The sequence below is a fragment of the Streptomyces sp. R-74717 genome, from assembly GCF_047305335.1.
Taxonomy (GTDB): Bacteria; Actinomycetota; Actinomycetes; order Streptomycetales; family Streptomycetaceae; genus Streptomyces; species Streptomyces atratus.
Genome location: NZ_CP102361.1, coordinates 1,768,502 through 1,883,844, shown reverse-complemented (window position 1 = coordinate 1,883,844; position 115,343 = coordinate 1,768,502). Strand labels below are relative to the sequence as shown.

Here is a 115,343-nt window from a genome sequence, read left to right as displayed (position 1 = left end):
GACCATGTCATCGCAGAATTCGCCCGTCGGCGCGAGATGTTCGAAGAGTCCCTGACGGCCGACGACATCGCCGTACTGGACCGGTTGCTCGACCCCGAGGACCCGGCCGGGCTGCACCGCCGCCCCGATGTCTTCCTGCTCACGGTCCGTACGGTGCACCTGGCCCGACGGGGGTGACCTGTGCTGACCTGCTAGGTTCCCGGGACACGGCGGACCGGGCAGACCGGTGCGCGGGAACCGAGGGGGAGACGAACGCATGGGCGTATCCCTGAACTGGCTGACCCGCCGCCACGAGCTCGGACTGACCGTGCTCGCGGGCCGCAGCGCACTCGACCGCGAAGTGATGTGGGCGCACAGCATCGAACTGGCCGACCCCACCCCTTGGCTCAGCGGCGGCGAGCTGCTGCTCACGACCGGCCTGAGGCTGCCGGGGACACCCGCGGGGCAACGTGCCTACGTGGCACGACTGGCCGGTGCCGGCGTGGCCGCCGTCGCGTTCGGTACCGGCCTGTCCCATGCGCAGGTCCCGGCCGCCGTGGTCGAGGCAGCCGAGGAGGCCGGACTGCCGCTGCTCGAAGTACCGCTGCCCACGCCCTTCGTCGCGATCACCAAGGCCGTGATGGAACGTCTGGCGGAGCAGAGTTATGAAGGGGTCGTGCGCGCCTCCCGGATCCAGCTCCGGATGACCCGTGCCGCGCTGCGCGGCGCCGCCCGGGCGGTCGTGCGTGAACTCGCTGCCTCGACCGGTACCCAGGTGCTGTACATGGACGGGGCGGGCGCCGTGCGGGCGTCTCATCCGCCGGGCTCGGCAGGGCCGGAACCGGTCGTTCTGGCGGAGCTGCGTGCCCCTGGAGCGGGCGACGGGGCCTCGGCGGCAGTGAGCACCGGGCCGCAGGGGAGCGTCGTGGCACAGCAGGTACGCGTCGGGCCCCGGGCCCACGGCCGCCTTGTGCTCGTCACCGGCCGGGAGCTGACCGCCGTGGACCACCTCCTCCTCGGCCACGCGGCGTCGCTCATCGCCCTCCACGAGGAGAAGCCGCTGCGCCTCATGGACGAACAGCACCACGTCAACGGCCTGTTCCTGCGCATGCTCCTGGACGGGACGGTGTCCGCGCCCACGGCCCACGGCCATCTCACGGAGGCCGGGTTCCCCGTGCGGGACGGAATCAGCGTGCTCGTGCTGCGCGGTGGCAGCCCCCGGCGGGCACTGGACGCGGCGGGCAGCGATCTCGCCGAGCGGGGTCTGCCCCGGTTCGGCACCGTTCGCGACGGGTGCGCGGTGCTGCTTCTGCCGGGCGACGGGTCGGTGCAGGCCCGTGCGCTCACCGACGGTGCGGCGGCCCGGCTGAGGCCGAGGCCCCATGCCGGGCTGAGCGACAGGCACGGTCTGGACGCGGTGCCCCAGGCGCTGCGCGAGGCCGCCAACGCCGCCGCGGTGGCCGAGGCACGCAGCGGGCACGAACTCGTCCCCTTCGCTTCGCTGGCGGGTCAGATCCTGGTCACCGCGCCCGAGACCCGTGGTCTGCTGCGCGAGCTGTCCGCGGTCCGCATCGCCCCGCTCGCCGACTACGACCGGCAGCACGGCACGGATCTCATCGCATCGCTCCGTGCGTTCCTGGAGCATCACGGCCAGTGGGGCGCGGCCGCGACGTCCCTGGGAGTGCACCGGCATACACTGCGCAGCCGCGTCGACCGGATCCACGCGCTGCTGGACGTCGATCTCGACTCCGCCCACGTACGGGCCGAGCTGCTGCTGGCACTGTCGGCCTGGCCAGGGGAGAACGCCGATGCGGATGGGGCGGTCCGCACCTCCCGGCCGTGAGGATCAGCCGCCAGTGACACCGCGGCACCGCTCCTACACACCAGTGCCGCACTCCTGCGCGATCACCTCACCGAGCAGCCCCAAGCCCTCGTCAAGGAGTGTGTCCGGGATGGACAGCGGCGGCAGGAACCGCAGTACGTTGCCGTAGCTTCCCGCGGTCAGCACCAGCAGGCCCCGGTCGTGGCAGCGCCGCGCGATACGGGCCGTCAGCTCGGCGGCGGCCGCGCCGACCGACGGCGCCCAGCGGCAGGCCACCGCCCAGGCCCGTGGCCGTGGTCAGGCCGGTCCCGGAAGTTCCGGAGGGGCTGGAAGGGACGGAAACACCAGGCATGTGACCTCCTGCGAAGAGTGGGGTGCCGGCGCACAGCGGCGCGGGCTGCCGAGCCAACCAGTCGTCCGGGCGCACCGCCCATGGACGGATTGGAGTGCCCTGCGGCATCGGCGCGGGACATCTCGTCCACTGCGGGGACGCGTGCCGCGTGCCCAAGATGTGGCTTCGCGATCCCGGCCGTCACCGGCCAGGCACTCGGCAGGTCGCCTCGCGCAAGGATGCGTATCGAGAGGAAGGCACATGCAGCACACCCCAGCCACCGCCCGCGCGGCGGATCCCGCACCGGATCCCGCGCAGCAGACGCCGTTGCTGCGCCACCTCGTGGTCGGCATTCTGCACTTCAACTCCGAGACTGCCGGGGCCGACCCGCATGTGCCCTTCGGCGGATCACGGCACAGCGGCTTCGGCCCGCGCGAACAGGGACGCGCAGCACGGGACTTCTTCACCACCACGACCACGGTGTCCATACGCGGCTCCCGGACGGTGATCCGATGAACGCCTCCGTTCCCGGCCCCCTGTCGGGTGTCGTGGTCGCCGACTTCGGACGGGTGCTGGCCGCCCCGTACGCCACGATGCTCCTCGCGGACCTGGGCGCCGATGTCATCAAGGTGGAACGTCCGGGCACCGGCGACGACACCCGGGCCTGGGGCCCGCCGCGCGCCCATGACGAGACCACCTACTTCCTGTCCGTGAACCGCAACAAGCGGTCCTTCGCCGTCGATCTCGGCACGGAGGAAGGACGCCGCGACGCGCACGAGCTGGTGCGCCGCGCCGATGTGCTCTTCGAGAACTTCCGCCCCGGCACGATGGACAAGTACGGGCTCTCCTACAAGGAGGCCCATGCGCTCAACCCCGGCATCGTCTACTGCTCGGTGACCGGATTCGGAGCCGGTGAAGGCGCCTCGCTCCCCGGCTACGACCTGCTGCTGCAGGCGGTCGGCGGGCTGATGAGCATCACCGGGCCCGCACCTGGGCAGCCCGTCAAGACGGGCGTGGCGCTGGTCGACGTACTGACCGGCCTGCACGCGGCCGTGGGGGTCCTGGCGGCGCTGCGCCACCGCGACGCGACCGGCGAAGGCCAGCACGTCGAGGTCAGTCTGCTGTCCTCGCTGCTGTCGAGCATGGTGAACCAGGCGGGCGGGTACACCCTGGCCGGCCAGGTGCCGGGCATCCTCGGCAACCGTCACCCGTCCATCGCCCCGTACGAGGTGTACGGGGCTGCGGACCGGCCGCTGGTCGTCGCCGTCGGCAACGACCGGCAGTTCCTCGCCCTGTGCCGGGGCCTGGGCGCAGACGCGCTCGCCGCCGATCCCAGGTTCGCCTCGAACGCGGACCGGGTCGCGCACGTCGATGCGCTGGCCGAGGAGATCTCCGCACGGCTCGCCCTGCGTACCGCCGCCGAGTGGGTCGACCTGCTCACCCCGCTCGGGGTGCCCTGCGGTCCGGTCAACGACCTCGCAGACGCCTTCGACCTCGCCGAACGCCTGGGCCTGTCCCCGCGGGTCACACCGGCCGACGCGGACCCCGACGACCCGATGCGCCTGGTGGCCAACCCCATCGGGCTGTCCCGTACCCCGCCGCGTTACGAGCGGCGCCCGCCGCGGCTCGGCGAGCACACCGAGGACCTCAGGCGCTGGCTGGACAGCTGACCGCCCGTCCGGCCCGCCTCCGTACCCCGCACTCATTCCGATCGACACCGGCAGCACGTACCGAAGGAGTTCCCCCATGCCCCCGGCCAAGCGCCTCAAGGACCCGCTCGACCTGCTGGACATCGCCTCCCTGCTCACCGACGAGGAGTGCGAGATCCAGGCCACGGTCGCCCGATTCCTGACCGAGCGGGTCCGTCCGCACATCGGCCAATGGTTCGAGGACGCACACTTCGCCCGCGAACTGGCGCCCGAACTCGGCAAGCTCGGTGTGCTCGGCATGCACCTGGACGGCTACGGCTGCGCGGGCACGGGCGCGGTCAGCTACGGACTCGCCTGCCTGGAGCTGGAGGCGGCCGACTCGGGTCTGCGCAGCTTCGTGTCCGTCCAGGGATCCCTCTCCATGTTCTCGATCCGGCAGTGGGGATCGGAGGACCAGAAGCAGGAGTGGCTGCCGCGGCTCGCCGCAGGTGAGGCGATCGGCTGTTTCGGGCTGACCGAGCCGGACTTCGGCAGCAACCCGGCCGACATGCGTACCCGGGCCGTCCGCGACGGCGGCGACTGGATCCTGAACGGCTCCAAGATGTGGATCACCAACGGCGGTATCGCCGATGTCGCCACCGTCTGGGCGCAGACCGAGGACGGGGTACGGGGCTTCCTCGTCCCGCGAGGCACTCCCGGCTTCACCACCAGCAACATCAAGCAGAAAATGTCGCTGCGTGCGTCGATCACCTCCGAGCTGCACTTCGAGGACGTCCGCCTGCCCGGTTCGGCCCTCCTGCCCGGGGCCCGGGGACTGCGAGGCCCGCTGTCCTGCCTGAACGAGGCCCGCTTCGGGATCCTTTTCGGCGCGGTCGGCGCCGGGCGCGACTGCCTGCAGGCGACGCTCGACTACGCCGACTCGCGCATCCAGTTCGGCAAGCCGATCAGCGCCTTCCAGCTCACTCAGCGCAAGCTGGCCGACATGGCGCTGTCGCTCGGCAACGCCGCCCTCCTCGCGGTGCATCTGGGACGCCTCAAGGAACGGGAGACGCTGCGGCCCGAGCAGATCAGCGTCGGCAAGCTCAACAACGTACGCGAGGCCCTGGCCATCGCCCGCGAATGCCGGACCGTACTCGGGGCCAATGGCGTCTCGCTGGAGTACTCGCCCCTGCGGCACGCCAACAACCTCGAATCGGTCCTGACCTACGAGGGCACCAGCGAGATCCACACCCTGGCCGTCGGCCATGCCCTCACCGGGCAGGCAGCCTACCGCTGACACACGGGGCGTCATGACGCTCCCTCTGCCCGGCCGCGCTCCCGCCGGCCGGGCTTCCCCTCTCCAGCACCCCAGCCAGATCCCGCCCAGGACACATCGGCCCGGCCGCCGTACTGACCTACGTACTGGCAGGGGCCCTCATCGTCTCGTGATCCGGATGCTCGGAGAAATGGCATCCGCGAGCCGTGCTCGCCAGCACCGCCATCGGCTACGCCTGTGTCGTCGCGTTCGTCGCGTTCGTCGCGTTCGTCGCGTTCGTCGCGTTCGTCGCGTTCGTCGCGTTCGTCGCGTTCGTCGCGTTCGTCGCCGACAGCCGCTAGCAGCTGTTGATGAGCCTCCTGGCCTGGGACGTCGCGCTGCTTGCGTACGCTGCGGGCCGGGCACTGCGCTCCGGACGGAGGGGCGCACCGGATGCGGCCGACATCGCCGTGGAATGAGCGCTCACCCGCAGCCACGGGGCACCCGTCGACCCGGGGAACGTTCTTCGGCACGCACCATCGGCGCGTCACCGCAGGTCAGGGCGGGTGGGACTGTGGATGACGGGCATTCAGGGCGGTGGCGTACGGCTCCCGCCAGGGCCGTGTCAACAAAGACACGCTGCCATCAGGGGTGAGAGGGCATCAGGAAGTCGCCTGGACAGGCTAATGCCACATCAATTCGCCCATAAATAAGGGTGATTGGCAGCTTGTCAGATTATCTGGAAATGGCATTTGGGTGTCTTGTGTACCCCGATTGGCGCCCCGGCCCCGCCCCTTCCAACGTGTCCGATATGACAGCTATGGGGGCCGTTAGTACGTTCAATTACGGGTCGGCTGCTCGGCCGGCCTCTCTGAGACAGGAGAAGTGACATGGTTACGCGTTCCACTGTCGTTACTGCCGCACTCGCGGCTGCCGCGGCCTTGGCCGCCACCGGCATCACGTACGCCTCGGCTGCCTCCACGGAGCCGGCCCAAGCTGCCCCGGTCGTCCAGCAGCAGGCCGCCGCCCCCGTGTCGGCCCCCAACGGCGGCAACGGCGGCAACGGCGGCAACGGCAACGAGGGCAACGGCAACGAGGGCAACGGCAACGAGGGCAACGGCAACGAGGGCAAGGGCAACGAGGGTAGGGGTGGTGGTGGCTACGAGAACAAGGGTGGTGGCCGCGAGAACAAGGGCCACCGGGAACACTTCAGGGGCCGGATCCAGATCAACGAGCGCACCTACACCGCCGAAGGCGGCGGCTGCATCACGGTGGTCAGCGGTCTCGGTTCCAAGACCCTCAACATCCGCAACGAAAGCCGCCGGACCGTCGAGGTCTTCCGTGGTGCGACCTGCGACAACGGCGCCCCGCTGGCGACCGTCGGTCCCTGGAGCTCCAGCGACGGCGTTCACCCGGGCCGTGTCCGGGGCGGTGTGAAGGTCCACAACGGAGTCGTGGGCAGCTTCCGAGTGATCGAGCGCCACCACGGCGGCGAAGGCGGCGGCGGCGACTTCGGCGGCGGCGACTTCGGCGGCGACTACTGAAACCGGTGATCGAGCACCATCACAACGACTGGTGACCGAGCACCACTACAAAGGCCGGTGATCGATTCACCCGCCTGGCATAGAACCCCGGCCCGCCGGAATCGGGCCGGGGTTCCAGTCTGGATACTTCTGCCACGCCATACTAGAGCCGGACGGTGAGGCGCTGCCAGCCTGGCTGGACAGCCGTGCCGTACGTGGCCTTCGAGCCTTTGGCAGGACCCGGCGACCGGGGCGGCAGAACGTGGCGCCGGCGCGGCAGACGCCGCCCACGTCCCGGCCGCCGGGAGCCTGGCCAGGCATGGGGCCGGATTCCCGATGGCTTTACCGGGCCTGCGATCGAATCCGAACGAAAACGGCTCAGACCATGGGGGTGTCCGACACCGGCTCCAACTGCCACCACTGGCCGGAGGAGTCGGTGTCCTCCCACTGCTGGACGCGGGCACCGTCCACCGTGCTGCCATCGGCCACCTCGAGGACGAGCCCGCTGATGAAACTGACCAGGGTCACCACCCCCGGCGCCTCCAGGTGCTGCTCGATCAGCCATTCCTGGGCGCCGTAGTTGTTGGCTCGCCACTGCTGGACCACGGCGCCGTTCTCGGTGGAGGCATTGGCGACGTCCAGCCGCTTGCCGCTGTGGACATTGACCAGGTGGTACAGCGCGGCACCCTCGTGCACGGGCGTCAGCTCCCAGTGCTGGGCCGCCGAACCGCTTTCCTTACCCTGCTGCACCGGGGCGCCTGCGCCCTTGGCGGAGCCGTACACCTCCAGCAGCAGCCCGCTGCCCACATTGCGCAGCCGGTAGCGACCCGCTGCGACGACGGGCGCGGTGTCCCCGTTCATGTTCCGTTTCCTTCCTGGGCAGCAGACCGCCGCCCGGCTCGGCAGGCGGGCGGCGATCTGTGTACTTCAACGGCGCAGCGACACGGCTCAGGCGCCGAGGTTGAACTCGCCCGGGTTCGGGCCGAGACGCTTGCCCTCGTCCAGTGCGGCGAACGCGGCCAGGTCGTCGGCGTCCAGCTCGAAGCCGAACACATCGAGGTTCTCCACGATCCGGGACGGCGTCACGGACTTCGGGATCACCACATTCCCGGTCTGGATGTGCCAGCGGAGCACCACCTGGGCCGGCGTGCGGCCATGCTTCTGGGCGATCGCGACGACCGTCGGGACTTCCAGGAGGCCCTTGCCCTGGCCCAGCGGCGACCAGGCCTCGGTCGCGATGCCGTGCTTGGTGTGGAAGGCGCGGGACTCGGCCTGCTGGAGCTGCGGGTGGAGCTCGATCTGGTTGATCACCGGGACCACGGAGGTCTCGCCGAGCAGGCGCTCCAGGTGCTCGGGCAGGAAGTTCGAGACACCGATGGCCTTCGCACGGCCCTCGGAGTAGATCTTCTCGAAGGCCTTGTACGTGTCGATGTACGCGTCCTTGGCCGGCACCGGCCAGTGGATCAGATACAGATCGACGTAGTCCAGACCAAGTTTGTCGAGCGAGGTGTCGAAGGCGCGCAGGGTGGAGTCGTAGCCCTGGTCGGCGTTCCACAGCTTCGTCGTGACGAAGAGCTCCTCGCGGGCGACACCGGAGGCTGCGACGGCCCGGCCCGTGCCCTCTTCGTTCTCGTAGATCGCGGCGGTGTCGATGCTCCGGTACCCGGACTCGATGGCTGTCGCGACGGCCTTCGCGGCCTCGTCGTCCGGTACCTGCCAGACACCGAAACCGAGCTGCGGCATCTCGACGCCGTTGTTGAGGGTGATGGAGGGGACCTTGCTCACGAGCGGTCGATCCTTACGTCGGCGGTTGGCATTCTCATGCTCAACGATCACAGGGCGCGATGCATTCCCTGCCGACCTGACGTTCAGCAACCCCTCACTGCCCCGACCGGGATCGACGCGACACCGACTCGATATTGCTCCGACCTTATTCGTCCGGGCCATTGACCGAGTCCCGTCAAGGCGTAACTCTGAAGCACATCACTGAATGATGAACACTCTTGTGAACGCAGCGTTTGGTGGCTGCGGAGAAAAGGGCCACACCCCACTCAATCCTGAACCCCCACCTCAGGAAGGCTGGTACGGCTTATGTCTGATCGCAAGAAGACATCGGAGCACCACCCGGACGGCATGATCGGCCTGAGCTTCAACAGGCTGGACAGCATGCAGGCCGGCCGCCCTCTGTTCCGAGCGAGGTCGAAGCGATGAATCCCTCCAGGCGAGCCTTACTCGGTGCGGCAATCGGCGGCGCCGTGGCGGCCACCACCGGCCCCTCTGCCACCGCGCACGCGGCGAGCTGGCGACTGCGCTGGTCGCCCTCGGCGAGCAGCGGCGGACTCGGCGCCTTCGAGACCGTCGAGGACGACCGGGCCGACTCCCATCCGGCGGGGCAGCCGCACATCCTCACCGAGGGCGACAACTTCCGGTTCAACATGCACACCGTCGACCGGGACACCTCGACGGACCGTCAGCGCCAGGAAGTGACCGGACTGCGCACCAGCGGCAGCTCCTACCTCAAGTGGCTGCCCGGAGAGACCTGGCGGATCACATACCGGATGTACATCCCCGGCTCGCTGAAGGCGACCACCACCTTCACGCACATCATGCAGATGAAGCAGCCGGGCAACGGCACCTCGCCGATCGTCGTGCAGTCGCTGCGCCGGGTGAACGGCGTACAGACCATCGAGCTCAAGCTCGCCGTCGCCGACATCCTCGTCGGCCGCACCGACCTCGTACCGCTGCAGAACAAATGGATCGACGTCGACTTCCGGATCACGGTCGGCGACGGTACGGCGGGCTCGGTCCGCTGGATTCTGAAGGACGGTTCGACCGCCGTCATCGACAAGTCGAAGTCCGGTGCCGACACCTACCTCGCCGACCGCGTACGGCCCAAGTGGGGCATCTACCGGTCGCTCGGCGACACCTCGGGATCGCTGCAGGACACCCATCTTCTGCTCACGGGCATGCGCGGCTACCAACTGGTCTGAGGGGCTGATCCATGAACACCGGCAGACGTCCGCCCGTCCGTATGCTGCTCGTCGTCGCGCTGCTGCTCGGCGCTCTCAGCCTGCAGGCACCGGCCCGGGCCGAGCTGCAGAACCCCCGTCAGGACTTTCTGCGCTCCGCCACCGCGGGCCTCTTCCTGCACTGGGGTGAGCGCACCGCACCCGCGCACACCGACTGCGCCGACTGGGAGTCCGACGTCACTTCCGGCGGCTGGAACCCCGACTACTGGGTCACCGAGGCCCAGAAGCTGCACGCCCAGTACCTGGTGCTCGCCACCTTTCACAGTCGCCTCGGCTACGCCCGCCCCTGGCCGTCCAGTATCCCGGGAAGCTGTTCCACCGAGCGTGACTTCCTGGGCGAGACGATCGCAGCCGCCAAGGCGAAGGGGCTCAGGACGATCCTCTACATGACGGACGACCCCAAATGGCACAACGAGGGCGGGCACGAGTGGCTGGACTCGGCCGCGTACTCCGCGTACAAGGGCGGCTCGGTCGACCTGACCACCCGGGACGGCTTCGGGGAGTTCAGCTACGACAACTTCTTCGAGGTCATGGACCGCTATCCGGACCTCGGTGGCTTCTGGATCGACAACGACAATGCGTACTGGGAGAGCCATGACCTCTACGCGCAGATCTATCGGAAGCGCCCCCACTACACGATCAGCAACAACAATGAGGACACGCCGATCATGGACATGGTCAGCAATGAGCAGAAGACCGGGATGACGCCGTCGTACGACTATCCGCAGGCGGTCTACACGGCACAGCCCCGGCTCACCGAGGCCGACTTCAAACTGCCGTCCACGGGGGCCTGGTGGTACGACGGCTCCGATCCTGCCGTGGACAGGAAGCTCACCCTCGGACGGCTGATCACCAACGCGGGCTCCTCGGTCAAGGCGCTGATGGCCGAGACGGCTCAGGTCAACGGCGTCTTCCCGGCCAATCAGGCCGCGTTCAACACGTTCGCCGACTCCTTTCTCGACCCCATCTGGGAGTCGCTGCACGGGGTCGAGGGCGGCGGATACATGTACGGCGGGCTGAAGCCTGGCTTCTGGAACGACGGTGCCCACGGCGTCACGACCGTCAACCGGGCCCACCCCGACCTGAGTTACATCCATGTCCTCACCCCGCCGTCCACCTCCACGCTGAAGATCCGGGACAACGGGTACCGGGTGAAGCGCGTGACCAACCTCCGTACGGGAGCCCGCGTCCGCTTCGAGCAGTCGGAAGGCACCCTCAGCCTCACCGGCCTGGGGGCCTGGGATCCGTACGACACGGTCTTCAAGGTGACCACGGCCGGGCGCACCGGCATCATCGCGCCCTCGTCGTACACCATGACCGCCGGTACCTCGGCGCCCGGGCACGCGGCGGCGGCCGCCGCCGACGGCAGTTACCTCACCTACTGGGACAACGGCAAGTCGCTCCCCGCGCGACTCGACTACGACCTCGGATCGGCCGGGAAAGTGCGGTACATCGGTATCAACCAGCGTGAGGACTCGGTGAGTTACGCGCGATCCGATACCGAGCAGTCCGCACGGATTAGGGACTACAGCGTGTACGTCAGCAGCGACGGCACCGACTGGGGGAGTCCGGTGAAGTCCGGCACGCTGCCCAGCGCGCGCGGGGTCGCGCTGATCGACATCCCCGCGACCCGTGCCCGGCACGTCCGGCTGGAGGTCACCAGCACCTATGCCGCATCCACGGACGCGAGCCGCTACCAGCGGTTGCGGATCGACGAGACCTGGATCGGCACGGCCTACCCGGGCGGCAACGCGACATCGGCGTCCGGCACCGGACGGGTCACCGTGCCCGACCCCGACCACCTCGACAGGAGGTAGAGCGCCCTCTCGGACACGGGGCGGCGGGGTGATCCCGTCGCCCCTCCGGGCTGCCTGCGGTCCGCTCAACCCACTTGCAATGTTCCGGGATTTGGGCCCGCGCGGGGCATTGACAGAACGGGCCCCAGGGAATCCTATGCAGTGTTGGTTAGGAACCTTTCCTAACGTCGAACCGGAAGGGATCACCGTGCACCCTGCCGCACCCCCACGCCGCATCGTGGCCGTCTTCGCCGGACTCAGCTGTCTGCTTCTGCCCCTGCTCGCCCACCTTCCGCAGGCCTCAGCCGCCACGGCCGCGTACGAGGCCGAGAACGCGAGCCTGTACCGGGCGGCCGTGGCGACGAACCACACCGGCTACTCCGGCACCGGCTTCGTCGACTACACCAACGTCGCCGGCTCGTCGGTGGAGTTCACGGTGGACGCCACCGCGGGCAGCACCTCGCTCGCCATCCGCTACGCCAACGGTACGACCACCAACCGCCCGATGGACATCAGCGTCAACGGTACGGTCGTCGCCTCCGGGGCGGCCTTCAACGGGACCGGCTCCTGGGACACCTGGGCGACGAAGACCATCACCGCCCAGCTCGTCGCCGGAACCAACACGATCCGTGCCACCGCGACCACGGCGAACGGCGGCCCCAACCTCGACTACCTGGACAGCGCAGACCCCGCCGCCGGTGGTCCCGCAGTGCCCTTCGGCAGCCACCGATTCCCGTACGCCGCAGGGACGCTGAAGCCGTCCGGCTCACAGTCGGCGCTCGACCAGGCCGTGATCAAGACGTACAACGCCTGGAAGTCCGCGTTCGTCAGGAAGAACTGCGGCAACGGCTGGTACGAGGTCATCTCGCCGGACGCCGACCACCCCTACGTCGCCGAGGCCCAGGGCTACGGCATGGTCGTCACCGCGACGATGGCAGGAGCCGACCCGGAGGCGAAGACCGTCTTCGACGGCATGGTGAAGTACATGCTCGCGCACCCCTCGGTCAACAACGCCAACCTTCTCGCCGCCGAGCAGGACGCCTCCTGCAAGAGCGTCGACGGCTCCGACTCGGCGACGGACGGGGACCTCGACGTCGCCTACGGGCTGCTCCTCGCCGACAAGCAGTGGGGATCCACGGGCACGTACAACTACAAGGATCTCGCGGTCAAGCACATCAACGCCATCATGAAGAGCGAGGTCAACCCGACCACCCACCTCATGCTGCTCGGTGACTGGTCGGACTCCGGTGAGTCCCACTACTGGATGACCCGCTCCTCGGACTGGATGATCGACCACTTCCGCGCCTTCAGGACGGCCACGGGCGACAGCACCTGGGACACCGTGCGCACGGCCCATCAGAATCTCATCACCACTCAGCAGACCAAGTACGCGGCGAACACCGGCCTGTTGGCCGACTTCGTCGTCAACACGAACACCACGCCCAAGCCCGCTGCGGGTGAGGTGCTCGAAGGCCCCAACGACGGCGACTACTCCTGGAACGCCTGCCGCGACCCGTGGCGCATCGGCGCGGACGCCGTCACCAGCGGGGACGCGGCCTCGCTCGCCTCGGCGCGCAAGCTCAACTCCTGGATCAAGTCCAGGACCGGCGGCGACCCGAACAGGATCGTCACCGGCTACCACCTGAACGGCACGGCGTTCGACAGCGGCGACGACATGGCATTCACCGCCCCGTTCGTCGTGACCGCGCTGACCGACCCCGGCTCCCAGGCCTGGCTCGACGCGCTCTGGAGCAAGCTCGCCGCCACCTCGATCGACCCACAGCTCTACTACGGCGGGAGCGTCCAGCTGCAGTCGATGATCGTCGCATCCGGCAACTACTGGGTTCCCTGACGGAGGTTCAGATGAAGGCCAGCACACTCACCACGTTACGAGGAAGAGTGGCCGCGCTCGCGGTCGTGCTGCTCTGTACCGGCCTGGTGCAGGCGGTGCCGCAATCCGCCTCGGCGGCGCCCACCCGGTACGAGGCGGAGTCCGCGACGATCGTCCAGGGCGCCGCGGAGTCCAATCACTCCGGCTACTCCGGGACAGGCTTCGTCAACGGCGACAATGTCGTCGGCAGCTATGTGGAGTTCACTGTCACCGCGGCCTCTGCCGGGACCGGACAGATCGCCATCCGGTACTCCAACGGCACGACGGCCGGCCGGCCCGCGGATGTCGCCGTGGGCGGCACGGTCGTCTCGGCCGCCCGCGCCTTCAACGCCACCGCCGACTGGAACACCTGGGCCACCTCCACCCTGACCACCCCGGTCAAGGCAGGCAGCAACAAGATCCGGCTGACGTCCACGACGGCCGACGGGCTGCCCAACCTCGACTACATCGACTTCACGGTCACCTCATCGGACACACAAGCACCCACCGCACCCGGCCGGCCCAGCTGCTCGGCGATCACCGAGGACAGCCTCACGCTGAACTGGGACGCCGCCACCGACAACGTGGGCGTCGTCGCGTACGACATCTACGAACACGGCAACAAGTTCGCGGAGGCGGCGGGCACCGCCACGACGGAGAACCTGACCGGGCTCATCCCCAATACCACGTACAACATCACGTTGTTCGCGCGTGACGCGGCCGGCAATGTGTCGTCGGTCAGCCCGATCGTGGACTGCACCACCCTGCCCAGCTCCGACACCACCGCACCCTCGGCACCGGGCACCCTGTCCACCTCGGGCCTCACCGCGAACAGCGTTGTCCTGAACTGGGGAGCGTCGACTGACAACAAGGCCGTCACCGCCTACGAGGTACGCAGCGGCAGCACCGTCTACAAGACCGTGACCGGTACCCCGCCGGCCACCACGACCACCCTCACCGGGCTCGCCTGCGCCAGCCCGTACACCCTGGACGTCGTCGCCAAGGACGCTGCGGGCAATGTCTCGCCTCCGGGCAACACGGTCACCTTCACCACCTCGGCCTGCGCCACCGACGGCGGCGTACCGTCGGACATCGCCACCGTCTCCACCGGCTGGTCCATCCCCTGGGGCACCTACTGGATGCCCGACGGCAAGACCGCGCTGGTGACCGAACGGGACAGCTTCAAGGTCTTCAAGGTCACCCCCGGCGGCACCAGGACCCAGGTCGGTGCCGTGCCGGGCACCGTCACGACCACCGGTGAGGGCGGCCTGCTCGGCGTCGCCGTCGACCCCAAGTGGTCCACCAACCACTATGTGTACTTCATGCACACCGCGTCCGAGGGCAACCGCGTCGCCCGCATGACATACGACGGCAGCTCGCTCGGCGGATACACGGTCCTGCTCCAGGGGATCAAGAAGAGCAGGTACCACAACGGCGGACGGCTCGCCTTCGGCCCCGACGGCTACCTGTACGCGTCGACCGGCGAGGCCCAGACCCCCGACCTCGCACAGGACAAGAACTCGCTCAACGGCAAGATCCTCCGGATGACCACGGACGGCAAGGCCGCCCCCGGCAACCCGTTCGGCAACTACGTCTACAGCTATGGCCACCGCAACCCGCAGGGCCTCGCCTTCGACGGCAAAGGACGCCTGTGGGAGGCGGAGTTCGGCGACAGCAAGAAGGACGAGCTCAATCTCATCAAGCCGGGCAACAACTACGGCTGGCCCGTCTGCGAGGGCAGCTGCTCCACCGCCGGCATGACCAACCCGAAGAAGACCTGGAACGTCTCCGAGGCCTCGCCCAGCGGGATCGCCATCGTCCGCAATGTCATCTACATGGCCGCGCTGAAGGGCGAACGGCTGTGGCGGGTGCCGATCAGCGGTGACACCGAGAACCTCGGCACGCCGACCGCGTACTACGTCGGTACGTACGGCCGGCTGCGTACGGTCACCAAGGTGCCCGGCCAGGACGAGCTCTGGCTCTCCACCACCAACTGCGACAACAACGGAGGCGAACCGGACGGCGCGGACAAGCTGTTCCGCATCTCGATCACCTAGCAGGCGCTCAACCGCTGAGGCACCGCCGTGCCTCAGCGGTACAGCGCGTCGACCTCCGCCGCGTACGCCGTCTCGATCGCCTTGCGCTTCAGCTTCAGGGACGGCGTGAGCAGACCGTGCTCCTCGCTGAACGGATGCGCCAGAATCCGGAACGTACGGATCGACTCGGCCTGCGACACTGCTGTGTTGGCGGCCACCACCGCGCGCCGGACCTCCATCTCCAGCTCCGGATCCCGCACCAGATCCCCCGGCCTCATGGGCGGCCGCCCCTGCATGGAGAGCCAGTGGTCCACCGACTCCTGGTCGACCGTGACCAGGGCCGCGATGTACGGCCGGTCGTTGCCTACCACGATGCACTGCGCGACCAGCGGATGTGCCCGCACCCGTTCCTCCAGACCGGCCGGCGAGACGCTCTTGCCGCCGGACGTCACCAGGATCTCCTTCTTCCGCCCGGTGATCGTCAGATAGCCGTCCTCGTCGAGCGCCCCCAGATCCCCGGTGGCCAGCCAGCCGTCGCGCAGTACCGCGTCGGTGGCCTTCGGGTCGCCGAGATAGCCCGTGAACACATTGCCGCCGTGCACCCACACCTCGCCGTCCTCGGCGATGTGCACGGTGGTGCCGGGGATCGGCTGCCCGACCGTGCCGTACCGGGTGCGCTCCGGCGGATTGGCGGTGGCCGCCGCGGTCGACTCGGTCAGCCCGTACCCCTCGTACACCGTGACGCCCGCGCCTTCGAAGAACAGCCCGAGCTTCCGCTCCATACCCGAACCGCCGGACATGGCGTGCCGGATCCGGCCGCCCATCGCCTCGCGCACCTTCTTGTACACGACCTTGTCGAAGAACTGGTGCTGCATCCGCAGCCCGGCGGACGGCCCTGGACCGGTCCCGAACGCCCGCGCCTCCGTCGCCTCGGCGTACTTCACCGCGATGTCCACGGCCTTGTCGAACGGCCCGGCACGGCCCTCCGCCTCGGCCTTGCGCCGGGCAGCGTTGAAGACCTTCTCGAAGATGTACGGCACCGCCAGGATGAACGTCGGCCGGAACGACACCAGATCCGGCATCAGGGCCTTCGCCGACAGCTCCGGCTGATGGCCCAGCTTCACCCGGCCGCGGACCGCCGCGACCTCTACCATGCGGCCGAAGACATGCGCCAGGGGCAGGAAGAGCAGGGTCGCCGCCTCGTCGCCCGGCTTGGAGTGGAAGACCGACTCCCAGCGGGCGGCCATGGTGTCCGTCTCGAACATGAAGTTGGCATGCGTGATCACGCAGCCCTTGGGGCGTCCCGTCGTGCCCGAGGTGTAGATGATGGTCGCCACCGACTCGGGCGTCACCGCGCGCCGGTGGCGGTGCACCACCTCGTCCTCGACACGGGCGCCCGCGTCGAGGAGCTCGGTCACCGCGTCGGCGTCCAACTGCCAGAGCCGTTTGAGCTGCGGCAGCCGGTCGATCACCGACGCGACCGTCATCGCATGGTCCTCGTGCTCGACCACGATGGCGGACACATCGGCGTCGTGCAGCATCCAGAAGACCTGTTCGGCCGAGGACGTCGGATAGACCGGTACGGACTGGGCGCCGACCGTCCACAGCGCGAAGTCGAGGAGCGTCCACTCGTAGCGCGTACGTGCCATCAGGGCCACCCGGTCGCCGAATCTGACGCCGTGCGCGATCAGCCCCTTGGCGAGCGCCAGCACCTCGTCGCGGAACGTTGCCGCAGTGACGTCCTGCCAGCGTCCGCGCGCGTCTTTTCGGCCGAGCGCGACCCGGTGCGGATCTTCCTCGGCGTAGTCGAACACCACATCGGCCAGCCCGCCTACGAGGGGCGCGGCCGCCATGGGTGGGACAGTGAACTCGCGCAATGACCTGCTCCTTGTGGCGCTCCGCACAGCGCCGTGACGCTACCCCACCGGGCGGCGTGGCGGGAGGGCCCCGTAACGGCGGACAACGTGGCATATGCACAGGTCAGCCACCGAAATCCGGCCAGATGGGCAAGGCTCGGGCGCGGCTGAGACCGCGGAGTAAGAGGCCGGCGCCGGAATCTCCACCGAATCTGTACGCCGCTGTCACTTCCGTTTCGAGCAGGTACGAGGGTATTGGTCCGCAGGCGGGCCCGCACATGTCCGATCCGGCCGGGCCGGGCGCGGAAGTGTGGCTGTCGTCCATTGTCACCGTACGGGCGTGCGGTCATGCGCCGTCCCGGCCACTGATCGAACCGACCGTGCCGACACCGCGGATCAGCCGGTCGCCGCCCGCCAGGATCGCCGCCGCCAGGGCGTCCGCGGCCTCCTGTGCCCCGTCCCGGCGGCGGCCGTGCAGCAGGACGAAATCCACATCGCCCAGCTCCGGCAGACCCGCTCTGGCAGGCACCGGCGCCAGACCCGGCGGGATCAGCCCCCGGCTGTGAGCCATCACGCCCAGGCCCGCATGGGCCGCAGCGATCAGTCCGCTGAGGCTGGTGCTCGTACACGCGACCCGCCAGGACCGGCCGTGCTCCTCCAGGACCTCCAGAGCGCGGGCCCGGGTGATGCCCGGCGGCGGGAAGAGGATCAGCGGAACCGGACGGTCCAGGTCGATCCGCAGCTGCGGTGAACCGATCCAGGTCAGCGCGTCCTGCCAGACCAGCTCGCCGTGCGTGTCGCCGACGCGCCGCTTGGCGAGCAGCAGATCGAGCCGGCCCGCGGCCAGCCGCTGGTGCAGCGTCCCGGAAAGCTCCACCGTCAGCTCCAGCTCGACCTCCGGGTGGTCACGGCGGAACGACTCCAGGATCTCCGGCAGCCGCGTCAGCACGAAGTCCTCGGAGGCCCCGAACCGCAGCCGCCCGCGCAGCCGGGTGCCGGTGAAGAAGGTCGCGGCCCGCTCATGGGCCTGAAGAATCGTCCGGGCGAAACCGAGCATCGCCTCACCGTCCACGGTGAGATCGACCCGGTGCGTGTCCCGGGCGAACAGCTGCCGCCCCGTCGCATCCTCCAGGCGCCGCACATGCTGGCTCACCGTGGACTGCCGCACACCCAGCCGGCGGGCCGCCTGGGTGAAGCTCAGTGTCTGGGCGACGGCGAGAAAGGTACGCAACTGCGCGGGGTCGTACATGGGGTCCAGGCTATCTCGAATCGTGATGACAGTGAGAGCGGTATGCCGGATTCCCGATCACGATGATCAAGAGCAGGATGGAGAGGGCACGACCGGAACCAAGAGAACATGTGGAGCACATGAGCCGCCGCACCCTGAAACTGCCGTCCTGGCTGCCGATCGACGCGTACATCCTGGCGCTGATCGGCACGGTCGTGCTGGCGGCGATACTGCCCGCATCGGGGACCGCCGCCGATGTGGCGGGCGGTGCCTCGACCGGAGCCGTCGCCTTTCTCTTCTTCCTGTACGGCGCCCGCCTCTCCACCGCCGAGGCACTCGACGGCCTCAAGCACTGGCGGCTCCACCTCACCGTCCTCGTCTGCACCTTCGTGGCGTTCCCGCTACTAGGTCTCGCGGGCAAGGGGCTGGTGCCGTACGTCCTGACGCCGCAGCTCTACAGCGGCTTCCTCTTCCTGTGCCTCGTCCCCTCGACGATCCAGTCGTCGATCGCCTTCACCTCGATCGCCCGCGGCAATGTGCCCGCGGCGATCTGTGCGGGCTCCTTCTCCTCGATCGCCGGGATCTTCCTCACGCCGCTGCTCGCCGCCGCGCTGCTGGGCGACGACGGCGGTGGATTCTCGGCCGATGCGCTGCTGAAGATCGGGGTCCAGCTGCTGCTGCCGTTCGTCGCCGGGCAGCTGCTGCGCCGCTGGATCGGTGGCTTCATCACCCGCCACAAGAAGGTCCTCGGCCATGTCGACCGGGGCTCGATCCTGCTCGTCGTCTACACGGCGTTCAGCGAAGGCATGGTCGCGGGCATCTGGCGCCAGGTCACCCCGGCCAGGCTCGGAGCGCTGCTCGGTGCCGAGGCCGTGCTGCTCGCGCTGATGCTCGCGCTGAGCTGGTACGGGGCGAAGCGGCTCGGCTTCGACCGTGGGGACCGGATCGCCCTCCAGTTCGCCGGCTCGAAGAAGAGCCTGGCCTCCGGGCTGCCGATGGCGAGCGTCCTGTTCGGGGCGCAGGCGTCCCTCGCCGTACTGCCGCTCATGCTCTTCCATCAGATGCAGCTGATGGTGTGCGCGGTGATCGCCAAGCGCCGCTCGTACGATCCGCAGGAGGAGAACCGGGAGAACAGCGCGGTGTCACGGGAGCCCGTCACGGTGAGCTGAGGGTGCGTCCGGAGCCCCGCCCGGGGTGGGACCGGCCTGCGCAGGGGGCGCTCCCCGCCGGCCGGATCCCTGACCCGTGCAGGACGGGCGAGGCGCCTCAGCCCCGGTCGACCGTCGCCTCCAGGGCAATGCGGTGCTCACCCGCGTACACGTTCATGGAAGGACCCCGCAGAAAGCCGACCAGGGTCAGTCCGGTCTCGGCCGCCAGATCGACTGCGAGGGACGACGGTGCCGAGACCGCCGCGAGCATCGGGATCCCGGCCATCACCGCCTTCTGGGCCAGCTCGAACGATGCCCGCCCCGACACCAGCAGAATCGCCCGGGACAGCGGCAGCCGGTGATCGGTCAGAGCCCGGCCGACGAGCTTGTCGACCGCGTTGTGCCGGCCGACGTCCTCCCGGACGTCGAGCAGCTCACCCGTCTCGGAGAACAGCGCCGCCGCGTGCAGACCCCCGGTCCGGTCGAAGACCCGCTGCGCGGCGCGCAGCCGGTCGGGGAGGGTGGCGAGCAGGGCGGGCTCGACCCGGACCGGGGGAGCGTCGGCGATCGGATGCCGGGTGGTGGTGCGCACCGCGTCGAGGCTCGCCTTGCCGCACAGCCCGCAGGACGACGTGGTGTACACATTGCGTTCGAGTGTGATGTCGGGGACCGGGACGCCGGGGGCGAGCTTCACATCCACGACGTTGTACGTGTTGACGCCGTCCGCCGTGGCCCCGGCGCAGTAGACGATTCCCTGCACCTCGGAGCCGTCACCGATCACGCCCTCGCTCACCAGGAAGCCCGCCGCCAGCGCGAAGTCGTCGCCCGGCGTGCGCATCGTGATGGCGAGCGGCCTGCCGTTCAGCCGGATCTCCAGGGGCTCCTCGGCGACGAGCGTGTCGGGGCGCGTGGAGACGGCCCCGTCCCGGATTCGGATGGTGCGGCGGCGCTCGGTGACCCGTCCCATAGCGGTTAAACCCGATTCTGTACGTGTTGGAAGCCGAACCGGCCCTTGATGCAGAGGTTGCCGTGGGTCACCGGATTGTCGTGCGGAGAGGTGACCTTGACGGTCTCATTGTCCTGCACATGGAGTGTGACCTTGCAGCCGGCACCGCAGTACGCGCAGATGGTGGTGGTCTCCGTCTGGGCCTGTTCGTCCCAGGTCCCGGCCGTGCGCCTATCGAATTCGGTCTTGAAGGAGAGCGCGCCGGTGGGGCACACCTCGATGCAGTTGCCGCAGTGGACACAGGCCGAATCGGTGAGCGGTGGACCGGGCGAGGGGACAGCAGACGATGTCAAGTCGACAGAATATTGTCTGCAGTATGCTTTCTGTGGTCAAGGCTGTTGCCAAGTCTCCAATGGCCGGGTGGTAATCCTGTGGGATCACGTGCCCCTGTACCGGGCGGTAGCGACCAAGACTGGTTGGTTCCTGCCATATGTAGCGAGGGGATCTTGTACATGACCGGCTCACGTGTCGTGGCGCTCGGCCACTATCAGCCCGCCAAGGTGCTCACCAACGACGATCTGGCGGCCATGGTGGACACCAGTGACGAGTGGATCACCAGTCGCGTCGGCATCAAGACCCGCCATGTCGGAGGCCCTGACGAGCCGGTGGACGAGATGGCCGCGCACGCGGGGGGCAAGGCGCTTGCCGCGGCGGGGCTGCAGCCCGCCGAAGTCGATCTGGTTCTTGTCGCGACCTCCACCGCGATCGACCGTTCACCGAGCATGTCGGCCCGGGTCGCCGCCCGGCTCGGCATGGGCTCGCCCGCGGTGATGGACATCAACGTCGTCTGCTCCGGCTTCACGCACGCCCTCGCCACCGCCGACCATGCGATCAGGGCGGGCGCGGCCGAGCGCGTCCTCGTCATCGGCGCCGACAAGATGGCGGACATCGCGGACTGGACCGACCGCAGCACCTGTGTCCTGCTCGGCGACGGAGCCGGTGCGGCGGTCGTCGTCGCGGACGTCGACGGCGGCGACCGGCCCGGGATCGGCCCCGTGCTGTGGGGCTCGGTGCCGGAGATGGGGAACGCGGTACGGATCGAGGGGACGCCCCCACGGTTCGCACAGGAGGGGCAGTCCGTATACCGCTGGGCCACCACGCAGCTGCCGCCCATCGCCCGCAGGGTGTGCGAAAAGGCCGGTGTCGCCCCCGAGGATCTGGCCGCGGTGGTACTGCATCAGGCCAATCTGAGGATCATCGAACCGGTCGCCAGGAAGATCGGTGCCGTCAACGCGGTCATCGCCCGGGATGTCGTGGATTCCGGCAATACATCCGCGGCGTCCATCCCGATGGCCCTGTCCAAGCTGGTGGAGCGCGGTGAGGTCCACAGTGGCGGGCCGGTGCTGCTTTTCGGCTTCGGCGGGAATCTCTCGTACGCGGGTCAGGTGATCCGCTGTCCCTGAGGGGCATTGTGCTCGGTAGACTGTAGACAATAAGCAATTGCTCGTCGCTCGGAGGGGGATCGCGATGTTGTCCACAGGGCTCCCGCAAGGGGCTGTGCCGAAGCTGGAGCGGCCCGGTCCGCTGCGCGAGCGCGTGTACGAGGCGCTGCTCGAGCTCATCACGACGCGTGTGCTCCGTCCCGGCCGGCATCTGGTCGAGAGCGAGCTGGCCGGCCATCTCGGAGTGTCCAGGCAGCCGGTGCGGGAGGCATTGCAGCGGCTGAACACCGAGGGCTGGGTCGATCTGCGGCCCGCCCAGGGTGCGTTCGTCCATGAGCCCACCGAGGAGGAGGCGGACCAGCTGCTCTCGGTCCGCACCCTCCTGGAGGCCGAGGCCGCCCGTCTTGCCGCGGCCAACTCCCCCGCCGCCGGGATCGCCGCCCTGGAGGAGCTCTGCGCCAAGGGTGAGCAGGCCGTCGCCGACGACGACGTGGACCTGGCGGTCGCCACCGACGCGGCCTTCCATGCCAAGGTCATGGAGCTGGCGGGCAATGTCGTCCTCTCCGAACTCGCCGGGCAGGTGGACCGCCGGGTGCGCTGGTACTACGCCCCGGTGGCCCGCCGGCGCGGCACCCAGTCCTGGATCGAGCACCGCTCACTCATCGCGGCGATCTCCTCGCGCGACGAGCGGCGGGCCACGGAGATCATGCGGGCGCACACGGAACACACGCGCAAGACGTACCACCAGCGCGAAGAGGGCTAGCGCGCGGCCGGACAGGTCGAGCGGTGTGGTGAGGGAAGGGTCTGGGCCTTGAGCCCAGGCCCTTTTCTGCGTTCCGCGCCGTCCTGGATCCTGGAGCCTTTCGGGTTTCTCACAGTCAGGTGTTCAATCGAACATCGATGTGTTAGAAATGAGTCATGGGTGTCGCCAATCGTCTGGACCTGACCCTGCGATTGGTGCAGGGCTCCGACCGGGTTTCCGTGTCGGAGCTCTCCCATCGCCTGGGAGTCTCCGAAATGACCGTCCGCCGGGATCTCGACGCACTGGAGCGGCAGGGGCTGGTGCGCAGGGTGCACGGCGGTGCGGTCGCCACGCGTGCACGTGAGGAGGGCGCGGGCTTCTCCGCCCGTGAGCCGTGGCAGGCCGCGACGAAGGACCGGCTCGGTGCGGCCGTGGCCGCGATGGTGGAGCCGGGATCGCGGGTGCTTCTCGACGCGGGCACCACCACCGTGCACGTCGCCGAGCACCTGGCCGAACGGGCGCCCCTGACGGTGGCGGTGGTCAGTCTTCAGGCCGCGGTCCGCCTGGCGGACCGGCCCGGGATCGAGCTGTTGATCATCGGTGGCCGGTCCCGCCCCGGTGAACAGTCGCTGGTCGGCCCGCTGGCCCTGCGCACCATCGAGGCGCTGGCCTTCGACTGCTTCGTACTGTCCATCGGCGGTGTGCACGCCGAGTACGGCTGGTCGGAGTTCTCGCTGGACGACGCGGCCGTCAAGCGGGCCGCGCTCGCGCAATCGGACCGGACCATCGCCGTTGCCGACGCGACCAAACTCGGGGTGCGCGCGTTCAGTCAGGTCGCAGCCGTGGGCGCGGTGGACGTGTTCGTCACCGACGGCGCGGCACAGGACGCCGCCACCCACCCCAATGGCCCGCTGACGCTGTCCGCCCTGCGTGATGCGGGCGTCCACACCGTCCTGGCCTGAGAACCGGATCCACCGCGAGGAGCGCACATCATGACCGCAGGCCTGGACACCCCCGACCGCCGCGGACGCACCGGTCTGGACCGGCACGGCCGCGACCTGACCGGCAATCCGCGGGTGCGCATCAGTGAGGTGGAGGTGCTGTCCTGCGACTGGTACGTCCTGCGCAGGACGACCTTCGACTATCAGCACAGCGACGGCCATTGGAGCCGGGAACAGCGCGAGACCTACGACCGGGGCGACGGAGCCACGATTCTGCTGTACCACCCCGGTCGCCGCACCGTTCTGCTGACCCGTCAGTTCAGGCTGCCCGCCTACGTCAACGGGCACCACGACGGGATGCTGATCGAGACCGCCGCCGGGCTGCTCGACGGCGACAGCCCCGAGGAAGCCATCCGCAGGGAAGCGGCCGAGGAGACCGGACACCTCGTCGGAACGCCCGAGCGCGTCTTCGACGTCTACATGAGCCCCGGATCGGTCACCGAACGCCTGCACTTCTTCGCCGCCCCCTACCGCTCGACGGTTGACACCGTCGGCGCGCACGGGGTCGCGGCCGAGGGCGAGGACATCGAGACCGTGGAACTCCCCTTCGAGGAGGCTCTCTCCATGGTCCGCTGCGGGGCCATCGCCGACGCCAAGACCATCATGCTGCTCCAGTGGGCGGCCCTGGACGGCCCGTTCCGGCACCGCTGACTTCCGACCCGACCCACCCCGGTGCACGCCCCGGACGTCACCCGCGCCGGTGGCCGGCCGAACAGCTTTGTCCTCGGTGTGGAGAAAGTTGTGGTGGATTCCTGCGCAACTTCTTCCCACTCCGGGCAACCGCTGCTACGTTCCCCTCGAAAGCCCGACGGACAGGCCGATGTGGCGGGGAGGGGCGCGTGAGACGTATGACGGCACGACCCGCGAATGCGCATCAGGCGCGACTGCTCAGGCTGTTGCGCGACGGCGGGCCCAACTCACGGGCACAGCTGGGGGATCAGGTCGATCTCTCCCGCTCCAAGCTCGCCGTTGAGGTCGACAGGCTGCTGGAGACCGGACTCGTCGTGGCCGACGGACTCGCCGCATCCCGCGGAGGACGTCGCTCGCACAACATCAGGCTCGCCCCGCAGCTGCGCTTCCTCGGCGTCGACATCGGTGCCACATCCGTCGATGTGGCCGTCACCAACGCCGAGTTGGAGGTCCTGGGCCACCTCAACCACCCCATGGACGTACGCGAAGGTCCCGTCGCCATCTTCGAGCAGGTGCTGTCCATGGCGGCCAAACTGCGGGCCTCCGGGCTCGCCGAAGGTTTCGACGGCGCGGGCATCGGCGTACCCGGACCGGTCCGCTTCCCCGAAGGGGTACCGGTTGCACCGCCGATCATGCCCGGCTGGGACGGCTTCCCGGTCCGCGAGGCGCTCAGCCAGGAACTGGGCTGCCCCGTCATGGTCGACAACGATGTGAACCTGATGGCGATGGGGGAGCAGCACGCGGGCGTCGCGCGCTCCGTGGGCGACTTCCTCTGCGTCAAGATCGGTACGGGTATCGGCTGCGGCATCGTCGTCGGCGGCGAGGTCCACCGCGGTACGACGGGCAGCGCCGGAGACATCGGCCATATCCAGGTCGAACCCGATGGACGCGCCTGCGCCTGCGGCAACCGGGGCTGCCTGGAAGCCCACTTCAGCGGTGCCGCGCTCGCCCGGGACGCCGAGGACGCGGCGCGCGCCGGGCAGTCGGCGGAACTCTCGGGCCGGCTGGAGGCGGCCGGAAAGCTCACCGCCGCCGATGTGGCCGCCGCCGCGGCCGCCGGTGACGCGACCTCGCTCGACCTGATCCGCGAAGGCGGCAACCGGGTCGGCCAGGTCATCGCGGGACTCGTCAGCTTCTTCAATCCCGGACTGGTGGTGATCGGCGGCGGTGTGACCGGCCTCGGTCACACGCTCCTCGCCAGCGTCCGGACCCAGGTCTACCGGCAGTCGCTGCCGCTGGCCACCGGCAATCTTCCCATCGTGCTGGGCGAGTTGGGACCGGCCGCCGGAGTGATCGGCGCCGCCCGCCTCATCAGCGATCACCTGTTCTCACCGGCCTGACCCTCGGGCCGGCAGTACATCGGCACAGTCCGGAAACACCCGCACCACCGCACCTGGTACAGCCCTGCCCGCTCACCGGCCTTCCCCAAGCTCTCGGCTGCGCTCGAGCAGGGGAGACCCCACTCGCCGAGGGGATTTGCCATGGCACCGGAACCACCCCTGCTCACCATGTCCGGCATCACCAAGTCGTTCCCCGGAGTACGCGCCCTCGACGGCGTGGACCTGGAGGTCCAGGCCGGCGAAGTCCACTGTCTGCTCGGGCAGAACGGCGCCGGCAAGTCCACCCTCATCAAGGTGCTCGCCGGGGCCCATCAGCCCGACGGTGGCGAGATCACCTGGCGCGGCGAACCGGCCGCGCTCAAGTCGCCCATCGCCGCGATGCGCCTGGGCATCGCCACCATCTACCAGGAACTCGACCTGGTCGAGGGCCTGTCGGTCGCCGAGAACGTCTTCCTCGGCCATGAACCCACCACCGCCCGCTTCGTCGTCCGCACCCGCGAGGGCCGCACGGCAGCCGCCGCACTGCTGAAGCGTCTCGGCCACCCGGAGATCGACCCGGCCAGGGCGGTCGGTGAACTGTCCGCCGCCCAGCAGCAGATCGTCTCCATGGCGCGGGCGCTCTCCCACGACGTACGGCTCATCGTGATGGATGAGCCGTCCGCCGCACTCGACCCCGACGAGGTCGACAACCTCTTCCGTATCGTCGCCGCCCTCACCGCCGACGGGGTCGCCGTCGTCTACATCTCGCACCGCCTGGAGGAGATCCGCAGGATCGGCGACCGGGTGACCGTGCTCAAGGACGGCCGGGCCGTCGCCGTGGGGCTGCCCGCCAAGTCCACACCGACACGAGACATCGTTGCCATGATGACCGGCCGCAATGTCGAGTACGTCTTCCCGCCGCGCACCACGGGCAGCGCGGGAGCGGCAGTGGCGGAGCCGGTACTGAAGGTCGAAGGACTGGCTAGGAAGGGCGAATTCGACCCGTTGGACCTCGAGCTGAGGCCCGGCGAGATCGTCGGCCTGGCCGGACTCGTCGGATCGGGGCGCTCCGAGATCCTGGAGACCGTCTACGGCGCCCGCAAGCCGAGCGCCGGACGGGTCACCGTGGCCGGCAAACAGCTCCGGCCCGGCAGCGTCCGCGCGGCCGTCGCCGCAGGCATCGGCCTCGCCCCCGAGGAACGCAAGGCACAAGCCCTGCTGATGCTCGAATCCGTCACTCGCAATGTCTCCGTCTCCTCCATGTCCCGCTTCTCCAGGGCAGGTTGGATCGACCGGGGGGCCGAGCGCCGAGCGGCCCGCATCGCCACCCGCGAGCTCTCCCTGCGCCCCGACAACCCGGACACCCCCGTCCGCACGCTCTCCGGCGGCAATCAGCAGAAAGCCGTCCTGGCCCGATGGCTGCTGCGCGGCTGCCGCGTGCTGCTGCTCGACGAACCGACCCGCGGTGTGGACGTCGGCGCCCGCGCCGAGCTCTACGCCGTGATCCGCCGGCTGGCCGACGAAGGCCTCGCCGTGCTGCTCGTCTCCAGCGAGGTACCCGAAGTGCTGGGCCTCGCCGACCGGGTGCTGGTGCTCCGTGAGGGCCGCGTCGTGCATGCGGCGGACGCCCGGGAGCTCGACGAGCACCGCGTACTCGACCTTGTGATGGAAGGGAGCCCGACGTCATGACGCAGCCCGTTTCCTCGGCGCAGCAGGGCGGGCCGGACAAGGGGGCCGTCCCCGCCCCGGTCGCCGAACCCCGTAAGAAGGACGGACCTTCGCGCACCTTCGGCCTGCGCGCGGACGTCCGTAACCTCTCGCTCCTCGGCGTTCTCGCCGTACTTGTCGCCGTCGGCGGATTCACCGAGCCCGATGCCTTCCTGGACACCGGAAACCTTCAGCTGATCCTGACCCAGTCGTCCGTCATCGGCGTCGTCACCGTCGGGATGACCTTCGTCATCACCAGCGGCGGCATCGACCTGTCGGTCGGTGCGATGGTCGCGCTCGCCTCCGTCTGGGCGACCACGCTCGCCACCCAGGAGTACGGCTTCGCAGGAATCCTGTTCACCGCCGTGATCGTCGGACTCGGTGCCGGGCTGGTGAACGGGGTGCTCATCGCGTACGGCCGGATGGTGCCGTTCATCGCGACGCTGGCCATGCTCGCCTCGGCCCGCGGGCTCGCCCTCCAGATCACCGACGGCAAGACCCAGATCGTCACCGTCAAGTCGGTCCTCGACCTGGGCCTGCCCGACTCGTATGTCCTCGGCATCCCGCCCCTGGTCATGATGTTCGCCGCGGTGACCGTCATCGGCTGGCTGGTGCTGAACCGCACGACCTTCGGACGGCGTACCGTCGCGGTCGGCGGCAACGCGGAAGCGGCCAGGCTGGCCGGTATCGACGTACGACGGCAGCGGCTCTACCTCTATCTGCTCTCCGGCCTCTGCTGCGGCATCGCCGCCTTCATGCTGATCATCCTTTCCGGCTCGGGACAGAACACCAACGGCAATCTGTACGAGCTCGACGCCATCGCCGCCGCGATCATCGGCGGCACCCTGCTCAGCGGCGGACGCGGCACCATCGTCGGCTCCGTGCTCGGTGTCCTCGTCTTCACCACCATCACCAACATCTTCGCTCTCAACAATCTGCAGAGCGACGTCCAGCAGATCGCCAAGGGCGCGATCATCGTCGCCGCCGTCCTGGTCCAGCGCCGCACATCGGCGCACGGGGAGACCTGAGCCCCCGGGCGCACTCCCGGCAGCTCCGCTTCTCCATACCGCCCACCGTCCCGAACGCCATATGTGACATGTCACGCACCGGATGAAGGGTTTGACAGCCATGCCAGAAACCAGCCGCAGAGGACTGCTCTTCGGCACCGCAGCCGTCTCCGCGGGCGCCCTCCTCACCGCCTGCACCAGCAACGAGCCCAAGAAGTCGGAGACCGCGCAGAGCAATCAGCCCGCCGCCGACGACAAGCCCGGCAAGCCCGTCACCATCGGCTTCGCGGGCCCGCAGGCCGACCACGGCTGGCTCAACGCCATCAACGAGAACGCCAAGTCGCGAGCGGCGAAGTACTCCGAGGTGACCCTGGAGATCACCGAGGGCTCCAACGACACCGCCGCCCAGATCGGCCAGGTGAAGACCCTCATCAACAAGAAGGTCGACGTCCTCGTCATCCTCCCCGCCGACGGCAAGGCGCTCACCCAGGTCGGTCTGGAAGCGATGAAGGCGGGTATCCCCGTCGTCAACCTGGACCGGATCTTCGCCTCGCCGCAGGCGTACCGGTGCTGGGTCGGCGGCGACAACTACGGCATGGGGCTGAATGCCGGTACGTACATCGGCGAGCAGCTCAAGGACAAGGCGAATGCCAAGGTCGTCGAGCTGGCCGGCATCGACAACCTGGAGCTCACCAAGCAGCGCAGCCAGGGCTTCGCCGACGCGCTGAAGAACTACCCCAACATCAAACTGGTGGCCCGTCAGGCAGCCGATTTCACCGTCGAGTCGGGCCAGGCGAAGATGGCCCAACTCCTTCAGGCGCAGAAGAAGTTCGACGCCCTGTGGAACCACGACGACGACCAGGGCGTGGGCGCGCTGCGCGCCATTCAGCAGGCGGGACGCGACGAGTTCCTGATGGTCGGCGGCGCGGGCGCCAAGTCCGCGATGGATGCCATCAAGGCCGACAACAGCGTGCTGAAGGCCACCGTTCTCTACCCGCCGACGATGGCCGCGTCCGCCATCGACCTGGCCCGCGCCCTCGGACAGGGCAAGGGCATCGGCGGCCTGGCCGAACTGGAGATCCCGACCAGTCTCACCCTCTACTCGGCCGTGGTCACCAAGGAGAACATCGACCAGTACCTGCCGACGGGCTTCAGCTGATACGCCCCGCAGGAGGGTGCTGACCCTCCTGCCGCACCCATCGAACGACCGACAAGGAGGAAGCCCGGATGGCCCGTAGGGAAGAGACGGATCAGGAGGCCGCAGCGCCGCCGCCGACATATCGGCCGATGACGAGTGCGCCGACGCTCGGAGTCGGCATGGTCGGATACGCGTTCATGGGCGCCGCCCACTCTCAGGGGTGGCGCACCGCCGGACACGTCTTCGAGCTGCCGATGAAACCGGCTCTCGCCGCGATCTGCGGACGCGACCGGGCAGCGGTCGAGGCGGCGGCCGCCCGTCACGGCTGGGCGGCGGCGGAGACCGACTGGCGGGCCCTCATCGCCCGGGACGATGTGCAGCTCGTCGACATCTGTACCCCCGGCGACAGCCATGCCGAGATCGCCATCGCCGCCCTGGAGGCGGGCAAGCACGTGCTGTGCGAGAAGCCGCTCGCCAACACGGTCGCCGAGGCCGAGGCCATGACCGAGGCGGCACAGCGCGCGGCGGCCCGCGGTCAGGTGGCGATGGTGGGCTTCAACTACCGCAAGGTGCCCGCGATCACCTACGCCCGGCACCTGATCGCCGAGGGGAGGATCGGCACCCTGAGGCATGTCCGCGCCACCTACCTCCAGGACTGGCTCGTCGACCCCGATTCCCCGCTCACCTGGCGGCTGAAGCGGGAGCACGCAGGCTCGGGAGCGCTCGGCGACCTGGGGGCGCACATCGTCGACCTGGCCCAGTATCTGGCGGGGGAGCTGCTGGTCGGGGTGTCGGCGGTCAGTGAGACGTTCGTACGGGAACGGCCGCTGCTCGCCGGTTCGTCGGCCGGGCTCTCCGGCGCCGCGGACTCGGCCGCGCGAGGAGCGGTGACCGTCGACGACGCGGCCCTGTTCACCGGCCGGCTCGCCTCCGGGGCGCTGGCCTCGTTCGAGGCGACCCGGATGGCGGCCGGTCGGAAGAACGCGCTGCGGCTGGAGATCAACGGGGAGCGCGGCTCGCTCGCCTTCGATCTGGAACGGCTCAACGAGCTGTCCTTCCACGACCACACCGAACCCGCCACCACGGCAGGGTTCCGGCGCATCCTCGTCACCGAACCCCAACACCCCTACCTGGAGGCGTGGTGGCCGCCGGGCCACGCCCTGGGCTACGAGCACACCTTCATCCACCAGGCCCGTGACCTGGTGCGGACGATTGCCGAAGGGACTGCTCCCGCACCGTCGTTCGCCGACGGACTGCAGGTGCAGCGGGTGCTCGCAGCGGTGGAGGAGAGCGCCGAGAAGAACTCCGTACACACCCCCGTAGTTCTCTAGGAGGTCCTGCGCATGCCCCGTCCCTTCACACTCTTCACCGGCCAGTGGGCCGACCTGCCGCTGGAGGAGGTCTGCCGGCTCGCCCGGGACTTCGGGTACGACGGGCTCGAACTCGCCTGCTGGGGCGACCACTTCGAGGTCGACAAGGCTCTGGCCGACCCCGGCTATCTGGACGGGCGGCGGCAGCTGCTCGACAAGTACGGACTGAAGTGCTGGGCGATCTCCAACCACCTCGTCGGCCAGGCGGTCTGCGACAACCCGATCGATGAACGGCACCAGGGCATCCTGCCGGCACGGATCTGGGGCGACGGTGAACCCGAAGGGGTGCGCCGACGGGCCGCCGCTGAGATCAAGGACACCGCCCGCGCGGCCGCCGCCTTCGGGGTGCGTACCGTCATCGGCTTCACCGGCTCCTCGATCTGGCACCTGGTCGCGATGTTCCCGCCCGTCCCGCCGCAGATGATCGAGCGGGGTTACGAGGACTTCGCCGAGCGCTGGAACCCGATCCTGGACGTCTTCGACGCGGAGGGCGTGCGGTTCGCCCACGAGGTGCACCCCAGCGAGATCGCGTACGACTACTGGACCACGCACCGCGCTCTGGAGGCCGTCGGTCACCGGGCCGCGTTCGGGCTGAACTTCGACCCCAGCCACTTCGTCTGGCAGGACCTCGACCCGGTCAACTTCCTGTACGACTTCCGGGACCGGATCTACCACGTGGACTGCAAGGAGGCCCGAAGGCGGCTGGACGGCCGCAATGGTCGCCTCGGCTCCCATCTGCCGTGGGGCGACCCGCGGCGCGGCTGGGACTTCGTGTCCGCCGGGCACGGTGATGTGCCGTGGGAGGACGTCTTCCGGATGCTCCGGTCCATCGAGTACGAGGGGCCGATCTCCGTCGAGTGGGAGGACGCGGGGATGGACCGGCTGGCGGGTGCGCCGGAAGCGCTTGCCACGCTGAAGCGGTATGACTTCGAGCCGCCGTCGGCGTCGTTCGACGCGGCGTTCGGGGGCGGGGACTGACGGGTCCTCCCGGGGGCGCTGCCCCCGGGCCGGGAAGCGGCGGGGCGGGGGTGAGCCCGCCGCCACCCCGCGCTCACCCCTGCCCTCACCCCGCTTTGTCCTGACGCGGGAAAAAGTTCAACAAGACCGCTGCGTAAGGACTTTCCGTCCCGGACGAACAGGTCTACCGTCCCCAACGTGTTCATGACATGACCAGGGTCACCGGCGCCCCACAGGCCCCGCAGGACCTGCGCGGCAGTCCCCGCGCAGAACGGCACGGCAGCACCCGCCCGTACAACCGGCACTCTCCGGAGGACACTCGTGCACAGAACCAGAAGCAGGAGCAGAACGCGGCTCCGCGTCCGTAAATCCCTCGCGCTGCTCACCGGCGGACTGCTCGCGGCGGCCACCCTCGCCCTGGGCGCCTCGCCCGGAGCGGCCGCAGCAGGACCGTCCTCGCCGGCCGCCGCCGACGCGGCGGCCGAGGACTTCCAGCAGGTCACCCTCGCCAAGGGCGCGGCCGAGACCGGCGAGCCCATGTCGCTGGCCGTGCTCCCCGACCGCAGCGTGCTGCACACCTCGCGCAACGGCGAGCTGCGGATCACCGACAGCGCCGGCAACACCAGGATCTCCGGTGTCCTCCCCGTCTACTCGCATGACGAGGAAGGCCTCCAGGGCGTCGGCATCGACCCCAAGTTCAGTGAGAACCGGGCGGTCTACCTCTTCTACGCGCCCCCGCTGGACACCCCCGCGGGCGACGCCCCCGAGACCGGGACCGCCGCCGACTTCGCCAAGTTCGACGGAGTGAACCGGCTGTCCCGCTTCGTCCTCAAGGAGGACGGCACCCTCGACCTGGCCAGCGAGAAGAAGGTCCTCGACGTCAAGACGTCGCGCGGCATCTGCTGCCACGTCGGCGGCGACATCGACTTCGACGCCCAGGGCAACCTGTATCTGTCCACCGGCGACGACTCCAACCCGTTCGCCTCCGACGGCTACACCCCCATCGACCAGCGCCCCGACCGCAACCCGGCGTTCGACGCCCGGCGCACCTCGGGCAACACCAACGACCTGCGCGGCAAGATCCTGAGGATCAAGGTCGCAGACGACGGTTCGTACACCATTCCGGACGGCAACCTCTTCGCGCCGGGTACGGACAAGACCCGCCCCGAGATCTACGCGATGGGCTTCCGCAACCCGTTCCGCTTCAGCGTCGACAAGGCCACCGGCATTGTGTACGTCGGTGACTACGGCCCCGACGCGGGCGCGGCCGACCCCAAGCGCGGACCGGCCGGACAGGTCGAGTTCGCCCGGGTCACCAAGCCGGGCAACTTCGGCTGGCCGTTCTGCACCGGCAACAACGACGCCTATGTCGACTACGACTTCGCGACGAAGACCTCCGGCGCCGCCTTCGACTGCGCAGCCCCGAAGAACACTTCGCCGCACAACACCGGTCTGGTCGACCTGCCCGCGGCGCAGCCCGCGTGGATTCCGTACGACGGCGGCTCCGTGCCCGAGTTCGGTACCGGATCGGAGTCCCCGATGGGCGGTCCGGTCTACCACTACGACCCCAACCTCGACTCCCCGGTGAAGTTCCCCGAGGCGTATGACGGGGACTTCTTCGCCGGAGAGTTCGGCCGGCGCTGGATCAAGCGCATCGAGCAGGACGACAACGGCACGGTCAAGTCCATCAACAACATCCCCTGGTCAGGCACCCAGGTGATGGACATGGCCTTCGGCCCCGACGGGGCACTGTACGTCCTGGACTACGGCCTCTCCTGGTTCGGCGGCGACGAGAACTCCGCCCTCTACCGCATCGAGAACGCCACCGGTGGCCGTTCACCCGTCGCCGAGGCGGCGGCCAACAAGACATCCGGCACCGCACCGCTGAGGGTGCAGTTCTCCTCCGCGGGCACCACGGACGGTGACGGCGACGCGCTCACCTACGCCTGGGACTTCGGCGACGGCGGAACCTCCACGGCCGCCAACCCGACGTACACGTACAAGAAGAACGGCACCTACACCGCCACCGTCACCGCCAAGGACCCCACCGGGCGCACCGGCGCGGCAAGCGTCCGTGTGACCGTGGGCAACACGGCACCCAAGGTGAACCTGGAACTCCCCGGTGACGGGCAGCTGTTCGACTTCGGGGACGACATCCCGTTCAAGGTGACCGTCACCGATCCCGAGGACGGCACGATCGACTGCTCCAAGGTCGAGGTGCGCTTCGTCCTCGGCCACGACAGCCACGGACACCCCATCACCACCGTCAACGGGTGCTCCGGCACGATCAAGACCGCGATCGACGGCGGACACGACCCGAACGCCAACATCTTCGGAGTCATCGACGCGTCCTACACCGACAACGGAGGCGGCGGCCAGGCCGCGCTGTCCGGGCACGACCAGTCGCAGCTCCAGCCCCGCCACCGGCAGGCCGAGCACTTCACCTCGTCGTCCGGCATCAAGACGTACGACAAGGCGGCCGCCCACGGCGGGAAGACGGTCGGCGACATCAACAACGACGACTGGATCGCCTTCAAGCCGTACATCCTCGGCGACTCGGCCAAGCTCACCGCCCGGATCTCCTCCGGCGGGGCGGGCGGCTTCCTCGAAGTACGGTCCGGATCCCCGACCGGCACGATCCTCGGCTCCGCACCGGTGCCGGTGACCGGCGGCTGGGAGAACTTCCAGGACATCGACGTGCCGCTGCGCGGCGTTCCCAAGAAGGCCACGGAACTCTTCCTCGTCTTCAAGGGAGGCGCCGGAGCGTTGTACGACGTCGATGACTTCGAGCTCTCCAACAGCGCCCCCGACCGGACCGCCAAGCGGGTCCTGGTCTTCTCGAAGACGGCCGGCTTCCGCCATGACGCGATTCCGGACGGCATCGCCGCACTGAAGGAACTCGGCAAGGACAGCAACATCACCGTCGACTCCACGGAGGCGGCCGGCCAGTTCACGACCAGCAACCTGGCGCGGTACGACGCCGTCGTCTTCCTCTCGACGACCGGTGATGTGCTCAATGCCGATCAGCAGAAGGCATTCGAGAACTATGTGGCCACCGGCGGCGGTTACATGGGCGTGCACGCTGCCGCGGACACCGAGTACGACTGGGCGTTCTACGGCGGACTCGTCGGTGCGTACTTCGCCGGGCACCCGGCGATCCAGCCCGCCACCGTACGCGTCGAGGACCACAACCACCCGGCGACCGCACACCTCGACGACGCCTGGGACCGTACGGACGAGTGGTACAACTACCGCACCAACCCGCGCAGTCAGGCCAAGGTCCTTGCCACACTCGACGAGACGACCTACACCGGCGGCACCATGAAGGGCGATCACCCGATCACCTGGTGCCAGAGCTACCAGGGCGGCCGCTCCTTCTACACCGGCCTCGGCCACACCAAGGAGTCGTACGCCGAACCGGCCTTCCGTCAGCTCCTCCTCGGCGGCATGCGGTACGCGGCCGGTCAGGTGAAGGCCGACTGCAAGCCCGACACCGGCTACCGGTCGATCTTCAACGGCAAGACGCTCGAAGGCTGGAAGCAGGCCGGCCCCGGGAAGTTCAACGTCGTCGACGGTGAACTGCGCTCCGAGGGCGGCATGGGTCTGCTCACCTACCAGGCCAAGGAACTCGGTTCGTACTCGCTCAAGCTCGACTGGAAGATGGAGGGCGACGACAACTCCGGTGTCTTCGTCGGCTTCCCGGAGTCCGACGACCCCTGGTCCGCGGTGAACAACGGCTATGAGGTCCAGATCGACGCCACCGACGCGCCCGACCGCACCACGGGCTCCGTCTATACCTTCAAGGCGGCGGACATCAAGGCCCGTGACCAGGTCCTGCGGCCGCCCGGCCAGTGGAACAGCTACGAGATCAAGGTCCAGGGCGAACGTCTCCAGGTCTTCCTCAACGGAGTGAAGATCAACGACTTCACCAACACCGATCCGGTACGGAGCCTGAAGGACGGCTACATCGGCATCCAGAACCACGGTGCCAATGACCATGTGTCCTTCCGCAATATCCAGTTGAAGGAACTGCCCTCGGCGTAGGGCGCACTTTGGCCGACGGCGGGCGGGGGAAGGACATCCTCCCCGCCCGCCGTCACCACCCGATCCCGTCCCCTCGTCGCGCAGCGCCACTTGTTCTGCCCAGCCAGGACCCCCAGCCAGGGAGGCAGCCCGTGTCAGCATCCGCCGTTCGTACCGGAGTCTGGTTCATCGGAGCACGCGGCTCCGTCGCCACCACCGCCACAGCGGGGTGCGCGGCGGTCGCAGCAGGGCTCCACCCGGCGGCAGGCATGGTCACCGAAACACCGCCGTTCGCCGAGAGCGGGCTGCCCACCCTCACCTCACTGGTCTTCGGCGGACACGACACCGTCGGCTGTCCGCTGCCCAAACGGGCCGAGGCACTGGCCACCGGGGGAGTGCTGCCGCACGGCCTTCCCTCGGCGGTACGCTCCGAACTCGCCGCCGCCGACGCGGAGATACGACCAGGCGGGCCACTGCCCGGCGACACCCGCAGCGACGAGGAGCTCATCACCGCCTTCGCCGCCGACCTCGCGGACTTCGGGCACCGGAACGACCTGGCCAGGACGGTCGTGATCAATGTCGCCTCCACGGAACCGGTCCCGGCCCCCGGCGAGCGGAGGTTGCCCGCCAGCTCGCTCTATGCCGCGGCAGCGCTCCGGGCCGGCTGCCCGTACATCAACTTCACCCCGTCCACCGGGCTGCGCACCCCCGCCCTCCAGGACGCCGTCGCGGGCTGCGGACTTCCTCACGCGGGCCGCGACGGCAAGACCGGCCAGACGCTGCTCCGCTCCGTACTCGCCCCGATGTTCGTGCAACGCGCCCTGCCTGTACGGGCCTGGTCGGGCACCAACCTGCTGGGCGGCGGGGACGGAGCGGCGCTGGCCGACCCGGCCGCGGCCGCGGCCAAGAACGCGGGCAAGGAACGCGTCCTCGCAGACACGCTGGGAACCGCGCCCGAGGGCGAGGTCCACATCGACGACGTACCGGCCCTCGGTGACTGGAAGACGGCCTGGGACCACATCGCGTTCGACGGATTCCTCGGGGCGCGCATGGTGCTCCAGACGACCTGGCAGGGGTGCGACTCCGCACTGGCCGCACCCCTGGTTCTGGACCTGGCCAGACTGGTGGCCCGCGCCCACGAGAAGGGGCTGACCGGCCCCTTGCCCCAGCTCGGCTTCTACTTCAAGGACCCGGACGGCGGCCCTGCCGCGCTCTTCGAGCAGTACATGGCGCTGCTCGCCTTCGCCGAAACGCTGCGGGGGGAGAAGTGACGGTACGGGCCTGGGCGGAGCTGCTGCGGGTGTCGGCGCTGTTCACCGTCCCTGGTGACGCACTCGCCGGGGCAGCGGCGACGGGCAGGCGCCCCGACCGCGGCACCGCGCTCGCCGTCGGCGCCTCGCTCTGCCTGTACGAGGCGGGCATGGCGCTCAACGACTGGGCCGACCGCGACGAGGACGCCGTCGACCGCCCGCACCGGCCGATCCCCTCGGGCCGCATCGCTCCCGGCGCGGCCCTCGCGGCGGCGGGCGCACTGACGGCCGCAGGACTGGGTCTCGCCGCGAGGGCCGGCCGACCGGCCCTCGCGGTCGCCACGGGGCTGGCGGCGACGGTCTGGGCGTACGACCTCCGCCTCAAGCACACCCCGGCGGGACCGGCGGCGATGGCTGCGGCACGAGGACTGGATCTGCTGCTCGGAGCCACCGCCACCGGCGCGGCGAAGAGGGCGGCGAGCCCGGGGGCGCGTACGGCCTCGGCGTCGCGCACGGGCTCGGCTTCCGGTTCGCGCACGGGTTCGGCTTCGGCTTCGGCTTCGCGCGGCTTCGTCTCCGGCGCCCTTCCGGCCGCCGGCCTGCTCGGGGCGCACACCTACGCCGTCACCGCCGTCTCACGGCACGAGGCGCAGGGCGGATCCACCACCGCGCCCCTCGCCGCACTCGCGGTCACTGCCGCACTGGGCGCCGCGGCCCTGCGCGAGCAGCGCGGACCCGGGGACGCGACCCCGGATGCGGAACGCGGCAGGAAGGGGGAGTCGCACCGGCCCCCGGCGCCCCCCGCCTCCACCGCCCCCCGCCTCCTGCTCACCGCGCTCACCGGCTCCTACTTCCGTACTGCCGCCGGTCCCCTCCTCCACGCCGCCCTCAACCCGTCCCCGCCCCTCACCCAGCGCGCCGTCGGCGGCGGCATCCGGGCGATGATCCCGCTCCAGGCAGCCCTCGCCGCCCGCGCCGGAGCAGCAGGAACGGGGCTCGCCGTCATGGGACTCGTCCCGCTCGCCCGCACCCTCGCCCGGAAGGTGAGCCTCACATGACGATCCGCCTCGGCTACGGCACCAACGGGCTCACCGACCTCCGCCTGGACGACGCCCTCGCACTCCTCGCCGATCTCGGCTACGACGGGGTCGGGCTGACCCTCGACCACATGCACCTCGATCCCCTCGCCCCCGACATTGCCGCACGCACCCGCCACGTGGCGTCCAGGCTCCAGGAGCTGGGCCTCGGCGTCACAGTGGAGACCGGGGCCCGCTACGTCCTCGACCCCCGTCGCAAGCACGGCCCGTCGCTCCTCGACCCGGACCCCGAGGCCCGTGCAGCCCGCACCCGGCTGCTCGTCCGGGCCGTCGGCATCGCCGCCGACCTCGGTGCGCACGCCGTGCACTGCTTCAGCGGCATCACCCCACCGGACACCACCCCCGACACCGCCTGGCAGCGACTCACCGACTCCCTCGCCCCCGTCCTGGACGCCGCCGACCGCTCCGGCATCCCCCTGGCGATCGAGCCCGAGCCCGGACACCTCCTCGCCAACCTCGCCGACTTCCACCACCTGCGCGTTCTCAGCGGCGATCCACCACCGCTCGGACTGACCCTGGACATCGGCCACTGCCAATGCCTGGAGCCCGCCGCGCCCGCCGACTGCGTCCGCGACGCCGCCCCCTGGCTGCGGCACGTCCAGATCGAGGACATGCGCCGAGGCATCCATGAACACCTCCCGTTCGGTGAAGGCGAGATCGACTTCCCGCCCGTACTCGAAGCGCTCGACGCCCTCCCGGACACCGGCTACCGCGGCCTCACCGTCGTCGAACTGCCCCGTCACTCCCACGCCGGCCCCGAACTCGCCCGCACCTCCATCGAGTTCCTCCGCAAGCACAGTCCGTCGAGCCGCTGAAACCGCCGAAGGGAGCAACGCCATGCCGATGACCCCGACGACCACCCCGCTGCTGACCCACAAAGAACTCGACGCACAGCTCGGCGGAGCCGCGCGCGCCTGGCTCGACGAGGCCCTCGCCGAGGCCGAACACGCCGCCTCCCACCAGGAATCCGAACAGCCCGGCGGCCCGTACGCCGTACCGTCGTGGGAATTGCGGTACGCCGCCGCCGGCCGGTACTGCGGACTCGAACACGCCGACTCCGTACGCGCCCTGCTGCTCATCGAAGCCCGCGCCGCACTGCCCGCCCTGACCAGGCTCTACGAGCAGGGCACCGCCGCCGAACGACGCGCCGTCCTGCTCACCCTGCACCGGCTGGACCTCGGCCCCACCGCTCTTGTGCTCGTCGAGGACGCCCTGCGCACCAATGACACCCGGCTGGTCGCCGCGGCCGTCGGCCCGTACGCCGCCGCCCATCTCGACGCGCACAACTGGCGCCACGCCATTCTCAAATGCCTCTTCACCGGTGTCCCCGTGGATGCCGCCGACCAACTGGCACGGCGCTCACGCGGTGACGCGGAACTCGCCCGCATGCTCGGCGACTTCGCGGCCGAACGCATCGCCGCGGGCCGCAGCGTCCCCGCCGACCTCACCCGGGTGCTCGATCTCACCATCCCCGGCCCTGCCGCCCCCACGGAGGAGTCCTGATGCGCATCTTCGACCCCCACATCCATATGACCTCCCGCACCACGGACGACTATCAGGCGATGTACGACGCGGGTGTCCGCGCCCTCGTGGAGCCCTCCTTCTGGCTCGGCCAGCCCCGCACCTCGCCCGCCAGCTTCTTCGACTACTTCGACGCCCTGCTCGGCTGGGAACCCTTCCGCGCCGCCCAGTACGGCATCGCCCACCACTGCACGCTCGCCCTCAACCCCAAAGAGGCCAACGACCCCCGCTGCACCCCCGTCCTTGACGCCCTGCCCCGCTATCTCGTCAAGGACTCCGTCGTCGCCGTCGGCGAGATCGGCTACGACTCCATGACCCCGGCCGAGGACACCGCCCTGGCCGCACAGCTCCAGCTCGCCGCCGACCACGGCCTGCCCGCACTCGTGCACACCCCGCACCGCGACAAGCTCGCGGGACTGCACCGCACCATCGACGTCATCCGCGAATCCCACCTCCCCCCGGAGCTGGTCCTGCTCGATCACCTCAACGAGACGACCGTGAAGGACGCCAGGGACAGCGGCTGCTGGGCCGGCTTCTCCATCTACCCCGACACCAAGATGGACGAGGACCGCATGATCGCGGTACTCAAGTCCCACGGCACCGAGAAGGTCCTGGTCAACTCGGCCGCCGACTGGGGAAGGAGCGACCCTCTCAAGACCCGCAAGGTGGGCGACGCGATGCTTGCCGCCGGGTTCAGCGAGGACGACGTCGACCAGGTGCTCTGGCGCAACCCCGTCGCCTTCTACGGGCAGAGCGGCCGGCTCCAGCTCGACATCGCCGCGCCGGAACCACTCCACGAGGGCAACTCCATCCTGCGCGGCGGGGAGTGAGGCGATGCGCTTCCGCCACCCCGACGGCTCCACCGTCCACCTCTCGTACTGCACCAACGTCCATCCCGCAGAGACACTCGACGGGGTCCGCACCCAACTGCGCGACCATTGCGAACCCGTCCGCAAACGCCTCGGCCGGGACAGACTCGGCATCGGCCTCTGGCTCGCCAGGGACGCCGCCCGCAGCCTGATCAACGACCCGTCCCAGCTGCGCTCCCTGCGCGCCGAACTGGACCGCCGCGGCCTGGAAGTCGTCACCCTCAACGGCTTCCCGTACGAGGGATTCGGTGCCGACGAGGTCAAGTACCGGGTGTACAAGCCGGACTGGACGGACCCGGAGCGGCTCGCCCACACCACCGACCTCGCCCGGCTCCTGGCCGGTCTGCTCCCCGACGACGTCACCGAAGGGACCATCTCCACCCTCCCGATCGCCTGGCGCACCCCGTTCGACTCCGACGCCGGGGCGGCCGCTCTCGCACACACCGCGCTCGCCACCCTCGCAGACCGCCTCGACGCGCTGGCCGAGCTCACCGGCAAGTCCATCCACATCGGCCTCGAACCCGAGCCGGGCTGCACGGTCGAGACCACCGCCGACGCCATCGCACCGCTGACCGCCGTCGGACACCGGCGCATCGGCATCTGCATCGACACCTGCCACCTGGCCACCTCCTTCGAGGACCCCGACACCGCCGTCGACGCCCTCGACGCAGCGGGCATCCCGGTGGCCAAGGCCCAGCTCTCCGCCGCACTGCACGCCGAACACCCCCACCTCCCCGAGGTACGCACCGCACTCGCCGCCTTCGCCGAGCCCCGCTTCCTCCACCAGACCCGCACCAGCACCGCCGCCGGGCTGCGCGGCACCGACGACCTCCACGAGGCGGTCACCGGCCGGGCCCTGCCCGACGGCGCCCCGTGGCGCGCCCACTTCCACGTCCCTCTGCACGCACCTCCCGCACCACCGCTCACCTCCACCCTTCCCGTGCTCCGGTCCACACTGACCCGGCTGGTCGGCGGCGCACGGCCCCTCACCAGGCACCTGGAGGTCGAGACGTACACCTGGCAGGCGCTCCCGGCCGCACTGCGCCCCCGCACCCGCACCCAGCTCGCCGACGGCATCGCCGCCGAACTCACCCTCGCCCGCGACCTCCTGGTCGACCTCGGCCTCAAGGAGCTCCCATGATTGCGGCCGAGCAGGCCACCACGCCCATCACACCCACCCCGCTTCTCGTTCTCGACGTCGTCGGCCTCACCCCTCAGCTCCTCGACCACATGCCGCACCTCAAGGCCCTGGGGCAGTCCGGCACCCACGCCCCTCTCGGCACCGTGCTCCCCGCAGTCACCTGCGCGGCCCAGTCCACCTTCCTCACCGGCACCACGCCCGCAGAACACGGCATCGTCGCCAACGGCTGGTACTTCCGCGAGCTCGGTGACGTCCTGCTCTGGCGCCAGCACAACGGTCTGGTCGCCGGGGACAAGCTCTGGGACGCCGCCCGCCGCGCCCACCCCGGCTACACCGTCGCCAACATCTGCTGGTGGTACGCAATGGGCGCCGACACCGACATCACCGTCACCCCGCGCCCCGTCTACTACGCCGACGGCCGCAAGGAACCCGACTGCTACACCCGGCCGCCCGCCCTGCACGACGAACTCACCGAAAAACTCGGTACATTCCCCCTCTTCCACTTCTGGGGCCCCGGCGCCGACCTCGTCTCCTCCCAGTGGATCATCGACGCGACCCGGCACATCCTCGGCACCCGCCACCCCGACCTGGCCCTGTGCTACCTCCCGCATCTCGACTACGACCTGCAGCGCTACGGCCCCGACGACCCCCGCTCGTACCGGGCCGCGGCCGATCTCGACCGGGCCGTGGCGCCCCTCCTGGACGACGCCCGTCGCGAAGGCCGCATCGTCGTCGCCCTCTCCGAGTACGGCATCACCCGCGTCGACCGGCCCATCGACATCAACCGGGCTCTGCGCCGCGCCGGCCTCCTGGAGGTCCACACCCAGGACGGCATGGAATACCTCGACCCGATGGCCTCCCGCGCCTTCGCCGTCGCAGACCACCAGCTCGCCCACATCTACGTACGCCGTCCCGAGGACCTCGAAGCGACCCGCGAAGCCCTCCAGGACCTCCAGGGCATCGAGCAGCTCCTCGACGACGAGGGCAAGAAGGCGCACGGCCTGGACCACCCGCGCTCCGGCGAACTGGTCGCCGTCGCCGACCCGGATGCCTGGTTCACGTACTACTACTGGCTCGACGACGCCCGCGCGCCCGACTTCGCGCAGCTCGTCGAGATCCACCGCAAGCCCGGTTACGACCCCGTCGAACTCTTCCTGGACCCCCAGGACCCGTACGTCCGGGTCAAGGCCGCCGCGGCCGTCGCCCGCAAGAAGCTCGGCATGCGCTACCGCATGGCGGTCGTACCGCTGGACCCGTCACCTGTTCGCGGCAGCCACGGCCGCCTCCCCATGAGCGACGAAGAAGGTCCGCTCATCCTGTGCTCCACCCCCCACGCGTTCACCGGACCCGTCCGGGCCACCGAGGTGAAGTCCTTGCTCCTCACGCTGGCCGGCCTCGTATGAGACCGGTCCGCACACAGCGTTTCGAGCATCTTCGAGAAGGAGAGAGACCGTGACCGCGTACAACGACGAATCCGGAACGGACGGCGCCCTGCGCCGCAGCCTCGGCGTCAGCCGCCGCCGTTTTCTGAGCACCTGCACGGCCGCTGCGGCAGCGGCGATCGCCGCGCCCGCCTTCGGTGCCTCGCCGGCCCTCGCCCAGACCGCCTCCGGAAAGGGGCAGGGCGTCGGCCAGGCGCTGGTCCCGGCGGAGCGACGAGGAATCATCCTGTACACCGTGCGCGACGCCACAGGCCGGGATCCGCTCAGCACCGACCTTCCCTCGGGCTTCCGTGAGGTCTTCAGGGAACTGGCCCGCTACGGCTACCGGCAGGTCGAGTTCGCCGGGTACGGCCAGCACACCAACGCGCCCGGCGGAAGCAATCTCGAATCGGTGGAGGGCGCGAAGCTGCTGCGCTCGTGGCTGGACGACTACGGTCTGCGCGGCCAGGGCAACCACGGCTTCATCCCGTCGTCCTGGCCGCTGAACCAGAGCGACCTGGACCAGTTCAAGCGCCACCTGGAGATAGCGAACATCCTCGGCATGGAACACATGGGCACCGGTGGCGACCCCACCGGCAGCGCCTACCGCGGCGACTGGGACGTGGCTGCCGACAAGTGGAACACGCTGGGACGGATCGCTCAGGGTGCGGGCATCAAGCTGTACACCCACAACCACGACGCGGCCTACGGCTTCCTGCTCGACGGCGGTCCGCTGGACGCACAGGGCCGCCCCACCCGCAGCTCCGGCATCCGCAAGCTGGAGTACTTCCTTCAGGTCACCGACCCGAAGTCCGTATGGCTGGAGATGGACATCTTCTGGGCGCACGTCGCTCAGTACAAGTTCCACACCTACACCGCGCACGACGGATCGCAGCAGGAGAACATCTTCGACCCGGCGGCACTGGTCCGCTGCAACACCAAGCGCTACCCGCTGTTCCACGCCAAGGACGGCATCGTCAACACAACCAGCGGCCAAGGCTACGACATGGTCCCCTTCGGTACCGGAGTCATCGACTACCGGACGTTCTTCCGCCGCGTCGGGGCGAAGAACTACCACAACCCGATGGTCGAGCAGGACAACGCGCCGAGTTCGACCGTCCCCGCGCAGTCCCTGAACCATGCGCGGACCGGCTACGACAACTTGGCGGCGCTGCGCAAGTAGGACCATCGGCGGCACCGGAGGGGCGGTCCGCGCCTGACCCCGAATTCCTGAAGACCGGGGAACAGCGCAAACGCCCGCCCGGTGACGTCAGGCACCGTACGCTCCACGGCAGTCACCAGGGGCGTACGGTGCCTGACCAGCACCCCGAACTGTGCGATGAATCCGGGGGACCAACCGCAGGACGACCCCCTGCCGCCGGGCGGCCCGGTCTTCGCGGCAGCCGGACGCCGCCCGGCGATCCGCCGGACGTACTGCACGTGCACGAACGACGACAGACCGTACACGCGCCAGGCCAACCGCTTCCGTATGCCCGCCACACCCCACTGACCACCGAATATGCAGGTGAGAGGCACCCCAAACCCCTGGTATTGTTTTCTTTGTCGCCGCGGGAGACCGGGGCGGATCACCTAGTCCGGGTGGCGGAATGGCAGACGCGCTAGCTTGAGGTGCTAGTGCCCTTTATCGGGCGTGGGGGTTCAAGTCCCCCCTCGGACACTTATGCACACGGATGACGCGGGTTGTGACTCTACAGTCACGGCCCGCGTTTTCGTGTTGTAGGTCAGCGTAAGGCCGAAGGCTTGGTAGATGGCGGCTTCCCGGACGTAGACGGTCAGCGGGTGGTCGAGGGCTCCGCTCTTCGCGTATTCGGAGGGGTAGCGGTAGTGGGGTGGCCGTGGTTGAAGGTGCCCTGCATCTTGCGGCCGCCCCGGACGCCGGCGCGGCCCGGGTGCGCGGCCGTGGGCGGTCGGCGCGCGGCCTCTCGGCCGTCGCGCGCCGACCGGGCCGCGCACCCGGGGCGCCGTACTCAGTTCGTCGCGTCCGGCTTCACGATGTCGGGAAGCTTCGCCTCGAACATCTCGTCGAGCTTCATCGATGGCAGGATGTGGCCCTGGTTGGAAGCCTCGTTGGCGACGCTCGCGCCCCATGTGGACGCCGCGAGGCGCTGGTTGGGCGTGCCGTGGTGCCCGTTGCTCGTGAAGCTGCAGTCGCCGACCTGGTAGAAGGACTGGGCGGAGCCGAGCACCCGCTTGGTGTTGAGGGCCTCGCCCCGCGAGTGCGTGAGGAAGTACGTGCCGAACGCGTCCGCCATCAGCTCGGTGCGCCGGGTGGCCTCCGGCCCGGTGAGCGTGGTGTTGTCGAACAGGTTGTCCTCGTACTGCACGTGGTGGCCGAACTCGTGGGCGAGGATGGCGCGCGGGGCGGTGTCGCCCAGGCCGACGGCCTTCGTGGCCTCCAGGATGCCGTCGCCCATGACGATGCGGTCGGAGATGCCCAGCGGCTGCGGGTCGCCCTTCTCGGAGTAGGCGAACGCGTTGAAGGTGAAGATCGGGTTGGCGCCGCCCTTCAGTACGGGCTCGGAGTCGACCAGCGAGATGAAGAGCTCGGCCAGGCCGAGGTTGCTCTCGGTCGTGCCGCCGTACAGCACGGACAGGGTGCGGGCGAGCCGCTCCGGGGAGGAGAAGACGTCGGCGCCGTGCATCGGCATGAGCTGGATGTCGTCGGAGTAGATGTCCCAGAACCTCTTGAGGTCCTTGGCTTCGGACGTCAGCTGGTTGGTGTATTCGCCGTTGACACCGTAAGTGTTGGACTTGGACTCGCTGCCGAACAGCAGCGCATCGTACGTGGGGAGGTCGAACCCGCCGAACAGAGAGAGGATGAAGATCGTGAAGGGGTCCTCGGCGCCCTGGAGCAGATTGTTCGCGTAGGCCGTCAGCTCCGTGCTCTGGCACTGGTAGTCGCCCGGGTTGATGACGCTGTTGCGGATGTCCGTCCACTGGGCGTCGCCCATGCCGTACTTGGCGTTGGCTGCCTGGAGGCGCGCCTGCCAGTCGGCCGGCAGCTTGGCGAGGATCTCGTCGACGAGGGCCTTCGTCTGCGGGTCGAGCTTGGAGGTGTCGATCGCGGAGCCGTTGGACGCGGACGCGGCGGCGGTGGCCGTCATGTTGTCCGCGGCCGTTGCCGGCAGGACGGTGCCAAGGGTGCACGTGGCCGCGGTCACGAGGGTGACGGCCCAGGCGAGGGACTTCTTCACAGTCAACTCCTTGGTGGGTCGAAGCCGACGCGCCATTCGCCCTTGTGGGACGGGAGAGGCGATCGGATTGCCATGAGCCAAGAGTCTGCAAAGAAAGCACTCTCTGGAGAAGCCGTCGGTGCTGTCTGAATCCGGCATGGCAGGAAGGTGACAGATGCCATGCAGCCACGTGCACGCGCGATGTGACCATCCCTGATCTGACGATATGTCACTCCTGGTGTCCCTACCCGGCGGTATTCACCATGTGGACACGATCTTCACATGGAGTACATCGCATATACGTGCAATGCTTGCAATATGCATCCGCTCCGCGCCATCGGCCTCACTGCGACCGCCGAGGACGTCTACCTCGCGCTCGTGCAGCGTGACCCGACGACCCCGGCCGCGCTGGCGGGCATCCTGCGCGTGACCCCGGATGCCGTTGTCGAGGCGGCCCGCGAACTGACCGAACTGGGCCTGGTGGAACCGGACGACGAAGGGCTCGTCGCCTGCCCCCCGCGCACCGCGCTCGACGCCCTCGCGGAAATCCGCGCCAAGGAACTCGGAGCCCTGCGCGACAGCGCCGACGAACTCGCGCGGTTCTGGCGCGACCACCACGCCGAAGGCCCGGGATACATCGAGATAGTCCGGACGGACGAGGCCGGTGAAGCGCTTGTCCGGCGTGTGCAGGACGAGGCGACGCACCAGGTCCGCGCTCTGTCCATCGGCCCCTCCGGCCGCCTCGCCGCGCCCCCGACCGTGGCGCCGGGCTGTCTGGAGGCACTCGCGCGCGGCGTCGCGTACTCCGTGGTCTACGGCACCCAGGTGTTGCGTGACCCGATAGGCCGGGAGGCCATCCAGACCTGCGTCAACCTCGGTGAACGCGCCCGCGTCTTCCCCAATGTCACGCTGAACCTGAAAATCTGTGACGACCGCTTCGCCGTCGTCGCCGCACCCGCGCGCGATCACCAGCGACGCCACCACATCGCCGTGCAGCGATCCGCCCTGCTCGACGGCCTCATTGGCGTGTTCGAGTCGTACTGGCAGATGGCCGTTCCGCTCCCCGCCGGCGACGAGCCCATGGACGACGTCGGTGCCGCCCCCACCGACGACGCCCGGCAGCTTCTCACCTACCTCAGCGGCGGACTCACCGACGAGTTCATCGCCCGCGAACTCGGCGTCAGCGAACGGACGGTGGCGCGTCGCATCGCACGCCTCCAGGAAGTCCTGGGCGCGCAGACCCGCTTCCAGCTCGGCGTCCAGGCCAGCCGCCGCGGATGGCTCTGAGCGAGCAAGCCCCGTCGCCCGATGCTGCTGTCCGGAAACGTTCGCCGGGTGTGATGTCGTGCCGGCAGAATCCCTTCGTGGATATTTCTGAGGGCTTGGCCGACTGGACTGACCGGGCCTCCTCCACGATGCGCGGCAGGAACAGCAGTGCCGAGTCCGCGTAGCGCACGTGCAGGCGGCCGGGTTGTTTGCCGGCGGGCAGAGCAATGCCGTGATTGCGAAGGAGTTGTGGGTCAGCGTCCGATCGGTCCAGCGGTGGCGCTTCATCCGGGGTCTCTTTGCGTTCCGGGCGGGTAGCACGGGAACGGTTGCTCCCGCGGAAGGTGTCTCCGCGGGAGCAACCGCCGATACCGAGGGCCGTCAGGAGTCCTTGCGCTCCTGTGCCAGGTCGTTCACCCGGCCTCGGACGACGAACCAGCCGCCGACCAGCGCCGCCGCGATCAGCGGCAGGCACAGCACGGTCGTACGGCCCACTCCGCCGCCCCACCACATCAGGAACACGACCGCGGCGAGGAACGCCAGCGTGACGATCTGTGTGTACGGGGCCCAGGGCAGCCGGTACGAGGGGCGGGTGACCCTGCCGTCCCGCGAGCGGTGCCAGAACAGCAGCGAGCAGAGCATGATCATGCCCCAGGTGCCGAGGATGCCGATCGACGCGAAGTTGAGGACGATCTCGAACGCCTGGCCCGGCATGACGTAATTGAGCACGACGCCCAGTACACCGAAACCGGCGGTCAGCAGGATGCCGCCGTAGGGCACCTGGCCCTTGTTCATCCGGCCGGTGAACCTGGGCGCGGAGCCCGCCAGCGCCATGGAGCGCAGGATGCGCCCGGTGGAGTACAGACCGGAGTTCAGGCTGGAGAGTGCCGCGGTCAGCACGACCAGGTTCATCACACCGGCCGCGCCCGGGATACCGAGCTTGTCCATGACGGTGACGAAGGGGCTCTGGTCCGCCGAGTACGAGGTGTACGGCAGCAGGAGGGCCAGCAGTACCACCGAACCGACGTAGAAGAGTCCGACGCGCCACATGATCGAGTTGATCGCCTTGGGCATGATCTTCTCGGGGTTCTGCGTCTCACCCGCGGCGACGCCGCACAGTTCGACGGAGGCGTACGCGAACACGACGCCCTGGATCACCATCAGCAGCGGGAGCATGCCGGTGGGGAAGATGCCGCCGTTGTCGGAGATGGTGGAGATGCCCGGCGTGTGACCGTCCACCGGGTGCTGGGTGACCACCAGGAAGATGCCGATGAGCATGAAGGCCACCAGGGCGGAGACCTTGATGATCGCGAACCAGAACTCCATCTCACCGAAGTACTTCACCGAGATGAGGTTGGCGGTGAGGACGACGGCAAGGGCGATCAGCGCGAGGATCCACTGCGGGATGTCGCTGAACATCGCCCAGAAGTGGGCGTAGGTGGCGGCCGCGGTGATGTCGGCGACGGCGGTGGTCGACCAGTTCAGGAAGTACAGCCACCCGGCCGCGAAGGCGCCCTTCTCGCCCATGAACTCCCGGGCGTACGAGACGAAGGCACCGGAGGAGGGCCGGTAGAGCACCAGCTCGCCGAGCGCGCGGACGACGAAGAAGGCGAAGACACCGCAGACCGCATAGGCGACGGCGAGCGAGGGACCCGCGCCGGCCAGTCGACCGCCCGCGCCCAGGAACAGGCCGGTGCCGATCGCGCCGCCGATGGCGATCATGTTGATGTGACGGGACTTGAGGTCCTTGCTGTAACCGGCGTCGCCGGCGTCCCGGTGGGGGGAGCTCGTCGCCGGTGGGGCGGCGGCGAGCGTATCGGCCGCAGTGGTGCGGTCACTCATGGAGGAGATTCGCCTTTGTGAGGGGAAGGTGGGCGGTCCCGGCCATGGCCGGCCAGGGAGTCGTCACCGTGGCACGGCTCAACGACACATCATCCGGGAATCCTGTGATTCTGGCAGTGCCCCACATCACTCAGGAACAAATCTGAGGCACTTCAGAGGTTACGGGCAGGTAAGCAAGGGTGCCCTCACGAGGGACAGGTCGACCCACGTGCCCGTGCCCCGAACCTGGCGAACGCCTTCTCGGCCTGTGCGAGGAGTCCGGGCGGGGTGTGGCCCACGAGGGGTCCCTGCGGCGGGTCGGTTCCCGGGACAAGGGTGAGGCGGAGTGCCGGGGGCGGGACACTCCGCCTCGCCCTTGTCCGATCGTCCGCCGAAGGCGTCCCGCTACCGCGCCGCGGAAGCGATCAGCGGGTAGTGGTCGGAGAGGTTCGTGTGCGTGTAGTCCGTGCCCCGGCTGGAGACGGTCCAGGGCGCGCTCTGCTCCTTGATCACCTCGTTCGTCCAGCCGGCCGGTTTCGCGTGCCCGGCGCGGTGCAGGACGTGGTCGAGGTCCTCGCGGGGGTCGTCGGGGTAGCGGTCGGCGGCGATCGAGTTGTCCTGGGTGTCGAAGGAGTATGCGTGCCCGGTGCGGGCGTCGGCTCCGGTCAGTCCGGCGTCGGCGAGCATCGACGCGTACTCGGGGGAGCGGGAGTCGACGTTCGTGATTGCGTTGCCTCACGCGATCCTGGCTGCCGCCGCCCGGCCTTCACTCCGCCTCCCCTTTTAGTCACAATCCGGTCTCGGAGGCCAGGGGAGGTCTTGTTTTCGGCCATGTAATCGATTCCAATCATCGCTGTAATCGATTCCACGGCTCTGGACCGCTGGTTTCGAGGCTCACGGAAACCACAAGGAGGTGGTCCGGAAATGGCGAGCATCAAGGATGTCGCGGCCGAGGCGGGAGTGTCCGTCGCCACGGTCTCCCGCGTTCTCAACAGCCATCCCTCCGTCAGCCCCGACGCGCGCAGACGCGTCCTCGCCGCTGTCGACGTCCTCGGCTACCGGCCCAACGCCGTCGCCCGTTCGCTGCGCACCGATCAGACGCGCACCCTCGGCCTGGTCATCAGTGACGTACTCAACCCGTACTTCACCGAACTGGCCCGCTTCGTCGAGGAGGAGGCCCGCGCACTCGGCTACAGCGTCATCATCGGGAACGCTGACGAGCAGCCCGACCTGCAGGAACATCACGTCCGCACGCTCCTCGACCGCCGGATCGACGGACTCCTCGTCTCTCCCGCCGACGGGAGCTCCCCGCTCACGCCAGGCGCTGCGGGCAGCGGCACACCGATGGTCTTCGTGGACCGTTGGATCCAGGGTGTGGATGTCCCCGTGGTACGTGCCGACGGCCGCGACGCCATCCGGGACCTGGTCGCCCACCTGCACCGCCTCGGCCACCGCAGGCTCGCGATCATTGCGGGCCCGGCGGCCACCACCACGGGCAACGAGCGAGTCGAGGCCTTCCGCGAGGCGCTGCGTGAGCACGGACTCGCGCTGCCCGAAACCTACATCGGGCAGGGCGACTTCCAGGCGGACAGCGGGCGCCGCGCCACCGAGCGCTTTCTGGCCCTTCCCGAACCGCCCGAGGTCGTATTCGCCGCCGACAATCTGATGGCACTCGGCGCATTGGACGCGATCCGCGCCCGCGGGCTGCGCGTCCCGCAGGACATCGGGCTCGCGGCCTTCGACGACATCCCGTGGTTCCTGCACACCGACCCGCCGATCACGGCCATCGCCCAGCCGACCGGCGAACTCGGCCGAGCCGCCGTGCGGGCGCTGGTCGACCTCATCGAGGGACGGTCCCCGCAGTCCGTCACCCTTCCCGCCCGCCTTGTCGTACGCAGTTCCTGCGGCGAGCACGCTTCGAACCCGAGGAGCAACCTGTGAGCACTCAGGACGAGTTGCTGCGCATCGAAGGCATACGCAAGGCCTTCCCCGGCGTGGTCGCGCTCGACAGCGTCGACTTCGACCTGCGCGGCGGCGAAGTGCATGTCCTGCTCGGTGAGAACGGAGCGGGCAAGAGCACCCTCATCAAAATGCTCTCCGGCGCCTACCGCCCGGACAGCGGCCGGATCTTCGCCCAGGGGCGTGAGGTCCGCATCCACAGCGCACAGGACGCCGAACGGCTCAAGATCGCAACGATCTACCAGGAGTTCAACCTGGTACCCGATCTCACCGTCGCCGAGAACATCTTCCTCGGCCGGCAGCCGCGCCGCTTCGGGATGATCGACCGGCGCCGCATGGAGGCGGACGCCGAGGTGCTCCTGCGCCGGGTCGGCCTGCACGTCTCACCGAAGGCCAAGGTGCGTGAACTGGGCATCGCCCGGCTGCAGATGGTGGAGATCGCCAAGGCGCTCAGTCTCGACGCACGCGTCCTCATCATGGACGAGCCCACGGCGGTCCTCACGTCCGAGGAGGTCGAGAAGCTCTTCCGGATCGTGCGGCAGCTGCGCACGGAGGGTGTGGGGATCATCTTCATCACCCATCACCTCGAAGAGATCGCCGCGCTCGGCGACCGGGTCACGGTGCTGCGCGACGGTCGCAGCATCGACCAGGTGCCCGCCTCGACCCCCGAGGCGGAGCTCGTACGGCTGATGGTGGGACGCAGCATCGAGCAGCAGTACCCGCGGGAGCGCCCGAAGGCCGGAGAGCCCCTGCTCGCCGTCCGCGGGCTGACCCGGAACGGCATCTTCCATGACGTCAGCTTCGACGTCCGGGCGGGTGAGGTCGTCGGCCTCGCCGGCCTCGTCGGCGCCGGACGCACAGAGGTCGCCCGTGCCGTCTTCGGCGCGGACCCCTACGACGCGGGCACCGTCGACGTACGCGGCGAGCGGCTGGCCAAGTACGACGTGACCGCGGCCATGGGCGCCGGGATCGGCCTCGTGCCCGAGGACCGCAAGGCCCAGGGCCTGGTCCTCGATGCCTCCGTGCAGGAGAACCTCGGCCTGGTCACCCTGCGCTCGGCGAGCCGGTCCGGGCTCGTGGACCTCAAGGGACAGCGCACGGCCGCCGCCCGGATCGCCGAACAGCTCGGGGTACGGATGGCGGGCCTCGGTCAGCATGTCCGCACCCTCTCCGGTGGCAACCAGCAGAAGGTCGTCATCGGCAAGTGGCTGCTCGCCGACACCAGAGTGCTGATCCTCGACGAACCGACGCGCGGCATCGACGTCGGCGCCAAGGTCGAGATCTACCAGCTCATCAACGAGCTGACGGCCTCCGGCCACGCCGTGCTGATGATCTCCAGCGACCTGCCCGAAGTCCTCGGCATGAGCGACCGGGTGCTGGTCATGGCCCAGGGCCGGATCGCCGGAGAGCTCCCCGCGCACGAAGCGACCCAGGACGCGGTGATGGCGCTCGCCGTCAGTACCGCCCCCACAGCAACTCCCGTAACGACTCCGGCAACGACGCCGGCTGTGAACGAAGAGGAGAGCCCCCGTGGCCACTGACACGCTCAAGAGCAATACGGGCGCGAGTGGCGCCGCAGGACGTACCGTCCGCCGCCTCCTGCTCGACAACGGCGCCCTGAGCGCCCTGGTCGTCCTGCTGGTGGCGATGTCGCTGCTCTCCGGTGACTTCCTGACCACCCAGAACCTCCTGAACGTCGGCGTGCAGGCCGCCGTCACCGCGATCCTCGCGTTCGGCGTCACCTTCGTCATCGTCTCGGCCGGCATCGACCTGTCCGTCGGCTCGGTGGCCGCGCTCTCCGCGACCGTCCTCGCCTGGTCGGCGACGTCGGAGGGTGTGCCGGTCTGGCTGGCGGTGATCCTTGCCGTCGCCACGGGCATCGCCTGCGGATTCGTCAACGGCGCCCTCGTCTCGTACGGCAAACTGCCGCCGTTCATCGCGACACTGGCCATGCTCTCCATCGCGCGCGGTCTGTCCCTGGTCATCTCCCAGGGCAGCCCGATCGCCTTCCCCGACTCGGTCTCCGTGCTCGGCGACACGCTCGGCGGCTGGCTGCCCGTCCCGGTCCTCGTGATGATCGCGATGGGCCTGATCACGGCACTGATCCTGACCCGTACCTACATCGGCCGTTCCATGTACGCGATCGGCGGCAACGAGGAAGCGGCCCGGCTCTCCGGACTGCGCGTCAAGCGACAGAAGCTGGCCATCTACGCCCTGTCCGGCCTCTTCGCCGCGGTCGCGGGCATCGTTCTCGCCTCCCGTCTGACCTCCGCGCAGCCGCAGGCCGCGCAGGGTTACGAACTCGACGCGATCGCCGCAGTCGTCATCGGCGGCGCCAGCCTCGCCGGCGGCGTCGGCAAGGCGTCCGGCACCCTGATCGGCGCGCTCATCCTCGCCGTGCTGCGCAACGGACTCAACCTCCTGTCCGTGTCCGCCTTCTGGCAGCAGGTCGTCATCGGTGTCGTCATCGCCCTCGCGGTGCTGCTGGACACGCTGCGCCGCAGGGCCGGGGCCAAAGCCGCCTCCTCGACCGGTTCCTCCGGCGCACCGGGATCCGGCGGGAAGCGAGCGGGAGCGGCCAAGTTCGGGATCGCCGCACTCTGCGTGGCCGTTGTCGTGGGCGCGGTGTCCTACTTCAACTCCGGCTCCTCCGGCGGCAACACCAAGGTGGGCATGTCGCTCTCCACGCTCAACAACCCCTTCTTCGTGCAGATGAAGGCAGGCGCACAGGCGGAGGCGAAGGCGGCCGGGGTCGACCTCACCGTCACCGACGCGCAGAACGACGCTTCACAACAGGCCAACCAGCTCCAGAACTTCACGAGCTCCGGGGTGAAGTCCATCATCGTCAACCCGGTGGACTCGGACGCGGCCGGCCCTGCCGTACGGAGCGCCAACAAGGCGGACATTCCGGTGGTCGCCGCGGACCGGGGCGTCAACAAGGCGAAGACCGCGACGCTCGTTGCCTCCGACAACGTCGCGGGAGGCAAGCTCGCCGCCGCGGCGCTGGCCGACAAGATCGGTGGCAAGGGCAGCATCGTCATCCTGCAGGGCACCGCGGGTACCTCCGCCAGCCGCGAGCGCGGCGCGGGCTTCGCCGAAGGGCTCAAGGCGTACCCCGGCATCAAGGTCGTGGCCAAGCAGCCCGCGGACTTCGACCGCACCAAGGGCCTGGACGTCATGACCAATCTGCTCCAGTCCCACCCCGGTGTCACCGGCGTCTTCGCCGAGAACGACGAGATGGCGCTCGGCGCGGTCAAGGCACTCGGCAGCAAGGCAGGAAAGTCGGTGTCCGTCGTTGGATTCGACGGAACTCCGGACGGCCTGAAGGCGGTCGGGGCAGGCACGCTGTACGCGTCCGTGGCCCAGCAGCCGAAGGAACTGGGCAAGATCGCGGTGCAGAACGCGGTGAAGGCCGCAGAGGGCAAGAAGGTCGACAGCACGGTGAAGGTGCCGGTCAAGGTAGTCACCGAGAAGAACGTCGCAGACTTCTCCTGAGTGGCGCCCGAACACTGCCCGACCACGGAAAGCAGGAACAATGCACGAGAACGACCACGACCGGTACGACCTGCTGGTCGTAGGGTCCGCCAACGCCGACCTGGTCATCGGCGTGGAACGCCGCCCCGCACCCGGTGAGACCGTGCTCGGTTCCGATCTTGTCGTCCATCCGGGCGGCAAGGGCGGAAACCAGGCGGTGGCCGCCGCCCGCCTCGGGGCCGTCACTGCCCTGCTGGCCCGGGTCGGCGACGACGCCCACGGCCGCCTGCTGCTGGAATCGCAGCGGGCGGCGGGTGTGGACACCAGCGGCGTTCTCGTGGGCGGGGCACCGACCGGAGTCGCGCTGATCACCGTGGACCCCTCGGGTGACAACAGCATCGTGGTGTCGCCGGGGGCCAATGCCCGGCTGACCCCGGAGGACATCCGGGGGGCCGGAGATCTGTTCGGGGCGGCGCGGGTCGTCTCCGTACAGCTGGAGATTCCGCTGGAGACGGTTGCCGAGGTGGCCGGTGCAATGTCACCCGGCACCCGGCTGGTCCTGAACCCGTCCCCGCCCGCACCCCTGCCCGACCATGTGCTGGCCGCCTGCGACCCCTTGGTGGTCAACGAGCACGAGGCGCGCTACATCCTGGGCGAAGCCGCAGGCACCACGCCCGAGGAGTGGGCGCGAGCACTCCTCGAGCTCGGCCCGCAGTCGGTAGTGGTCACGCTGGGGGCGGCGGGCGCACTCGTCGCCGACAGCCGCAGGGCCGACGTCGTACGCGTACCGAGCCCCGAGGTCGAGGCCGTGGACACGACCGGGGCGGGTGACGCGTTCACCGCCGCCCTGGCCTGGCGGCTCGGCCTGGGCGAGGAGCTCACCGATGCTGCCGCGTTCGCCGTCAGGGTGGGCGCGGCGGCCGTCACCAGGCAGGGCGCACAGGCGTCCTTCCCGACCGCAGAGGAAGCCTCCGCGCTGTGAAGAAGGCAGGAATCCTCAACCGCCATCTCGCCGGAGCACTGGCCGAGCTGGGCCACGGCGACGGGGTACTGATCTGCGATGTGGGCATGCCCATCCCGGCCGGCCCCCGGGTCGTCGACCTGGCCTTCCGGGCCGGTGTCCCGTCGTTCGCCGACGTGCTCGACGGGCTGCTGGACGAACTGGTGGTGGAGGGCGCGACAGCGGCGCACGAGGTGCGGGAGGCCAACCCGGAGGCCGCACGCCTCCTGGACGAACGCCTCCCGGAACTCGCCCACGTACCGCACGAGGAGCTCAAGGCGCTTTCGGCGGGTGCCCGGCTGGTGGTGCGGACGGGGGAGGCGCGGCCGTACGCGAACGTGCTGCTGCGGTGCGGGGTCTTCTTCTGACAGAGGCCGGCAGACACCGGGCGTGCGGATCACGGACGACGGGTCTGCGCGGTGGTCACCGCGGTCTCTGGCGCGATCACCGCGCGGTCCGCGCAGCTGATGGGCCGCATCCCTCTTCGGGAGCGGCCCATCACGTGTATGCGCTGACGCGGATGGTGAGGATCCCAGTGAACCGTCGACAGTACTGATGGTCCACTTGCCCGACCCATCCCTCTCGTGACTCAGGGTGCACCCGCGGGTCGGCCCGTGCGTCCCACGATGCCGGCTCCTCAAGACAGATCCGTATTCCGCGACCCGGTGGTGGACTCGGCCGGTGCGGGGCCATCCACTCCGTGACCCGCCCGACGGAGATCTGTTCGGATGAGGAACGCACCATCAGTAACACCCGGTGGCGGTTGCTTTGGGGCGAGCGTGACGTAGCGTTGCCCTTTTGGTGGTGTTCGGAAGAGCATCGCGAGGCACCGTTGTGCCCTCATCAGTCATGGGGGCACCGAGGGGTATTGGGATGAAGCTCTGCTTCCTCGTCGAAGAGCTGTACCGGCATGACGGCATGCCGCTTGATGTGGTCCGACGACTGTCGTCGTGGGGACACCAGGTGGACGTGGTGCGCCCCGGCGGCTCGCTACTGCGGATCTCGGAAGAGGTGCGGGCGGGGACCCATGACGCCTGGGTACTCAAGACCGTGTCCGGCGGCCCCGGGCTCACCCTGCTGGAGGCCGCAGCGGCTGTGGGCCTGACCACGGTGAACGATGCGCGGGCGATCCGCGCGGTGCGCGACAAGGTCCTCACATCGGTCATCGCGCGACAGCACGGGCTACCGGTTCCGGTGACCTATTCGGCACCGAGGGCCACGCTGTTCGCGGATGTCCCCGAGGAGCTCTTCCCCCTGGTGGTCAAGCCAGCCGACGGCAGCTCGGGGCGCGGGGTGCGGCTCGTGCCGGACCCCGGGCGCCTGGCGGAGGCGGAGCAGGCGGGGGAGGGTCAACTCATCGCACAGCCCTACGTGTCCAACCCGGGCTCCGACCTGAAGGTCTACTGTCTCGCGGGCGAGTTCCACGCGACCTTGCGCCGCTCCCCGCTCCACCCGGACGGGCCGGTCGACGAGGGAGCCGTCCCCCTGCCCGCCGAGGTGGCCGCAGCGGCGGCGAAGGTGGGAGCGGTCTTCGGCCTCGATCTGTACGGCATCGACGTGGTGCTCGGCCCCGACGGTCCCGTGATCGTCGACATCAACGACTTCCCGAGCTTCCGTCAGGTCCCCGACGCCGTATCCCGGTTGGCCGGGGCCGTCCTCGACCTGGCCAGGACGGGCGGCGCTGCCAGGGCGGGCGTGTTCGCCCCTGCTCCGCGCATTCCCGCGCAGCCGCAGACCCCCCACGGACAGCCCCACCCGCACCCCGAAGCGGACATGCTGGCGGCCGCACCGGGAGCCGCCCAGATATGAGGGTGTGTCTACTGACCGACAAGCCGGATCATCCGCTGCTCGCCGCAGCCTCTTCCGCACTGATCGAGGCGGAGCACCAGGTGACGATCCTGAACCCGGACACCGGAACGGGATCCCCGTCGGAACTGGTGATCCCGGATGATCTCGCCGACGTCTACCTCCTCAAGGCTCATACCTCCCGCGCACTGGTGCTGGCCCGTTTCCTCGAAGCACACGGCGCCCGGGTGGTGAACTCCGCCGCCGCGACGGAGCTGTGCCAGGACAGGAGCTGGATCGCCGCCGTGGCGGAAGGCGCCGGCCTGCCGATGCCCCGGACCAGAACCCTGGACTCGCTGTCCGAGGCCCTCCACGGAGCGGAGCGGCCGGAGAGCGGCTATCCGCTCATGGTCAAGAGCCGCCACAGTCGGCGCGCGGACCTGGTCGCCCGCGTGGACGGTCCTGCTGAGCTCCAGGACCTCGCCGCCGAGTGGTCCAACGAGCCTGTCGTCCTGCAGGAGTTCGTCGCGAACAGCGGCTGGGACCACAAGCTGTGGGTGATCGCGGGGGAGGTGTTCGCGGGAGTGCGCCCCGCACCGGTGGGCGCCCCGCCGGACGGTGCGCAGCCCGTGCCACTGGTCCGTGACCTGCCGCCGGCCTGGACCGGACTCGCCCTCCACGCGGGAGAGGTCTTCGGCCTGGATGTCTACGGTGTCGACCTGCTGGACCGCGAGGGGGCGCCCGTCGTCGTCGACATCAACGCCTTCCCGGGCATCCGCGGACCGAAGGGCGCCCCCGCGGCGCTGGCAGCCCTGGCACTGCGACGCCCCCGGCCCGGCCCTCCCGCTTACGGGGCCTGACACACCCCGGCCTCCACCAGGAACTCGCTCGGGGTGCCCGACCACGACACATGCAGCCCGTCCCGCGCCCGGTGCGTGCTTCCCCGGATGAAGACAGGGGGCCTAGGTCCCCCCTCGAACCGGGGTGGCAGGCCCAATGATTCCGAAGCCTCCTCACAGCAGACTCGTCTCCGACGGGATCGAGGGAGCCCGCAGGAGGAGGCCGGAATGAAGAGGGTCGCATCACCCGCACTTTGGCAGCCGCCGTTGCGCGGGCTCGCGCTGGCCGCGCAGAAAGTGCCGCAGGCGGCCCTCTTCGCACTCATGGTGTTCTCGTCGGCCTCTCTCGGCCTCGGCGCGGGCGTCCTGCTTCTCCCCGTCGTCGTGGCGGCCGTGCGCAGGCTGGCCAACCGTTCCCGCAGGCTGGCCCACGACTGGTCCGGGGTGACGATCGCGCAGCCGTACCGTGAACTGCCCGAGCCGGGGCCCGGCCTCGCGGGACGCTGGGGGCACTGCCTGCGGCTGCTCCAGGACCCGGCCACCTTGCGGGACACGCTCTGGACAATCGTCGACCCCGTGATCGGCACCGTGCTCGCGCTGCTGCCCGCCGCGCTGCTGGTGTACGGACTCGAGGGGCTGGTTCTCCCGTTCTTCTGGGACGCCCTCGTCTTGGCCGGCTATCACGACCACTACGCCGGACTGATCGACGTGAGCGGCGAACGGGGTGTACGCACCTGGCTGATGCCCCTGTTCGGTCTCGGTTTCATCTGGCTCGGACTCCGGACGGGACCCCTGCTGCTCACCGCCCACGCCCGCTTCACCCGCAAGCTGCTCGGTCCGCGGATCGGTGACGAACTCACGGCACGCGTAGGTCACTTGACGCGTACCCGAGGGGCAGTGGTGGACAGTCAGGCCGCCGAACTCCGCAGGATCGAACGCGATCTGCATGACGGCGCACAGGCCAGGCTGGTCGCGATGGGAATGAACCTGGACGCCGTCGGTCAACTGCTGGACACCAACCCCGAAGCCGCCCGCGCACTGCTCCTGGAAACCAGGGAATCATCCTCCAAGGCACTTGGTGAACTCCGCGATCTGGTAAGGGGAATTCATCCGCCGGTCCTCTCCGACCGGGGACTCGGCGACGCCGTACGCGCCCTGGCGCTGGACAGCCCGTTGCCGGTCGATGTCGCCGTCGATCTGCCGGGCCGGCCCGACGCCCCGGTGGAGTCGGCCGCCTACTTCGCCGTCAGTGAACTGCTCACCAACGCGGCGAAGCACGCCCGGGCCGATCGCGTCTGGATCGATATCCGCCACGAACGCGAGGCCCTGCGCATCAGTGTGGGCGATGACGGATGTGGTGGGGCGACGGTATCGGCGGGAACAGGGCTGGGGGGAATCGAGAGCCGCATTGCCGCATTCGACGGAGTGCTTTCCGTCAACAGCCCTCAGGGCGGACCGACCATGACCACGATGGAGATTCCGTGCGCATTGTTCTCGCCGAAGACCTCTTCCTTCTGAGAGAGGGGCTCGTCCGGCTTCTGACGGCCCACGGTTTCGAAATCGCCGCCGCAGTGGACAACGGTCCGGAACTCCTGGACGCACTGGTCGAGCACCGGCCGGATGTCGCACTGGTGGATGTGCGGCTCCCGCCCACCTTCACCGACGAGGGACTGCGCGCCGCCATCGAGGCCCGGCGCAGGGTCCCCGGACTGCCGGTGCTGGTTCTCTCGCAGTACGTCGAGCAGCTGTACGCCCGCGAGCTGCTGGCGGACGGCACGGGCGGGGTCGGCTATCTGCTCAAGGACCGGGTCTTCGACAGCGGCCGCTTCGTCGACGCCGTGCGCCGGGTCGCGGCAGGTGGCAGTGCGATGGACCCGGAAGTGGTGGCAAAACTGCTCAGGGGCAACGCCCGGGACAAACCGCTCACCCGGCTCACCCCACGGGAGTACGAGGTGCTGGGACTCGTGGCGGAAGGACGTTCCAACGCCGCCATCGCCGGCCGGCTCGGGGTCAGCGAGAAAGTCGTCACCAAACACACATCGAGTGTTTTCACCAAACTCGATCTGGCGCCGTCGGACGACGACAACCGCCGGGTCCTTGCCGTACTCGCCTATCTGAACTCCTGACACCCTGCCGGGTCGAAAGCGAAACAAACGCGTAGTCGCGGCGTCACGATGCTGCGGCCATGCCATTCGCCGAACAGGCGCCGCGCAGCCGTAACGGCTCGCTGCGCCCGATGAGTCATGCCCGCACCTGGCCGGAACACACGGCACATTTCCCACTCATGCACGAGGAGTCCCCCATGACAGGACCGCGCAATTGGGCCGACCGGCTTCTGAGACTGCCGGGCGGACGAAAAGGCAAGTGGCTGACGCTGATTGTCTGGCTGATCGTCGTGGTGGCCGCGGTGCCGCTCGCCGGACAGCTTTCGGAGCTCGAGAAGGACGGTCTCACCGTCGAACTGCCCCGTGGAGCAGAGTCCACCGAGGTGGCCGGGCTCGCCGACCGCTTCGCCGAGGGCAGGATCTCGCTCGGCATCGTCGTCTACGTCCGCGACAGCGGACTCACCGCGCAGGACCGGGCCAAAGTCGCATCCGACATCGAGGAGTTCGCCACCCTGGCGGCAGGAGCGGTCGAACCGGCCCGGCCTTCCGAGGACGGCAAGGCCCTGACCGTGTTGGTCCCCCTCGACAAGCAGGACAGCACCGCACTCGCCGACAACGCCGAGAAGGTGCGCGACCGCGCCACCAGCGACCGGCCCGACGGTCTGAAGGCCGAGCTGACCGGGCCCGCCGGTAACTCCCTGGACGCTGCGGACGCCCGGGAGTCCACCGGTCGTGCGCTCACCCTCATCACTGTCGTGGTGGTCGCCGCGCTGCTGCTCATCACCTACCGCAGTGCGATCCTGTGGCTGCTGCCCCTGCTCGTCGTGGGTGTCTCCTTCCTCACCACCCAGGCGGTCTCCGCCCTGCTCGCCAAGGGGTTCGGTCTGACCGTCGGCGGCGGGAACGAGATCGTCGTCACCGCACTGCTCTTCGGCGTGGGCACTGACTACGCGATGCTGCTGCTCGCCCGCTACCGCGAGGAGCTGTGCATCCACGAGGACCGGCACCACGCCATGCGGACCGCCCTGCGCAGGGCCGTACCGGCCATCGCCGCCTCGGCCGCGACCGTATGCATTGGGCTGCTCTGCCTCACCCGGGCCGACGTCGGGTTCAACCACACGCTCGGCCCGGGCGGTGCCGTTGCGATCGTCTGCGGACTTGCCGCGATGACCACGCTGTTCCCTGCCGTGCTCGTCCTGCTCGGCCGATGGGTGTTCTGGCCCCGTGTGCCGCGCGCCGGGGCCGCTGCGAAGAACGCCGACCGCCTGCTGTGGGACCGGATCGGCGGCCGGATAGCCCGGCGCCCGCGTCTGGTGTGGACGGGCTCCGCCCTCGTCCTCACCGTGCTGGCACTCGGCTCCCTGGGTCTGAGGACCGGGCTGGACGACGAGCACCTCGTCATCGGCAGACCCGGCTCGATCGCCGGCCAGGAACTCCTCGCCGCCCACTACCCGGCCGGGCAGAGCCGGCCCGCCGAGGTGATCAGCAGGGCCGAGGCCGCACCTGAGGTCGCCGAGGCACTGAAGCACATCGACGGGGTCGCCGAGGTCGTGCCCGCCACCATCTCCACCGACGGTGAACTCGCCTGCACCAAGGCCGTGTTGGAGGCGGACGCGGACAGTTCGGCCGCAGCTCGCACCGTGGACCGGATCCGCGCCGCCGTCCACGACATCCCCGAAGCCGACACACGGGTCGGCGGTCCCACCGCCATGGCCCAGGAGAAGGCCGAGGCGCAGGCACACGACCGCAGGGTGGTCATCCCACTGGTGCTCGTCGTGGTCTTCGTCATCCTGATCGCACTGCTCAGGGCCGTGGTCGCGCCGGTATTGCTGATGGTGACCGTGGTGCTCTCCTACTTCGCCGCACTCGGCATCAGTTGGCAGCTGTTCCAGCACGTCCTGGGCTTCCCCGCCGTCGATACCCAGGTCATGCTGATCGGCTTCCTGTTCCTGGTCGCCCTCGGCGTCGACTACAACATCTTCCTCATCCACCGCATCCGTGAGGACGTCGGGCATCACGGCCACCGGAGCGGGGTCCTGACCGGCCTCACCTCCACCGGCGGGGTCATCACCGGCGCGGGCGCGGTCCTCGCGGCGACGTTCGCCGCCCTCACCAGCGCTCCACAGGTGGCGTTCATCGAGATCGGCATCGTGGTGGCGATCGGCGTACTGATCGACACCTTCCTGGTCCGCTCCGTCCTCGTTCCGGCGCTCGCCCTCGACGTCGGCCCCGCCTTCTGGTGGCCGGGCCGCCCGGTGGGCCGGGACACGGCAGCGCAGACCGTCGACGACGCGCCCAGGGAGGCGGTCGCGGTCGCCGTCAGCTCCGGGCGGCGTACACGATGAGGTTGTCCACGGGATGGCCCTGGGCGTCGAAGGCGCCGTCGCAGGTGATGAGACGCAGGACGCGCTTGTCGGTGGCGCCGTAGACCCTCTTGGTCGGGAAGGCATTCTTGCTGACGGTCTCCGTGCCGGTGACCCTGAAGTGGAGCTCCGCTCCCCGGTCGTTGCGGATCGCGATGTCCGCACCCTTGCCGATCTTCTTCAGATCGTGGAAGACGGCCTTCCCGAAGCGCGTGTTGTTGTGCCCGATGAGGACCGCGGCGCCACGCTCGCCGGGGACGGCGCCACCGGTGTACCAGCCGGCCGTCATGCCCTTCTCGGCGGGCGGGACCTGGACGGTGCCGTCCTCGTTCAGACCGAGCCGCATCAGCGAGCTGTTCACCCCGATCGAAGGGATGCTGACATGGGTGGGGCTCGCCGCGGACCTCGGCTTCCCGGACTTCTCGGGCCTCTGCGTCCCCTCGGGCTCCGTCTCCTTCGGAGAGTTGAGAGAGCCCGGGGCGCTGGGTGAACTGCCGCCGGCGCGTGATGCGACGGATGAGCCATCCACGGCGCCGGAGGAGCAGCCGGTGAGGGCGAGACAAGCGAGCACCGGAAGTGTGACATGCCAAAGCGACATGGACGTACGGGACATGGGGGCTCCAGAACGGGACGGAGATGGGCAGTGGCGCCGCCCGGGACGGGGCGGCGCCACAAGGGAAGGTCAACCGCTGAGCGCGGTCAGTTGTGGTGCGCGGTCAATTGCCTTGCATGTCAGTGACCGTGAAGGGACTGACGCGTCGGCAGTTCAGCGGCCCTGCTGTGCGGCGGAGCGGCGGCGCAGCACGACCGTTCCCGCTCCCGCGACCAGAACGGCGGCTGCGGCCGACCCGGCAAGGGCGGTGGTGCTGTCACCCGAGGTACCGGCCGGTCGCTCGCCCGCGGCGACGCCACCGCGCGGAGCGGCGGCCGCGGCACGCTCGCCCGCGGCCGAAGGCTCGACCACGGCCGGGGCGGGACTGTCGCCCGCGGCAACACCGCCACGGGGCGCAACCGACGGCTCCGAGCCCCGCGCGGGCGCGCCGGTGACACCGGCCGGGGCGGCTGCGGCGGACCGCTCGACGGACGGCTTCGGTGCGGGCGTGCTGTCGGCGAAGGCCGCGGTCGACGGGACGAGTACCGCGCCGGCCGCGACAGCGGCAAGGACGGCGGTACGCAGGGACAGACGGTGGGGCATGGGCATGGCTCCATTCCAGGTCGGCCTCGGTGGTGCCCGGAAGCCGGTTCGCACCGGGCACAAGGCATGCCGACAGGCTGGCGTGAAGTTATGAAGAAACTGTCAGATCGCTGTAGTCATCGCATCAGGCCTGGCCCGCACCGCTTCCACGGCCGCCCACGGCACGCTCGGGTCCGCCCGCGCCGCTGCCGCGCTCGCAGCCGCCTGCCGTGCTCCCCGACACGCTCGTCGAGGCTCCTTGGGACTCGCCCGACCCACCAGCCTCTCCGCATTCATCCGACCCCGTCTGCGCAGGATCTGCCGGCAGCCGGAGCGTGAACACCGAACCCTGCCCCTCGACGCTCACCGCACTCACCGAGCCGCCGTGGGCCTCGACGAGTTTCCGTACGATCGCCAGGCCCAGCCCGCTGCCGCCGGTGCGGCGGCTGCGGGACTTCTCCGCGCGCCAGAAGCGGTCGAAGACATGGGGCAGATCCTCGGCCGAGATGCCGCCGCCCGTATCCGTGACGTCCACCACGACCAGGTCTGCGCACTCGGAGCCGTACGCATGCAATGTGACATTTCCACCGGCCGGAGTGTGACGCACCGCGTTGGAGACGAGGTTGCCGATGGCCTGACGCAGCCGGACCGGATCGGCAGTCAGCTCGGGACCGGAAGCGCCGGCCGTCGCCGTGAGGACGGCCAACGTGACTCCAGCCGTCTCCGCTCCTGCTTGGTGGGCCGCGGCGACCTGGCTCAGAACGTCCTCGACGCGTACCGGCTCGGGGTGCAACCGCAGCGCACCCGCGTCGGCCGCGGCCAGATCCTGGAGATCGTCGATGATGTGCTGCAGCTGAACGGCCTCCGTGTGGAGCGAGGAGATGAACGCCGGGTCGGGCTCCGCCAGACCGTCCTGCGCTGCCTCCAGCCAGCCGCGGATATTGCTCAGCGGGGTGCGCAGTTCGTGGGCGACGTCGCTGACCATGTCCTTGCGCTGTCCTTCGAGGCGGGCGCGGTGGGCCGACATGTCGTTGAAGGCCGCGGCGAGCCGCCCGATCTCGTTGTCGTCGGTGACCAGCACCGGGGCGGAGTCCTCACCGTCCCGCATCCGTTGTGCCGCACCGGTGAGGGCGTGCAGCGGCCGTACGAGCCGGGCCCCGGCCAGCACGGTGGCTCCGACCGTGAGCGCCAGGACGAGCGCCGCGGCACCCGCGATCTTCGCGGTGTTCGCCGGGGAGAGGTCGAAGCCGGGCACGGTCGTGCCGCCCTCGTCGCCGATGAACAGCAGTGCGGGCGAGGCGACATAGGAACTGAGCTGCTCACGGCGGGCCGTGCCCACGCAGGATGCGGTGGCCCGGTCGTCGTCGCCGGTGCGGACGCTCGGCGCGGGAGCGGGCGACGGGGTGGAGACACCGGCGCTGGGCATCGGCTCGGGACCGCCGCCCCAGGACAGGTCCAGATTGAGCTGTACGCCCGTGCGGCCCTGACGTTTCAGGCAGGCATCGGCGAGCTGATTGAGCGCCCCCAGCGCCTTTCGCTCGGTCGCTGTCGGTTCAGCCAATTTGTCGGATGCGCACCTGGTGCCCTGCACCCGGTCGGGATCGTTGCCCACGACCTCGATGCGCGGACGCCCACTCGGGCCCCGGACCACATCCGCCGCGACCCCGGACCGATTCAGGCACGCCACACTCCGGTCGGCGACACGCTGCAACTCCGTACGCTCGGACGCGGGCAGCCGGAACGGACCGACTGCGCGCGGGTCGACACGGTCGGCCGTGACGCCGGCCCGGCCCACCGTCTGGGCCAGCGCCGTGTCCACGGACAGCGGATCCACGATCGCCGATGCCTCGGGCGGCAGCGCGGGCAGGGACGGCCGTGTGGCGGAATCGGCGAGTGGCCGGCGCTGCTCGGTGGTGAGGGCGATCCGCCGACCGGACTGCCGCGCCAGGTCGCGCACGGTGCTGTCGACGCCGTCCCAGGTCGGGTGGGTCGCGGCGTATCCGAGCAGGGTGTTGTAGATCCGGGCGTCCGCGGTGAGGTTCTGCCCCTGTTCCTGCTTGATGGCACCGGAGGTGGTCTGTACGGCAAGCCAGGCCGTGGCGGCCACCGAACACGCCGCCACCAGCGCCGATACCGCCAGCAGACGGCCGAACAGACTCTTGCGGAGCGGCAGCCGCGCCCGCTGCTCACGCCGAAGGGGCACACCACGCACCCGGCTACGACGACGCACGCGAAGCACTCCTCGCCGGGTCCGTCAGCTTGTAGCCGACACCGAAAACGGTGAGCAGCCGGGCCGGCCGACGCGGTGCGGGCTCGATCTTCTTGCGCAGGTTCATGATGTGCACGTCGACGGTACGAAAGCTGATGTACCGGTCGAAGCCGTGCAACTCCTCCAGGAGCCGCTGCCGGGTGAAGACCCGCTCGGGCCCGGCCGCCATGGCGGCGAGAATCCGGAACTCACCGGGCGTGCACTCCACGAACCGGCCCTCGACCGACACCTCGTGCCGGACCGGATCGACCACGAGCGCACCCACCGTCAGTACCTCATCCGCAGCGGGATCGACACCTGCCGCAACGCGGCTGGTGCGACGAAGCAGCGTCCGTACGCGCGCCATCAACTCACGCGGGCTGTACGGCTTCGTCACATAGTCGTCCGCACCGAGATCCAGACCCAGCAGCAGATCGTCCTCTGTGCTGCGGGCCGTCAGCATCAGCACCGGCAGCTCCCGGTGCTCGGCGCGCAGCACACGTACCACGTCCAGACCGTCGGCCCGCGGCATCATCACATCGAGCACCAGCAGATCGGGCTCCCGGTGCCGGACCTCGGCGAGGGCCGCCAGGCCGTCCCCGACGACCGTGACCGCGTGGCCCTCGTGTTCCAGATAGCGGCGTACGAGTTCGGCCTGCTTCTCGTCGTCTTCGGCGACTATGACGTTTGCGCACACGTGGTTGATCGTAGATGAGGTGACGCAGACCCCTCGTGGCACCGGACGGTGCCGGACACCGTGTTCCGCCACGGAGCGGATCACCGGGCCAGGGTCTGGACGGGCAGACACCGGGTCGGTCGGGGAGGGAGTACGGGTGCTCAGCTCCGGCTCGGAGGACGAGGGGGCCGTGCACAACACCCTCTCGGGCAACGCGGTGGTGGCCGGACCGTTGCTCATGGCCGGCGGCGGTCGTCGGCTTCTACGCCGATGCGGCGGCACACGCGGACGCCCTGATTCTCGGTGCTCGTCTTCGGCTGCAGGAACCGCCGGTCCGCTCGCCGGCCGAACTTTCCCTCGGCGCACCACTCTTCACCGACCGCGCCAGTGCCCTGGACCGGCTGGACGCCGAGCGTGCCAACCTTCTCCATGCGCTGCGACTGGCCGACGAGGAACAGTGGTACAACGCCGTGTGGCGGCACACACGGTCACCAGCAGGCTGTACTCCACGAGAACTGGCGACAGCTGAATAGGAGAGTCCGCCAGTATCACACCCGGACTCGGTACGGCCCGGACGCGATGCGTGCCTCCCATGGGCCGGCATGGCCCGGAGGGATGACGTCGTACGCGCGCCGAGCCCGTTCCTCGGCCGAAACCGTGGGCACGACCGGGGGCCGGCGATGTGTTCGGAGGACGACCGTGGAGGCGTACGCACAGTTCCCGCTGTCTCCATCGACGGCTCCCGTCGGGGCGAACTACTGAGCGCCCGCCCTGCCGTTCCTCGTGGACGGATCGTCGAGGAGGTCGGTGAGGAGATCGTCGAGGACGGACTCCTCCTCGACACGTACCCCCAGTTCGACGAGCGCAGGGCGCAGTCCGGGGTCCCACGGGGAGTCGACAGGCCGGCCGGTGAGCGGGGCGAGCGGCGTGGTGCGGCCCACGGCCGTACGGTATTCGGTGGCCGTGTACCGCCATGGCAGCCAGGCCACATGCCGCAGCAGCGTCGACGCGATCCGCAGTCCACCCCAGTCGAAGTCGCCGTGGTAGAGCAGCGTCGAGCCCTGTGCGTGGAGCGTGCCCAGCAGGGCGAGCGCGGCGGCTGACGGCTGGCCCTGCAGACAGATCAGTGGGGCGCAGCCCGTGCCGTGGGCGTCGGCCGCAGCGGCCACGACCGCCGGGTTTTCGCAGATCCTTACGGTGGTCGGCCGCGTGCGCGGCGATGAGGGGTGACGAGTGAGCTGGCGCAGCGTCAGCACGACGGGTTCACCCGCGTCGGCGTGCAGGTCGAGAGCCGGTGTGCCGCGCACGTTCAGGGCGAGGACCGTCGACGACAACTCGTCTCTGACCAGCCCCGCCGAGGCCCAGGTCTCCCGTCGCCACTGCGCACCGCTGCCCGGTGGCCGGCCGCTGAGCCGTCGCAGGGCGGACAGTACGAGCGTGGCGAGGGCGGTGCCGTCGTCCAGGGCGTGCGCGTTGCCCAGTGCACGCGCCGCGAAAGCCGGGAGGGACATGGCCGGTTCGACGGGCAGGCCGTCCAGGGCGGACGCCGTGTCGGCGAGCAGGGCCGCGGCCAGTCGTGGCTCAGGAGCCAGGCGTCGTACGAGCCCCTCGCCCCGCATCCGGTTAGCCCACTCCGCCAGCTCGGGGCGGCGCGTCACCAGAGCGTCGAGCGGGGCATACGCCTCGGCCCAGGCCCGCGCCTTCTCGTCCCGCTCGGCCCGCACCGGCACTACGGGGCCGGTCAGCGCGCGTACGGCCGCCGCGAGACCGTCGGGGCTGATGCCGGAACGGCGCAGGACGTGGTCCACCGCGTCCAGCCGTACGGAGAGGGACCGACCGCGACGAGGCGCCCTGCCCAGCAGCCGTTCGACCGCACCACGCCCTGCGGCGTCGGGATCGGCGAGGGACACCGAGCCGGTGAGGGGTTCCTCGCGTTCGAGCCGTCGCCGGATCCGCTCGACGAGCCACGCCAGCTCCGGTGCGCCGAGCAGGCGGCGCAGGCGCACGAGGTCGATCGGCGCCGGACCGGGATGCGTACGCCCGTCGTCCCGGGGCCGGTCCCCTGCGTGTGTTGCCCAGCCCGGGTCCGGTGACGCCGCCTCGCCGGGCGGAGGAGTTACTGCCACGCGCAATCCTGGAGAGTCGCGTTCTGCGCACCGGAGGCGGCGTCGACGGCCGGGCCCGCGACCGCCGTACGGGCCGGAGAGTCCGGCGGACCCGGAGCCGCCGACACCGGGTCGGCTCCGACGCCCACTCCTTCCGCGCCCGCGGGCCCCGGTGCCGCCGTGTCCGGTTCGGCCCGGGTACTGATCGGTCCGCGGTCCGGCTCGAACCCCCGGGCGCGCTCCGTCCCGTCCCATTCCCAGCGGGTCACCAGTACAGCCGCCACCTCGTCGATACGGGACAGCTGAGCGATCGCCACCCCCGGAACCTGGGGATAGCACGCCCACTCCCGTTCGCTCGTCATGACGACGTCCAGGTCGAAAGCGTGCAGCAGCCCGAGGCACTTGGCGCGCGAGTCGTCGTCGACGCCCGCGAACGCCTCATCCAGGGTGACGAGCCGGGGTGCGTGCGGACTGGCGGCCGTCGCGTAGTGGGAGGAGGCCGCGGCGAACAGCGGTACCGACACCGCGAGCACCCGCTCGCCACCCGAAGCGGGGCCGGTGGCCGACACCCAGCGGCCGTGCTGATGGCGTTCGATCCCGAACTCGTGCCAGGCCCGGTAGTCCAGCGCCGCGGTCAGCTGCTCCAGTCGGCTGCCCGATACGTCGGCCGACTGCCGCAGAGTGATCTGCGACTGCAGGAACTCGCCGACCGCCGCGCGATCCTCCGGTGACCAGGCGTCGGCGGACTGCCGCAGCTGCTCGCGTGCGCGGGCCAGTCCCGTCGGCGCCTTGCGGGACGACCGCCACACCAGGCGCAGCTTCATGCCCGTGGAGGTGGGCCGCTCCTCCAGTTCCGCGTTCATCGCCCGCACCTGACGCTCGGCCGCGCCGATCAGCTCCTGGAGGGTGCCCGCGACCTCCGTGAGCAGATGGGTCTCCAGGATCTCCCGCTCATGAGCGGACAGGATGCGCTGCAACTCGCCGACCTCGGTGGCGAGTGCCTCCGCCAGCTCGGGTACGGCCCGCTCGCGCCCCTGGTAGACGATGTCGACGACCATCCCGTCCTCCACCATCCGGGCCGACGCGGTATGGCCGTGCCGGGACAGTGCGTCCTGCAGGGACTTGAGCTCCTCACTCAGACGACGCTGCACACGCTCCCAGGATCCGTCCGAATCGTCCGCCGCCGACAACTCCGCCTCGATGCCACGGGCGAGCGCGACGGCCGGAGTGACCGCCCACGCGCCGTCGTTCAGCGGCGGTAGCACGAGCTCGGGGACGGCCACCCCGATCAGTCCCGTGGAAGCGAACCGGCGCAGCGCTTCCACCGCATCCGTCCGCGCGGCGGAAGCGGTGTCGAGATCGGACTCCAGCTGTTCGATGCGTCCCTCGGCGTGACTGGCACGCCGGTCCGCCGCGGCGCGGGCCGCGGCCGACTCCTTCTGCTGCCGGACACAGCGGCCGAGCTCCCCGGCGGTGTCGGCGAGACGCTGTTCCAGCTCGGCCACCGCCGCTCCCACGGTGGAGCGCAGAGTGCGGTGATGTTCGTCGGCCGCGGCTGCCGCGTGGGATGCGGCTTCCGTACGTTCCGTCAGCTCCGCGACCCGGGCCTGCGTCTCCTCGGCATCCGACTGCTCCTCCGCAAGGGCCTGCCCGGCCTCGGTCCGTTCGCGGAGCGCCGGCCAGACCTCGGCGAGGGCCAGCCGGTGATCGGCCAGACCGTCCCGTACGGAGGCCAGCGTGCGGCGCATCGCCGCCGGAGCGAACGCGGGATCCACGGACATCGGCGGCCCGTCCGCCGTGGCCCCGGCCGTAGCCGGCGTCGGCTGCTCGGTCGCCTGCGGGGAGAGACCGACATCCGCAGCGGTCTCCACAAGTTCACGGACGGCCGCACGGTCGCTGTCTGCCGCATGCGCCAGATCCGCCGACCGTTCGTCCCGCCTCAGGACGGCCCGACGGGCGGTCTCGCGGGCCGCGAAGGCACGCGCGTGTGCCTGCCTGAGCCCGCCGTCGTCGGGGAGCGCGGCGAGCTCCTCGTCGAGCAGCCCTCGCTGCGCCGCAACAGTCGACCGGTCCTCGGCGAGTGCCTCCGACTCCCTTTCGATCGAGGTCAGTTCGTCCCTGAGCGCGGACAGCCTGACCCGCCTCGCCGCTTCCCGGGCGCCCTCACCGACGTACTCAGCGGCCTCCTTCGACCAGCTGCCGGTCAGCGCGCCCACCCGGAAGCGGCCGTCCACGGCCACCCACGTACCGCCGTCGTACCCGAGCGGCCGCTCCGCGCCCAGTCCGACGGAGACCAGCAGCCGGCCCACCGTCTCCTCGCCCACGGCCCGTGCGCGCTCGTCCTCGTGATCCACGGCCGGCCGCAGCGCCTGCGCCAGCGATGTGCCGGCCACCGGCGCCCCCGGAGCGACCAGGACATCGTGGTTCCCCGCTGCCGGACCGGTCAGTGCCGACACGGCACTTCCGTCCGGGCACACCCAGGCATCCAGCAGCCCCGAGGCCTCCAACGCCGCCTCCAGCAAGGCGCGTTCCCCCTGCGGTACGTGATCGTGGAAGTCCACGAGACGCCACAGCGGTGCACCGGTGGCCCGCTCCCGGACCCCCGGCGTTCTCGTGTACGGGACCTGCGGTCCGCGCCCGCCTCCGGCCTCCAGCGCCGCCAACTCCCGCTGTACCGCGTCCCGGCGTGCGGCCAGCGCCGACTGCTGCTGCACCAGCCGGGCGGACAGATCCGCGAGAGCGGCCGACGCGGCACGATGGGCGTCCGCCGCATCCACCTGTGCCGGGCTCGGCCCGTTCAGGTGCGACAGCCAGTCCTGCAACCGGTCCAGCAGGCCCACCGGGTCGGGAAACCGCAACTGACGGCATTCGCACACGTGTTCACGCACCTGGGCCAGCAGAGCCTCGCCGGCGGCGGTCACCGCTTCGGCCGTCTGAGCCGCCAGTTCCCCGGCCTGCCCCACCTCGCCCTCCGCATCGTCCAGGCGCCGCGCCGCATCCAGCCGGGCGGCGGCTGCCCGCTCGGCCCGGCCGGTCAGGCCCGCCACCAGATCCACCGTGCGCTGCCGGCGCGCCAACGCCTCCTCGACCGAGCGCCGCAGCTCGGGCTCCGGAACGTCCCGGGTATGCAGCTCCGGATCGATCCGCGCTGTCTGCGCCGCCCGGCGGCCCCGCAGCCGCGCCGACGCGAGCCGTCCGTCCGCGGCGCTCAACCGGTTCTGCGCCGTGCCGACCCGGAGCACAGCCCGCCGGTGCGCGGCCACGGCGAGGTCGCGGTCCGCCGCGGCGCGGTCGTGGTCGTCGCCGGTCCGCAGGGCCTCCCTCCCGGCCTGTTCCAGCTCGCGCGCACTACGCATCTCCGGCCCCGCCCGCAGTGCGGCGTCCTGGGCCTTCAGCCGGGCCTCGGCTTCTTCCAGCGCCGCACCGCGCTCCTGTGCCGACGCCCGCTCCTCCAGCGCCTTGCCCCGCTCGGCCTGTGCCGCCGAAAGGTCACGCTGGAGCCGCTCGTACCGGGCGTGCTCGGTACGCGGCAGACGCGCACGACGCCGCGAGGCGATCCGCGCGTACCGCCGGTAGTGCTCCAGGAAGGCCGCGGCCGCGCGCTCCGCCTCGCTCGCCGCGCGGAGCTCCTCCTTCTCCTCGTCCAACGAACGGAAAGCCTCGGCCACATCGGCGATCACCGCCTGGTCCATCGGAGGCAGGGCCTCCGTCAGAGCGCGCGAGAGGGCCGCTTCGTTGGGACGCTTCGACAACTGTGGCTGACGCAGCTGGACGAGCAGGTCCACCAATGCCGCGTACCGCTGCTCGCCCAGCCCGAACAGCGCTTCGTCCACCGCCCTGCGGTATGTCCCGGCCTGGTCGTACACCGTGCCGCGCCCGGCGACGGCGTCGGCCAGCCGGTCCCGTGACAGGGCCGTTCCCGTTGCGTCCAGCAGGCTCAGCTCCGGGCCGATCCGCTGGTCGGTGACAGCGAACCAGTGACGGGCGATACCGCGTCCGGACACGGCCTTCAGCCCGCACATGAGCGTACGGAAATGAGCCTGGCCCCGCTCGTCCAGCCGGCCGAACTCCACCCAGGTGTAGCCGAGCCGTTCCGGGTGCGGATGTTCCCCGCCCAGCAGCAGATTCCACTCCATCCGCTTACTCGGATCGGCATCCGGTTCCACCCTTCGTGCCGACAGGTCGCCGTCGAGCAGGAACGGAAGGGTGAGGGCGAGCACCTTGGACTTGCCGGTTCCGTTGTTGCCCCGCAACAGCAGCCGGCCGTCACGGAACCAGAACTCCTCGCGGTCGTAGTAGAAGAGGTCGACGAGCCCGATCCGCAGCGGCTGCCACCGGCTGCGCGCAGGAGCGGGAAGGGCGGTTCCGGCCGTCGTCGGGACGCCTCTTCCCGCCGCCTGCTGGGCGGGAACGAGAGGGGCGGTCGCGGGGTCGTCCGGGAGGATGCTCAACGCTTCGGCGCCTTTCGGGTCGTGGACACACCGGGGTCGAGAACGACGGCCTCGCCCACGGCATAGCGGGCGAGTGCCGGGCGCGGTGCGACGCCGTCGGCCGTACGGGACACGAGCCCCAGGGCGGTCAGCCGCTCCACGGCCTGTTCCACCAACTCCGGTTCGGATCCCGGTTCCCGGGCCGCCTTGGACCAGAACCCGCCATGCACCGCGGCAAGTTCACGTACCCACTGCTGGAGCTCGACGAGTGACACCGGGCCCGCGACGGCTGCCAGACGCTCGGTGAGCAGCAGCGTGATGTGACCACGGGTGCCCTGCTCGGGCATCCGGAGGTCGGCGAGGTCGTCGTACGGATCGACCATGGCGATCCCTTCGGCCCGCACCTCCGCCACCAGCCCGGTGATTTCCGTGATACGGGCCGTCAGAAAGCCGCGTTGCCGGGTGAGATAGGCCAGTTCGGTGTCCGTGAGCTCGTCGTAGTAGAGCACCGGATCGTCCAGCAGTCGACGGGTCAGCGAGCGCCGCAAAGCGCGGAAACGCAGGTCGTCGCTGTCCAGTGCCGTTTCGGCGGTGAGCTCGGCCAGCCGCTCGTCGGCACTCTCGGCGGCCACGAGCGACGGCCCCACACGGGTGGCCAGCATTCCGGCCAGTACCCGGCGCTCCACGTCATAGAGAACATCGCCGGACCCGCTCACATAGGCGTCCTCCTCACCGGCCACCCGGCGCAGCACGCCGTACCGGAGCAGTAGCCGTACCACTGCCGCAAGGTCCAGACGCTCGTCGCGCCGCTCAAGGGTGAAGGCGACACCGGCCGCGACGAGTTGCGGATCGGCGGCATCCAGGACCACCTGCTCGGCGAGACGGCCCAGCGCGATCTGATTCTCGCCGCGTTCCAGACAGGCAAGCGCCAGGCACAGAAGCACATAGCGGCGGCGGGTGAACGGCACTGCGGCGCGGCTCGCCTCGCGCGCCGGATGAGAGGCGTCGTCGAGGGTGCCCGGTGTCCGGTACAGCCGGGCGGTCTCCGCATCCACCTGAAGGCGCCAGCCGGTGTTGCGGTCGAACCATTCCCGCAGTTCGGAGGCGTGCTGTCGGACGAGCCGGAACGCATCGGCACTCGGACCGGCGGCCCGCAGCAGCGGCTCCTTCAGGAGGGCGCGCGCCGCCCGCCTCACCTCGGCGGCACGCTGTCCCTCCAGCACCTCGGCGAGAGGGGTGGTCATCCTGCCTCCCGGGGTGTCGTGGCCGCCGCCGTTACCGGCGGGCCGGCCGCCGGCCGTCGGGACACCGGCATGGTCAGATCGGTGATCTCGACGCCGTGGTCGGGCCCGGTGAAGACCCCGTCCGGAGTCTCGATACGGGCCGTCCGGCCGTCACCCAGGGCGGTGAGCCGGATCTCCATGGAGCCGTCGTTGCTGGTCACCGCAGTCGTTGTCATGCCCGGCCGCCACGAGGCAAGAGCATCGCCCAGCAGCTGGAGGAACAACCGGAAGGAGAGCGGGTCCAGCGTACCGAGTCGTGACAGACGGGTTTCACCTCCGGTGGCGAGCAGCGCACGGGCCGTTTCGGTCTCCTGGGTCTGTTTCCTCGCCAGCGCGGCGAGCAACTCCCGGGCCTCGGTCCTGTCCTCGACCTTGCGTGCCTTTCCACGCCTCTCGTAACTGCCGCTGCGCCGAAGCTGCGGACTGATCCGCAGCGGCTCCGCCTCGGCCCAGGGGGTCGAGGCCGGAGTCGGGGATGCCTGGCGCGAGGCGAGGGAGTCCGCGTCGATGCTGAGATGACGGGCGGGATAGAGGCCGAAGGCCACACGCCACAACCGGTGCCGTGTCTCGTCGTCGGGCGCTTCGGCGAACCAGCGGGCCAGAGTCCGGAAGTCCGCGGACCGGTCCGAGCGCCCGGCCCGGCGTTCGGTCAGCGAGCGGACCACGGCCAGCAGTTGCGGAATCGCGCCAAGTGCCCGGCCGCGCAGCAGCCGGGCCTGCGACTCGCGGCCGTCCCGGGACAGGAACCAGGAGGCGAGTCCGGACCAGCGGCTCTCCCACTGCCCGAACGCTCGGGCTTCGGCCTGCTCCGTTTCTCCGGGCGAAGCATCGGCGGCCTCTCGGGCGGCGGCCAGCCGCAGCAGCGGTTCGACCCGGTGCTCCAACTCCAGGACGAGCCGGGCGATGCGCGCGCCGAGCGTGATCAGGTCCTGGATGAAGCGTTCCAGATACTGGATCAACTGGTCCTTGTACGCGAGGAACGTCTCGACTTCGACGTCGTGCAGGTCGATGGTGCGCTGCAAGGAGCCCATGAATGCCCGCGCGTTGTCCGCGAGTGCCGCAAAGCGGCTGGTCAACGTGAACAGTGCGAGATGTGTCTTGGCCGGGTCCGGCGCGTCGTCCGCTGCGAGGACGAGCAGGGCGCGCAGCTGCGTGATGATGTCACGCAGGGCGACCGCCTGCAGAGCCCCAGGTCGTCCCAGCGATTCGTCGTAGGCGGCGAGCGCCGTCTCGGCCGCCTCGCCGGACGCGGTGAGCTGGTAGATGAACCGCTTGCGGTAGAAGTCCTCGACAGCGGTCACCCGCGCGGTGTCCGGATCGGCCCGCAGATTTTCCCATTCCACCAGCTTGTCCAGGGCCTTCACCACGGTCTCGGTCTCCGGCGGCCGATGCTCGGACGGCAGAGCGGCGTACACGTCTTCGGGACGCAGATGCACCGCAAACCGCTCCTTCGCGGCGAGGAATGCCGCCATCACCTGCCGGTAGAGAGCCGAGTTCGGGGCGGTGAGGTGAGCGAAGGCGCTGTAACGGCTGGGACCCGGGGGAGTGCCGTTCTGATCGGGGGCCGGTGGTGTCGCTGTCATTACCACTCATTCTGGCCTATGAACCGACGGGACCGTCTCCTATGGCCACGTATGAGCGGAGGGTGATGGTGGGGTGGCGACTCGCAGCAGGGCGGGAGGCATGTCTTACCCTGAATCCACCGGCTGTCCCGGGTCCTGGTAGATAGAGAAATGAAGAGAGGTGCCTGCTGACCTGCGAAGATGGGAGTTACCACACCACCATCACGCACTATCAGCAAGGCACCTCGTAGATGAAAGTTTCCCACACCCCGGCGGCGGTCTCTGCTGCGTTCGATGACCGGAATCTGATCGCGTATGCGGGGCTGGTCCCGGTGATGCGGCTGGCCGAGCGGTGCGGTCTTTCGCGCCTGACGGCGCAGAAGGTGAAGCTGACCGGGGCGGGCAACGGCGCGGGTGCGGCGGCGGACGCCAAGGTCACCAGCATCGTGGGCGGTATGGCCGCAGGCGCGGACAGCATCGACGACCTTCACCTGCTGCGGCACGGTGCGATGCCGGCCGTGTTCGACGGTATCCGTGCCCCGTCCACGCTGGGCACGTTCCTGCGCGCGTTCACCCACGGCCATGCGCTCCAACTCCACGCCGTGCACCGCAGGTTCCTCGGCGCGCTGGCCGCACACACGCCGCTGCTGCCGGGCGCCGGTGTGACGGCGTTCATCGATGTCGACTCCACCCACAAGCGCGTCTACGGCCGCACCAAGCAGGGCGCGGAGTACGGCCGGTTCAAAGGGATACGCACCCTGCACCCGCTGCTCGCCACGATCTGCACCCCGCACTCCCGGCCGGTGACCGCCGCGGTCCGGATGCGCCGCGGCAAGGCAGCAGACGCCCGCGGCGCCCCGAAACTCGTGAGCGAGGCCCTGGCCACCGCCGTCGAGGCGGGCTGCACCGGCATGCGGATCCTGCGGGCGGACTCCCAGTTCTACAACGCCGGTGTGATCGCAGCCTGCCGCCGGGCCGGAGCCCGCTTCTCCATCACCACTGGCATGAACCCGTCCATCAAACGGGCCGTCCTCAGCATCCCCAACGATGCCTGGCAGAAGATCAGTTACCCGAACGCGGTGGAAGATCCAGACACCGGTGATCTCATCTCGGACGCCGAGGTCGCCGAGATCCCCGCATACACCGCGTTCGCCAGCCGCAAGAAGAGTGAGCGCGTCACGGCCCGGCTGATCGTGCGCCGGGTCCGTGACCTGGCCAAACCCGCCGTCGTGGGAGAACAGGGCGAGCTGTTTCCCGTCTGGCGCTACCACCCCTTCTTCACCGACAACCCCGCCGGGACACTCCAGGCCGAACGGGAACACCGCCACCACGCGGTGGTGGAACAGGTCATCGCGGACAGCAAAGCCGGCGCTCTGGTCCACCTGCCCTCCGGGCACTTCCACGCCAACTCGGCCTGGCTCACGCTGTGGGCGATGGCCTACAACCTGCTGCGGGCCGTCGGAGCACACGCCTCGGCCTTCCACGCGAAGGCAACCACCGCCACACTCCGGGCCCACCTGGTCCACGTCCCGGCCCGGATCGCCCGCTCTGCACGGCGCATCACCCTGCACCTGCCCCACAACTGGCCCTGGCAGCAAGCCTGGACGCATATGTTCGCCATCACGCACGGCCCACCGGGACTGATCTGACACCCCTGTCCACCCCGCCCTCAAGGCCCGACCGGAACCGAACCCGTGGAAAAGCTGGGCAGACCAGCAGATACCACCTGCCCCAAACCGAGCACCGACCCGGCACCAGCTCAGAAAACCGTTAGAAGATCCTTTTCAATCCAAGGCGGTGGATTCAGGCTTACGGCCCGTGCGGTGGCCGGACGAAGGGAGCGATCGGGCGCCGCCGCCGATCGCGGATGTCGGTGTGGACGTGGACCGGCCGCTCCAGGACCTGGTGTCGGCTCTGCTGGCCAAGCGTCCGAAGACCGCCCCGCTTCGGCGGCCGAGGTGTACGCCACCCTGTCCCCGTACCTCCCGCTCCCGGAACACACCTTGGCAACCCGCCGTACACCGCCGGAAGATCCGCGCCGTCCGTTCCTTGTCCCACAGGGGCCGCAGCCCCTGTGAATGTCCGAGGCGGCAGCCGGTCGCGGCGTACGAGCCGGCGCAGCAGCATCGCCACATCCGTGCCCTGCGCCCCGTCGTACGTATGGAACTCGTCGAGCACCACATACGTGAGATCGGCGCCCTCCCACAACGGCCGGTCCTCGGCACGCTGCAGCAGCAGATCCAGCATCTTGTAGTTGATGATCAGCACATCCGGCGGCGTCCTGCGCATCTCCTCGTGCCGCGTCATCACCCGCCGGAAGTCGGTGTCCGGCCGGTCCCCGATACAGAGCCCCGCCGTGACCTGCGCCAGCTCCGGCTGCGCCAGATACTCACCGATACGTCCGGCCTGATCCGTCGCCAGCGCATTCATCGGATACAGCAGCACGGCCTTCACGCCCTGGCGCCCCAGCGCCTTCTGCCGACGGCAGTGGTCCAGTACGGGCACCAGGAACGACTCGGTCTTGCCCGACCCCGTCCCCGTCGTCACCAGCGTCGGCTCGGCCGCCCCGCGCAGCGTGCTCAGCCGCTCCCACGCCTTCGCCTGATGCCGGTACGGCGGGAACCCGGGCTCCCACTCCAGCGCCGACTGCCATCCGTCGTCCGCCATATGGAACGTCGTACGGATCCGGAGGAACGGCCCCGGAAGATCCCCGCCTCCGGGTCATCGAGAAACCGCTCCAGCGCCAGCCTGGTGTCCTCGTCGGCCAACGCATACGTCGTCGTGAGGTATTGGGTCGGACTGCCGCGCAACTGCGCGGCGGCCAGGGTGGGCTTCACGACGGCGCCTTTCGTGGTCGCACTTCTGCGCAGGGTCGGCCCGTCGGGCTAGCCGGCTCCGGATACCGCCGGGGCCAAACGGACGAGGGCCGCTATGGCAAGCAGGACGTGTCCCAAAAGAGGCGCGAGCGCCGTCGCCTGAAAAACGGCGAGCGAGACGCTGCGCTGTTGCCCGGGACGAGACGAGCCGCCCGTGGCCGTGAGCCAGATCCCGGACACGGCGAAAATCAGCGGAAGGAACGCGAGGAAGGCCGGGACGGCCTGGAGCAGAAAGGCCGGGACAAGCAGGATGTAGGCCCAGCGCAGATGTTGTGCCGACTTTTTGTTCTCCGCCTGCTTCTGCGCCTGGTCGGGAGCCACGCCGACGCTGTGGTTCCACCCCACGACTGGCGGAACGGGCGCCGTGGTCGGCCCCGATACGAGGTCACCGTCGTGGGCCGCATACGCGTCCGCGGTCCGAGGCTGGGCCGGCTCGACCAGTGGCTGCGGAAAAGGGTCCATCGACGTGACCACAGCCGTGGGCGCCGGGGCCGGCACGGATCGGACGGTGCCCGGCTGCGTCACCGCGTTGCTGAGCTGCTCGCCAACGTACTCGGTCTGCGCGCGCATCACGTGTGCGTCCTGGAACCGGTCTTCGGGGCTCTTCTCCAACGCGCGGGCCACCAGCGCCTCAACCGGCTCCGGTACCCGGATACCCATGGATGCCAGCGTTGGCGCCGCCGTGGTGGCGTGCAGGTACCCGATCGAGATGTACGAGTCGCCGTCGAAGGGCAACTGCCCGCTGATCAGCTGGAACAACATGACGCCCACCGCGTACAGATCGGATCGGCCGTCGACCGCCCGGCGGCCTTCGAACTGCTCGGGGGACATGTAATGGGGAGTCCCGATCGCGCTACCAGTGGCGGTCAGGACGGTCCTCCCCGCCTCTGATCCCGACACGTCCAGTGTGCGAGCGATGCCGAAATCCATCACCTTGACCGCTCCGTCGTCGGCTACGACGACGTTGGAGGGCTTGATATCGCGGTGCACAATTCCCGCTGCGTGACTGGCCGCCAATGCGGAGAGTACCTCCGTGGTCAGATGGAGGGCGGTGTCGAGTGGTATGCCACGACCGGATCCCGCGGACTCTGCGAGTAACGCGCTCAGCGTGGCGCCTCGCACGAACTCCATGACGAGGTAGGGAATCAGCTGTCCGTCTTCGAACTGCTCCTCACCCGTGTCGTGCACCGCGACCACGCAGGGGTGACTGAGCCTGGCCACCGACTGGGCCTCACGCCGGAACCGTGCACGGTACTGCTCGTCGTGGGCCAAGGTGGCCAGCATGGTCTTGACGGCGACCGTTCGGTTCAGCGCTGTGTCGTGCGCCTTGTACACGGCGGCCATCCCGCCCTGGCCGACCTGCTCCTCGATGCGGTAACGCCCGCCCGCCAGTGCCACGCCTGTCCGGATCGGTCCGGTCGCCCCCGCCACTTCGTTCTCCCCCCGGTGGCCCAGCCACGAGTCACCGGGCGGCGACGAACGGGCCGACTGGCCAACGAGTATATGGGCGCAACCGCTGGAGGTGCGCAAAGGAGCCAGGTGCCCTGTGGCAGGTGCAGATGACGGGTGTCTACATACGTACCTTCCGGGTACCGTCACCCCGGGAGCCCGCGCCTCATCTGCGCCGAACGCCGTCAACGGCTCCAGCAGCGCCGCGGGCCCCGTGGGTGATCCGTGACGAGGTCCGCGGCCGGGCTGCGCGCATCCGGCACACAGACGCGGTCGAGGCGGGGAGAAACGTGGAATCAGTGACCGGACACGATGTACGAGGCACGCTGCCCGAAGGGCTCGGCGAGGCGATACGCGCCACCGCCGAGGAGATCGCCGCGGTGCTGCGCGGGGTTGCCGACACAGGTGTTCCGGTGCCCGGCTCGGAGTGGACCCTCGGGCAGGCGGCAGCGCATCTGGCGCAGGCCAATGAGCTGATGGCCGACATCGCGGCCGGGCAGGAACGCAGCTACGGCGACGGAACGCCGCAGAGTCTGGCCGACGCCAATGAGCGCGCGCTCGCCGGCTTCGGGGAGCGGGACGCCGATCCGCTGGCCGAGATGATCGTGACGCACGCGGACGCATACCTCACGGCGGTGGACCGGTGCACCACGGACGCGAACGTGGTCACCCCGTTGGGCCCGATGGCCAAGGCGGTGCTGGGCTCGTACCTGCTGACACACATGCTCGGCCATGGTTACGACCTCGCCCGTGCGCTGGGCCGCCCGCACATGCTCGACCGCACCCGCGTCGAGCTGTCGTTGCCCTTCCTGATCACGGCGATGCCCCGGGTGACCGATGCCGCTGCGATCGCCCGGCTGACCGCCCGCTACACGATCCGACTGTGGGGCGGCGCCCGCTTCGGCGTCACCTTCACCGACGGCGTCGTATCCGTCACCCCGCAGCCGCCCACCCGCCCGGACTGCACCATCCTCATCGAGCCGGTCACCTTCCTCCTCATGGCGCTCGGCCGGTGCAACCCATGGGGAGCCATGGCCCGCGGCCGTGTCCTCGCCTGGGGTCGCAAACCCTGGCTCGCTCCCCGCTTCCCGGAGCTGTTCAAGGCACCCTGAGGGGCGGGCGGATTTCCGGCGTCGAGCCAGGACGGTCATCATTGCCACGTCCAAGGGATGGCGACCCGTCTGACGCTAACGTTGATCCGTACGGTGGCAGCGGCGGTGCCGGGGAGGGCGCACCGCGCGGAACACCGGGAACGAGGAGTGCGCGACATGCTCGATCCCACTTCGGTGGCGGCTATTTCGGCGGTACTCGGCGCAGTTGGCTCGGGGATGGCCAACGAGGCAGGCAAGTGGGCCTGGGAGTCGACCGGCGGCGTCGTACGGAAGATCGTCGGGCGGGAGGTCCCCGCGCCCGTCGCCCCGGAGGAACGGGACGACGTGGCCCGCATGGTCTACGAGCAGATCCGTACGAACCCACAACTCGCTGCCTCCTGGAGCGCGTTCGCGTCCAGAGTGCACGGAGGACCGAATCCGGCCCGAGCCGCGCAGTCTCACCTCCCCGCCTCCATAAGGTTCTTCACGGACCGCAAGGAAGCGATGAAGCAACTCCAGCGAGAGGCAACCCGCCGCGCGGACGGAAGGCCCCGGCTCGCCCTGGTGCACGGCCCGAACGGCATGGGTTCCAGCGCGCTCGCCGTGCACTTCGGATCCCGGCCGACCCGGCTCTACCCGGACGGCCAGATCTATGCCGACCTCGGCGGCGGGGGCGCCGGGAGCGCACGCGACGTCGGAACCGTACTGCGCACACTGCTTCGCCAACTGGGCGTGCGGGACGAAGAGATGCCGACCGCCACCGACCGGCTCGGTGAGTTCTTCCGCCATTGCGCAGCGGACCGCAAACTCCTGGTCGTGCTCGATCACGCGCACTCCGCAGCGCAGGTCAGACCGTTCCTCACGTCGGCGCCCGGGGTGTTCACGATCGTCGTCGCCCGGACCCCGTTCCCCGGCCTCGACGCCGTAAGGGTTCCCGTCGGTCCGCTCACGGACAAGGACGCCGTGCGCCTGCTCACCGATATCACCGACAAATCCACCGTCGCCGCGGCCCGCGCCACGCTGCCTTCGCTGCTCGCACGATGCGGCGGATCGCCGTACGCCCTGCGCGCCGCAGCGGACCGGCTCTGTGCCCCCACGCTTCCGCCGCGTCAGGCCGTACCGGACAGCGATCCGGTACAAGGGGCGGCGGAGGACAACTACCAGCTCCTGACGCCGGAATCCGCCAAGCTGTACCGGCTGATGTCGCTGCGCAGCTGGCCCGCTTTCGACGCCGCGACGGCCGGACGGGCCACCGGCCAGGACCCGGCAGTCACGGCGGAACTCCTGGCGGATCTCGCCGACAGGATGCTCCTGGAACGCAGCCGGAGCGGAACCGACAACGGCCGCTACCACTACCGCCCCGGGGTCCGCGCACACGCCGAGGCGACAGCGATCCGCGAGGACGGAATCGCGGCCTGCTCCGCAGCTCTCACCCGGACGCTGCTCGCCTATGCGGACCTGGCGACATCGGCATCTCACCAGGCACTCCCGGAGAGCTGGCGCGTCCCGGCACCCGCCGAGGACCGGATCGGGCAGAGGTACGAGGACCGGGGCGCCGCCCTCGACGCGCTGCTCGCGGAGCTGGGCAATCTGGTCGAGGCCGTTCGCTGCGCCGAGGAGTCCGGCGACCCGGAAACCGCCGTACGCCTGAGCCGTTCGCTGTGGCCGCTGCAGCTCAAGGCGGGCCACCACGAGATGCTGCTGCCGGCGCTGCGCATCGGAGCGCGTCTCGCCGACGCCCATCTTCCGGGAAGCCTCGATGCCGGAGCACTCCACGCCCAACTGGCGCACTCGCTGACCGAGTTGGGGCGTTGGGAGGAAGCGGAGACGGAGACACTGGCGGCTGCGCGGGCCGAGGAGTCGGCCGCCCACAAGCGAGGCCACGCCTCGGCCGTGGAGTTCCTGGGACTGCTCAGACTGCGTCAGTGGCGTTACCAGGAGGCGTACGAGTGCTTCGACGAAGCGGGCGCCATCCTGAACACGATGGGCGCCCATGACGAGGGAACCACCGACCTGCCGCGTGCCCAGGCCCTGTTGGAACGCCATCGCGGCCGAGCCCTGCGCGGGCTCGGACAACGCGGCGAGGCCCGCGAGAGGCTGGAGACCGCACTGCGCCACTTCCGGGCGAGCGGCGATACGTACAACACGGCCCGGACGCTCACCGATCTGGCCGAGACCTGGTTGGACGAAGAGGACACCGAAGCCGCACTGCCGCTGATCGACGAGTCGATCACAACGCTCGACGGCCAGCGCGCGGAATACCACCTGTCGCATCTGCGACGCATGAGAGAACGCTGCGTCACCCCGTAAGCCCTCTTTCCGCCTCTGACATCCCCGTCATTCCGAGGGGTGTCAGAGGAACAACCCGCACGCGGTGAAGCCGAGTACCTGTCCGCACGGAGAGCCCGTCAGCCATGGCTTGCATGAGGCGCTTGTCGGCTGCGGCCGCGTCGGGGCTTCCGGTGGCCAGCCAGGCGTACAGGGCAGAGGCGTACGCGGCGGGGTCCGGACCGGATATGCCTCCCGCATCGGCACCGGGCGCCGCCACCACCCGGAACGGCTCCTCGCCACGCACCCGGACCACACACGCGGACGGCCCGGTCACATAGGCCGCAAGGGAACAGCCCTGATGACGCCGGAGCACCTCGGCGGTCCAGACCGACGGAGAGTCGAAGCGCGGGTCGTCGGGTGCCCCGTCCCGGAAGATGACATCTGCCAGATCCAACTGGTCCACGTCACGGGTGTCCTCGTGCACGGCGACATGCAGTTCCCCGTCGTGATCCGGGCCCGCCATCGGCCGCGGGCCCGCCCGGCGACTGACCGCAACCTCTCCGGGCCCGAGGACCTGCGACAGTACGTGAAGGGGGACGGTGGTCGTTCCGGCCTCGTAGTCGGGCAGCGGGAGAGGCTTCAGTGAAGCCGGCCAACCGGGCTCCGGCGCACCCATCATCGAGTAGAAGAGCCTGCGCAACCGGACCGCTGATTCACCCGGCACGGAGGTGGTGAACCCGGCAGGCCCCGACAGCGGCCGGTGACGGCGGATGAGTCTCTCGATCTGCGCCGACAGCGACGCGTCGGGGTCGAGCCGCGGAGCCTCCCGCATGAAGGCGGAGATCGGCGCATCGGGATCGAGGGCGTCGAGCGGCGCGGCACCCAGGAGCACAGGAGTGCCGAGGGCGGCAGCGTAGTAGGTGACGGAACCGTGGTCCCCGATCACGGCATCGGCGGCCAGCAGAGCCTGCCGCCACCCCTTCAGCGGATCGATCAGCGCCAGCCCGGCGCGCCGCGCGCGATCGAGCCAGGCGCGGATCTGACCGGGTCCGTGACCGTGCCAGATGTTCGGGTGCAGTACGGCGGCGAACCGGTACTCGTCCACGGGGAACTCGGCAGAGACCCGGTCCAGCAGCGCAGCCACGACATCACCGCCGCCCCTGCCGTCACCGAAGAGCGACTCGGAGTTCCAGGTCGAATTCAGCAGGACCAATTGCTGCCCAGGTCGCACACCCAATGCACGGCGGAAGCGCTCGCGATAGGGACGGGCGGCGAGCATGCGGTCGAAGCAGGGGTCCCCGGCGAGTACGGCTGTCGGTGCCGCCTCGGGACAGGCGATACGCAACCGTTCGTACTGCTCGGGATGGGAAAGGACGAGCGCGTCCGCGACAGGAGCCCCCTGTGACAGGAGCCACTCCGGCGCAAGCCCGAAAACGGGCGCAGGCACCGCCGCCCCCGCCCCAGACCCGGTGTCCGGTGTTGCCAGCCTCTTAGTGTATCCAACACCGTGCGACAGGATTGCCAACTTCCCCGAAAGCACGTCCAGTTGGCCGCCAAAGCTGGCGGAGACGACCAGGTCCGCCTCTGCCTCGGCCGCCTGCTCCCACGGCAGGACCGGCACCCCGGTGTCGGCCAGCAACTCGGCGGTGCCGGCCGCGAACGCCGACGAGCCCGTACAGGTCACCAGCAACTGGACGCGCCAGTCGTCGTCGAACAGGGGCAGCACATCGAGGAGCCGGGTCGCGGCGGTCACGTTGTGCACGACGACGAGGACCCGCAGACACTTCCCCCGGGTCGCCCACCGCGCCGCATCATCCCCCACCGGCACCCGCACCCACCCGGCCCGCCCGTACTCCATCCGCACGCCCCTCATCCGCCCCGGCCCACCCGTGGGACCCATGCCGCCCACGCGACCGGCCACGATAGTCAACCAGCGCGATCACCGCGCCGACCACCGGGGCGGAGCAGAGACGACAGGAGATGACGGAGCGGCGCGCATCCGACGGACGCCCCGGGCGCCACCCCTCACGCAGCCATTGCCACCGCAGCCTTGCTCAGCGAGTCATCGCGCGACCGGGTCTGCTTCCGGTCGCCGAAGACGACGACCCGCAGCAGCGCGAACCGTCCGATCCCCGCCAGAGCGGACGCCGACAGATAGACCGTCTGCTCGACCAGGGCCGAGGGCTCGGACCGGACGGCGTACAGACAGAGCAGCGCCCCCGTCGTGAACGCATAGCTCACGGCGACCGTCACCCCGGACTGAAGATGGACCCCCCACCCCTTCCGCTCGCTCCGGAAGGAGACCCGCCCGTGCAACTCGGTCGCGATCACGGTGGAAACGACGGTGACCAGTGCATTGGCAACAGCCATCGGTATCCGGTCGCTGAGCAGTACGAGTGCCCCGCTCGACGCGAGCCCGACACCGCCACCACACACGACGAACCGCACAAAGGCCGCGACGAGAGGGTGAAGGGTGCGCGGCTGCCGGCGCGATGGGGCGGTCACTAGGGGGCCTCCGTAGGCTGATGTGTGGAGCGGTGTTTCAATCCCACCGCAGAACCTACGGAGCCGGCGTCGTCCGGGCGACCGGATAAACCCCGGACTTCAGTGGGGGAGAACCCCGAGAGATCCCTGGGTCCGACACCCGAGCACAGAGACAGCAGGCGCGGGCGCCCGGCGGCGTGGGTTCTGGTGTACCGGCGTCCGGATTTTGCCGTGCTCGCTATTCCTCATCCACACCACATCGCGCGGCTTCCCCCGCGTGGTCAACAACCTCTGCCTGCAATCTCTCGTCTCCACGTTCGCCGCCGGCAGGTGCAGGTCCCTCGTCGACGAGAAAGCCGCCCAGTCCGCCGTCACCGAAGTCCTCGACTGACATTCCACCCCCTCGAAGCTCGATGTCGGTGGCGCCGGATACCTTGCATCCGACGATGCACAACACTGGAGGGGACATGCCGTCTCAAGGAACAGTTCTCGCCGCGCTCACGGTGGTGATGCCGCCACATGACGGGGCCGATGAGCAGGTGGACTGGGATGCGATCCGGCGGGCTTGGGGAGTCGGCTTCCCCTCCGATTACATCGCCTTCATGAGCACGTACGGAGCCGGCGGCATCGACGGCGCGCTGAGCATCGTGACCCCCGAAGCGAGCACGCAGCCGGCCGACAGCCCTGACCTCGGGGGCATGGCGGCCGAGACAGCCAACATGCGGCACATGTGGGAGTCCGAAGGAGGACCGGACGGGGTCGATGCCGGACCTGATTCTGTTGTCGCTTGGGGCGTCAGCTGCGGAGCCGACATCCTCGGCTGGCTCACCGTTGACCACGACCCCGACAAGTGGCCCATTGTCGTGTGGGAACGGCATGGCCGGCCCTACTGGAAAATCTACGACTGCGGAATGGCGGAGTTCCTCCGGCGCCTGTTCACCAAGGGCTTCGACGAGTGCCCACTCAGCGACGCCTCCCTCTGGGGAGAGCCCTCTCCGCACTTCCTCCACTGGCGCGAGGAACGACGACGGTGGGAGTCCGGCGTCGACCCCTATGCGGGCGAACCTGACCCATACTTCGGCATGAAGCCCTGTTCGGCACGGAACTCATCGAGCAGCTCAAAGAACAGCTCGATCGCAGGCCGGCCCGTGGCCTCGGCCGCGCGCTCGATCTCCACCGCCCAGCCCAGGGAGCTTTCGTAGTCATACCCCAGCTGCGGCCACAGCCAGTCGGCGAACGGGCCGCCCTGCCGGAAGTCAAGCTCTTCCTTGGCGCCGTGAACCTTCAAAGCCACGTGATAGCCGAACAGCATGGAATTCAGATGCTGCAGCGAACTCCCTCGCACCCACATCCCCGGGCGCAGTCGCACCTCCTCCAGGAGGTCGTACACATCGCGCATCTCGGTTAGCTGTCTGGGCGCCCGCCGGACCATCTCCGCCTCTGCCATGCGGGAACCTTACTGTCACATCGAGGACCACCGAACAGGGCAGGGGCTTTCGAACGGCGAGACGAAGCCGTCCCGGGGCATGAGATCGTCTAGGTCAGACGTCAAGCACCACCCGACGCCGAATCGTCAAGCTTCACCTGAGTCTCGACAAGCCACCTCGGGGCGCTAGTTGCGGAACCGTGGTCAGTGCCCGAGAAAATGACATGACCGTGAGACAGAAGGCATGCCAACGGTCGTGAGACACCGCGAGAAACCGCAGGTCGAAGCATCGGGCTATGCCACGGGCCGCGAGATCCTACAGGCCCGGTCCGCGCTCGGACCGAGCCGGACCCCCGTATCGTCGGGCCCGGTCCGCGTACCGTACGAACCGGCCGGGCGGCGGCGCATCGACGGCGGCCGGCGGACATGGGGACACGACACACCCCTGCGCCCCGCACCTATGGCTGCCCACCCCATGGGAAGGTCCCCCGCACCGCCCTACCGTGGCGGATTCGGACCACTGAGCCCACCCCGGACGGGAGAGCCGCAATGCGCAGAGCAACGAGCACCCTGCTCGGCCTGCTTCTCACACTGCTGAGCCTCGGAGCAGCCACCACACAGGCCCACGCCGCCCCACCCGGCTACCTCACCCTCGAAGCCACCTACACCACCGTCGCCAACGGCTGGGACCGCGTCGACCGCTACCTCGACACCACCAGCGGATTCCACTCCGAGCAGTACCCCCAGGACGGCCGTGGCGACCAGGACGGTCAGCGACGCACCCTCTTCGGCGGCGTCAAGCAGCCCTACTCCGGCCGCTTCCTCCTCTACTCCGCGCCCGGCTGGAACAGCGGCAGTCACCAGACCCCCGTCCTCCTCGTCCACGGCGCCAACGACAACGCCGACCGCGCCTGGGCCAACCCCGGCGAAGCCGGTGGCTACGGCTGCGGTACGGCCTCCTGCCCCAGCACCGGACTCATGCAGTACCTCGCCGCCCGCGGCTACCGCGTCTTCGCCGTCAACTTCGCCCATAAGCAGGGCGACAACCTGATGCAGGCCCAGCAGGTCGGCGACGCCATCGCCGTCATCAAGGACCGGCTCGGCGTCGGCCAGGTGGACCTCGTCGGCTGGAGCAAGGGGGAGATGTCCACCCGCGCCTACGTCTCCTCACTTCGCCCCACCTGGGGACGCCCCTATGCCGGAGACGTACGCCGCCTCATCACGCTCGGCGGCCCCAACGGCGGCTACGACTACCCCTATGCCCACGGCTGGGCCCATGACTTCAGCATCTGGCCCCAGTGCGGCGGCAGCGTCAACGCCCCCTCGCCCCACCTCTACATGACCTGCTACGGCACCTACACCGCCCATCCCGAATTCGCCTTCGCCCCCACCAGCGGCTACGACGTCTATCCCGGACAGCGCCAGATGCTCGCCCGCTGGGACGCCACCTACGGCATCGACATGACCCAACAGGACTGGTACACCACCTACCACGGTGGCCAGGGCTTCTACACCTCCGGCAGCGGCATCCAGACCGCGATCGACGCGGGCTCCCTGATCACCCCCCTCCACAAGGCAGGCATCCCCGGCTCCGTCGCCACCTACCTCCTCGCCGGCGGATCCCCCAGCGTCCTCGGCATCTACAACGAGAACCGCGGACCCAGCGACGGCGTGGTCTTCGTCAACAGTGCCCTCGACCGCACCGGCATCGCCAACGTTGCCGATACCGCCCTCATCTCCACCGCCAACCACCTCCAACTCGGCTGGCACTCCTCCGCCGGCGCCCAGATCGCCGCCTGGCTCGGCTGACCCTGCCACTCCCAAGGACGGACCATGACCTCGCCCGCACTCCTCCCCGGCATCCACGCTCGACGGATCACCACCCCCCGGCTCACCCTCAACCTCCTCGAACTCCCCGACCGGACCGGCGAACCCGTCCTCTTCGTCCACGGCAACGTCTCCGCCGCCACCTTCTGGCAGCAGACCATGCTCGACCTGCCGCACTCCTACCGCCCCCTCGCCGTCGACCTCCGCGGCTTCGGCGACACCGACCCCCTCCCCGTCGACGCCACCCGCGGCGTCCGGGACTACAGCGACGACCTCACCGCCCTTTGTGACACCCTCGCCCTCGACCGCGTCCACCTCGTCGGCTGGAGCATGGGCGGCGGCATCGCACTCCAACACCTCCGCGATCACCCCACCGCCGTCCGCAGCCTCACCCTCGTCAACCCCGTCTCCCCCTACGGCTTCGGCGGCACCCACGGCCCCGACGGCCGACTCAACCACCCCGACGGCGCCGGCTCCGGCGCAGGCACCGTCAACCCCGAATTCGTCCAGCGCCTCAAAGAAGGCGACCGCAGCGAGGACTCGCCACTCTCCCCCCGCGCCGTCCTTGCCTCCAGCTACGTCAAACCGCCGCTCCGCCCCGCTTTTGAGGACACCTTCGTCGACGCCATGCTCTCCACCCGCACCGGTGACGACCATTACCCCGGCGACACCTGTTCCAGCGACCAGTGGCCCGGCACCGCCCCCGGCCCCCGAGGTGTCCTCAACGCCATGGCCCCCACCCACTTCCGTATCGACGACCTGCACCGGATCGACCCCAAACCGCCCATCGGCTGGATCCGCGGCACCGACGACCTCATCGTCTCCGACACCTCGCTCTTCGACCTCGCCCACCTCGGTGCACTCGGCGCCGTCCCCGGCTGGCCCGGCGCCGAACGCTGCCCGGCCCAACCCATGCTCGCCCAGACCCGCCACGCACTCGATCACTATGCCGCCACGGGGGGCTCCGTACGCGAAACCGCCATCCTCGACGCCGGCCACGCCGTCCACATCGACAAACCCAAGGAGTTCACCGCCGCCCTCCTCGACACCCTCACCGCGGGCCGGTGAAACGGCCGGGCTGTCCCCCGTGAGGACCTGGATCAGCCGCCGCGTGAGCTGCTCGCCGAGGTGGGGAAGCCGGCCCGACTGATGCTGCGGGACGTTGGCGAAAACGCATATGCCCATAACTCTTTTGACGCCCAGGTAGGTTGAGGCCATAGCTTGATCACTTTCGCGTCCGGAGGCCTCCATGAGTGAGCAGCAGTCATCCGTCACCCCGCCCGCCACGCCGGCGCCGGACCGGATCGACACCACCAGGCCGCACTCCGCCCGCTTCTGGAACTACTTCGTCGGCGGCAAGGACAACTACGAGGTCGACCGTGAGATCGGCGACCAGATCAAGACGTTTTTCCCGGGCCTTGTCGACGTCGCGGTAGCGGGGCGACAGTTTCTGCGCCGCTCGGTGAGTCACCTGGTGGAGGATCGGGGTGTCCGGCAGTTCCTGGACATCGGGACCGGCCTGCCCACTGCCGACAACACCCACCAGGTGGCCCAGGGCATCGCCCCCGAGTCGCGCATCGTGTACGTGGACAACGACCCGCTCGTGCTGGCGCACGCTCGTGCGCTGCTCACCAGCTCACCCGAGGGGGTCACGAACTACATCGATGCCGACCTCTACGAGCCGGACGTCATCCTTGCCGAGGCCGCGAAGACACTCGACTTCGACCGGCCTGTGGCCCTGATGCTGCTCGGCATACTCGGTCACGCGGGCGACTTCTCGCGGGCCCGTGAGGTGGTGGGCCGGCTGATGGCGGGCCTGCCGTCCGGCAGCCACCTCGTGGTGTACGACGGCACGCGTACCAGTGAGGGCATGATCGCCGCGGAGAAGGCATACATCGAGAGCGGCGCAGTGCCGTACTACGTCCGCGAGCCCTGCGAGATCGTCACGCTCTTCGACGGGCTGCGGATCCTCGACCCCGGATTCGTCCGGCTCAGTGAGTGGCGGCCCGACGCCGACAGCGCGACCGTTCCCGCCGATGTCGATGCCTTCGGTGGAATCGGCGTCAAGGAGTGACGCGCAGGCGCTGTCGGCGTCGGGCCGCACGTGAACCCTATAGTGAACCCGCGTTGACCGTCCGACCTCAACGCGCGAGGCCATCGGCACAGGAGAGTCCGCACGATGACGACGCCCGCATCCGGCGTGCCCGAGCGCTCGTCCGTCCCCGTGTCAGCGCCTGGCGGAGGTTGCCCAGCGAGCGCCGTTGCGTCCGCCGTACGGCTCAGCGGTCCCGAGTTCCACACCGAACCCCATCTCGTCTACCGCGCCATGCGGAGCGAACACGGGCCCGTTGTGCCCGTCGAGCTGCCCGGCGGATTTCCTGCCTGGCTGGTCATCGGGTACCGCGAACTCCACCAGGTGACCAGTGACGGCGAGTTGTTCCCCAGGGACGTCGGGCTGTGGAATCAGTGGGAGCACATCCCGGAGGACTGGCCGCTGTTGCCGATGATCGGCCGGCCGATGCCGTCCATCTACTTCACAGCGGGGGCCGAGCACCGGCGTCACGCCGCGATGGTGGGGCAGGCCCTGGATGAGGTCGAGCCATTCGAACTCCGGGGAGACTGTGAGCAGTTGGCCGACCGGCTCATCGACGGGTTCTGTGAACGCGGTACGGCCGATCTGATCGCCGATTTCGCCGTACCGCTCCCCGTACTCGTCCTCGCCCGTCTGGTCGGCTTCCCCGATGAGGATGGGGCGCGGATCGCCGGCGTGTTGAGGGATCTCGCCGACGGCGGACCGGGTGCGCAGGAGGCTCATCTGCGGTTCGGGGAGCACATGCAGCGGCTGTTGGCGGCCCGGCAGGCCGTGCCGGGGAACGATGTGACCTCCCGGATGCTGGCGTACCCCGGCGAGTTCACCGATGAGGAGTACGTGCTCGACCTGATGGCCATCACGGCCGCGGGGCACCTCACCACCGCCGACTGGATCGGCAACTCGCTGCGGCTGATGCTCACCGACGATCAGTTCGCCGTCGCGCTCTCCGGCGGACGGCACAGTGTCGCCGAGGCCATGAACGAGGTGCTCTGGGAGGAGGGTCCGACGCAGATCCTCGCCGGTCGCTGGGCGGCCCGTGACACCCGGCTGGGCGGCAGGAGCATCCGTGCCGGTGACATGGTGCTGCTCGGTCTGGGCGCCGCCAACACCGATCCGCACATCCGGCAGCATCTCTCGACCACGGCGGGGATCTCCGGTCAGGGAGGCAACAGCGCGCATCTGGCGTTCAGCCACGGCGAATACCGCTGTCCCTTCCCCGCGCAGGAGATCGCAGAGATCATCGCCCGTACCGGCATCGAAGTGCTGCTCGACCGGCTGCCCGACCTGGAGCTGTCCGTGCCGGCGCAGGAGCTCGTCCGGCGACAGTCCGCCTTCCTGCGTGGGATGACTGCGCTGCCCGTCCGGTTCACCGCCGTACGTCCGACAGGAGAATTCGCTTGAACTGCCCGCACGCTGCTGCCCAAGAGGCCACTTTGCGTGGCGGGGTCGTCGTCATCGACCCGCTGGTCCAGGATCTCGACGGTGAGACGGCGCGGCTGCGTGACGCCGGTCCGCTCGCCAGGATCGAACTGCTCGGCGTTCCGGCCTGGACCATCACCCGGCATGCCGTGGCCCGTCAACTGCTCGTCGACCCCCGCCTGGTGAAGGATCTCGACGCCTGGGGGCTCTGGCAGCGCGGGGAGGTCACGCACGCCTGGCCGCTGATCGGCATGATCGATGCAGGGCGTTCCATGTTCACCGTGGACGGGTCGGAGCACCGACGGCTGCGTACCAAGACCTCCCAGGCACTCACACCGCGCCGGCTGGAGGAGATACGCCCGGAGATCGAGAAGTTCACCGAGGAACTGCTCGATGCCCTCGCCGAGCAGAGCGAGAAGAACAAGGGCGGTGCGGTCGACCTCAAGTCTGTGTTCGCGCAGCCATTGCCGATGCGGGTCGTCGGCATGCTGATGGGGGTGGACGAGGCCGAGCACCCGATGCTGATGAAGCGGTACAAGGCGTTCTTCTCCATGCTCACACCGCAGGAGGAACGCCTGGCACTGCTGGCCGAGTTGGATGTCTTCTACGCCGCCCTCGTACGCGAGAGGACCGCCCGGCCGGCCGATGACCTCACCAGCGCGCTCATCCTTGCCGAAGAAGGCGGAGAGCCACTCACCGAGGAAGAGGTGGTGGGCAATCTCAAGGCGATGGTGGCCGCCGGGCACGAGACCACCATCGGGCTGATCCTGAATGCCGTACGCGCCCTGCTCAGCCACCCCGAACAGTTGCGCAAGGTTCTCGACGGCGAGATCCCGTGGGAGACGGTCATCGAGGAGACGCTGCGCTGGGACACCCCCACCACCCATCTGCTGATGCGGTTCGCCACCGAGGACATTCAGGTGGGCGACGACGTGATCGCGCAGGGCGAGGGCGTGGTGATCTCCTACCGCGCCATCGGACGCGACATCGAGCAGCACGGGCCGGACGCCGACGCTTTCGACATCACCCGGCCGGCCCCGATCCGCCACATGACCTTCGGCCACGGCCCCCACATCTGCCCCGGAGCGGCGCTCTCCCGTGTGGAGGCCGGCATTGCCCTGCCCGCACTGTTCCGGCGCTTTCCCGGACTGCGGTCGGCCATTGCGGACGAGGAGATCCGCAAGCTGCCGGTGATGACGCAGAACGACATGGAAGCGTTCCCGGTCCTGCTGCACGGCTGACGCGTATCGAGGAGACACCGAGGGTCGCCCGATCCGCCCGGGCGGCCCTCCGGCCTGTCCGGGCGGATCGGGGCCGGACCGGTTACCGAGGCCGCGCCCGCCGCGCACCCCCGTTCGTCGGTTGCTGTTCGGCGGGGCGCCACCGTGCCCACACCACGTCGCTCTTTCGCAGCCCGGCGGACTCTGGAACACTCCAGTCGCTTGCGCCCCTACACCTCCTCACCCCACAGAGGCCCTCACCCATGGCTGAACTCGACCGACGCCGCTTCATGCAACTCGCCGGAGGCACTGCCGCCTTCACCATGCTGTCCAACAGCATCGCCCGTGCCGCCTCCCTCCCGGCCAAGGGCGCCACCGGCACCCTTGAGGACGTCGAGCACATCGTCGTGCTGATGCAGGAGAACCGCTCGTTCGACCACTACTTCGGCACGCTCAAGGGTGTACGCGGCTTCGGCGACCCGCGTCCGGTGACCTTGCCCAGCGGAAAGCCGGTGTGGCACCAGTCGTCCGGCATCAAGGAAGTGCTGCCGTTCCGGCCCGCGGCCGACAACCTCGGGCTCCAGTTCATCCAGGACCTCAACCACGACTGGGCGGGCAGTCACTGGGCGTTCAACAAGGGCAAGTACGACCAGTGGGTGCCCGCCAAGTCGGCGACGACGATGGCCTACCTCACCCGCGAGGACATCCCGTTCCACTACGCCCTCGCCGACGCGTTCACCGTCTGCGACGCGTACCACTGCTCCTTCATCGGCTCGACGGACCCGAACCGCTACTACATGTGGACGGGATACACCGGAAACGACGGCACCGGCGGCGGTCCCGTGCTCGGGAACGACGAGGCGGGGTACGGGTGGACGACGTACCCCGAACGACTGGAGAAGGCCGGGGTGTCCTGGAAGATCTATCAGGACATCGGTGACGGGCTCGACGCCGCAGGGTCCTGGGGATGGATCAGCGACGCGTACCGCGGGAACTACGGCGACAACTCGCTGCTCTACTTCAACAATTACCGCAATGCCAAGCCCGGCGACCCCCTCTACGACAAGGCGCGCACCGGCACTGACGCCAAGAACGGCGACGGGCTCTTCGACAGGCTCAAGGCCGATGTGAAGGCCGGTACCCTGCCGAAGGTCTCCTGGATCGCCGCCCCGGAAGCCTTCACCGAGCACCCCAACTGGCCCGCGAACTACGGTGCCTGGTACATCGCGCAGGTGCTGGACGCGCTGACGTCCAACCCGGAGGTGTGGGGGAGGACCGCCCTGTTCATCACGTACGACGAGAACGACGGCTTCTTCGACCACATCGTGCCGCCGTACCCGCCGTCCGGGGCCGCGCAGGGGCTGTCCACCGTGGCGACCTCCGCCGACTACTTCGCGGGCAGGATAGGTTACGCCGCAGGCCCGTACGGTCTGGGGCAGCGCGTGCCGATGCTGGTCGTCTCGCCGTGGAGCACCGGAGGGTTCTCCTGCTCCGAGGTCTTCGACCACACCTCGATCATCCGGTTCATGGAACGTCGCTTCGGGGTGAAGGAACCCAACATCTCGCCCTGGCGTCGCGCCATCTGCGGTGATCTCACCTCCGCCTTCGACTTCGGCCGTACGGACACCGCCCCGGTCGCCCTGCCCTCCACGGCCGGGTACCTGCCCCCGGACCGCAATCGGCACCCCGACTATGTGCCCGCGCCGCCCGCCGTCGGCAGCATGCCGAAACAGGAACCGGGCTCCCGGCCCACCCGGCCGCTCCCGTACGCGCCGTTCGTGGACGGCTCGGCGAACCCGGCCACCGGAAAGTACGGCCTCACCTTCAGCGGTGGCGGCGCTGCCGGGGCGCAGTTCCTGGTGACGTCCGCCAACCGTACCGACGGACCGTGGACGTACACCACCGAGGCAGGCAAGAGCCTCTCCGACGCCTGGAACACGGCCTATTCGAGCGGTGTGACCAACCTCAGCGTGTACGGTCCGAACGGCTTCCTCCGCACCTTCAAGGGACCCGGCAAGGCGGCGGGGCCCGAGGTGACCGCCCGCCACAACGCCACCAACGGGCATCTTGACCTGACGATGAATCATGCTGGTTCCGTGGACGTCCATTTGACGGTGCGCGACGCATACACCGGATCAGTCCAGACGTTCACGGTACGCGCGGGCGCGACCGTTACCCACTCGGTGGACCTGCGGGGGAGCAGCCGCTGGTACGACATCTCGGTGGTCTCCGACACGGACACCACATTCCTGCGCCGCTTCGCCGGCCACGTCGAGACGGGCGAGGCGGGTACGAGCGATCCGGCCCTGATCACCGGCTGAACCGCAGTTCGGGCGGGGCCGCGGGCGGGGGCAGGTGCCCATGCCCCCGCCCCGCCTGTCAGCCCAACGCGTCCGCCAGGGCGCTGTCCGCCGCAGCGCGCGACTCCTGCCAGAGCGTGGTGACCGGCACCCACACATGGACACCCCTGGGCATGCCCACGGTGGCCGCACGGAAGGTGACGCCCAGGTGGGAGGGGTCGGCCGAGACGGACAGGCTGCCGACGACATGCCCTTCGGTGGCCGCCGGGTCCGCAGTGCGGACTGTGGCGTATGCTCGCTCGCCCCGCGCGAGGATGTAGGGTCCGCTCTCGGCAGGTGGCACGGCTTCGGCGGAGCCGTCCAGACCCCGGAAGGTGATCGTCGGGATCCGGTCCACGACACAGGCCCGGTCGCCATGGTTGGTGACGCTTATACGGGCGACGTTCTGCTGCCCGCCGGGTGAGGCATGCACATCGAGGGCCTTCTCCGGACAGATCCCGGGGAGGCTCACGGCCCGGGTTGCGGCGCTGCCGGTCGTGGCCGACGCTGCGGTGGCGGTCAGCGTCAGGGCGGCTGCGACGGTGAGTGCGGAGGCGAGAGCAGAGCGGAGACGCATGGTGTTTCTCCCGTTGGATCGACAGCCTGCGGATGCGGCCGGACGGCCCCGCGGTCGGTGAGGCCGACATCGCCAGTGTGACCGGTATACCCCGACCCTCGCGACAGATCAGACATATTGGTTCGATATGTCTGGCGTTGCCACGAACCCATTCGCCCGGGCGTTGGCGTGCTGCCCGGGGAACGGGGCGCTGGGCGAGGGTGCGGGAGACCGCCGCGGCCACCCCATCCCGTACGCCGCTACCGCGCCCGGACCGTCGCCATCACTTCGCGGTCCGGCTGCAGCGTCAGCGTCGGTACGGGGTTGACGCTGCCCGGGTCCACCTCCAGTTCGAAACGGCGTGCCAGCACGGCAAGGATCAGCACCGCCTCGACCATCGCGAACCGTGTGCCCAGGCAGACCCGGGGGCCGCCGCCGAACGGGAACCAGGCGTACTCCGCGATGTCGTCGCCCTCCTGCGGATCCCAGCGCTCGGGACGGAATTCCTCCGGCTCGGGAAACCACCGCTCATCGCGGTGCGTCGCCCACTGGCTGGTCCACACCCTGGTGCCCTCCGGCATCGGCACACCACCGATCCGCGCACCCTCCTTGGCGACGCCGGTGACGAGCCAGATCGTCGGGTAGAGGCGCAGGGTCTCCTTGACCACCGACTGGGCGTACGTCAGCCGGGCATAGTCGTCGAACTCCGGCTCACGGTCGCCGAGTACCCGGTCCAGTTCCTCGGTGAGCGCGGCGCGCGTCCGCGGATTGCGGGACAGCAGATACCAGGCCCACACCAGAGTGGAACTGGTCGTTTCGTGCCCACCGATGTAAAGGGTGACCGTCTCGTCGCGTATCTCCTGGTCCGTGAGGTGCGCACCCGTCTCGTCGACCGCGGTCAGCAGCCGACTCAGCAGATCGGGGCGATCGTCCCCGCCGTCGCGGTGACGGGCGACGACCCGGCCCACCTCGGCGTCGATGACCGCGGCGGCCTTCCTGATCCGGGCCCGGCCCGGCGTCGGCACCCAGTCCGGCAACAGCGCGCCGATACCGGCGAACTCCTTGCCGATCTCCTGCTGCGCCACATCCATCGCCCGGCCCATCGCATCGGCGTCGGCCGGGGTGTCGACGCCGAAGATCGTACGGACCGCGATCTTCTGCGTCAGTGCCGCCATCTCGCGCTTGATGTCGATGCGGTCACCGCCGGACCAGGTGTCCGCCAGCTCCACCGTGCTGCTCGCCATCGTCGCCGCGTACGACCGCACCTGCTTGGGGCGTACGGAAGGCTGCACCAGTGACCGCTTCCGCCGCCAGTCCGTACCGCGGGCGACCACGACGCCGTTTCCCAGCACGGTCCGGAACGCGACACCGAGTGCGGGCTGGTCGAAGGTGCGTTCCGTCTCGGTGAGCAGCTCGCCTATGCACTCCGGATCGGCTATGTACACACACGGGTTGGGGCCGAATCGCCAGCCGACCATGTCGCCGTGACCGCGCAGTCGCTCGAAGAAGGCGAGGGGATTCTTTCCGAACTGTGGCAGGTTCCCGAGAAACGGCAGCCCCTTCGGGCCCGGCACGATCGTGTGGCCTCGCGGCTCGGCATCGACGGCCGGGCCGGTCTCCGTGGACATGAAAGTCTCCGCTCCCTTGTGGCGCATCCGACTTGATGCGCAGCGACCTGACTTCAGCAGTACCGCATGGCGTGGAAGGTGTCATCGGCCTTGTGCGGTACGTGAGTTGTCGAGGGTAGCGGCCGCCGTGCCGAGAACGTACGGGTGGCTGGGCGGTCGACGGGGTGTGTCCGCCGTCGCCGGACGGGCTTGGGCCCTGAGCCCGTCCGGCGGTGCGGTCCGGTGGGCTCGTGGTCCGGAGCCCGTTGCGCGATGTGCGGGTCAGACGCCCGGCGGGACCCGGGACGGGCGGCCGTTGCCGCGGGTGAGGGAGTAGCCGAAGACGGCCGCGAGCGCCCCGAGTACTCCGCCGCCGACCGTCCACAGCCAGCGGTCGGTCCACCAGCCGGAGGCCCAGCCGTCCTCGGGCTCACCGCCGCGCCACACCGTGGACGGCGAGCCGTCGCCACTGGCGGCCGAGCCGGTCGAGATCTGCTCGATGAAGGACGAACCGGGGTTCAGCGGCTCGGCGAGCGTGCCGTCCACGTCGCCGGCGCCGCCCTTGTCGACGGCCGTGACCTCGACCTCGGTCTGCACCGGAAGACCGAGGTCCGCCGAGGGCAGGTCGACGACCGTGAGACGTAGGTAGTAGTTGCCCGGCAGCGGGTCGTTGGCCCACGGCTCGGACCAGGCGCGGACGGTCCGCAGCACGCAGGTCAGCTCGACGGTCGACGAGTCGGCCGCCGCCTTCCCGGTCTGGCGGCCGTACATGCAGGCCTGGCGGCGCCGCAGCCCGTCGTACACATCGACCTGCCAGGTCGACGCGCCGTGCCGGGTGGCGCTCTCCGGCAGGGTGATCTTCGCCTTGACGGTGGCCCGCTGGCCCGCGTCGGCGGGGAACACCCAGTACAGGTAGTCACCTGTGGAGGCCCCGGCGGTGGCGCGCTGGTTCTGCTGGACCGCGGTGGCCGTACGGAAGGTGGTGCCGGCCTCGGTGGGGCCGGACCCGCCGTCCGAGGCGCTCGGGCTCGGGCTCGCCGACGGGTCGTCGGCCGCGGCGGCGCCCGCCGAGGTCAGCAGGGCGAGGCCGGTCAGCAGCGCACCCGCGAGTACACGTGTCGTACGCATCAGTTGGTCCTCCAGACGGCGATGCGCCAGCGCGAGATCCAGCCGGTCAGCAGACCCGCGACCAGTCCGGTGAGGACCAGTACGCCCAGCAGCCACCAGCCGCGGCCGAGACCGAACGCGGCGACATCGGCCGCGTCGTCCGGGGCGTCCACCAGGTCCACGGTCAGTTCGAGGGGCATGCCCGGCGCGGTCTTCACCGAGGCGGGGGCCGAGTAGGAGTTGCTGACCTGGAGGCACACGGTCTCGGCGGCGGGCTTGTCGCCGCTGTCCGTGTCGTCCTGCTCGGGCTTCGGGTAGCGCAGGCCGGAGGAGATGGCATCGGTGCGGCCGGTGCCCGACTCCGAACCCCGGACGATTTCCCGGCCGTGTACGGTCACCGCCCGCAGCAGCACGCCGTAGTCATTGTTCACGGCACGGTCCGCAAAGACGCTCACCGAGGCGCGCAGCTCCTGACCGGGCGGCACATCCACCCGGTACCAGCGGTGCTCGCCGAACTTCTCCCGGTCGGTGTACAGGCCCGCCTTGAGCTGTGGTGCCGTGGAGCAGCGGTCCGCTCCCTTCGTCTCCACCGGTGTGACGACGGGCTCGGCGGCCCGGTCGACCAACTGCTTGACACGGCCGGAGAGTTCATCGGTGTGCTGGACGGCGGTGTAGGTGCCGCCGGTGGCCTCGGCGATACAGGTCAGCTGCTCGCGGATCTTCGCGTTCGGCACCAGGCCCAGCGTGTCGATGACGAGGTGGATGCCACGGGCTGCAATGTCACGTGCCACCTCGCACGGGTCGAGCGGGCCGCAGGTGTCCTCGCCGTCGCTGATCAGCACGATCCGGCGGGTGGAGTCGCCGCCTTCGAGGTCGTCGGCGGCGCCCAGCAGGGCCGGGCCGATCGGGGTCCAGCCGGTGGGGGCCAGGGTGGCGACGGCGGTCTTCGCCTCGGTGCGGTCCAGTGGGCCGACCGGGTAGAGCTGCTTGGTGTCCTTGCAGCCGACCTTCCGGTCATCGCCCGGGTAGTCGGCGCCGAGCGTCCGGATGCCGAGCTCCACCTGCTCGGGCACCGCGTCCAGGACCTCGTTGAACGCCTGCTTCGCCGCGGCCATCCGGGACTGGCCGTCGATGTCACGGGTCCGCATGGAGCCACTGACGTCGAGCACCAGCTCGACCTTGGGGGAGGCTTTGGTGGGGGTTTCATCAGCTGCGGCGGGGAGCGCCGAACCGAGCCCGGCGGTCAGGGTGGCGAGCAGGATGCCCACCCCGACCGTCAGCCTTCTTCTTATGATCATCGCCGGATACTAGTGAAGATCGCTTCGCTTCCCCAAACCGGTCCGGAGGCGGCCGGGGGCCGTCGTCCGGGCCGGTCGAAGGGAAGTGACAGCCGGTCAGTGCTCCTTGCGGGGTGTGTGGGGCCGGCTCAGGCGTGCAGGGCTGTGCAGCGGCCAGGGGCTGTTGGGTGTACGGGTGTCAGGCCCTGCCCAGCAGTGGGCCCGCGGCCCGCTCCAGTACCGAGCCGACCCGCTCCCAGGTTGCCGAGTCCCGCTGGACGGCGGGCAGTTGGGTGTCCTCGCCCATGTTCCAACCGGTGGCGATCGCGACCGGGTCCTCGCCGGTTGCCGCGGCGGCGGCCAGCGCGGCCGCCCCCAGAGCCACCAGTTCGCCACTTCCGGGCACGATCACCGGCCGGCCGGAGAGCCGCCGTACCGTCTCCACCCAGGTGCGCCCCTGGGCGCCGCCGCCGATCAGGCGCAGCGGCCGGGCGGCCACCTCGGGGTCGGCCGGGTCGAGGCCGCAGGCCCGCAGGAGTTCGTCCAGGGCACGCAGCACGGTGAAGACCGCGCCCTCGTAGGCGGCGCCCAGGAGTTGCTGCGGGGTGGTGTCGTGCCGCAGCCCGGTGAGCAGGCCGGAGGCGGTGGGCAGATCGGGGGTGCGTTCGCCGTCGAGGTAGGGGAGGAGCACCGCCTTGCCGCCGGGGGCCGCGTCGTCGCGCTCCAGGCCGAGCAGTGCGGCGACCTTGTCCACGGCGAGGGTGCAGTTGAGTGTGCAGGCCAGCGGGAGATACGTACCGTCCGCCGCGGCGAAGCCGGAGAGTGCCGTCGACGCGGGCCGTGTCCGGGAGGCGGCGAAGACCGTTCCCGAGGTGCCGAGGCTGAGGACGGGGTGGTCCAGCAGTCCGGCGCCGCCCAGTCCGAGGCCGACGGCGGCGCTCATGTTGTCCCCGGTGCCCGCGGCCACGGCGATTCCCGCCGGCAGGCCGAGCGCGTCGGCTGCGCGGGCGGTCAGCGAACCGATGCGGGTCGCACCGGTCCCGGCCACCTCGGGCAGCAACGCGACGTCCAGACCGAGGAGTTCGAGGAGTTCGGGGTCGTACGCACCGGTCGCGGTGGAGTACCAGCCGGTGCCCGAGGCGTCACCGGGGTCGGTGACGGCGGTGCCTGCGAGGCGTTCGGTCAGGAAGTCGTGGGGGAGGCGCAGGGCCGCGGCCGCGGCGGCGTTCTCCGGTTCGTTCTCCCATAGCCACTGCCACTTCGTCGCGGTGAGGGAGGCCACCGGAACGGATCCGGTCCGCGCGGTCCAGGCCTCGGCCCCGCCCAGTGCCGCGGTGAGGGCGGCGGCCTGCGGGGCGGAGCGGGTGTCGTTCCACAGCATCGCGGGGCGCAGTGGACGCCCCGTCCGGTCGAGGGCAATCAGCCCGTGCTGCTGCCCGGCGACCGCGATACCGGTCACGGCGGAGGCGGCGACGCCGGACTCCTTCAGCCCGGCGGCGACGGCGTCGCACAGCGCCCGCCACCACACCTCCGGGTCGCTCTCGCGGGCACCCGCCTCGCCGGTGACGACATGCGGTGCCCGGCCGACGGCGAGCAGCCGGCCGGTTCCGGCGTCGACGAAGGCGGCTTTGGTGGACTGGGTGGAGCTGTCCACACCGATGACGACGGTACGCGGCGGCATGGGTGACCTCATTCCTGAGCTGCGGGAGATGGCTGCGGGGGAGACGGATGCAGCGAGATGGCTGCGGGGCATGCATCGCTTCGGGGTGTGGTTGCTGGGATGCCGCCACAGAAATTTGATCGTACGGAAAACAAATTACGCGATCGAGTGTGCCGGAAACAGGGGTCTCTCCGGATTTCTGGCTACTGGGGGGTTTCGTGCCGAACGCGCTCGGTGCATGATTAGTCATGACAGTAAACAAATGGGGTTCGGCCGCCTCGACCGGTCATGGAACCCGACAGCACTGAAGGCGGCCAGACGATGACGGAACGCTTCACGCCCACGCCCGACGACAAGTTCACCTTCGGACTGTGGACGGTGGGCTGGCAGGGTCGCGACCCCTTCGGCGATGCGACCCGCACGGCGATCGACCCGGTCGACTCCGTGCAGAGGCTCGCGGAGCTCGGTGCGTACGGTGTGACATTCCACGACGACGACCTGATCCCGTTCGGCTCGACGGACACCGAGCGTGAAGGGATCGTGAAGCGGTTCCGGCAGGCGCTGGACGCGGCCGGACTCGTCGTCCCCATGGCGACGACGAACCTCTTCACCCATCCGGTGTTCAAGGACGGCGCGTTCACCGCCAACGACCGGGACGTACGCCGCTACGCCCTGCGCAAGACGCTGCGCAACATCGACCTCGCCGTCGAGCTCGGCGCCACCACCTATGTGGCCTGGGGCGGCCGCGAGGGCTCCGAGTCCGGCGCCGCCAAGGACATCCGGGTCGCCCTCGACCGTATGAAGGAAGCCTTCGACCTGCTCGGCGACTACGTCAACGAGCAGGGGTACGACCTGAAGTTCGCCATCGAGCCCAAGCCGAACGAGCCGCGCGGCGACATCCTGCTGCCGACCATCGGTCACGCCCTCGCCTTCATCGAGCGTCTGGAGCGCCCGGAGCTGGTCGGCGTCAACCCGGAGACCGGGCACGAGCAGATGGCCGGGCTGAACTTCCCCCACGGCATCGCACAGGCACTCTGGGCGGGCAAGCTCTTCCACATCGACCTGAACGGTCAGTCCGGCATCAAGTACGACCAGGACCTGCGCTTCGGCGCGGGTGACCTGCGCCAGGCGTTCTGGCTCGTCGACCTGCTGGAGACGGCCGGTTACCAGGGCCCGCGGCACTTCGACTTCAAGCCGCCGCGGACCGAGGACTACGACGGTGTCTGGGCCTCGGCCGCGGGCTGCATGCGCAACTACCTGATCCTCAAGGAGCGCGCCGCCGCTTTCCGCGCCGACCCCGCCGTGCAGGAGGCGCTGCGCGCGTCCCGGCTCGACGAGCTGGCCCGCCCCACCGCCGAGGACGGCGTGGCCGGGCTGCTGGCCGACCGGTCGGCGTTCGAGGAGTTCGACGTGAACGCGGCGGCGGAACGAGGCATGGCGTTCGAGGCCCTGGACCAGCTGGCGATGGATCATCTGCTCGGGGTCCGCTGATCCCGGCCCGCAGCGACGCGGGGCCACGGGTGTGGGCCGGGCACCAGGTGTCCGGCCCACACCCTTTCGCGTTCGCGTGGAGCGGCCGACGGTCCGGGCCGTACCCGGTGCGGGCGGATCGGCCGGGTGTCCGGTCCGTGCCCGTGCGGGCGGATAAGCCGGTTGCCGGCCCGCTCCCGCGCAGGGGCGGATCAGCCGGTTTCCCGGCCGTCCGCGTACGCCACCGGGTCGGCCAGTACCCCCGTCATCACCAACGCCGCAGCGCCCCGCGCCGCGTCACCCGCCACGGACGAGGCGCGCAGACGGCCGCTCCCGGGGGCCCAGAGCCCGGACACCACCCGGCCGGTCAGCTCCTCGTCGGCGGGCGGTGACAGCCACGGCATCAGGTTCCGGTACATGCCGCCGAGCACCACCGCGTCCGGGTCCAGCAGATTCACCGTCCCGGACAGCACCCGCCCCAGCATCCGGCCGGCCTCCGCGACAGCGGCCACCGCCTGCTCGTCCCCGGCCCGGGCGCGCCGTTCCAGCTCGGCCACCCCGGAGCCGCTGCCGGAATCCTGGATCCCGGCGGCCCGCAACAGCGCCGCCTGTCCCGCGTACTGCTCCAGACAGCCGCGCGAGCCGCACCGGCACTGCGGTCCCTCCGCGTCCACCACCACATGCCCGATCTCCCCGGCGAACCCGTGCGCCCCGCGCAGGAGTTCACCGTCGATGACCAGGGCGCCACCGACGCCGATCTCGCCCGTCAGATAGAGGAAACTGCGGACCGTGTCGAGTCCGCCGAACCAGAGCTCGGCCAGCGCCGCCAGATTGGCCTCGTTCTCCGAACTCACCGGCAGCGCCTCGTGACGGGGTTGCTCGGCGGCGAGCGAAGCGGCGAAGAGTTCCTCGGCCGGAACCTGATTCCAGCCCAGGTTGGGCGCCTGGCGCACCGCACCGCCGGAGACCAGACCGGGCAGGGCGAGCACCACCCCGACCGGGAACAGTTCCTGCTCGCGCGCCGACTCCAGGGTGCGCGCCGCGATCCCGGCCGCCCGCGCCAGCACCTCCGCGGGCGGCGCGCCGCGGTTGTCGAGGTGCTCGGTGAGCCGTACCCGGCCGGTGCCCGCCAGATCGACGACACATACCGACACATAGTCGATGTTGACCTCCACACCGAGCCCGGCAGGCCCCGTGCGCGCCACTTTGAGCGCGGTCCCGGGGCGACCCGCCTGCCCGCTGAAGGTCTTGCCGGACTCGGTGAGGAACCCGATGTCGATGAGCTGCTCGACGAGCGAGGACACCGCGGCCCGGGTCAGCCCCACCCGCGCGGCGACCCCGGCCCTGGTCGCTTCGCCCTCGTCGCGGACGGCCCGCAGCACCAGACTGAGGTTGCTCCGGCGCACGGTGTCCTTGTCGGCCTTGGGCCCCAGCGGTGTGAGGTTGCTCTTCATGTTGGATCCGAGCCTATGCGATCCCTTGTGCGATCAGTCCTGTGAGCTGGTGAGCTTTTGCGGCCGGCACGTCCTGACGCCGTTCGCCGTCACATCGCCGGGGGCGGCCCGTTCGCAGGAGGAGGGAACCCGCCGCGAACGGGCCGCCGGTGAAGGTGAACCCGTGCGCGCGCCCGCACGGGCCGTCGGAACGTACGGCGCTCAGGCCGTCGAACCGCGCTCCTTGAGCATGTCCGCCATGAGCGCGATCTCGGACTGCTGGCCCTGGACCATGCCCGCCGCCAGATTCCTGATCTCATCGGTTCCGGCCGCGGCGGCCGCCGCCTGTGCCATCTGCGCACCGGCACGGTGGTGCGCGGTCATCAGCTTCAGGAACAGCACCTCGGCGTCCTTGCCCTTCGCCGCCCGCAGTGCGTCGAGTTCGGTGTCGGTCGCCATGCCCGGCATCAGCGAACCGTCGCCCCTGGGCGTGACGGTGTGCCCCATCCATTCCATGGGAGGTGCGCTCGAAGACTTCGCCCGGCCCCACATCTCCAGCCAGCCGAGCATCATGCCGCGCTGATTGGCCTGGGTGTTGATGATGTCGTACGCGAGCCGGCGTACCGCCACGTCGGACGTACGGTCCCGCACGATGAACGACATCTCGACCGCCTGCTGATGGTGGATCGACATGTCGCGCGCGAACCCGACATCGGCGGACGTGTCCGAGGGTGCGGCCGCCGGTGCGGCGGAGCCCGCGGAGGGCGACGGCCGTACGAGCATCAGCGCGACCAGGCCCAGCGCCAGCAGCAGCACCACACCGCCCGCCATCATCATCGGGCGCGAGGATCGGACCGCGGACGTCACTGGGCGACCCCGCCCGTGCAGGCCGCGCCCGGCTCCGGGGTCTGCGGACCCTGCACGTACTTGGTGAAGAACTGCGCCACGCGTGCGTCGGTGGCACTCGTCACCGTCACCTGCTTGCCCCAGGCGCTGAGCATGAGCGGGGCGGCCTGGTCCTCGACCGGGCTCATCAGGGAGTAGGGCGTTGCCTCGACCCGCTCGCCCAGCTTCTTGATGTCGGCCGGCTTCGCCTTGCTCGTGTACGTGACCCAGACCGCGCCGTGCTCAAGGGAGTGGACGGCGTTCTCCTTCGGTATCGCCTCGGTGTAGACATCGGCGTCGCAGTTCATCCACACCGGGTTGTGGTCGCCGCCGACCGGCGGGTTCATCGGGTAGCCGACCTTCTTCCCGACATGGTTCTGGGAGAGCTTGTCCCAGGTCCGCTCGCCCTGTACGGGCGAGGACTTGGCCTCGACCTCGGCTTCTTCCTTGTCGTTGGCGGCGGACATCAGGTAGCCGCCGCCCGCGACGAGTGCGGCGATCGCGGCGACGGACGCGGTGAGGGTGATGATGCGGCTGCGCCGCTCGCGGGCCCGCTCCTTGCGGCGGGCCTCTTCCAGCTTGGCGCGGCGTGCGGCGGCAGGGGTGTTCTGCTTCTTGGCGGAAGCCATGGAGAGTCGTCCTTCGGTTCAGCAAGACTGACGGAGTTGAGGGCATGCGGGAGAACGTCCTCGGTGTCCCGAGGAACGGGCCCTGCCTCTAGATCCGTTGAACCTGCAGACGCAGATGGTCGACTTCCCGCACGGCGTCGTTGGACGGGCCGCGGATCGCGGCGGCGCCGGTGAGCGGGGCGACGGGGGCTGTGGCGGTCACACCGGGAAGGGCCACGGGTGCGCTCTGGCCGGGCAGTACGACCGGTGCCGCATGCTCGGAGGTTCCGTGGCAGGAACTGCCCATGCCCCGGTCCTCAGGGGCATCGGCCACCACGGTCCGTACGACCACGGCATGCACGGGCGTCATGGCCCGGTCGGCGACTGCGGTGCGGGTACCGGACTGGTGCGAGGCCGAGCCCGGGGCCGTGACCGAACAGCACGAGACCATGGCGAGCAGTACGAGCAGCCAGCCGAGAACGGCCGACGCGTGGGCGCCCTGCCGTCGTCGGTGCGTCCGTTCGCTCAGCCTGTTCATCACCGCCATCGTACGTGGTGCGTGAAGTTTCAACGAGGGGTGCATGGCTGTGGATGTGCGGGATGCGGACTCCCATTGTCGGAGGGGCGGGATAGTGTGCCCCGGTGACAACGCACTCGAACGTATCTGCGGGCTGGTATTCGGATCCGCACGGCGCGCCCCAGCTGCTGCGCTACTGGGACGGTTCCCAGTGGACCGAGCACACGCACCCGGCCGGTGGGCAGCAGCCCCAGGCCGCGGCTCAGGCGCAGGCGGCGCCCGCTCAGGCCCAGGCGCCCGCTCAGCCGCAGGCTCAGATGCCGCAGCAGCAGGCCGCCCCGCAGCATCAGCAGGTCGCTCCCGCGCAGCAGGCCGCGTACCAGCAGGCGGGGGTTCCGTCCCAGCAGGTCGCTCACCAGCAGCCCGGGGTTCCGCCGCAGCAGGGGGGTGTTCCCGGCGCAGGCTCGCTCTTCAATCAGCAGGTCCTGGTCGTGAGCCAGAAGGCCAAGCTGATCGAGGTGACGAACGAGTACAGCGTCTTCGACCAGCACGGCAACACCGTCGGCTCGGTCGTCCAGGTCGGCCAGAGCGCGCTGCGCAAGGTGCTGCGCTTCCTGAGCAGCATCGACCAGTACCTGACCCACCGCCTCGAGATCCGTGACGCGTACGGTCAGCCGCAGCTCCTGCTGACCCGCCCGGCGAAGTTCATCAAGTCCAAGGTCATCGTGCAGCGACCCGACGGGCAGCCGGTCGGCGAGATCGTCCAGCAGAATGCCCTCGGCAAGATCAACTTCGCGATCATGGCGGATGGGCGGCAGATCGGTGCGATCAAGGCGGAGAACTGGCGCGCCTGGAACTTCGCGATCGTCGACCACAACGACGCGGAGATAGCCCGGATCACCAAGACCTGGGAAGGCCTCGCGAAGACGCTGTTCACCACGGCGGACAACTATGTGCTGCAGATCCACTACCAGCTGCCCGAGCCGCTGCTGAGCCTCGTCGTCGCAACGGCGCTGACCGTCGACACCGCCCTCAAGCAGGACGCCCGCGGCTTCGGCTGACGCGGGTACGCGGGAGCCCCCTTGTGCGATCTTCCGCGCAAGGGGGCTCCCGTGTACCGCCGGAACGGGTTCCGCCCCGTGCGATGATGCGCCCATGCCGTACTTGGTGCCGCCCCATATCCCTCCGGGGCGCCTCGCGGACTCCGTGCAACCCGCTCTGCCCGTCGCCGACGACCTGCTCCTGCGGCCGTGGCGGTACGCGGACGCACCGGCCGTCCTCGCCGCCTTCGCCGACCCGGTCATCCAGCGCTGGCATCTGCGCCGGGCCGACTCCGAGGACGAGGCGCGCGACTGGATCGACCAGTGGCAGAGCGCCTGGCACTGTGAGACCGGAGCCCACTGGGCCGTCGTCCGCCCCGCAAGCGCGGCTGACGGAGCCGAGGAAGTGCTCGGCCGGGTCGCGCTCCGCTCCCTGACGCCGGCCATCGGTCATGCCGAATGCGCCTACTGGATGCTGCCGGCCGCCCGCGGACGCGGCGTCGCGCCCCGAGCCGTCTCGGTGCTGGCGCGTTGGGCCTTCGACGAGATCGGGTTCGAGCGCCTCGAACTCGCCCACTCCGTGCTGAACGAGGCGTCCTGCCGAGTGGCGGCCAAAGCGGGCTTCGCCCTGGAGGGCACCAGGCGCCGGGGCATTCTGCATGCCGACGGCTGGCACGACATGCACGTCCATGCCCGGATCCGCGGGGACGACGTCCCTCGTTGACCGGTGTGGCGAATGAGCGGCGCCACCGGGTGGCGGACGGCGAGTGCGGTCATCCGCGGTCCAGCGCACGGTCCGTGAGGGCACCTGCGCAGCCGGTGTACCGGGCGGGTTCGGTCAGGTCGGAAAGATCGAGACCGGCAAGTTCGGGCTCCTCGTCCAGCACATCGCCGAGGACATCGGCCAGATCCGTGGTCTCCGCCCGGGCCCGGGCGGCGGCGCTCACCAGAACCTCCTTGGCGCGCTTGCGGCCGATGCGCTCGGCGAACACGGCGGCCAGCCGCTCCGAGACGATCAGCCCGTCGGTGAGCTGGAGATTCTCCCGCATGGCGTACGGGACGACGCGCAGTTGGTCGGTGAGTTCGGCGGCGTCGTTCGCGGCCCCACCGACGAGCCGCAGCAGTTCGCGCAGCGGCTCCCACTCGGCGTGCCACGACCCGGCCGGCCGCTCGTCCTCGGCCGCGAGCGAGCCGTACAGCGTCGCCGCCAGGCCGGGGGCGCGACGGGCGGCCGCGGCGATCAGCGTGGCGCGCACCGGATTGGCCTTGTGCGGCATGGTGGACGAACCACCGCCCTTCCCCTCGGTGACCTCGCCGATCTCGGTACGGGACAGGGTGAGCACATCGGCCGCCAACTTGCCGAGCGCACCTGCCGTGAAGGCGAGCGCGCCCGCCAGATCGGCGATCGGGGTACGCAGGCTGAGCCACGGCAAGAGCGGTTCGGCCAGACCGAGTTCGTTCGCGAATGCCTGGAGCACGGTCAGTCCGCGGCCGTCGGCGTCGGCGACTTCGGCTTCGTCGATGGGCGCGAAGGTATTGAAGGCGGCCAACGTTCCTGCCGCGCCACCGAGTTGCGCGGGAAGTGATTCCCGTACGGCCGAGATCCGGTCCCGTGCGTCGAGGATCAGCGCACGCCACCCGGCTGCCTTCAGCCCGAAGGTGGTCGGCACGGCGTGCTGGGTGAGCGTACGGCCGGCCATCGGGGTGTTGCGATGTGCGAGTGCGAGCCGTGCCACCGCCTCCGCGGACCGCGCCAGATCGTCGAGCACCGGTGCCAGGGCCCGGGCGGCGATCAGCATGGCGGCCGTGTCGAGGATGTCCTGGCTGGAGGCGCCCCGGTGCACGTACGGCCGGACGTCCTGCTCGACGGCGTCGACCAGGTCGAAGACCAGCGGGGTGACCGGATTGCCGCTCGCACGTGCGCGCAGCGCCACATCCCGCACATCGAAGCGGCTCGCGTCGGCCGCCGCGGTCACCGCCCGCCCGGCCTCGGCGGGGGCGAGCCCGCAGAGGGACTGGGCGCGGGTGAGCGCGGCCTCGGCGTCGAGCATCGCCTGCAGAAAGGCGCTGTCGCCGGTGGCCGTCTCGGCGGGTGAGCCCGCCCGGGGGCGAGCAGTCCGACATCGCTCTCGTACATCAGCTGAACTCCAGGAAGACCGTTCGCCGTGCCCCCGCAGGCGGAGGCCGAACCGGTGAGTGCGCGGGTCCGTGGGTGTCGCGATCAGTGTGGCCCGGTGCTCGGCGTCCAGCGACTCCAAAAGCGTTTCACCTGCCGGAACCGCGACGGAGAGGTACGGGGCACCGCCCGGCGGCAGGGCCCGTACCACCCGATTGCCCGTCGGTGTCCGTCGACATCCGGTCCCGCCCGGCGTCCGGCTCCGGCGAGAGGCCCTGGCTAGCCCTCGTCGCCCGCCCGGTGGATACCGAACACCGCGCCCTGCGGATCCCGGACCACCGCGATCCGAGGTCCGTCCGGAACGCTCGTCGGGGGCATCAGCAGTTCGCCGCCCGCCCCCTGCGCGGTGGCCGCCGCCACGTCGACGTCCGTCACGGCGAAGTACGGCAGCCAGTTGGGTGGCGCCTCCGGCGGGAACCTGTCGTCCATGATCAGCATGCCGCCGAAGTCCTCGCCGGCCACGCCCCACTGCGTGTAGCTCTCCGCAGCGGTGTTCACCGTCCATCCGAGGACCGCTGGGTAGAAAGCGAGCGACTGGTCGGCCTCCCGGGTGACGAGTTCGACCCAGCCGAGCGTGCCCGGGTCGTTCAGCCGCTCGGCGCCGGCGAAGGCGCGGCCCTGCCACAGCGAGAACACCGCACCGGACGGATCCGCGACCACCGCGAACCTGCCCTGGTCGAACACGTCCATCGGGCCGACCAGGAGCGAGCCGCCCGCCGACTTCACCTTCTCGACCGTGGCGTCCGTGTCCTGGCTGGCGAACGAGACCGTCCAGGCGGGTGGCTGTCCCGGCTGGTAGACCGGACTCAGTGCGGCCACTCGCGCATCTCCGAGGTGCGCCATGGTGTAGCCGCCCGCCTCCTCACGCGGATCGGTCTCGGAGCGCCAGCCGAAGAGCGCCGCGTAGAACGACTTGGCAGCCGGGATGTCGGGGGTGCTCAGCTCGATCCAGCAGGGACCGCTGGGCACCGGTTTGGTGAGCTTCATTCAGATTCCTTAGTGCATGCATCGAAATATGCCTGTTTGTCCTCGCGTGGTTGAACGCTATGGGTTCGCGGAGGGGGCGGCCATCGGCGCCGCGGCAGCGTGATAAAGAAATTGTTTTACAGGTGTAATACCTGCTAAAGTATTTGGGTGAGCGATACAACCATCCGATCCCGGCAGCCCTCGGTGCGCAGACTCCCGCTGGCCGCCCCCCTGCGCCTCGCCCGGCCCTCGGACATGTGGTTCAAGCCGGCGCTGAGTGTGGTCGTCGCCACCGCCGTACCGGATCTGCTGCTGTTCGCCATCGACCGGCTCGACCTCGTGATGTACACGATGGCCGGTTCGCTCTGTGCGCTGTACGGCCACAACCTGCCGTACGCCCGCCGCGCCCGAGCCGTCGCGGGGGTCGTCGTCTCCATGGTCATCGGCATGGCGATATCCCTCGTCGCGGCCTCGCTCACGGGATCGACCGCCGTGCTGATCGCGGTGGGCGCGCTGCTCGCCGCCGGACAGAAGATGCTCTGCGACGCCACCCGCATCGGCCCGCCAGGGCCGGTGATCTTCACGTTCGTCACCTCGGCCGCACTTTTCGCCCCGCAGCACCTCGGCCAAGTACCCGGCCACCTCGCGCTGACCCTGGCCGCGGGCGTGATCTCCTGGCTGGTCACGGTCGGCCCCGCGGTGATCCGCAGGGAGGGCCCGGAGCGCCGGGCGACCGCCCGCGCACTCGACGCGGCCGCGGCATACGTCACCGCCCCCGGCCACCGCACCCGGCGCGCCGCGGTCGCGGCCGTGCACGCGGCCTGGCAGGCGCTGCTCGCCGCCGGACGCCCCACCCCCGTACGCCGGGCTCTCGAACGTCTCGTCGTCCACGCCGAGGCCGCCCTCGCCGGGGGCGCCCGCGGCGAGGCCCCGATCGCTCCCGCCTCCGACCCCTTTCCCGCCTCCGCCCCCGAGCGGCTCCGCGCCTGGGCCCGGCAGACCCGTGCCCGTGGACCCGTCCCCACTCCGCCGCCCGCCCCCGGCACGTCCGATGAGCTGTTCGGTATCGACGTCGAACGGGCCGCCCGGCGCACACGAAGCCGCCGCGACGCCCGCCGCGCGCTGCTGCGCAGCCTCGCCCCGGGCTCCCCGCTGCTCCCCATCGGCGCCCGTACGCTCATCGGCTGCGCCCTGGCCGGATATGTCTCCCAGGCGGCCGGTGTCGGCCGGCCCTACTGGGCGATCGTCACGGCCGCCTCCCTGTACCAGGCCAACGTGACATTGTCCTGGAACCGGGCCCTTCAGCGGACCCTCGGCAATCTGCTCGGCGTCCTCGTCTTCGCCGCCGTCCTCCCGGTCAGCCGCACCGGACCGCTGGCCCTCATCGGCTTCTGCCTGTTCTTCGGCTTCGCGGCCGAGGCCCTGATCACCCGCAACTACTGGCTCGGCTCCATCGCCGTCACGCCGATGGCCCTGCTGGTCCTGGAGTTCGGCGGCACCCACCCGGCCGGTGAGCTCATCGGCGACCGGGTCCTGGACACTGTGATCGGCGCCGGGGTGGGCATCCTCGCCGCCATGCTGGTGACCAACCGCCGGGCCGCCGGACGCCTCGAAAAGGCCCTGGCCGCCACCGACCGGGCCCGCGCCCACGCCGTACACGCGCTCGCCGCCCCGCAGCCCACGCCCGCCGCCCTCGACGCCGCGCGCCGCAGGCTGACCGGATCGCTCGTCGAGCTGCGCGAGGCCGACGACACCGCAGCGGGCGAATGGTGGCAGCGGGCCCTGCCCCAGGAGCAGGTCCTCGCGGCCGAGCAGGCCGGACACCGTACGCTCGCGGCGACAGCAACACGGCAGGGGCTGATCGCCCCCGCCCAGGAGAACGGAGCGGTGTGACCGACGACATCGTCGCCTCGGTGGTGCGGCAGTGGCAGGCCGTCAACCCGGAGCTGGACACCGGACCGATGGAACTGATCGGCCGTATCAACCGCTGCGCGGCCCTGCTCCAGCAGGCGGAGGACGCCCCGCTGCGCGCCGCCGGCCTGACCCGCGCCGAGTTCGACCTGCTCGGTGCCGTACGCCGTACCGACCGCGAACTCACCCCGGGCGAGCTGGCCAGGGAGACGTTCTCCTCCGGCGCCGCCGTCACGAAGCGTCTGCGGGTCCTTCAGGAGCGTGGGCTCGTCGACCGCCGCAGCGACGCCCGCGACCGCCGCGTCGCCCATGTCCGCCTCACCGAGGAGGGCCGCGACCTGGTCGACCGGCTGCTGCCCCGGCAGCTGGCGTACGAACGCATGGTGCTGTCCGGTCTCGACGAGCAGTCCCGCACCCGGCTCAGCACCCAGCTCAGCGAGTTGCTGGTGCAGCTGGAGGGACGCATCGGCGGCGCCCGGCGCTGAACCGGGGGCCGGGACTCCGCCGGGTCGGCCCGCGGTCGGGACCGGCAGCACCGCACTGCCAGGCACCACTGGAAATAAATCCCGCGCGGACATCGGTACGTCGCTGCTAACGTCCGCCGCATGAAGAAGCGCGCTGCCATGACGACGACGCCGGAGAGTGTCCCGGCGCGCTGACAGCTGTTCAGTCCGAAGCCCCGGGGCGAGTACCCCGGGGCTTCGCGCTGCGGTCACTCGTCCGACGACCGCGAGGAGACCGTCATGAACGACCACCGCAAGCTCGGTCGTGAGCTGGACCTGTTCGACACCGACCCGCTGATCGGCGCGGGACTGCCGTACTGGCTGCCCGACGGCGCAGTCGTGCGCCACACCCTGGAGGAGTACATCCGCACCGCCGAACGGCGGGCGGGTTACCGGCACGTGTACTCGCCGGTGCTCGGCAAGCGGGAGCTGTACGAGATCTCCGGGCACTGGTCGCACTACAGCGACGACATGTTCCCGCCGATGGACCTGGGTGGGGAGCAGGTCGTGCTGCGGCCCAGCCTGTGTCCGCACCACGCGGTCATCTACCGCTCCCGCTCCCACAGCTACCGCGAACTGCCGCTGCGCATGGCCGAGCTGGGCGGCATGTACCGCTCCGAACTCTCCGGAGTGCTCGGCGGACTGACCCGCGTGAGGGCCATCCAGCTGAACGACGCACACATCTTCTGCACCCTGGACCAGGTGGC

The 115,343-nt window shown here is 69.8% G+C and carries 87 protein-coding genes, 1 tRNA gene and 4 pseudogenes (2 of these 92 running past the window's edge); 58 read left to right on the top strand and 34 right to left on the bottom strand.

Annotation, left to right across the window (positions count from 1 at the left end; genetic code table 11):
• Window positions 1-177 carry the 3' end of a class I SAM-dependent methyltransferase gene (locus tag NRF20_RS08410; protein ID WP_398630613.1) on the top strand. 777 nt of this gene lie to the left of the window's left edge, so the window shows 177 of its 954 coding nt (coding positions 778-954); its start codon lies beyond the left edge, outside the window; its stop codon occupies window positions 175-177.
• Window positions 178-256: 79 nt separating this feature from the next.
• A complete protein-coding gene (locus NRF20_RS08405; RefSeq protein WP_413752329.1) occupies window positions 257-1,822 on the top strand; it encodes a PucR family transcriptional regulator in 1,566 nt (521 codons plus the stop codon).
• A gap of 33 nt (window positions 1,823-1,855) precedes the next feature.
• Here the strand turns inward: NRF20_RS08405 and NRF20_RS08400 are convergent.
• Window positions 1,856-2,035 (bottom strand): annotated as a pseudogene (locus NRF20_RS08400) (4-aminobutyrate--2-oxoglutarate transaminase); the annotation flags it as partial.
• Between the two features lie 358 nt (window positions 2,036-2,393).
• On the opposite strand from NRF20_RS08400, the gene NRF20_RS08395 reads away from it, so the two are divergent.
• The 5 genes from NRF20_RS08395 to NRF20_RS08375 all read left to right on the top strand — a co-directional run bounded on the left by NRF20_RS08395 (window position 2,394) and on the right by NRF20_RS08375 (window position 6,559).
• Window positions 2,394-2,648 (top strand): aldehyde dehydrogenase family protein, encoded by a 255-nt coding sequence (locus NRF20_RS08395; protein WP_398630615.1) that lies wholly within the window; start codon window positions 2,394-2,396, stop codon window positions 2,646-2,648.
• A complete protein-coding gene (locus tag NRF20_RS08390) occupies window positions 2,645-3,802 on the top strand; it encodes a CaiB/BaiF CoA transferase family protein (RefSeq protein ID WP_413752328.1) in 1,158 nt (385 codons plus the stop codon). Before NRF20_RS08395 ends, NRF20_RS08390 begins: the two co-directional genes overlap by 4 nt.
• 76 nt (window positions 3,803-3,878) lie before the next feature.
• A complete protein-coding gene (locus tag NRF20_RS08385) occupies window positions 3,879-5,057 on the top strand; it encodes an acyl-CoA dehydrogenase family protein (RefSeq protein WP_413752327.1) in 1,179 nt (392 codons plus the stop codon).
• Window positions 5,058-5,242: 185 nt separating this feature from the next.
• On the top strand, window positions 5,243-5,377 hold the full coding sequence (locus NRF20_RS08380; RefSeq protein ID WP_413752326.1) for a hypothetical protein: 135 nt from the start codon (window positions 5,243-5,245) through the stop codon (window positions 5,375-5,377).
• Window positions 5,378-5,905: 528 nt separating this feature from the next.
• The gene (locus NRF20_RS08375) at window positions 5,906-6,559 is read left to right on the top strand and encodes a hypothetical protein (protein WP_413752325.1); all 654 of its coding nucleotides are present in this window, start codon (window positions 5,906-5,908) and stop codon (window positions 6,557-6,559) included.
• Between the two features lie 357 nt (window positions 6,560-6,916).
• Here NRF20_RS08375 and NRF20_RS08370 read toward each other — a convergent pair whose 3' ends face one another.
• The gene (locus NRF20_RS08370; RefSeq protein ID WP_398630619.1) at window positions 6,917-7,399 is read right to left on the bottom strand and encodes an RICIN domain-containing protein; all 483 of its coding nucleotides are present in this window, start codon (window positions 7,397-7,399) and stop codon (window positions 6,917-6,919) included.
• Window positions 7,400-7,486: 87 nt separating this feature from the next.
• Window positions 7,487-8,323 (bottom strand): aldo/keto reductase, encoded by an 837-nt coding sequence (locus NRF20_RS08365; protein ID WP_398630620.1) that lies wholly within the window; start codon window positions 8,321-8,323, stop codon window positions 7,487-7,489.
• Between the two features lie 422 nt (window positions 8,324-8,745).
• Here NRF20_RS08365 and NRF20_RS08360 point away from each other — a divergent pair, with 422 nt between their 5' ends.
• From NRF20_RS08360 to NRF20_RS08345, 4 genes are all read left to right on the top strand, one after another.
• Complete coding sequence (locus tag NRF20_RS08360; RefSeq protein WP_398630621.1) at window positions 8,746-9,528, top strand: Tat pathway signal sequence domain protein; 783 nt, start codon at window positions 8,746-8,748, stop codon at window positions 9,526-9,528.
• An 11-nt stretch (window positions 9,529-9,539) separates the two neighbouring features.
• Window positions 9,540-11,384, top strand: coding sequence for a discoidin domain-containing protein (locus NRF20_RS08355; RefSeq protein ID WP_413752324.1), 1,845 nt, complete (start codon window positions 9,540-9,542; stop codon window positions 11,382-11,384).
• Between the two features lie 187 nt (window positions 11,385-11,571).
• On the top strand, window positions 11,572-13,215 hold the full coding sequence (locus NRF20_RS08350) for a glycosyl hydrolase family 8 (protein WP_413752323.1): 1,644 nt from the start codon (window positions 11,572-11,574) through the stop codon (window positions 13,213-13,215).
• Window positions 13,216-13,226: 11 nt separating this feature from the next.
• Complete coding sequence (locus NRF20_RS08345; RefSeq protein ID WP_413752322.1) at window positions 13,227-15,290, top strand: PQQ-dependent sugar dehydrogenase; 2,064 nt, start codon at window positions 13,227-13,229, stop codon at window positions 15,288-15,290.
• A gap of 32 nt (window positions 15,291-15,322) precedes the next feature.
• Here the strand turns inward: NRF20_RS08345 and NRF20_RS08340 are convergent, their stop codons facing one another.
• Both NRF20_RS08340 and NRF20_RS08335 read right to left on the bottom strand, forming a co-directional pair.
• A complete protein-coding gene (locus NRF20_RS08340) occupies window positions 15,323-17,122 on the bottom strand; it encodes an AMP-dependent synthetase/ligase (protein WP_413752321.1) in 1,800 nt (599 codons plus the stop codon).
• Between the two features lie 349 nt (window positions 17,123-17,471).
• The gene (locus NRF20_RS08335; protein ID WP_413754545.1) at window positions 17,472-18,383 is read right to left on the bottom strand and encodes a LysR substrate-binding domain-containing protein; all 912 of its coding nucleotides are present in this window, start codon (window positions 18,381-18,383) and stop codon (window positions 17,472-17,474) included.
• Between the two features lie 110 nt (window positions 18,384-18,493).
• Here NRF20_RS08335 and NRF20_RS08330 point away from each other — a divergent pair, with 110 nt between their 5' ends.
• Window positions 18,494-19,522 (top strand): bile acid:sodium symporter family protein, encoded by a 1,029-nt coding sequence (locus NRF20_RS08330; protein ID WP_413752320.1) that lies wholly within the window; start codon window positions 18,494-18,496, stop codon window positions 19,520-19,522.
• 97 nt (window positions 19,523-19,619) lie between these two features.
• Here NRF20_RS08330 and fdhD read toward each other — a convergent pair whose 3' ends face one another.
• Window positions 19,620-20,468, bottom strand: coding sequence for a formate dehydrogenase accessory sulfurtransferase FdhD (fdhD, locus tag NRF20_RS08325; protein WP_413752319.1), 849 nt, complete (start codon window positions 20,466-20,468; stop codon window positions 19,620-19,622).
• A gap of 5 nt (window positions 20,469-20,473) precedes the next feature.
• A pseudogene (locus NRF20_RS08320) lies at window positions 20,474-20,767 on the bottom strand (4Fe-4S dicluster domain-containing protein); the annotation flags it as partial.
• A gap of 192 nt (window positions 20,768-20,959) precedes the next feature.
• On the opposite strand from NRF20_RS08320, the gene NRF20_RS08315 reads away from it, so the two are divergent.
• The 20 genes from NRF20_RS08315 (at window position 20,960) to NRF20_RS08220 (ending at window position 44,820) form a co-directional block, all read left to right on the top strand.
• Complete coding sequence (locus tag NRF20_RS08315; protein ID WP_398630628.1) at window positions 20,960-21,910, top strand: beta-ketoacyl-ACP synthase III; 951 nt, start codon at window positions 20,960-20,962, stop codon at window positions 21,908-21,910.
• A 64-nt stretch (window positions 21,911-21,974) separates the two neighbouring features.
• Window positions 21,975-22,652 (top strand): GntR family transcriptional regulator, encoded by a 678-nt coding sequence (locus NRF20_RS08310; protein ID WP_413752318.1) that lies wholly within the window; start codon window positions 21,975-21,977, stop codon window positions 22,650-22,652.
• Window positions 22,653-22,807: 155 nt separating this feature from the next.
• Window positions 22,808-23,593, top strand: coding sequence for a DeoR/GlpR family DNA-binding transcription regulator (locus tag NRF20_RS08305; protein WP_398630630.1), 786 nt, complete (start codon window positions 22,808-22,810; stop codon window positions 23,591-23,593).
• A 30-nt stretch (window positions 23,594-23,623) separates the two neighbouring features.
• Window positions 23,624-24,283 carry an NUDIX domain-containing protein gene (locus NRF20_RS08300; RefSeq protein ID WP_398630631.1) on the top strand — a complete coding sequence of 220 codons (660 nt, stop codon included), beginning with the start codon at window positions 23,624-23,626 and terminating at the stop codon, window positions 24,281-24,283.
• A 197-nt stretch (window positions 24,284-24,480) separates the two neighbouring features.
• Window positions 24,481-25,662 (top strand): ROK family transcriptional regulator, encoded by a 1,182-nt coding sequence (locus NRF20_RS08295; protein WP_189279017.1) that lies wholly within the window; start codon window positions 24,481-24,483, stop codon window positions 25,660-25,662.
• Window positions 25,663-25,803: 141 nt separating this feature from the next.
• Window positions 25,804-27,330, top strand: a complete 1,527-nt coding sequence (locus tag NRF20_RS08290) for a sugar ABC transporter ATP-binding protein (protein WP_398630632.1) — start codon at window positions 25,804-25,806, stop codon at window positions 27,328-27,330.
• The gene (locus tag NRF20_RS08285; RefSeq protein ID WP_398630633.1) at window positions 27,327-28,376 is read left to right on the top strand and encodes an ABC transporter permease; all 1,050 of its coding nucleotides are present in this window, start codon (window positions 27,327-27,329) and stop codon (window positions 28,374-28,376) included. The genes NRF20_RS08290 and NRF20_RS08285 overlap by 4 nt, the downstream gene beginning before the upstream one ends.
• 100 nt (window positions 28,377-28,476) lie before the next feature.
• On the top strand, window positions 28,477-29,514 hold the full coding sequence (locus tag NRF20_RS08280) for a substrate-binding domain-containing protein (protein WP_114247671.1): 1,038 nt from the start codon (window positions 28,477-28,479) through the stop codon (window positions 29,512-29,514).
• Between the two features lie 68 nt (window positions 29,515-29,582).
• Window positions 29,583-30,824, top strand: coding sequence for a Gfo/Idh/MocA family protein (locus NRF20_RS08275; protein WP_398630634.1), 1,242 nt, complete (start codon window positions 29,583-29,585; stop codon window positions 30,822-30,824).
• Window positions 30,825-30,836: 12 nt separating this feature from the next.
• Window positions 30,837-31,841 carry a sugar phosphate isomerase/epimerase family protein gene (locus NRF20_RS08270; protein WP_398630635.1) on the top strand — a complete coding sequence of 335 codons (1,005 nt, stop codon included), beginning with the start codon at window positions 30,837-30,839 and terminating at the stop codon, window positions 31,839-31,841.
• Window positions 31,842-32,141: 300 nt separating this feature from the next.
• Window positions 32,142-35,864 (top strand): ThuA domain-containing protein, encoded by a 3,723-nt coding sequence (locus NRF20_RS08265; RefSeq protein WP_413752317.1) that lies wholly within the window; start codon window positions 32,142-32,144, stop codon window positions 35,862-35,864.
• 131 nt (window positions 35,865-35,995) lie between these two features.
• Complete coding sequence (locus NRF20_RS08260; RefSeq protein ID WP_398630637.1) at window positions 35,996-37,114, top strand: inositol-3-phosphate synthase; 1,119 nt, start codon at window positions 35,996-35,998, stop codon at window positions 37,112-37,114.
• On the top strand, window positions 37,111-38,151 hold the full coding sequence (locus NRF20_RS08255) for an SCO3242 family prenyltransferase (protein WP_413752316.1): 1,041 nt from the start codon (window positions 37,111-37,113) through the stop codon (window positions 38,149-38,151). Before NRF20_RS08260 ends, NRF20_RS08255 begins: the two co-directional genes overlap by 4 nt.
• Window positions 38,148-39,005, top strand: a complete 858-nt coding sequence (locus NRF20_RS08250; protein ID WP_413752315.1) for a sugar phosphate isomerase/epimerase family protein — start codon at window positions 38,148-38,150, stop codon at window positions 39,003-39,005. Before NRF20_RS08255 ends, NRF20_RS08250 begins: the two co-directional genes overlap by 4 nt.
• A 28-nt stretch (window positions 39,006-39,033) precedes the next feature.
• The gene (locus tag NRF20_RS08245; RefSeq protein WP_413754544.1) at window positions 39,034-39,693 is read left to right on the top strand and encodes an EboA domain-containing protein; all 660 of its coding nucleotides are present in this window, start codon (window positions 39,034-39,036) and stop codon (window positions 39,691-39,693) included.
• Window positions 39,693-40,541, top strand: a complete 849-nt coding sequence (locus NRF20_RS08240) for a TatD family hydrolase (protein WP_413752313.1) — start codon at window positions 39,693-39,695, stop codon at window positions 40,539-40,541. The genes NRF20_RS08245 and NRF20_RS08240 overlap by 1 nt, the downstream gene beginning before the upstream one ends.
• A 4-nt stretch (window positions 40,542-40,545) precedes the next feature.
• Window positions 40,546-41,721, top strand: a complete 1,176-nt coding sequence (eboE, locus tag NRF20_RS08235; protein WP_413752311.1) for a metabolite traffic protein EboE — start codon at window positions 40,546-40,548, stop codon at window positions 41,719-41,721.
• Window positions 41,718-43,124 (top strand): alkaline phosphatase family protein, encoded by a 1,407-nt coding sequence (locus tag NRF20_RS08230; RefSeq protein WP_413752310.1) that lies wholly within the window; start codon window positions 41,718-41,720, stop codon window positions 43,122-43,124. The genes eboE and NRF20_RS08230 overlap by 4 nt, the downstream gene beginning before the upstream one ends.
• 49 nt (window positions 43,125-43,173) lie before the next feature.
• Window positions 43,174-44,325 (top strand): sugar phosphate isomerase/epimerase family protein, encoded by a 1,152-nt coding sequence (locus tag NRF20_RS08225; RefSeq protein ID WP_413752309.1) that lies wholly within the window; start codon window positions 43,174-43,176, stop codon window positions 44,323-44,325.
• Between the two features lie 410 nt (window positions 44,326-44,735).
• Window positions 44,736-44,820, top strand: a tRNA-Leu gene (locus NRF20_RS08220).
• A 310-nt stretch (window positions 44,821-45,130) separates the two neighbouring features.
• Here the strand turns inward: NRF20_RS08220 and NRF20_RS08215 are convergent.
• The gene (locus tag NRF20_RS08215) at window positions 45,131-46,357 is read right to left on the bottom strand and encodes a hypothetical protein (protein WP_398630643.1); all 1,227 of its coding nucleotides are present in this window, start codon (window positions 46,355-46,357) and stop codon (window positions 45,131-45,133) included.
• A 261-nt stretch (window positions 46,358-46,618) separates the two neighbouring features.
• On the opposite strand from NRF20_RS08215, the gene NRF20_RS08210 reads away from it, so the two are divergent.
• Entirely contained in the window at window positions 46,619-47,623 is a 1,005-nt protein-coding gene (locus NRF20_RS08210) for a LuxR family transcriptional regulator (protein WP_398630644.1), read from the top strand.
• Window positions 47,624-47,983: 360 nt separating this feature from the next.
• On the opposite strand, the gene NRF20_RS08205 is transcribed toward NRF20_RS08210, so the two are convergent.
• Both NRF20_RS08205 and NRF20_RS08200 read right to left on the bottom strand, forming a co-directional pair.
• The gene (locus tag NRF20_RS08205; RefSeq protein WP_398630645.1) at window positions 47,984-49,444 is read right to left on the bottom strand and encodes an amino acid permease; all 1,461 of its coding nucleotides are present in this window, start codon (window positions 49,442-49,444) and stop codon (window positions 47,984-47,986) included.
• 384 nt (window positions 49,445-49,828) lie between these two features.
• Window positions 49,829-50,143 (bottom strand): annotated as a pseudogene (locus NRF20_RS08200) (sphingomyelin phosphodiesterase); the annotation flags it as partial.
• A gap of 204 nt (window positions 50,144-50,347) precedes the next feature.
• Between NRF20_RS08200 and NRF20_RS08195 the strand changes: the two are divergent.
• From NRF20_RS08195 to NRF20_RS08150, 10 genes are all read left to right on the top strand, one after another.
• Window positions 50,348-51,364, top strand: a complete 1,017-nt coding sequence (locus NRF20_RS08195; protein ID WP_398630646.1) for a LacI family DNA-binding transcriptional regulator — start codon at window positions 50,348-50,350, stop codon at window positions 51,362-51,364.
• On the top strand, window positions 51,361-52,923 hold the full coding sequence (locus NRF20_RS08190) for a sugar ABC transporter ATP-binding protein (protein ID WP_413752308.1): 1,563 nt from the start codon (window positions 51,361-51,363) through the stop codon (window positions 52,921-52,923). The genes NRF20_RS08195 and NRF20_RS08190 overlap by 4 nt, the downstream gene beginning before the upstream one ends.
• Window positions 52,913-54,877 (top strand): substrate-binding domain-containing protein, encoded by a 1,965-nt coding sequence (locus NRF20_RS08185; RefSeq protein WP_398630648.1) that lies wholly within the window; start codon window positions 52,913-52,915, stop codon window positions 54,875-54,877. Before NRF20_RS08190 ends, NRF20_RS08185 begins: the two co-directional genes overlap by 11 nt.
• A gap of 40 nt (window positions 54,878-54,917) precedes the next feature.
• Window positions 54,918-55,838 (top strand): ribokinase, encoded by a 921-nt coding sequence (locus tag NRF20_RS08180; protein WP_413752307.1) that lies wholly within the window; start codon window positions 54,918-54,920, stop codon window positions 55,836-55,838.
• Window positions 55,835-56,224 carry a D-ribose pyranase gene (gene rbsD, locus NRF20_RS08175; RefSeq protein ID WP_093896175.1) on the top strand — a complete coding sequence of 130 codons (390 nt, stop codon included), beginning with the start codon at window positions 55,835-55,837 and terminating at the stop codon, window positions 56,222-56,224. Before NRF20_RS08180 ends, rbsD begins: the two co-directional genes overlap by 4 nt.
• Window positions 56,225-56,729: 505 nt before the next feature.
• On the top strand, window positions 56,730-57,665 hold the full coding sequence (locus tag NRF20_RS08170) for a RimK family alpha-L-glutamate ligase (protein WP_398630650.1): 936 nt from the start codon (window positions 56,730-56,732) through the stop codon (window positions 57,663-57,665).
• Complete coding sequence (locus tag NRF20_RS08165) at window positions 57,662-58,501, top strand: ATP-grasp domain-containing protein (RefSeq protein ID WP_413752306.1); 840 nt, start codon at window positions 57,662-57,664, stop codon at window positions 58,499-58,501. The genes NRF20_RS08170 and NRF20_RS08165 overlap by 4 nt, the downstream gene beginning before the upstream one ends.
• A 207-nt stretch (window positions 58,502-58,708) precedes the next feature.
• Window positions 58,709-59,998: a sensor histidine kinase gene (locus NRF20_RS08160; RefSeq protein WP_398630652.1), complete on the top strand. Its 1,290-nt coding sequence runs from the start codon at window positions 58,709-58,711 to the stop codon at window positions 59,996-59,998.
• Window positions 59,962-60,606 (top strand): response regulator, encoded by a 645-nt coding sequence (locus tag NRF20_RS08155; RefSeq protein WP_413752305.1) that lies wholly within the window; start codon window positions 59,962-59,964, stop codon window positions 60,604-60,606. Before NRF20_RS08160 ends, NRF20_RS08155 begins: the two co-directional genes overlap by 37 nt.
• Window positions 60,607-60,782: 176 nt before the next feature.
• On the top strand, window positions 60,783-62,930 hold the full coding sequence (locus NRF20_RS08150) for an MMPL family transporter (RefSeq protein ID WP_413752303.1): 2,148 nt from the start codon (window positions 60,783-60,785) through the stop codon (window positions 62,928-62,930).
• Here NRF20_RS08150 and NRF20_RS08145 read toward each other — a convergent pair.
• The 8 genes from NRF20_RS08145 to NRF20_RS08110 form a co-directional block, all read right to left on the bottom strand.
• A complete protein-coding gene (locus NRF20_RS08145; protein WP_398630655.1) occupies window positions 62,905-63,561 on the bottom strand; it encodes a class F sortase in 657 nt (218 codons plus the stop codon). The genes NRF20_RS08150 and NRF20_RS08145 overlap by 26 nt on opposite strands.
• 153 nt (window positions 63,562-63,714) lie before the next feature.
• On the bottom strand, window positions 63,715-64,143 hold the full coding sequence (locus NRF20_RS08140; protein WP_398630656.1) for a hypothetical protein: 429 nt from the start codon (window positions 64,141-64,143) through the stop codon (window positions 63,715-63,717).
• Between the two features lie 124 nt (window positions 64,144-64,267).
• Window positions 64,268-66,352, bottom strand: coding sequence for a sensor histidine kinase (locus NRF20_RS08135; protein WP_413752302.1), 2,085 nt, complete (start codon window positions 66,350-66,352; stop codon window positions 64,268-64,270).
• Entirely contained in the window at window positions 66,339-67,067 is a 729-nt protein-coding gene (locus NRF20_RS08130) for a response regulator transcription factor (RefSeq protein ID WP_398630658.1), read from the bottom strand. Before NRF20_RS08130 ends, NRF20_RS08135 begins: the two co-directional genes overlap by 14 nt.
• Window positions 67,068-67,801: 734 nt before the next feature.
• Complete coding sequence (locus tag NRF20_RS08125) at window positions 67,802-69,172, bottom strand: TIGR02679 family protein (RefSeq protein WP_398630659.1); 1,371 nt, start codon at window positions 69,170-69,172, stop codon at window positions 67,802-67,804.
• Window positions 69,163-73,602, bottom strand: coding sequence for a TIGR02680 family protein (locus NRF20_RS08120; protein WP_398630660.1), 4,440 nt, complete (start codon window positions 73,600-73,602; stop codon window positions 69,163-69,165). The genes NRF20_RS08125 and NRF20_RS08120 overlap by 10 nt, the downstream gene beginning before the upstream one ends.
• Window positions 73,599-74,825, bottom strand: coding sequence for a TIGR02678 family protein (locus tag NRF20_RS08115; protein ID WP_398630661.1), 1,227 nt, complete (start codon window positions 74,823-74,825; stop codon window positions 73,599-73,601). The genes NRF20_RS08120 and NRF20_RS08115 overlap by 4 nt, the downstream gene beginning before the upstream one ends.
• Window positions 74,822-76,447, bottom strand: a complete 1,626-nt coding sequence (locus tag NRF20_RS08110) for a TIGR02677 family protein (RefSeq protein WP_398630662.1) — start codon at window positions 76,445-76,447, stop codon at window positions 74,822-74,824. Before NRF20_RS08110 ends, NRF20_RS08115 begins: the two co-directional genes overlap by 4 nt.
• Window positions 76,448-76,677: 230 nt before the next feature.
• On the opposite strand from NRF20_RS08110, the gene NRF20_RS08105 reads away from it, so the two are divergent.
• On the top strand, window positions 76,678-78,075 hold the full coding sequence (locus NRF20_RS08105) for an IS1380 family transposase (protein ID WP_413752301.1): 1,398 nt from the start codon (window positions 76,678-76,680) through the stop codon (window positions 78,073-78,075).
• Window positions 78,076-78,532: 457 nt separating this feature from the next.
• Here the strand turns inward: NRF20_RS08105 and NRF20_RS08100 are convergent.
• Window positions 78,533-79,263, bottom strand: a pseudogene (locus tag NRF20_RS08100) (DEAD/DEAH box helicase); the annotation flags it as partial.
• A gap of 48 nt (window positions 79,264-79,311) precedes the next feature.
• A complete protein-coding gene (locus tag NRF20_RS08095; RefSeq protein ID WP_398630663.1) occupies window positions 79,312-80,832 on the bottom strand; it encodes a protein kinase domain-containing protein in 1,521 nt (506 codons plus the stop codon).
• 209 nt (window positions 80,833-81,041) lie between these two features.
• Here NRF20_RS08095 and NRF20_RS08090 point away from each other — a divergent pair, with 209 nt between their 5' ends.
• Together NRF20_RS08090 and NRF20_RS08085 are read left to right on the top strand one after the other, a co-directional pair.
• Window positions 81,042-81,863: a maleylpyruvate isomerase family mycothiol-dependent enzyme gene (locus NRF20_RS08090; protein WP_413752300.1), complete on the top strand. Its 822-nt coding sequence runs from the start codon at window positions 81,042-81,044 to the stop codon at window positions 81,861-81,863.
• A 156-nt stretch (window positions 81,864-82,019) separates the two neighbouring features.
• Entirely contained in the window at window positions 82,020-84,152 is a 2,133-nt protein-coding gene (locus NRF20_RS08085) for a tetratricopeptide repeat protein (RefSeq protein WP_413752299.1), read from the top strand.
• Here the strand turns inward: NRF20_RS08085 and NRF20_RS08080 are convergent.
• The 3 genes from NRF20_RS08080 to NRF20_RS08070 form a co-directional block, all read right to left on the bottom strand.
• Complete coding sequence (locus NRF20_RS08080) at window positions 84,142-85,971, bottom strand: hypothetical protein (RefSeq protein ID WP_413752298.1); 1,830 nt, start codon at window positions 85,969-85,971, stop codon at window positions 84,142-84,144. The genes NRF20_RS08085 and NRF20_RS08080 overlap by 11 nt on opposite strands.
• Before the next feature lie 167 nt (window positions 85,972-86,138).
• Window positions 86,139-86,618 (bottom strand): hypothetical protein, encoded by a 480-nt coding sequence (locus tag NRF20_RS08075; RefSeq protein WP_413752297.1) that lies wholly within the window; start codon window positions 86,616-86,618, stop codon window positions 86,139-86,141.
• 1,030 nt (window positions 86,619-87,648) lie between these two features.
• Entirely contained in the window at window positions 87,649-88,044 is a 396-nt protein-coding gene (locus NRF20_RS08070; RefSeq protein ID WP_398630668.1) for a hypothetical protein, read from the bottom strand.
• 528 nt (window positions 88,045-88,572) lie between these two features.
• Between NRF20_RS08070 and NRF20_RS08065 the strand changes: the two genes are divergently transcribed.
• From NRF20_RS08065 to NRF20_RS08040, 6 genes are all read left to right on the top strand, one after another.
• Complete coding sequence (locus NRF20_RS08065) at window positions 88,573-89,832, top strand: esterase/lipase family protein (protein WP_413752296.1); 1,260 nt, start codon at window positions 88,573-88,575, stop codon at window positions 89,830-89,832.
• 24 nt (window positions 89,833-89,856) lie between these two features.
• The gene (locus tag NRF20_RS08060; protein WP_398630671.1) at window positions 89,857-90,918 is read left to right on the top strand and encodes an alpha/beta hydrolase; all 1,062 of its coding nucleotides are present in this window, start codon (window positions 89,857-89,859) and stop codon (window positions 90,916-90,918) included.
• Between the two features lie 181 nt (window positions 90,919-91,099).
• Window positions 91,100-91,924 carry an SAM-dependent methyltransferase gene (locus NRF20_RS08055; RefSeq protein WP_398630672.1) on the top strand — a complete coding sequence of 275 codons (825 nt, stop codon included), beginning with the start codon at window positions 91,100-91,102 and terminating at the stop codon, window positions 91,922-91,924.
• 105 nt (window positions 91,925-92,029) lie between these two features.
• On the top strand, window positions 92,030-93,343 hold the full coding sequence (locus NRF20_RS08050) for a cytochrome P450 (protein ID WP_398630673.1): 1,314 nt from the start codon (window positions 92,030-92,032) through the stop codon (window positions 93,341-93,343).
• Window positions 93,340-94,602 carry a cytochrome P450 gene (locus tag NRF20_RS08045; protein WP_398630674.1) on the top strand — a complete coding sequence of 421 codons (1,263 nt, stop codon included), beginning with the start codon at window positions 93,340-93,342 and terminating at the stop codon, window positions 94,600-94,602. The genes NRF20_RS08050 and NRF20_RS08045 overlap by 4 nt, the downstream gene beginning before the upstream one ends.
• 242 nt (window positions 94,603-94,844) lie before the next feature.
• Window positions 94,845-96,902, top strand: coding sequence for a phosphocholine-specific phospholipase C (locus tag NRF20_RS08040; protein ID WP_413752295.1), 2,058 nt, complete (start codon window positions 94,845-94,847; stop codon window positions 96,900-96,902).
• A gap of 58 nt (window positions 96,903-96,960) precedes the next feature.
• Here NRF20_RS08040 and NRF20_RS08035 read toward each other — a convergent pair whose 3' ends face one another.
• The 5 genes from NRF20_RS08035 to xylB all read right to left on the bottom strand — a co-directional run bounded on the left by NRF20_RS08035 (window position 96,961) and on the right by xylB (window position 103,148).
• A complete protein-coding gene (locus NRF20_RS08035) occupies window positions 96,961-97,497 on the bottom strand; it encodes a DUF4232 domain-containing protein (protein WP_413752294.1) in 537 nt (178 codons plus the stop codon).
• A 239-nt stretch (window positions 97,498-97,736) separates the two neighbouring features.
• Window positions 97,737-99,104: a cytochrome P450 gene (locus NRF20_RS08030; protein ID WP_398630677.1), complete on the bottom strand. Its 1,368-nt coding sequence runs from the start codon at window positions 99,102-99,104 to the stop codon at window positions 97,737-97,739.
• A gap of 261 nt (window positions 99,105-99,365) precedes the next feature.
• Window positions 99,366-100,211, bottom strand: coding sequence for a hypothetical protein (locus NRF20_RS08025; RefSeq protein ID WP_398630678.1), 846 nt, complete (start codon window positions 100,209-100,211; stop codon window positions 99,366-99,368).
• Window positions 100,211-101,488: a VWA domain-containing protein gene (locus NRF20_RS08020; RefSeq protein WP_413752293.1), complete on the bottom strand. Its 1,278-nt coding sequence runs from the start codon at window positions 101,486-101,488 to the stop codon at window positions 100,211-100,213. Before NRF20_RS08020 ends, NRF20_RS08025 begins: the two co-directional genes overlap by 1 nt.
• Before the next feature lie 178 nt (window positions 101,489-101,666).
• Window positions 101,667-103,148, bottom strand: a complete 1,482-nt coding sequence (gene xylB, locus NRF20_RS08015; RefSeq protein WP_398630680.1) for a xylulokinase — start codon at window positions 103,146-103,148, stop codon at window positions 101,667-101,669.
• A gap of 300 nt (window positions 103,149-103,448) precedes the next feature.
• Between xylB and xylA the strand changes: the two genes are divergently transcribed.
• Complete coding sequence (gene xylA / locus NRF20_RS08010) at window positions 103,449-104,618, top strand: xylose isomerase (RefSeq protein WP_413752292.1); 1,170 nt, start codon at window positions 103,449-103,451, stop codon at window positions 104,616-104,618.
• A gap of 191 nt (window positions 104,619-104,809) precedes the next feature.
• On the opposite strand, the gene NRF20_RS08005 is transcribed toward xylA, so the two are convergent.
• The 4 genes from NRF20_RS08005 to NRF20_RS07990 form a co-directional block, all read right to left on the bottom strand.
• Window positions 104,810-106,051, bottom strand: coding sequence for an ROK family protein (locus NRF20_RS08005; protein ID WP_398630682.1), 1,242 nt, complete (start codon window positions 106,049-106,051; stop codon window positions 104,810-104,812).
• A 201-nt stretch (window positions 106,052-106,252) separates the two neighbouring features.
• A complete protein-coding gene (locus tag NRF20_RS08000; protein WP_398630683.1) occupies window positions 106,253-106,867 on the bottom strand; it encodes a DUF305 domain-containing protein in 615 nt (204 codons plus the stop codon).
• 26 nt (window positions 106,868-106,893) lie between these two features.
• On the bottom strand, window positions 106,894-107,544 hold the full coding sequence (locus tag NRF20_RS07995) for a DUF3105 domain-containing protein (protein WP_413752291.1): 651 nt from the start codon (window positions 107,542-107,544) through the stop codon (window positions 106,894-106,896).
• A gap of 88 nt (window positions 107,545-107,632) precedes the next feature.
• Complete coding sequence (locus NRF20_RS07990; protein WP_398630685.1) at window positions 107,633-108,061, bottom strand: hypothetical protein; 429 nt, start codon at window positions 108,059-108,061, stop codon at window positions 107,633-107,635.
• A 104-nt stretch (window positions 108,062-108,165) separates the two neighbouring features.
• Here NRF20_RS07990 and NRF20_RS07985 point away from each other — a divergent pair, with 104 nt between their 5' ends.
• Together NRF20_RS07985 and NRF20_RS07980 are read left to right on the top strand one after the other, a co-directional pair.
• Window positions 108,166-109,101 carry a phospholipid scramblase-related protein gene (locus NRF20_RS07985; RefSeq protein WP_398630686.1) on the top strand — a complete coding sequence of 312 codons (936 nt, stop codon included), beginning with the start codon at window positions 108,166-108,168 and terminating at the stop codon, window positions 109,099-109,101.
• Between the two features lie 94 nt (window positions 109,102-109,195).
• Complete coding sequence (locus tag NRF20_RS07980) at window positions 109,196-109,804, top strand: GNAT family N-acetyltransferase (RefSeq protein WP_266355980.1); 609 nt, start codon at window positions 109,196-109,198, stop codon at window positions 109,802-109,804.
• A gap of 49 nt (window positions 109,805-109,853) precedes the next feature.
• On the opposite strand, the gene pcaB is transcribed toward NRF20_RS07980, so the two are convergent.
• Window positions 109,854-111,131 carry a 3-carboxy-cis,cis-muconate cycloisomerase gene (pcaB, locus tag NRF20_RS07975; protein WP_413752290.1) on the bottom strand — a complete coding sequence of 426 codons (1,278 nt, stop codon included), beginning with the start codon at window positions 111,129-111,131 and terminating at the stop codon, window positions 109,854-109,856.
• Window positions 111,132-111,475: 344 nt separating this feature from the next.
• Complete coding sequence (locus tag NRF20_RS07970; RefSeq protein WP_413752289.1) at window positions 111,476-112,243, bottom strand: VOC family protein; 768 nt, start codon at window positions 112,241-112,243, stop codon at window positions 111,476-111,478.
• Window positions 112,244-112,390: 147 nt separating this feature from the next.
• Between NRF20_RS07970 and NRF20_RS07965 the strand changes: the two genes are divergently transcribed.
• From NRF20_RS07965 to thrS, 3 genes are all read left to right on the top strand, one after another.
• On the top strand, window positions 112,391-114,115 hold the full coding sequence (locus NRF20_RS07965) for an FUSC family protein (protein ID WP_398630689.1): 1,725 nt from the start codon (window positions 112,391-112,393) through the stop codon (window positions 114,113-114,115).
• The gene (locus tag NRF20_RS07960; protein WP_383053569.1) at window positions 114,112-114,618 is read left to right on the top strand and encodes a MarR family winged helix-turn-helix transcriptional regulator; all 507 of its coding nucleotides are present in this window, start codon (window positions 114,112-114,114) and stop codon (window positions 114,616-114,618) included. The genes NRF20_RS07965 and NRF20_RS07960 overlap by 4 nt, the downstream gene beginning before the upstream one ends.
• Window positions 114,619-114,876: 258 nt before the next feature.
• Window positions 114,877-115,343, top strand: partial view of a threonine--tRNA ligase gene (gene thrS, locus NRF20_RS07955; protein ID WP_413752288.1) — the beginning only. Its footprint extends 808 nt past the window's final position; the window shows 467 of its 1,275 coding nt (coding positions 1-467); the start codon lies at window positions 114,877-114,879; its stop codon lies beyond the right edge, outside the window.

Coding starts and splice junctions, on each gene's coding strand:
- NRF20_RS08345 (WP_413752322.1), top strand. CDS start 13,227: ATGAAGGCCAGCACACTCACCACGTTACGAGGAAGAGTGGCCGCGCTC.
- NRF20_RS07970 (WP_413752289.1), bottom strand. CDS start 112,243: ATGAAGCTCACCAAACCGGTGCCCAGCGGTCCCTGCTGGATCGAGCTG.
- NRF20_RS08280 (WP_114247671.1), top strand. CDS start 28,477: ATGCCAGAAACCAGCCGCAGAGGACTGCTCTTCGGCACCGCAGCCGTC.
- NRF20_RS07995 (WP_413752291.1), bottom strand. CDS start 107,544: ATGGCTTCCGCCAAGAAGCAGAACACCCCTGCCGCCGCACGCCGCGCC.
- NRF20_RS08085 (WP_413752299.1), top strand. CDS start 82,020: ATGCTCGATCCCACTTCGGTGGCGGCTATTTCGGCGGTACTCGGCGCA.
- fdhD (WP_413752319.1), bottom strand. CDS start 20,468: ATGGGACGGGTCACCGAGCGCCGCCGCACCATCCGAATCCGGGACGGG.
- NRF20_RS08315 (WP_398630628.1), top strand. CDS start 20,960: ATGACCGGCTCACGTGTCGTGGCGCTCGGCCACTATCAGCCCGCCAAG.
- NRF20_RS08115 (WP_398630661.1), bottom strand. CDS start 74,825: ATGACCACCCCTCTCGCCGAGGTGCTGGAGGGACAGCGTGCCGCCGAG.
- NRF20_RS07990 (WP_398630685.1), bottom strand. CDS start 108,061: ATGAACAGGCTGAGCGAACGGACGCACCGACGACGGCAGGGCGCCCAC.
- NRF20_RS08405 (WP_413752329.1), top strand. CDS start 257: ATGGGCGTATCCCTGAACTGGCTGACCCGCCGCCACGAGCTCGGACTG.
- NRF20_RS08065 (WP_413752296.1), top strand. CDS start 88,573: ATGCGCAGAGCAACGAGCACCCTGCTCGGCCTGCTTCTCACACTGCTG.
- NRF20_RS08165 (WP_413752306.1), top strand. CDS start 57,662: ATGAGGGTGTGTCTACTGACCGACAAGCCGGATCATCCGCTGCTCGCC.
- NRF20_RS08145 (WP_398630655.1), bottom strand. CDS start 63,561: ATGTCCCGTACGTCCATGTCGCTTTGGCATGTCACACTTCCGGTGCTC.
- NRF20_RS08300 (WP_398630631.1), top strand. CDS start 23,624: ATGACCGCAGGCCTGGACACCCCCGACCGCCGCGGACGCACCGGTCTG.
- NRF20_RS08240 (WP_413752313.1), top strand. CDS start 39,693: ATGCGCATCTTCGACCCCCACATCCATATGACCTCCCGCACCACGGAC.
- NRF20_RS08170 (WP_398630650.1), top strand. CDS start 56,730: ATGAAGCTCTGCTTCCTCGTCGAAGAGCTGTACCGGCATGACGGCATG.
- NRF20_RS07980 (WP_266355980.1), top strand. CDS start 109,196: ATGCCGTACTTGGTGCCGCCCCATATCCCTCCGGGGCGCCTCGCGGAC.
- NRF20_RS08285 (WP_398630633.1), top strand. CDS start 27,327: ATGACGCAGCCCGTTTCCTCGGCGCAGCAGGGCGGGCCGGACAAGGGG.
- NRF20_RS08025 (WP_398630678.1), bottom strand. CDS start 100,211: ATGCGTACGACACGTGTACTCGCGGGTGCGCTGCTGACCGGCCTCGCC.
- NRF20_RS08310 (WP_413752318.1), top strand. CDS start 21,975: ATGTTGTCCACAGGGCTCCCGCAAGGGGCTGTGCCGAAGCTGGAGCGG.
- NRF20_RS08375 (WP_413752325.1), top strand. CDS start 5,906: ATGGTTACGCGTTCCACTGTCGTTACTGCCGCACTCGCGGCTGCCGCG.
- NRF20_RS08050 (WP_398630673.1), top strand. CDS start 92,030: ATGACGACGCCCGCATCCGGCGTGCCCGAGCGCTCGTCCGTCCCCGTG.
- NRF20_RS08270 (WP_398630635.1), top strand. CDS start 30,837: ATGCCCCGTCCCTTCACACTCTTCACCGGCCAGTGGGCCGACCTGCCG.
- NRF20_RS08330 (WP_413752320.1), top strand. CDS start 18,494: ATGAGCCGCCGCACCCTGAAACTGCCGTCCTGGCTGCCGATCGACGCG.
- NRF20_RS08290 (WP_398630632.1), top strand. CDS start 25,804: ATGGCACCGGAACCACCCCTGCTCACCATGTCCGGCATCACCAAGTCG.
- xylA (WP_413752292.1), top strand. CDS start 103,449: ATGACGGAACGCTTCACGCCCACGCCCGACGACAAGTTCACCTTCGGA.
- xylB (WP_398630680.1), bottom strand. CDS start 103,148: ATGCCGCCGCGTACCGTCGTCATCGGTGTGGACAGCTCCACCCAGTCC.
- NRF20_RS08245 (WP_413754544.1), top strand. CDS start 39,034: ATGACCCCGACGACCACCCCGCTGCTGACCCACAAAGAACTCGACGCA.
- NRF20_RS08395 (WP_398630615.1), top strand. CDS start 2,394: ATGCAGCACACCCCAGCCACCGCCCGCGCGGCGGATCCCGCACCGGAT.
- NRF20_RS08305 (WP_398630630.1), top strand. CDS start 22,808: ATGGGTGTCGCCAATCGTCTGGACCTGACCCTGCGATTGGTGCAGGGC.
- NRF20_RS08250 (WP_413752315.1), top strand. CDS start 38,148: ATGACGATCCGCCTCGGCTACGGCACCAACGGGCTCACCGACCTCCGC.
- NRF20_RS08370 (WP_398630619.1), bottom strand. CDS start 7,399: ATGAACGGGGACACCGCGCCCGTCGTCGCAGCGGGTCGCTACCGGCTG.
- NRF20_RS08110 (WP_398630662.1), bottom strand. CDS start 76,447: ATGACAGCGACACCACCGGCCCCCGATCAGAACGGCACTCCCCCGGGT.
- NRF20_RS08055 (WP_398630672.1), top strand. CDS start 91,100: ATGAGTGAGCAGCAGTCATCCGTCACCCCGCCCGCCACGCCGGCGCCG.
- NRF20_RS08390 (WP_413752328.1), top strand. CDS start 2,645: ATGAACGCCTCCGTTCCCGGCCCCCTGTCGGGTGTCGTGGTCGCCGAC.
- NRF20_RS08205 (WP_398630645.1), bottom strand. CDS start 49,444: ATGAGTGACCGCACCACTGCGGCCGATACGCTCGCCGCCGCCCCACCG.
- pcaB (WP_413752290.1), bottom strand. CDS start 111,131: ATGCTCGACGCCGAGGCCGCGCTCACCCGCGCCCAGTCCCTCTGCGGG.
- NRF20_RS08060 (WP_398630671.1), top strand. CDS start 89,857: ATGACCTCGCCCGCACTCCTCCCCGGCATCCACGCTCGACGGATCACC.
- NRF20_RS08030 (WP_398630677.1), bottom strand. CDS start 99,104: ATGTCCACGGAGACCGGCCCGGCCGTCGATGCCGAGCCGCGAGGCCAC.
- NRF20_RS08295 (WP_189279017.1), top strand. CDS start 24,481: ATGACGGCACGACCCGCGAATGCGCATCAGGCGCGACTGCTCAGGCTG.
- NRF20_RS08080 (WP_413752298.1), bottom strand. CDS start 85,971: ATGGAGTACGGGCGGGCCGGGTGGGTGCGGGTGCCGGTGGGGGATGAT.
- NRF20_RS08355 (WP_413752324.1), top strand. CDS start 9,540: ATGAACACCGGCAGACGTCCGCCCGTCCGTATGCTGCTCGTCGTCGCG.
- NRF20_RS08195 (WP_398630646.1), top strand. CDS start 50,348: ATGGCGAGCATCAAGGATGTCGCGGCCGAGGCGGGAGTGTCCGTCGCC.
- NRF20_RS08210 (WP_398630644.1), top strand. CDS start 46,619: ATGGAGTACATCGCATATACGTGCAATGCTTGCAATATGCATCCGCTC.
- NRF20_RS08385 (WP_413752327.1), top strand. CDS start 3,879: ATGCCCCCGGCCAAGCGCCTCAAGGACCCGCTCGACCTGCTGGACATC.
- eboE (WP_413752311.1), top strand. CDS start 40,546: ATGCGCTTCCGCCACCCCGACGGCTCCACCGTCCACCTCTCGTACTGC.
- NRF20_RS08105 (WP_413752301.1), top strand. CDS start 76,678: ATGAAAGTTTCCCACACCCCGGCGGCGGTCTCTGCTGCGTTCGATGAC.
- NRF20_RS08020 (WP_413752293.1), bottom strand. CDS start 101,488: ATGATCATAAGAAGAAGGCTGACGGTCGGGGTGGGCATCCTGCTCGCC.
- NRF20_RS08140 (WP_398630656.1), bottom strand. CDS start 64,143: ATGCCCCACCGTCTGTCCCTGCGTACCGCCGTCCTTGCCGCTGTCGCG.
- NRF20_RS08035 (WP_413752294.1), bottom strand. CDS start 97,497: ATGCGTCTCCGCTCTGCTCTCGCCTCCGCACTCACCGTCGCAGCCGCC.
- NRF20_RS08230 (WP_413752310.1), top strand. CDS start 41,718: ATGATTGCGGCCGAGCAGGCCACCACGCCCATCACACCCACCCCGCTT.
- NRF20_RS08160 (WP_398630652.1), top strand. CDS start 58,709: ATGAAGAGGGTCGCATCACCCGCACTTTGGCAGCCGCCGTTGCGCGGG.
- NRF20_RS08180 (WP_413752307.1), top strand. CDS start 54,918: ATGCACGAGAACGACCACGACCGGTACGACCTGCTGGTCGTAGGGTCC.
- NRF20_RS08070 (WP_398630668.1), bottom strand. CDS start 88,044: ATGGCAGAGGCGGAGATGGTCCGGCGGGCGCCCAGACAGCTAACCGAG.
- NRF20_RS08360 (WP_398630621.1), top strand. CDS start 8,746: ATGAATCCCTCCAGGCGAGCCTTACTCGGTGCGGCAATCGGCGGCGCC.
- NRF20_RS08150 (WP_413752303.1), top strand. CDS start 60,783: ATGACAGGACCGCGCAATTGGGCCGACCGGCTTCTGAGACTGCCGGGC.
- NRF20_RS08275 (WP_398630634.1), top strand. CDS start 29,583: ATGGCCCGTAGGGAAGAGACGGATCAGGAGGCCGCAGCGCCGCCGCCG.
- NRF20_RS08000 (WP_398630683.1), bottom strand. CDS start 106,867: ATGATGATGGCGGGCGGTGTGGTGCTGCTGCTGGCGCTGGGCCTGGTC.
- NRF20_RS08005 (WP_398630682.1), bottom strand. CDS start 106,051: ATGAAGAGCAACCTCACACCGCTGGGGCCCAAGGCCGACAAGGACACC.
- NRF20_RS08040 (WP_413752295.1), top strand. CDS start 94,845: ATGGCTGAACTCGACCGACGCCGCTTCATGCAACTCGCCGGAGGCACT.
- NRF20_RS08340 (WP_413752321.1), bottom strand. CDS start 17,122: ATGGCGGCCGCGCCCCTCGTAGGCGGGCTGGCCGATGTGGTGTTCGAC.